The following is a 109,608-nucleotide window of genomic DNA, read 5'->3' as shown; positions in this document are numbered from 1 at the left end:
CCTCACGCGCTCCGGCTCGTTGGTGGTGCTGCCGGCATGCAGCCGCGCGGCGCGCGGGGGGGGGCGCGGCCCGCGGCGCCCCCCCCCCCCGCGGGCGCCCCCCCCCCGCGCGCGCGGGTGCGCGCTGCCGGGACGTCAGGAACGGGCTCCCCGGCGCGCGAAGGGCGACCCCTTGACACGCGCGCCTGTGCCGGATCGACCGGACGACGGCCTCAGCGCCTGGCGCCCGGAGGCCGTCGGTGCGGCGCGTGCCCCCGACGAGTTCGGTAGACCAGTACCACGCACGATCCCGGACCGGCCGTCACGCCGGTCGGCGGCGCAGCGACCACCGGCGCGTGCGGACGGCTACCGCGTCAGTGATGTCCACCGCCTCAGTACAGCGCCCAGAGGGTGATCTCGCCGTTGACGTCGGTGCAGCTCGCGTCCTTGTAGTGCTGCTTCGCCTCAGGGATGTCCGCCTGACAGGCGGCCAGGTTCTCGTACATCGCGGGGCCGCCCGCCACGTTGTGCCACATGGCGGCGGAGGCGGAGCCGGCCGTCAGCGGGATCGCGACCGCGGCGGCAGCCGCCGCAAGACCAAAGGTCATGCGCTTGTTCCACGTCTTCACACGTATCTCCTCACGTCAGGAGGCCGGTCCCGCGTCGGGTCGGCCACGTAAGATCAATTCGTGCCCGAGGCCCTGTCACACAATCGTCTTCTTCACCAGATGGGCACATCTGCCCCGGAGTCACCAGGCCCTCCGGGCAACGCCAGGACAGCGGGCCGGACGGACACGCCCTCGGCGGGCCCCGTGGCGGCCCGCCCGCTACCAACGCCTCCCGCCGGCTCTCCGCCCGCCCGCCGGACAGGACAGCGATGCGGGGGCCGGGAAACCCAGGGCGGCATCCGGAGGCGACCCGTCAGCGCCCGGCCCACTCCCGTGGACGCCGCACTTTTCCGTTCCGTCCCGTCTGTTCCCGATCTACCGCGCGCCCGTGGGCGAGCGAGGCTTGGCAGTGGTTTGACGGAAACGCCCGCGTATCCGGATCTCGCCGGTCGCCCGCCCGGGTCCGCCGGTGAGGGCTCAGGGACTCACGCACCACCCGCACTCGTGCTGCTCGCGACTGCCAGCCCCCTCGGGAACGGAAACGGGAACGGGAACGGCGGCGGACAGGCGATGTCAGGGGCCGGCCCAGCCCGTAAAAAGCGGGCCTGACACTGCGACAGGCAGTTCCCGTACGCCGACTGCCCGGGGATGACGCTGCGCCGGCTCGGTCACGATGCCGCGGATCGCGGGGCGGTCCCTCACCTCGCCGGGACCAGGGACGGCAGACGTCGCGCGGCGCGCCGGGCTTCCTCGGCCATGGCCAGGGCCTCGGTGCGCCGGCCTCCGCGTGCGGCGGTGCAGGCCGGGGGGCACAGCGTCTGCGCACAGGCCGACGACGCCGCGTCGGTCCGTAGCCCGGTGGCCTCCCACTCCGGTCGCGGCCGACTCCACCCGTACGACTCCGTCATGGCGGCCCGCGTCCTCGGCCGGGGCTACGCCTACCTGCTCACCGCCGTGCACCACCGGGGCGAAGGGCTGGGGCTCGCCCCGAGCAAGCTCGTGGGCGTGGGCGCCCACCCGATCGTCCTCGACACCGTCGCCTGCGCCGAGCTGTGCGACACGTACGACAACGGGCATTTTCTGCACCACGTCCCGCTGGTCGAGACGAAGGACGACGGGCCGGTCGTGAAGATGGCCCATCTGGTCGCCCGCGCCGGCCGGGAGGTGGACCTCCCCCTGTGGGAGGACTCCAGCACCTGCGGCCCCTGCCACCCGGGCAAGGACTCGCACGGACCTCCGCACGCCGTCCCCGGGGGCTCGGACTCACGGTCCGGGCCCCCGAGTCACGCCCGGGTGACGTTCGTCCGAACCGGCAGCAGCCCTGACGTACCGGCGAAGACCCCGGACGGTGAGGCCGCCACCCCGCGCCGGTGGGTCCTGCAAGAGCACGTGTGGACGAAGGCCCTGCCTGATAACCGCTGACATTTCCGGCCTTGTCAGGCCAGGAGTGGGCACTCACCATCGCGGGGAGAGTACGTGGTGTTCCCGCGACGTTCCCGTGGGATTCGGACGGGACCGCAGATATCGGCCGTACACACAGGTCAGCAGGGGTGCAGGAGAAGGTGCCCGGAACCGGACTTGAACCGGTACGCCCGCGAGGGGCAGCGAGGTTTAAGCTCGCCGTGTCTGCATTCCACCATCCGGGCAGGCCATGGGCCCCGCTACTGGCGTAAAGCCTATCGGCAGGGCGCCCCCGGCATGGGGCCGTTGGGCCGATCTTGTCTTATTTTATTGGCGCCTGATGGAGCGTCAGGTAGCGGGGGGTGGCATCGTGCGTCGCCGGGCGGCCTTTCGCGGGGAACCGCCTCACGGACGTGAATGACGGGATTTCACCCTCGGACGGTTCCCACCCGCCGGGGGGACCCGCCGTACACGTGTCCGCCCGCGCCCCCGAAGGCTCCTCCCCACGCCTCCCGGGCCCCGTCGCATGCCGGAGGGGCCCGGTCACCCCCCGCCGTACGTCGTGTCACGGCGGGAAGGTGACCGGGCCCCTCGCGTGGCCCGGCGTGGCTCGTCGCCCCGTCAGTTGTGCCAGGTGCGGGGACGCAGCGGCAGACCGGAGGTGCCCGGTTCGGGGGTGCGGACGGCCACTATCTGGTTGACGCCGATGCGGTTGCGTTCGAAGGCCAGGGCGGAGGCCGCCATGTAGAGGAGCCAGACGCGCGCGCGGCCGGGGGAGGTCAGGCGGACCGCCTCGGCCCAGTTCCGTTCCAGGTTGGCGACCCAGGCGCGCAGGGTCAGCGCGTAGTGCTCGCGCAGGGACTCGACGTCGCGGATCTCGAAGCCGGCGTTCTCCAGGAGCGAGACCGTCGTGCCGACGGGGGCGAGTTCGCCGTCGGGGAAGACGTAGGCGTCGATGAACTCGTCGACGTTGTAGGCGTCCTCGTTCCTGAGGGGGCGGCGGGCGATCTGGTGGTTGAGGAGCCGGCCGCCGGGCCTGAGGAGGGCGTACAGGTCGTGCGCGTACTCCTGGTAGCGGGCGGCGCCGACGTGCTCGGCCATGCCGATGGAGGAGATCGCGTCGAAGGGCCCGTCGTGGACGTCCCGGTAGTCCTGGACGCGGATCTCGACCCGGTCGGCCAGCCCTTCCTCGGCGACGCGCTTACGGGCGTAGGCGGCCTGTTCGGTGGAGAGGGTGACGCCGACGACGTTCACCCCGTACTCCTTCGCCGCGTGGATCGCCATGGAGCCCCAGCCGCAACCGACGTCCAGGAGCCGCTGTCCCGGCCGGAGGTCCAGCTTGGTGGCGATGAGGCCGAGCTTGTCGTACTGGGCGCTCTCCAGGGTGCCGCCGGGCTCCCAGTAGGCGCAGGAGTAGACCATGGACGGGCCGAGGACGAGTTCGTAGAAGGCGTTGCCGACGTCGTAGTGGTGGCTGATGGCCTGCCGGTCGCTGCCCTTGGTGTGGAGGTGGGCGCGGGCGCCTCTGCGGCGTTCCTCGGCGGGCGGCGGGGGCGGCAGGAGGACGGGTCCGGCGAGCGCGAGAAGGCCGCGGACGGCGCCGCGGACGCGGGGTTCTCTGAGGGACTGGAGGACGGTTGTGGCGTCCTCGCCCCGGTCCCAGATCAGTTCGGAGAGCAGGCCGAGCGCCTCGAAGAGGTCGCCCTCCACCTGGAGGTCGCCGGAGACCCAGCCCCGGGCGAGTCCCAGCTCCCCGGGCTTCCACAGCAGGCGGCGCAGGGCGCGGCGGTTGCGTACGACGAGGGTGGGCGCCTGCGGCGGACCGGCTTCGCTGCCGTCCCAGGCCCGGATGCGGACGGGGAGCGGGGCCCCGAGCAGTTCTTCGGCGAGGTCGGTGAGCCGCGACGCGGCATCTTGCATGGCGCACACCTCCGGTGGGAGTTCCGTCTCAGCGGGAACGATTGTCCACACCACGTCAACACCCCGGGGGCGCCCACGCAGTCCCGTTACGCCGTAAGGGAACAGCAAAATAGTTGGTGCCGCCATACATTTCGGAGGGCCGGCCGGGCCGGGGCTCGTCGCGTCCCGGGGGCGGGGGCGTACGCGTCCCGGGCGGACGGCCCCACGCGTGCCGGACGGGGCGTACGCGTCCCGGCGGAGGGCCCCACGCGTGCCGGGCGCGCGGGTGAGCGGGCACGCAAGCACGCGGACACACGCAAGGGACGCTCGCCCCACGGATGGCGAACGTCCCTTGCGTTTACGGTGTGCTGACGGTGCCGAGGCGGCCGGCGGTACCGGTGGCCGTCCGGTCGGCCCGAGTCACGAGGACCCCGGCCGCCCGGCCGTCGTACGGTTCCCGCCGCCCCGGCGGAGCGCGTCGGGTGGTGTCAGCCGGCCTTGGCGGGCTCGGCTGTCTCGCCCTTCGCCTCGGAGGCCGGGGCGTCCGCCTTCTGCGGGGCGGGCTTCTCGGCCGCGGCGGGCTTCGGAGCGGGCTTGGCGGCCTCGTAGAACTCCTCGCGCGGGGTCTCCATGGCGCCCAGGGAGACGATCTCGCGCTTGAGGAACATCCCGAGGGTCCAGTCGGCGAAGACCCGGATCTTGCGGTTGAAGGTCGGCATGGCCATGCCGTGGTACGCGCGGTGCATGTACCAGGCGAGACGGCCCTTGAGCTTGATCTTCATCTTGCCCATGACGATCATCGCGACGCCCTTGTGGAGGCCGAGGCCCGCCACCGCACCCTTGTTGGCGTGCTTGTAGGACTTCTGCGGGAAGCCGCGCATCCCGGAGACGACGTTGTCGCCCAGGACCTTGGACTGCCGCAGCGCGTGCTGCGCGTTGGGCGGGCACCAGGCGTTCGGGTTGCCGTTCTCCCGGCCGACGAGGTCGGGCACCTGGGCGTTGTCGCCGGCGGCCCAGATGTAGTCGGTGCCGGTGGCCTGGAGGTCGGCGCCGACGTCGACGTGACCGCGCGGGCCGAGGGGCAGACCGAAGCGGGCCAGGGCCGGGTTCGGCTTGACGCCGGCCGTCCACACGATGGTGTTCGAGTCGACCTCAAGGCCGTTGTTGAGCACGACGTGGCCGTCGACGCAGGAGTCCATGCCGGTCTTGAGGTAGACCTCGACCCCGCGGCTCTCCAGGTGCTTCCTGCCGTACTCGCCGAGCTTCGGGCCGACCTCGGGGAGGATCTTGTCCGCGACGTCCACGAGGAGGAAGCGCATGTCCTCACGGGAGACGTTGGGGTACTCCTTGGCGGCGTCCCGCGCCATGTCCTCGACCTCGCCCACCGTCTCGGCACCGGCGAAGCCGCCACCGACGAAGACGAAGGTGAGCGCCTTGCGGCGGATCTCCTCGTCGTGGGTGGAGTCGGCCTTGTCCAGCTGCTCCAGGACGTGGTTGCGCAGGCCGATGGACTCCTCGATGCCCTTCATGCCGATGCCCTGCTCGGCGAGCCCGGGGATCGGGAAGGTGCGGGAGACCGCGCCCATCGCGATGACGAGGTAGTCGAAGGGCAGCTCGTACGCCTCGCCCACGAGGGGGGCGATCGTGGCTACCTTGCGGTCCTGGTCGATGGAGGACACGCGGCCGGTGAGGACCTCGGCCTTCGGCAGGACGCGCCGCAGGGGGACGACGACGTGCCGGGGCGAGATGTTGCCGGCGGCGGCTTCGGGGAGGAAGGGCTGGTACGTCATGTACGAGCGCGGGTCGACGACCGTCACGGTCGCCTCGCCGTAGCGCATCTTCTTCAAGATCCGCCGAGCTGCGTACAGTCCTACGTACCCACCACCCACTACGAGGATTCGGGGACGCTCCGTGGTGCTCATGGGATCGAGTATCCACCCGCCCCCAGGGGTGGGCTCGTGCGCCCCTTCACAAGGTTCGTGAGCACCTCTGCTACACTGCGCCGCCCACGTGACACACGTCATGCCCCGGCAGGGGAACCAGTGGCCTCGCCCACACGTTGCGCACCCCTCGTGAACAGCACCGGAGCGAACCTCCCCGAGGTGGACCACTGCCCCGCGACACGGGTACGCAACACCCCCGAAACCCTCATCTGAAGGGGCCGGCGCCCCCTTGAGTGGGGTCCACGACACACCGGGGGCCACGACCTCGCCCAAGAGTGCCGTTTTCCTTGTGAAGAACTTCACGAACTTTCTCGCGGCCGTGTCGCGAAGCGGGGCCGAACGCCCCTTTTCCGCGGTCTCCCGCGGCCTCCCCGGACGGTACGGTGACGGCCCGCGGAAGCGTAAGGAGCCCTCTCATGGCCGACCATCTCGCCGTCCTCACGACCACCGGAACCGAGGAGAAGGCACGCCGCCTGGCGGCCTCGGCGGTCGAGGCCCGCCTCGCGGCCTGCGCCCAGATCGACGGCCCCGTCACCAGCGTCTACCGCTGGGAGGGCCGCGTGGAGACGGACACCGAGTGGCGCGTCCTCTACAAGACGACGGCGGCCGCCTTCGACGCACTGTCCGCCCACATCGCGGCGGAACACGACTACGAGGTCCCCGAGATCATCGCGACCCCGATCACGGCGGGCGGCGACGCGTATCTGGCGTGGGTGGGGCGGGAGGTGCGGGGGTAGCCCCGCTGGTTCACCGCTGCCCGCCGTGGCCCGCCGTCGCCGGCGCGCGGCGGACGGGCCCTGCCCGCACGTACCCCGCCCGGCGGAGCGCACAGTATTGAATCGTTCGGTCCAATACCCCTAGACTCCCCGCCATGGCCCGACCGCGAAGCTTCGACGAGGACCGGGCCCTGGACGCCGCGATGCGGACGTTCTGGGCCCAGGGGTACGAGGGGACGTCCACGCAGGACCTGTGCGAGGCGACCGGCCTGGGGCGCAGCAGCGTCTACCACACCTTCCACAGCAAGCACGCCCTGTTCAGCCGGGCCCTCGCGCGCTACACGCGGATCATGACGGGGCAACAGCTCGCGATCCTGGAGGACGCGACGGTGCCGCCGCGCGAGCGCGTCCGCGCCCTGCTCGCCTGGGTCGTGGACGGCGAGGACGAGACCCGGCGCGACGGGCACAGCCTCGGCTGCATGACGGTGAGCGTCATCGCCGAACTCGCGGGCCGCGACCCCGTGACGGAGGAGCTCCTGACGGCGGACACCGAGCGCCGGCTCGCCGCGCTGCGCGCCCTGTTCGAGACCGGGCAGCGGACCGGGGAGTTCCCCGCCGGGCGCGCCCCCGCCGCCCTCGCCCAGTACGTCAACGCCACGCTCGCCGGGATGCGGATCGCCGGCCGCGCGGGGGCGGACCGGGCGACGCTGGAGTCGGTGGCCGAGGTGGCGCTGGACGCGATCGGCGGCTGAGCGCCCTTCAGGCCCCGTACGCGCATACGGGAGGCCAGGCCGCCCCTGTTTTGCACCGATCAGTACACAACTGGTCGGCCCACCACGCCCCACGGAAGAAGGAGTGGCCGTGCCACGTTCCGTCCATGTCCTGGCCCTCGGCGTCTTCGCCATGGTGACCAGCGAGTTCGTCGTCGCCGGGCTCATGCCGCAGATGGCCCAGGGGCTGCACACGACCGTTCCGAGGATCGGTTACCTGATCACCGCGTTCGCCCTCGCGATGGCCCTCGGCGGGCCGCTGCTGACGGTGGCCCTGCTGCGGGTGCCGCCGCGCCGCGCGCTGCTCGTCCTGTTCGCCCTCTTCGTGGCGGGCAACGTACTGGCCGCGTGCGCGCCGGGATACGGGGTCATGGTCGCGGCCCGCGTGCTCACCGGGGCCGCCTCGCAGGGGTTCTTCGGGGTGGCGATCTCGCTGTGCGTGCGGCTGGTCGAGGACCCGGGGCGGCGGGGGCGGGCCGTCGCCCTCGTCCTCAACGGCCTCATGCTGGGGACGCTCCTCGGACTGCCGCTGTCGACGCTGATCGGCACGCACCTGGGCTGGCGCGCCGCGTTCTGGGCCATCACGCTGCTGGCCCTCGTGGCGGCGCTCTGCACGGTGGCCGGGGTCCCGGCCGTGGCGCCGGCCGCGGGTAAGGGTGAACTCCGTTCCGAGGCAGCCCCGTTGCGCGTTCCCCGGCTCTGGCTGACCTTCGGCACGAGCACCCTGGTCATCGGCGCGACCTTCTCCGCGTTCAGCTACGCGAACCCGATCCTGACCGGGGTCTCCGGTTTCGCCGAGGGCACGGTGCCGGTCCTGCTCATCGCGTACGGCGCGGCGACCGTCGTCGGCAACACGGTGGTGGGACGCCTGGCCGACCGCTGGGCACCACAGGTGGTCCTGGCCGGCCTGGCGCTCAACGGCCTCTTCCTCGCCTGCTTCGCCCTCTTCACCGACGTCCCCGCCGCCGCCCTCGGCTGCTTCCTGGGCATCGGCCTGGTGGGAGTGACCCTCAATCCGGCCCTGGTCACCCGGGTCCACCGGGTGGGCGGCGCGGGTCCGTTGGTCAACACGGTCCACTCCTCCTTCATCACCCTCGGCATCGTCCTCAGCTCCGCGCTCGGCGGCCTCGCCCTGGAGCGGTGGACCCTGCGCGCACCACTGTGGCTGGGCGCCGGCCTCGCCGTATTCGGGCTGGTGACCGTACTTCCCGAGGTGATACGAGGACGGGGCCGGGGGCGCGTTCCGGCCGAGGCGGGAGCGGCGGCGCCCGCCGGGTGCGCGCCCTGAGCGGCGCCGCCCCCGGAGGCCGGGACATTCGGGAAGATCGTGTGGGCGGTGGTCGTGTGGTGAGTTCCCGCTGACCCGCCGAGGCCGGCCGCGATGTCCGAGCCACCTCCTACGGTGTCCCCCATGACGCACTGGACAGATCGCCCGCTCGCCCATCACGAAGAGACCAACGTCGTCTTCTTCCGGGGGATTTCGCTGGACTCGCTCACCCGGGGGCTCCTCGACGCGCGGCGCGCGCCGCTCGCCTACGGCAAGGGGGAGGAGTGGGGGGTGATCATGCACGACATGCTCGGCTGGGACGAGGGGGACTACGAGCCCACCGCCTACGGGCCGTTGTGCGCGGACGGCGGGGAGCTGGTCGTCTTCGTCACCGAGCCGTGCATAGCGAAGGCCCACGGTCCCTGGTTCGAGTACTACCGGGACGGGCGGCTGATCACCTTCCTCAGCTTCGAGTCCCCGAGCGACGGAGGGGGCGCGGAACCCGAGCTGCTGCTGCCCGCGCTCACGGCGGCGCGCCTGGCCGGACCCCGGGCGGACCTCGAAAGCGACGACGTCGAGGAGAGGATCGCGCGTGCCGTCGCCGGATTCTTCTCTCTGCCCGAACTCGAACTGGTCTGACTGAGCTGAGCGGGCCCCGCCCGGCCTTTCACGAGGGGCCCGTGTCGCGGAACACCGGCGTACGTCCCTCGGGAACGCGCCGCCGACGTGGCTCCGCTGGCCGAGCGCGGCTGAGGCGGCCCGCCCCTCCGGCTCAGGGCCGGTGGCCGTCCTCCGCCACCGACCAGCCGATCCCGTCCAGGATGTCGTGTTCGCTGACCACGACCTCCTTCGCCCCGGCACGGCGCATGAGCGCGCGCAGGATCAGGGCGCCGGAGGTGATGACATCGACGCGGCCCGGGTGCATCGCGGGGATCGCGGCGCGTTCGGCGTGGGTGGAGGCCAGGAGGCGGTCGGTGATCGCGGACACCGACGCGTAGGAGACGCGGGAGTGGTGGATGGCCGCCGAGTCGTACTCCTGGAGGTCCAGGGAGATCGCGGCGATCGTCGTGACCGTGCCCGCGAGGCCCACGAGGGTGCGCGCCTCGCTCAGCGGGACCGTTTCGGCGGCCTGGTCCAGGGCCCGTTCGATGTCCGACTCGATCGCGGCGACCAGGGCGGCGGTCGGCGGGTCGACCACCGTGCCGTCCTCGCGGGTGAGGTGGCGTTCCGTCATCCGCACGCAGCCGATGTCGACCGAGCGGGCCGCGGCCACCGCGTCCTCGCCGACCACGCACTCCATGGAGCCGCCGCCGATGTCGACCACCAGATACGGCTTCTCGTAGGTGTCGGAGCCGGTGAGTTCCCTCGTCGCGCCGGTGAAGGAGAGCTGCGCCTCCTCCTCGCCGGTGATCACCTCGGGGTCGACGCCCAGGATCTCGCGGACGCCGCGCGCGAAGTCCTCGCGGTTGGAGGCGTCGCGGGAGGCGGAGGTCGCGACGAAGCGCAGCTTGCCGGCCGGGACGCCGTGCTCCTCGATCAGGCGCGCGTACGCGCGGCACGCGTCGAAGGTGCGCTCCAGCGCCTCCGGGGCGAGGCGGCCCGTACGGTCCACGCCCTGGCCCAGGCGCACGACGCGCATGGCGCGGTGCAGGTCGCGCAGCTCGCCGGTCGCCGGGTCGGCGTCCGCGACGAGCAGGCGGATGGAGTTCGTACCGCAGTCGATCGCCGCGACCCTCGTCACTTGCCCTCCCCCTCGGCCGTCGCGCACAGGTCCGCGCACGGGCCCTTCGCCCACCACTCGGGGAGCATCGCGAGGGCCTCGTCGCCGAGCGGGTTGACGCCCGGCCCGGCCGCGAGCGAGTGCGCGACCAGGACGTGCAGGCACTTCACGCGCTCCGGCATACCGCCCGCGCTCGGGAAGCCGGTCAGCTCCTCGATCTCGTCGCGGCGCCTGAGGTAGTCCTCGTGCGCGGCGCGGTAGGCGTCCGCGAGCTCCGGGTCACGGCCGAGGCGCTCGGTCATCTCGCGCATCACGCCGTTCGCCTCCAGCGTGCCGATCGCGGAGGCCGCGCGCGGGCACGTCAGGTAGTACAGCGTGGGGAACGGGGTGCCGTCGGGCAGCCGGGGCGCCGTCTCCACGACGTCCGGGAGCCCGCAGGGGCAGCGGTGCGCGATGGTGCGCAGCCCGCGCGGCGGACGGCCGAGCTGCTGCTTGAAGGCGGCGACATCGGCCTCGGTCGGCTCGGCGGGCGCGGTGGGCGGCGGGGGCGTGTCCATGCGGGGCTTTCTCTCGTACGTGCGACGGCGGGGGCCTGGCGGGCGGGGCCGGCTCGGTGCCGTCCCGTTCCCCCAGTATCGCCGCAGGGCGGCGGCGCGCCGTCCCCGGGCGGTTCAGCGGTCCGAGGCGTCCGCGCGGTCGATTCCGGTGAGCAGGTTCGCGTACCAGGCGCGGTGCGAGACGGCGCCGCCGGGCTGCGGGCCCTGGAGCGCGGCGCCCCGGACCAGCGCGGTGTAGCCGGTCTCGCCGGGCAGCACGTAGTGGAGGCGTTCGCGGATGCGCTGGCGGGCGTAGGCGGGGTCCTCCCAGCGGGCCTTCTCGTCGCGCAGCCGCTCCACGTTCGCGCGGTGCTCGCGCAGTTGCTCGCGCATGTCGGCGATCTCGTTGCGCTGCGAGACGTACTGGCGCATCGGGTAGGCGAGCGCGACGACCAGCGTGCACAGGACGAGGACGAGGAGGGCGGCGCGCCCGGTCAGCCGGGAGCGGCGGGCCTGGCGGCGGGACTGGGAGCGGTAGACGCGCGCGGCGGTCTGCTCGCCGAGTGCCCGCAGCCGGGTGGCCGTGGAGAACCGGTCCCGGTGGTCCCTCGCTGGCATCGTGCCTCCCCGTGCACCCGTGAAACGCGCGGACGTCCTGAACACGCGTACGTCCCCGCACACGGTACGGGACCGGGTGCGGGGACGTACGGAGGCCGTGCGCCCCGGGGCGGGCCGTCAGCCGGGTGCCGACGGACATCGCGCGGGCGCGGGGGCCCGGGGGCTCAGCCCTTGAAGCGCGGGAACGCGGAGCGGCCCGCGTACACGGCGGCGTCGTCGAGGATCTCCTCGATGCGCAGGAGCTGGTTGTACTTGGCGACGCGGTCGGTGCGGGCCGGGGCGCCGGACTTGATCTGGCCGCAGTTCACGGCGACGGCGAGGTCGGCGATCGTGACGTCCTCGGTCTCGCCGGAGCGGTGCGACATCATGCACTTGAAGCCGTTGCGCTGGGCCAGCTCCACGGCGTCCAGGGTCTCGGTCAGCGAGCCGATCTGGTTGACCTTGACGAGCAGGGCGTTCGCGGAGCCCTCCTCGATACCGCGCGCCAGACGCTCCGGGTTGGTGACGAACAGGTCGTCACCGACGAGCTGGACCTTGTCGCCGAGCTTGTCGGTGATGGTCTTCCAGCCGGCCCAGTCGTCCTCGTACAGCGGGTCCTCGATGGACACGAGCGGGTACGCGGAGACGAGCTCCTCGTAGTACTCGGTCATCTCGGCGGCCGAACGCTCCTTGCCCTCGAACAGGTACTTGCCGTCCTTGTAGAACTCGGAGGCGGCGACGTCCAGGGCGAGCGCGATGTCGCGGCCGGGCACGTAGCCGGCTTCCTTGATCGCTTCGAGGATGAGGTCGAGGGCGGCGCGGTTGGACTCCAGGCTCGGGGCGAAGCCGCCCTCGTCGCCGAGGCCCGTGGACAGCCCGCGCTGCTTCAGGACCTTCTTGAGGGTGTGGTAGACCTCGGAGCCCCAGCGGACGGCCTCGGAGAAGGACTCGGCGCCGATCGGCGCGATCATGAACTCCTGGATGTCCACGTTGGAGTCGGCGTGCGAGCCGCCGTTCAGGATGTTCATCATCGGCACCGGGAGCAGGTGCGCGTTGGGGCCGCCCAGGTAGCGGAAGAGCGGCAGGTCGCTGGCCTCGGAGGCGGCGTGCGCGACGGCGAGGGAGACGCCGAGGATGGCGTTGGCGCCGAGCGAGGACTTGTCCGGGGTGGCGTCCAGGTCGAACATCGCCTGGTCGATCAGCCGCTGCTCGGTGGCGTCGTAGCCCACCAGCTCCGGGCCGATCTGCTCGATGACGGCCAGCACGGCCTTCTCGACGCCCTTGCCGCCGTAGCGGTTCGCGTCTCCGTCACGCAGTTCGAGGGCCTCGAAGGCCCCGGTGGAGGCGCCGGAGGGCACGGCAGCGCGGCCCGTGCTCCCGTCGTCGAGGCCGACCTCGACCTCGACCGTGGGGTTGCCTCGGGAGTCCAGGATTTCCCGGGCTACGACGACGTCGATGGACGGCACGAGCATCTCCTTCGTGGGATGTGAAGCAGGAAGTGCGGGGTGCGTGAGCACCTTGCGACATGAGCCTAACCGGCTCGGGACCCGAGGCCCCCCGAAGCCCGCCCGCTAAGACGAAACGACCGGACGCAAGGGACATCGGGCGCATATCCGGCGCGTCGCCGCCGGGGCGGGTGAGCATCTGAGCCGTCCGCCGTGACACATGAGCCCGCCGTTGAGCGGGGCGGCGCACGGACGAGCCGGGCGGCCGGAACGGACCCCGCCCCGGCACGCGCGGGGGACGCGGGCCGGGGCGGGGCGGCCCCGAGGGGCCGGGTGGCCCTGTGGGGCCGGGGCCCTGGGGGTGGGCCGGGGAGCGGCGGGCGCGGGGCCCGCCGGCCGGGTCAGCTCAGGTGGAGCTGCTGGCCCGGGTAGATCAGGTCGGCGTTCTTGACGATGTCGTCGTTGAGCTGGAACAGCTTGGACCAGCCGCCGGAGACGTGGTGCTTCTGCGCGATCTCGCTCAGCGTGTCGCCGGTGACGACCTTGTACTCGCCGTCGCCCTTGGGGACGATCTTGCCGGTGTCGGTCGTGACCGTGCCGGTCGTGGACTTGGGCGCGGCCTTCGGGGCGGGCTTCGGCGCGGCCTTGGGCTGCGGGGCCGCCTGGCGCTGCTGGCCGCGCGAGGCGGCCTGGCCGTCGGTGTGCTGCGGGGCGGCCTGCTGGGACTGCTGGCCGGAGGAGGAGCCGCCGGTGCTGACGCCCGGGTCCACACCGTCGTTGGTGAGGCCGCCGGCGCCGGCGCAGGACCAGGCGCCCGGTCCCTGCATGGCGAGGAGCTTCTCGGCGGTGGCTATCTGCTGGCCCTTGGTGGCCAGGTCGGCGCGCGGGGCGTACTGGGTGCCGCCGGCGGCGGCCCAGGAGGACTGGTTGAACTGGAGGCCACCGTAGTAACCGTTGCCGGTGTTGATGGACCAGTTGCCGCCGGACTCGCACTGGGCGACCTTGTCCCAGGTCGAGACGGAGGCGGCGGAGGCGGTGCCTGAGGCCATCAGCGGGACGGCGATGGCGGCGCCGGTGACACCCGCGAGGGCGACGACCCGGGTGGCCCTGGAAGAACGACGGTGCTTGTTGCCCTTGCTGGAAAACAGCATGAAGAGGTCTCCTCACCGACGCCTACGAGGTGAGCTGTCGGGTTCGGGCCCGTGAGTTGCCCGGCCGTGCGACCTTGCGCACGACTTCACCCCGAGCCCCGCGCACCGCCCGGATCTCTCCGGACGGCACGCGGGGCGCAAACCTTGGGTCCCCCGCTCCTGCCTTCGGCGCTCGACGCGACGACTGTCCCGCACGGTCGCCGGCAGGATTCGGCGTGACGGCCATGGGGGCTCCCGGTGGGGAGCGGAGACGACGTTAAGCAAGAAACAACCGGAACTTCAAAGACGATCAGGGCTGTTGAGACTCATGTCTCACTTGCCCTCAACCGGACAAAGGGGCTCGAACCCTGACACCCTCTTGTCCGGTTATTGACCCGAATCCACACCAAGATCCAGGCTCTGGCCAGGGAGGATGAGGTCGGGGTCGGCCCCGACGACCTTCTTGTTCTCCTCGTACAGCGCGGTCCAGCCCTCGGGGAGCTCGTGGGCGTCCGCGATGGCCCAGAGACTGTCGCCCGAACGCACCGTGTACGTCTTGTCCTTGGTGGCGCCGTTCGCCGACCTCTGCCCGTTTTCTCCCCGCGAGGCGTGGAGTTCGCCGGCCGGGGAACGGTCCACTCCGGCGGCGGCCGGGTCCTGGGTGTCCGCGTCGCCCGGCTCCCGGTCCGTCGCGTCGCCGGAGACGGGCGACGCGCCGTCCTCCTCCTCGCGCGAGGAGGGCTCGCCGGAGGGGCTTTGGGTGTCCTTCTTGGCGTGGCGGCCGGAGGGCTTGCCGGAGGCGTCGCCCCCTTCCTCCTTCGCGGAGGGGGAGGCACTTGACTCGGCGTCCGGTGCGGACGTTTCGTCCGAGGTGCCCGGCTTGGCGTGCTTCGAGGTCTTCTCGGGCGACTTCGGCACCTCGGCGCTCTCGTCACCCTTGGCGTCCTTGGCGCCCTTGTCCTCCTTGTCGGACTTCTCCGCTTCGGGGGACTCGTCGGTCTTGCCGGACTCCGCCTTCTTCGCGGGGTCCCCGGAGTCCGAGGGCTGCGCGGAGGGCGAGGCGGGGACGGTCGAGGTGTCGCCGACACCCGCGCCCGCCGCGTCGTCGGTGCCGCCGTCCTCACGGGTCAGGCCCGCTCCGACAGCGCAACCGGGCCAGGCGGACGGGCCCTGGGCGGCGAGGATGCGCTGACCGACGAGGATCTGCTGGGCGCGCGTGGCCATGTCGGCGCGCGGGGCGAGGTCGAGACCGCCGTTCGCCTCCCACTCGTCGTCGGAGAGCTGGAGGCCGCCGTAGTAGCCGTTGCCGCTGTCGGCGCTCCACGAGCCGCCGGTCTCGCATTCGACGAGGCGGTCCCAAGGGCCCTGGTCCGCGCTGGCGCCGGTCGCGCCGAGCAGCGGGATGGCGATGGCCGAGCCGGTCACTCCTGCCGCGACGACAAGGGCCGGGGCCTGGCGGGGGCGTCGGTGACGGCCGTTCCCGGAGAGCATGCGGTTGCCTTTCGCGTGACAGCTGGATCGGACGTGAACGTAGCCGGATTCGAATGCCTGTCACAAGTCGATGCAGCCCTGATCACACGAACATCACATTTTTGACGTCGGTTCAGGTCGCACGAGCTGCCACATCACGGGTAAGTGGGGTATTACGCGCCGCCGTCCGGGGCAGGAGTGACGGGAGTGAAGCGGACGGGCAGGGTGCGCAGCCCCCGCATGATGAGGCCGCCGCGCCAGCGCAGCTCCTCGGGTTCGGCGTCCAGCGCGAGGTCCGGAAGGCGGGTCAGCAGCCGCTCCAGCGCGGTCCGCCCTTCGAGGCGGGCCAGCGGCGCGCCGAGGCAGTAGTGGATGCCGTGGCCGTAACCGAGGTGCTGGTTGTCGCGGCGCGCGAGGTCGAGCGTGTCGGGCGCGGTGAAGCGCTCCGGGTCGCGGTCGGCCGCCGCGAGCACCACGAGTACGGGGTCCCCGGGCGCGATGTCCTGCTCGCCGACGCGCAGTGGCGCGGTCGCGTACCGCCAGGTGGCCAGTTCCACCGGGCCGTCCCAGCGCAGCAGTTCCTCGACGCCGGTCGCGAGCAGTCCCCGGTCCCCGGCGGCCAGGGACGCCTGGAGGCGGGCGCGTTCCTCCGGGTGCCCGAGCAGGGCCAGTACGCCGTTCCCCACGAGGTTCACGGTCGTCTCGAAGCCGGCGAACAGGAGGATGAAGGCCATCGCGGCGGCCTCGTTCTCCGTCAGGTGCTCCCCGTCGTCGGAGGCGCGGACGAGGTCGGAGATGAGGTCGTCGCCGGGGTCGAGGCGTTTGCGGTGGATGAGTTCGGCGAGGTAGCCGCGCATCTTCCTGACGGCCCGGCCCACTCCCCCGCGCGGTCCGCCGCCGTGCCGGATCATCATGCCCGCCCAGTCGCGGAAGTCGTCCTGGTCCTCGCGCGGGACGCCGAGCAGGTCGCAGATGGCGTAGATGGGGAGCGGGAAGGCGAACTCGTGGATGAGGTCCGCCTCCCCCCTCTCCGCGAACCCGTCGACGAGGGCGTCGGTCAGTTCGCGTACCCGAGGCTCGAAAGCGGCGACCCGGCGCGGGGTGAACGCCTTCGACACGAGGCGGCGCAGCCGGGTGTGGTCGGGCGGGTCGATGTTGAGCAGGTGCGTCATGAGTTCGGCCTTGCGCTCGCCCGGGATGCCGGTCTTGCCCTTGGCGTGGGCGGACTCGGCGTGGTGCGCCGGGTTCTTGGACAGCAGGGGCTCGGCGAGGGCCTGCCGGGCCTCGGCGTACCGGGTGACGAGCCACGCCTCGACCCCGCTGGGCAGCCGGGTCCAGCGCACCGGCGCGTGCTCGCGCAGCCAGGCGTACGCGGGATAGGGGTCGGCGGCGAACTCCCGGCTGAACAGCGGCGGGGTCGGGCCGGGTACCGCGAGGGGGCAGGCGGGGGCGGTGGGGCCGTCCGGGGCGTCCGTGGCGGCGGGGCCGTCCGTGGCGGCGGGGCCGTCCGTGGCGGCGGGGCCGTCCGTGGCGGCGGGGCCGTCCGGGGTGGCGGGGCCGTCCGGGGTGGCGGGGGCGTTCTCGGTCACCGGTCGACGGTACCGGGCCGGGCGGGGGGCTCCTTCGGCGCTGCCTCCGTCCGTGCGGGCCCGGCGGCGTGGACTCCCGTGCGCGGCTTTCACTCTTTCGTATATACTTGCGGCATATGCCCCAGGTAGGCTCTTGAGTACGGCCATACTCCGTCCGCAGACCGATTTCCACATGGCCGTGCTACGGCTGCTGGAAAACGCGCTGTTCGACCAAGTACCGGACGACCTGTAACTCGACAGAGACAACCGGCCGGAGCCCGGCCTGATGCTCGTCCCCTGGGCTGCCCGTACGGGCCCCGCTCAGACTTTCCACGAACCCGCCGACATCCTGCTCGCCGTCGAAGTCGTCTCGGCGGAATCGGCAGAGCGGGATCGGCGGATCAAGCCACGCAAGTACGCGGCAGCGGGCATCAGGCACTTCTGGCGGGTAGAGGGAGTCGATGGCCGCCCCGTCGTCTACGTCCACGAGGCGGACCCGGCCACGGGCGTCTACGCCCTGACCGGAATCCACCACGACCGGCTGCGGGTTCCCGTACCCGTCGCGCTCGACATCGACCTTTCTCTGCGCCGCCCCCCTCAGCCCTGACGGCCCTCCGCCGCCAGGATCGCGTCCCGGTACGCGCGTGCCGCGCCGCGCAGGGCGGCCTCCGGGTCGACGCCCTCGGCCTGGGCCTTCGCGGCGAGGGCGAGCAGTTCGTAGCCGATACCGCCGCCGGGGCCGGTGGGCAGGTCCACGTCGAGGGCCGCCGTGCGGGCGCGGGAGTGGAGTTTCGCGGCGAGGGACAGGGCGGGCTGGCCCAGCGGTACGCCCTCGGTGACCGAGGTGCGGCCCTTCTCCTCGGCCTTCCTGCGCAGCCACAGGGCGCGGACGTCCTCGGGGGTCTCGGCGCGCTCCTCGCCGAAGACGTGCGGGTGGCGGTGGACGAGCTTGTCGACGATGGCGCCGGCGACGTCGTCCACGGAGAAGGGCTCCTCCGCGTCCTCCTCCGCGATCCGGGAGTGGAAGACGACCTGGAGCAGGACGTCGCCGAGTTCCTCGCGCAGTTCGGCGCGGTCCCCCGTCTCGATCGCCTCGACGAGCTCGAAGACCTCCTCCAGCGCGTACGGGGCGAGGCCCTCGTGGGTCTGGAGGCTCGACCACGGGCACTCGGCGCGGATACGGTCCATGACCTGCACGAGGTCGAGCAGGCGCGCGCCCGGCAGGTCGTAGGAGGCGGGCAGCAGTTCGAGTTCGGGCATCGCGAAGCGGCCGGAACCGGCCATCGCGGCCAGCTGGTCGGTCAGGCGCCGGTCCCCCGCCGCCTCGCTCTCCCCGCCGGGCCCGCCGGGCAGCACGACGACGGTCGAGCCGCCGGCGCAGAACTCGACCAGTTCCCGCGCCTCGGGCGCGTACCGCTCGACGGTGATCCCGGCCTCGCGCAGGTACGGGAGCTGGGGGTGGTCCGGGTCGGCGCACAGCACGCGGGCGGCGGTGCGCAGGGTGTCCCAGGCCGGCCAGGACAGGAGCCCGGGGGCGACCCGGTGGCTCGTGGTGAGCAGGACGATCCGGCCGGGCCCGGCGGCGGGGGTGGTTGCGTTCACCCCCCGAACGTAACGCAGTGGCCGCGCACCCCGGCGGGCGGCGGCGGGTACCCGGCCCACCGTGCCCGGCCCGCCCTGCCCGGTCAGCCCTGCTCGGCCCGGTCAGCCCTGCTCGGCCCGCCCTGCCCGGTCAGCTCTGTTCGGTGCCCGCCGGTTTCGAGACCTCGCGCAGCCAGGCGGGCTGGGTGTCGGCGCGGCCGCTGGTGCGCGCGTTCCACGAGCCGTAGCGCGGGTTGATGTCCACCTTCAGTTTCTTCCCGGCGACGGACAGCGCCTTCCAGAACGCGTCCTGCCCCTCCTTGGTGTTGGGGTCGGCGCCGAGCGCCCGGTAGAGCTTCTGCGCGGCGATCTCGGTGCGCAGGCTCTCGTCGAGGCGGGCGGGCGCGACCTCGTTCTGCTGGAGCCACGCCGTCTGGAGGGCCTTGTCGCCCCCGGCCTGCTGGGCGAAGGAGGCGCGCAGCCGCTGGACCTCGGCGCGGCTCACGGTGACCCCGGCGTCCTTCGCGGCGCGGTGCAGGACCCGGTCGCGGACCATGGACTGGAGGGTGAAGCGGGACAGCTTCCCGCTCTTGCCGACGATCTGCTCGTACGTCTTGGTGTCGGGGCTCGCGGCGCGCTGCGCCTCGCGGACCTCGCTGACCCGGCTCTCCAGTTGCGCGACGGTGATGCGCTGGCCGCCGACGACGGCCGCGGCGCCCGGGTGGGCCTCGCTTCCGCACGCGGACAGCAGGGGGACGCCGGCGAGCAGCGCGGCAAAGAGGGCGAGCCCGGTGGTGCGGCTACGGCTGCGGCTGGTGCGACGGCGGCTGTGCACGGGGAGCCTCCCAGAGATTGTGCTTCGGAGCACAAGCTTGCGGTGATCGATGTTAGGCAGTCGGCAGCCCGCGGGCTACCGCTTCGACCAACGATTCGCGGCCAGTTGTGTGGCGCACGGGGCGGTCCGCGCTGACGGGGCCTCAGTGGACGCGGCTCAGCCACCGCAGGGTGCGGCGGATCTCGGCGGGGAGCGGATGGCCGGGGCCGTGCAGCCGTTCGGCGTCGGACAGCAGCGAAGACAGGGCCTCGCGGGCGGCGGCGTGGTCGCCGACGGCGAGCAGGACGTGCCCGGTCCTGCGCCGTACGTCGAGGGCGAGCAGCCGGTCACCGGCGTACGGGTGGGAGAAGTACGCGAGCAGTTCGCGGTACTCGGCGAGGGCGCCCGCGGCCTCCCCGAGCTGTTCGAGGCACTGGGCGGCCTCGTAGCGGAAGCGCAGCGCGTCCCGGTCGGCGGGCCCGGCCTCGGCGGCGCGTTCCCCGGCGAGGCGGCGCAGTTCGGGCAGGGCGCGGCGGTACTGGCCGTCCTCCATGAGGGTGGCCGCGTACTGCTTGCGCAGCATGCGGACGACGACGGAGCCCTCGCCGTAGCTCGCGGCGGCCGCCGGCAGGAGGCCCCCGAGCAGGTCGACGGCCTGGGTGACGCGGCCCTCGCCGAGCAGGTGCTTGACGTGGTCGACGGCGGTGGCCACGTCGGGGGCGCCGCGGGAACCGGCCGTGACGGGGAGCGGGCGGGGGCCGCGCGGGTCCGCGGGAGCCGGGGCGGCGGGGCCGGGGGCCGCCGGGCGGCCCTGCCACGGGGCCTGCGGGCGCAGGAAGGGGCGGAGCGGGTCGCGGGGGCCCACGGGGGTGCCGCGCGCGGGCAGCAGCGGCACCAGTTCCTCGTACACGGCGTGGGCGCCGGGCGGTCTGGCCTGCGGGTCCTTCGCGAGCAGCCGCTCCACGAGCGCCGCGAGGGCCGGGGGGATCTCGGGGCGCGAGTGGCGGACCGGGAGCGGCTGCTCGTGCAGGTGGCGGTAGAGGACGCCGAGCGCGGTGCTGCCCGTGAACGGCACCTCACCGGTGAGCAGTTCGTAGAGGAGCACACCGAGCGCGTACAGGTCGGTGTACGGGCCGACCGCGCCGCCCATCGCCTGCTCGGGCGCCATGTAGGCGGGCGTGCCGATGGGGGTGCCGGTGTGGGTGAGGCGTGTCGTGTCGGTGTCCATCACGGAGGCCACGCCGAGATCGAGGACGGTCACCAGGCCGTCCTCCCCGACCATCACGTTGCGGGGCTTGAGGTCGCGGTGGACGATCGGCAGCGCGTGCACCGCGCACAGCACGGAGCACAGCTGGGCGGCGACGCCCACCGCCCAGGGCCAGGGGTAGGGGCGGTGCGCGGCGAGGTGGCCGGCGAGGTCGGTCCCGTCGACGTGGCGCATGACGAGGAAGAGGTCCTCGTCCTCGACGCCCGCGTCGTGCACGGTGACGAGGCCGGGGTGGTCGACCTGGGCGGTGACGCGGCACTCCCGGACGAAGCGGCGGCGCAGCTCCTCGCTGTCCCCGGCGGCCCGGTCGGGGCGCAGCAGCTTGACCGCGACCCTGCGGTCCAGACGCCGGTCGTAGGCGGCCCACACCTGGCCCATACCGCCCTGGCCGAGGAGCGTGGCGAGCTGGTAGCGGCCCGCGAGGAGGCGCTCACCCGCCGGGCCGCCGGACGGTTCGCGGTCGGGTCCGCGATCCGGTACGCGGTTCGGTTCCCGGTTCGGTTCCCGGTTCCTCTCGGCGGTCACCGCTGGGGGTGCCCCTCGCCGCCGGAGGGGCGGCCGGGCCCGGCGGTCCATCCGTGGGGGCCGGGGTACTCGGGTCCGGTGCCGGTGCCGGGCGCAGTGCCGGGTCCGGGTCCGGTGCCGTCCCCGAAGCCGGTTCCGCCGGGTTCCGCCGTCTCGTGCTCCCGCTCCCGCTCCCGGGCGCGCAGGTAGGCACTGAGTTCGTCGAGTTCGGCCCGTACCTGATCGATGCGGCCGGGCGGGGCGGGAGGGGCGGGGTGGGGGCCGTGTGCGCCGTGGTGCGGGGCGGGCGGGTAGCCGTAGGGCGGCGCGGGGGCCGGAGACTGCCCGGACACCCGTGTCGTCGCCTGGGCCTGTGCCGGCCCCTGTCCCGGAGCGGGGGCCTGCGGCCGCGCGTAGGGGAAGGCGTGCGCGGGGGCGGGGAGCGGCGGGAAGCGGCGCATGATGTCGGCGTACAGGTAGTACGCGGTCCCGCCCAGCGCGTTCAGCAGCAGGAACACCATGCCGAGGTTGCCCTGCCAGCCCTCGATCTCCTCACCGCCCGGGTCGACCAGGACGAGCGTGGTGCCGGCGAGGGTGCCGACGACGGACAGCCAGAACGCGAGCCGGTCCGCGTTCTGGCGGGTCAGGAACGCGAGGCGCAGCAGCGTGGCCCAGGTCAGGAAGCCGATCGAGCACACCGAGACCAGGCTCAGCGCGACGCGCTCGGCGACCAGCGCGGCCGTACGGGGACGGCGGCGCGGCGGCGGAGGGGGCACGAAGCCGGGGCCGATGCCGTTCATGGCTTGCTCCTGGGGCCGGGACCTGCGGACGGGACGAGCGACACGCCGCACTGCTGCCCGGCGCCGGGCGTCGAGCGTATACACCGACAGCCGGATCGTCCCCGGGGTTGTACGGGGGACTTCGCCGTTCTCGTCACATCCGCCCGCCGCGCGCCGCCGGTCCGGACCGCCCCCCGACGGTCCGGACCGCCCCAGCCCTCCGCGACGGGCCGCTCAGCCCCGCGCGAGCGGGCTCAGTCCGCGTGGAAGCGGGCTCAGTCCGCGTGGAAGCGGGCCGGGGCGCTGGTCGGGGCGTCGCCGGCCGGGAGCTTCTGGTCCGGGCAGGTGGACAGGACCTTCCTCATCGCGGCCCGTTCGGCGCCGGTCACCCACAGCCCGTACTTCTTCTTCACCGCCACCTGGCCGGCGACGTACGTGCAGCGGTAGCCCTTGTTCGCGGGCAGCCAGGTCGCGGTGTCGCCCTCGCCCTTGCTGCGGTTGGGGCCGGAGCTGACGGCCAGCAGGTTCAGCGGGTCGTTGGCCAGCGCTATGCGCTTGCTCGCGTCCCACTGCTGGGCGCCCTTCTGCCAGGCGTCGGACAGGGACACGAGGTGGTCGATGTCGATCGTGCTCGCGCCCCGGGTGAAGCGGATCGTCTTCCCCGAGTAGGGGTCGTCGGTGAGCGTCCCCCGGGCGATGACGCACTTCCCCTCCTTGTACCTCACGTCCTCCAGGTCGCGTTTGAGGACGTCGTCGCGGGTGTCGCAGTGGTTGGAGTCGGTGTCGGCCCAGGCGCTGCCGAACCGGTCGCGCGCGTAACCGGTCTTCGGGGCCCGGCCCTTGACGGTCAGCGAGTCCACGGCCGCCAGCGCGGAGCCGTGCGCGGCGGTGGCCGGACCGCCGGAGCCGCCGCCCTCCCCCGCCGTCACCTCGTCCAGGTCCGAGCAGCCCGCGCTCGTGAGCAGTACCCCGCAGAGGACCGCCGTCCCCACCGCGCCCAGCGGTCCCGCCTTGTGCCGCATACCGTGCCTCTCGCCGCGCTCACCCACGTGCCCACCGGCGTTTTCCGCCGGACCTCATGTCTACCCGGTCGGCGGACGCCGACTCCGGGCGGGCCGGGGCGGGGGGGCGCGGGGTGGGGGCGCGGCAGGCGGACGCCCCCTACACCTTCCCGATGCCGAGGGTCGTCGTGGACGGGAGCAGGCCCGAGCCGATCACGTCGAGCCAGAAGGGGCCGAGCAGTTCGGCGAGGCGGGCGGTGTCCCGCGTACCGAGGGCCTGCCAGGGAGCGGCGGCCAGGGCGTCGGTGCGGGCCTCGACCTCGGCGCGCAGGGCGCGGCCGGCGGGGGTCGCCGTACCGTCCCCGGCCACCAGGCCCCGGGCGTGGAGGCGTTCACGGGCCGCCGACCACTCCCTCCCGCTCCAGCCCCGGCTCGCGAAGGTCTCCTCGGGCGCCGCGCCGATCGCCGCGAAGGACACGAGGGACTCGACCGGGTCCAGGCCCGCCGTGAGGAGGGCGGCGAGGTGGCCGTCGCCCCGGTGCTCGCGCAGGACCGTCGCCGCCTGCCACAGCACGAGGTGCGGGGCGGCGGGCCAGGGCAGGGCCGCGTTCGCGGCGGCCAGGGGACGGCCCGCCGGCTGGGCGGCGAGCGCCGCGCGCCGCGCGAGGGAGGCCGCCTCGGCCAGTTCGGGACTCGCGGCGCGCTCCCCGAACAGCCGCCCGTAGCACCGCTCGACGCCGCGCAGCCGCGCCGCGAGGACCTCCTGCGGGCCGGTCCTGTCCCAGTCGGGGGCGTACCGCTCGACTGTGGCGGGGCTGAAGCTGTAGAAGGCGGAGGCGATCCCCGGCGCGCCCACCGGGCCCAGTGGCGCGGCCCGCAGCGGGAAGTAGGAGGGCCAGCGCTCGTCCGTGGCCAGGCCGAGCGCGGCCGACTCCTCGAAGACCTCGGGGGCGTAGTAGACCACCGCGTGCAGAGGCTCCAGCAGATGCCACATCTGCCGGACCCGCGCGGGCTCCACCGCCGGGACGGCCCCGGCCGTCCCCTCGGCCCGTACCTGCTTCTGTTCGCTCTTTGCCGCCATGTCTCCCCCGACCCGCGTACCGGCACCGCTTCTTGTCATTGACAAGATTGGGGGACGGAGAGGGGGCGCGTCAACCTTCCCGGACGCGCCCCCAGCCCCGTCGGCCAGCCTTACGACCCCAGGATCGAGGCCAGGAACTCGCCCGCCCAGGACAGGAGTTCGCGTCCCATCAGCGGTTTCCCGCCGACCTTCGCCGTCTTCGGGCGCGGGACGAGGGCCTGGCGGGTGGAGGGTTTGAGGACGGTGCCGGGGTAGAGGCGCTGGAGACGCAACTGCTGCGACTCGCGCAGGTCGTCCACGGGCGCGAAGCGGATGTTGTTGCCCTGGAGGACGATCTCGCCGACCCCGCAGGAACGGGCGAGCATGCGCAGGCCCGCGACCAGCAGCAGGTTCTCGACCGGCTCGGGCAACTTGCCGTAGCGGTCGGTCAGTTCCTCGCGGACCGCCTTGATGTCGTCCTCGCTGGTGGCGGAGGCGATCGCGCGGTACGCCTGGAGGCGCAGCCGCTCGCCGGGCGCGTAGTCGTGCGGGACGTGCGCGTCGACCGGCAGCTCGATCTTGACCTCCAGCGGCGGCTCCTCCTCGACGGAACCGTCCAGCTCCGCGCGGTAGTCGGCGACGGCCTCGCCGACCATCCGCACGTACAGGTCGAAACCGACGCCCGCGATGTGCCCGGACTGCTCGCCGCCCAGCAGGTTGCCCGCCCCGCGGATCTCCAGGTCCTTCATCGCGACGTACATCCCGGCGCCCATCTCGGTGTGCTGGGCGATCGTCGCGAGGCGCTCGTGCGCGGTCTCGGTGAGCGGCTTCTCCGGCGGGTACAGGAAGTAGGCGTAACCGCGTTCGCGGCCCCGGCCCACCCGGCCGCGCAACTGGTGGAGCTGGGACAGGCCGAAGTTGTCGCCGCGCTCCACGATCAGCGTGTTGGCGTTGGAGATGTCGATACCGGACTCGACGATCGTGGTCGACACCAGGACGTCGAACTTGTTCTCCCAGAAGTCCACGACGACCTGCTCCAGGGCCGCTTCGGACATCTGGCCGTGCGCGGTGGCGATCCGCGCCTCGGGCACGATCGCACGCAGCGCCGACGCGGCCCGGTCGATCGAGTCGACCCGGTTGTGGATGTAGAAGACCTGGCCCTCGCGCAGCAGTTCGCGGCGGATCGCGGCACCGATCTGCTTCTCCTCGTAGGGCCCCACGAAGGTCAGCACCGGGTGCCGCTCCTCGGGCGGCGTGGTGATCGTGGACATCTCGCGGATGCCGGTGACCGCCATCTCCAGGGTGCGCGGGATGGGCGTCGCGGACATCGTGAGGACGTCGACGTTGGCGCGCAGCTTCTTCAGCTGCTCCTTGTGCTCGACGCCGAACCGCTGCTCCTCGTCGACGATGACCAGCCCGAGGTCCTTGAACTTCGTCTCGGAGGAGAACAGGCGGTGGGTGCCGATGACCAGATCGACGGAGCCGTCCCGCAGCCCCTCCAGGGTGGCCTTGGCCTCGGTGTCGCTCTGGAAGCGGGACAGCGCCCGGATCTTCACCGGGAACTGCGCGTACCGCTCGCTGAACGTCGAGTAGTGCTGCTGGACGAGCAGGGTCGTGGGCACGAGGACGGCGACCTGCTTGCCGTCCTGCACCGCCTTGAACGCGGCGCGCACCGCGATCTCCGTCTTCCCGTAGCCGACGTCACCGCAGATCAGGCGGTCCATCGGGACCGTCTTCTCCATGTCGGACTTGACCTCGCTGATCGTCGTCAGCTGGTCGGGGGTCTCGGCGTACGGGAAGGCGTCCTCCAGTTCGCGCTGCCACGGGGTGTCCGCGCCGAAGGCGTGGCCGGGCGCCGCCATACGCGCCGAGTACAGCTTGATGAGGTCGGCGGCGATCTCCTTGACGGCCTTCTTCGCGCGGGCCTTCGTCTTCGTCCAGTCCGCGCCGCCGAGCCGGTGCAGGGTCGGGGCCTCCCCGCCCACGTACTTGGTGATCTGCTCCAGCTGGTCGGTGGGGATGTAGAGCCGGTCGCCGGGCTGTCCGCGCTTGGCGGGCGCGTACTCGACGACGAGGTACTCGCGGGTCGCGCCCTGCACGGTGCGCTGGACCATCTCGATGTAGCGGCCCACGCCGTGCTGCTCGTGGACGATGTAGTCGCCGGTCTCCAGCGTGAGCGGGTCGATGGTCTTCCTGCGGCGCACCGGCATCCGGGCGCCTTCCTTGCCGGCCGCCTTCTGGCCGGAGAGGTCGGTCTCGGTGAGCACGGCGAGCTTGAGCGCGGGCTCCACGAAGCCGTGGTCGATCGAACCGCAGGACACGTGCACGACCGACGGGGAGATCTCCCCGAGGTCGGGGTCCAGGCGCGCCGCGATGCCCTCGCCGCCCAGCACCTCGACGGTGCGGCTCGCGGGGCCCTGCGCCTCCGTGACGTACACCATGCGCCAGCCCTCGGACAGCCACTGCTTGGTGTCGGCGAGGGCGCGGGCCGTGTCGCCCCGGTAGCTCTCGGGGGCGCGCATCCCGAGGTTGAGGGTGTCGGCGCCCAGCTCCTCGTCGATCGCGAAGGGCGACACCGACCACCACAGCATGCCGCTCTCGCGCGCGTGGTCCCGTACGTCGGCCAGGCCCCACAGGGAGGCGGCGCCCACGTCGATGGGCGCCTCGCCGCCGGTCGCGGACGCCGCCCACGAGGCGTGCAGGAACTCCTGGCTGGTCGCGACGAGGTCCCCGGCGCGGGTACGGACCCGCTCCGGGTCGCACACCACGGTCATGGCGCCCTCGGGCAGCACGTCCAGGAGCAGTTCCATGTCGTCGACCAGGGCGGGGGCCAGCGACTCCATGCCCTCCACGGCGATGCCCTCGGCGATCTTGCCGAGCAGTTCCCCCAGTTCGGGGTGGGCCTCGGCGAGGGCGGCGGCCCGCTCCCGCACCTGATCGGTCAGGAGCAGCTCACGGCAGGGCGGCGCCCACAGCCCGTACTCGGCGACCTCCAGGGAGCGCTGGTCGGCGACCTTGAAGTAGCGGATCTCCTCGACGTCGTCGCCCCAGAACTCGACGCGCAGCGGATGTTCCTCGGTCGGCGGGAACACGTCGAGGATGCCGCCGCGCACCGCGAACTCGCCGCGCTTCTCGACCAGTTCCACACGGGCGTAGGCGGCCGCCGCGAGCGCTTCGACGACCTCGCCGAGATCGGCGCTCTGCCCCTGCCGCAGGCTCACGGGTTCGAGGTCGCCCAGGCCCTTGACCTGCGGCTGGAGCACCGAACGGATGGGGGCGACGACGACCGAGACGGGCCCGGTGTCCGGGTCGTCGGTCTGCGGGTGGGCGAGCCGGCGCAGTACGGCGAGGCGCCGGCCCACCGTGTCCGAGCGGGGCGAGAGCCGCTCGTGCGGCAGCGTCTCCCAGGACGGGAACTCGACGACGCCGTCGGCGGGCAGCAGGGTGCGCAGGGCCGCCGCGAGGTCCTCGGCCTCCCGGCCGGTCGCGGTGACGGCGAGCACGGTACGGCCCGTCTCCCGGGCCAGCGCCGCGACCACGAAGGGCCGCGCGGCGGGCGGGCCCACTAGGTCGGCCTGCGTGCGGTGGCCGTCGGCGGCGGCCTTGACCGCTTCGGACAGCGCGGGATCGGCGACCACCGCGTCGAGGAGACCGTGGAGACTCATGAAGGCTTCTTTCCGTCCTGGCGGCTACGGGGTGGACAGGGGCCGGTGGGCCCGGCGGGCGGCCCGGGGGTTCTCGGACCACCCCGCCCCCGGCGAGGCATCGCGAAGAGCCCGACACGCGCACGGGCCGGGGGGTTCCCAGCGTACGACCTACGGAGCGGGTACGGCCTGCGGGCGGGGCGGTGGGGGCCTCGGTAGGGGGCCTCGGTGGGGGGCCTCGGGTGGGCCTCGGGGGGGCCTCGGGTGGGGGGCCTCGGTGGGGGGCCTCGGGTGGGGGGCCGCGATGCGGGGCGCTGGAAGGACCGCTGGGGGCTGTGGGGGCGGCGTGGGGTGCGGGTGGGTGCGGTGGGGGTGGCGGCGTGGGCTGCGGGGGGCCGCAACGCGGGGCCTCGGGGCCGGGGCCTCAGCGGGGAAGCGCGGAAAGGGCCGCTGGGGGCTGTGGAGGCGGGGCGGGGCGGTGGGGGGCCGCGGCCTGCTGACGGAGGCGGCGCGGAGTGCCGGCGGAGGCGCTCGGGGCTACGGAGGGGTGGTGGCTGCGGGCCGCGCAGAGACCTGCCGCGGCCCGCCGGGAGCGCCGGGAGCCCGGGGCGCCGCGCGGCCCGCGCACGAGCCCTCCGGCCCGCGCACGAGCCCTCCCGGCCCGCTCCAGGCTGTGTGCCACGTGCGCACCTACCCGCTGGGGCACGCTGGGGGTCCGATGTGGGCCTCCGGTTGACCCGCTGCGGCCCGCCGACGCGCGCCATGCGGCCTGCGGAGTGGGCGGTCACGGTCTGCTGCGGCTCCGTGTGGCCCGTCGGGAGACCCCGTACGGTCTCGGCTGCGGCCTACTGGTGGACAGCTGGAGCTCGCGCACGAACCCGCTCCGGCCCCTCCTGGTTCGGGACGGCCCGCGCACGGACCCGCTGGTGCCGGCAGGGTGATGACTCCGTGCGGTCTGCGGGCGGCCCGTGGCCCCGTGGGGATCGCTCGGTACGGACCGCGCGCCACGGCGCTCGCATCCGGGGATCGCGCAGGCACCCGTGCCCGCCCCGGCGCGGGCGGGTCCTGAGGGGCCGGGCAGGGGCGCTCCTCCGGCTGTTGGGGGGGCAGGGGCGGAGCGGCGTGCCCGAGACCCGGGGGCCGTACGCCCCGTACCCGAGGGGGTACGGGGCGTACGGCCCCCGGGGGCCTGCCTGGCGGGTGGGCAGGGGCGGGCGGCACCCGTGCGGTGCCTCCGCCCCGCCCCGCCGCGCGGGTGGTGGCCCGGCGCGCTCAGTCGGTGGCGATCGCGTTCAGGACGTTCATGCGGGCCGCCCGGAAGGCCGGGACGAGCGCGGCGAACAGTCCGACGAAGGCCGAGGCGACGAACACCCCGAGGATCGTCGGCCACGGGATCTCCAGGACGTCGAGCCCCTCCATGGCCAGCAGGGACTGGGCGCTCGCGCCCCACCCCAGGCCCAGACCCAGACCCAGCAGGGCGCCGAACAGGGCGATGACCACGGACTCCAGCCGGATCATGCGGCGCAGCTGCCTGCGCGACAGGCCGACCGCCCGCATGAGGCCGATCTCCCGGGTGCGTTCGACGACGGAGAGGGCCAGCGTGTTGACCACGCCGAGCACGGCGACGACGATCGCGAGGCCCAGCAGCCCGTAGACCATGTTGAGCAGCTGGCCTATCTGGTCCTTGAGGGTCTGCTTGTAGTCGGCCCTGTTCTGGACCTCGTACTGCGGGTACGAGTGCAGCGCGTCCTTGAGCGCGGCGTACGCCGCGTCCTGCCTGCCGTCGGCTGCCTTCGCGAGCATCATCACGTTCGCCGGGACCCGGTCGGCGGGCACATGCGCCTTCAGGGTGGAGATCGCGAGGTAGCGGGCGCCCTGGTCGATGCTCGTGTCGTCCGAGGTGATGGCCTTGACCGTGAGCGACGCGGTGTCCCCTCCGGCGAAGGACACCTTCAGCCGGTCGCCGACCTTGACCCCGTGCTCCTGGGCGTAGTCGTCGCCCACGGACATCGCGTCCTTGCCGTAGGCCGCGGCCAGGTCACCCGCGACGACCTCGCGCCGCACGTCCTGACGGTAGCCGGGGTCGGTCGCGGAGAGACGGGTCTTCTCGCTGCTGCCGTCGGGGGCGGTCATCCGCACGTCGACCAGCTTGGTGCGGGTGACGTGGTCGAGTCCGGCCACCGCGGCCACCGCCTTCTCGGCCTTCGGCACGATCGGCTGGGTGGTCGAGTCGACGATGAAGTCGGCGCCGACGGTCCGGTCGAGCTGATCACTCGCGGAGGCCACCATGGAGGAGCCGACCACCGACAGGCACGCGACGAGCGCCAGGCCGATCATGAGGGCCGCCCCGGTGGCGCCGGTGCGGCGCGGGTTGCGCAGCGCGTTGCGCTCCGCGAGCCGGCCGACGGGCCCGAACACCCGCAGCAGCACCGCGCCCAGGGCGCGGACCACGACTCCCGCGAGCAGCGGGCCGACCGCGATCAGGCCGAGGAGGCTCAGCAGGATGCCCAGGCCCAGCAGGGGCGCCCCGCCGCTGGCCTTGTCCGCGTCGGTCGCGAGGTACAGCGTGAGCGCGCCGCCCGCCGTGAGCAGCAGGCCGACGGCGCCCCTGATCCGGCCGGCCCGGCCGTCGGCGGGGGTACCGGCGTCCCGCAGGGCGGCCATCGGGGAGATGGTGCCCGCGCGGCGGGCCGGCAGATACGCGGCCAACACGGTCACGATGACGCCGAGGGCCAGGCCGACGGCCGGGGTGGTCCAGGCGATCGTCAGATCACGGGTCGACAGGTCCATTCCGGCGGCCGACATGAGTTTCATGAGGCCGACGGCCAGCCCTATGCCCGCGCCGACCCCGAGGACCGAGCCGAACACCCCGAGCAGCAGCGCCTCGACGAGCACCGACCGGTTGACCTGCTTGCGGGAGGAGCCGATGGCCCGCATGAGGCCGATCTCCCGGGTGCGCTGGGCGACCAGCATGGAGAAGGTGTTGACGATCAGGAAGATGCCGACCAGGAAGGCGATCCCCGCGAAGCCGAGCATCGCGTACTTCACGACGTCCAGGAAGGACCCCATGTCGTCCTGGTTGGCGTCGGACGCCTCCTTCTGCGTCTGCAGCTTGTATCCGGCGCCCAGGGCCCCGGCGGCGCGCTGCTTGAGCGCGGAATCGCTGACCCCTTGGTCCGCGGTCAGGTTGACCTGCGTGAACACCCCTTCTTTGCCGAGCAGTTCACGCTGGGCGGTGGCGGTGTCGAAGTAGAAGACGGACGCACCGGGGTTGGTGACGGTGAAGGAGGCGATCCCGACGATCCTCGCCCGGAAGTCGCCGGTCACCGTGATGGTGCGCAGTTCGTCACCGAGCTTCAGGTGGTGCTTCTTCGCCGTGTCGGAGTCGAGCATGACCTCGGCGGGTCCGCGCGGCACGTGGCCGGAGGCGATCTCCATGTAGCGCGAGTCGTTGCGGGTCCAGTTGCCGGCGATCGTCGGGCCGCCGCTCGTGGTGCCCACGTTGTCGTTCTCGTCGTTGACGACGGTGACGCTCTGGCTGCTCACGGCGCCCTCGGCGGACCGCACCCCCGCGGACTTGCCGAGCCTGCTCACGACGGAGGCGGGCAGCGACTCGGGCCGGCCGGTGGAACCGCCCGTCGCGTCGTCCCCGCCGTCCGGGGCCTCGGGGGTGACGGTGACGTCGGCCGAGGTGACCGCGAAGAGCTTGTCGAAGGTCGTGTTCATCGTGTCGGTGAACACGAGGGTGCCGCACACGAAGGCGACGGACAGCAGGACGGCGATCGCCGAGAGGACCATGCGGCCCTTGTGCGCGAGGAAGTTGCGCATCGAGGTCTTGAGCACGGTCATGACGTCCGCCCGCGCGCGTCGAAGTCCTTCATGCGGTCGAGGACCTGCTCGGCGGTCGGGTTGACCATCTCGTCGACCAGATGGCCGTCGGCGAGGTACAGCACCCGGTCCGCGTAGGAGGCGGCGACCGGGTCGTGGGTGACCATGACCATCGTCTGGCCCAGTTCGTCGACCGAGGTGCGCAGGAAGCCGAGGACCTCGGCGCCGGCCCGGGAGTCGAGGTTCCCGGTCGGCTCGTCACCGAAGATGATCTCGGGGCGGGCGGCCAGGGCGCGCGCCACCGCGACCCGCTGCTGCTGTCCGCCGGACAGCTGGGTGGGACGGTGCTTGAGACGGCCCGCGAGACCGACCGTCTCCACGACCCGCTCCAGCCACTGCCGGTCCGGTTTGCGGCCCGCGATGTCCATGGGCAGCGTGATGTTCTCCAGCGCGTTCAGGGTGGGCAGCAGGTTGTACGCCTGGAAGATGAAGCCGATACGGTCGCGCCGCAGCTGGGTGAGCTTCTTGTCCTTGAGCCCGGTGATCTCGGTGTCGGCGAGGAATATCTGCCCCGAGCTGACCGTGTCGAGACCGGCCAGGCAGTGCATCAGCGTCGACTTCCCGGAGCCCGAGGGCCCCATGATGGCCGTGAACCGGCCCCGCTCGATGTCGACGTCGATCCCGTCGAGGGCGAGGACCCGGGTCTCCCCGCTGCCGTACGCCTTGACGACGCGGCGGGCCCGCGCGGCGACGGCCACATGCCCGCCCGCACCGTGGTGCTGAGGAATGGTCACAGCCGTGGTCACTGGAAGTCTCCTATGTCGGTCATGCTGAGGGCGTGCGTCACTCACGCCGGTCACGGACGAGGGTGTGCGGCAGCGCGGCCCGGGGTGGGCGGTGCCTCGCACGGGAGGGTCTGGGAGGTCTGGGAGGTGAGGAGAGTGCGGCTTCCCCCGTGAACCGCACTCCCCTGCTCGCGTTCCGATTCTTTCGGTCCGGCCGTCCCGGCGCCCTGAGGTACAGCGCAGTCTTTTACTGCGGTAAACCTCAGTACTGGTGCTGCGGCCAGCCTCCAGGCCGGTGAGACAAGGCTAGGGAAACGCCCCTTACCGCCTCGTCCTCCGACGGGACGAACAGCCCCCCACCCAAGGTCCGGACTTCCACCTAGGGGACTCCACCCCACGGGCCGCTCCCGTCCACCCAAGGACGGAGCGCGAGACGCGCGGACCTCCTCCCCCGGGCCCGCGCGGAAAGCCGCCTCCTGCCGTTGGCGCAGGTCAGGGCCGCCCGTCTGCCCCGCACAGTCAGCGGGCGTCCAGCGGGGCCGTCCCGTAAGGGAGTTGCCGCGTGGGGGAGTTGACCAAGCAAGGGGGAGGGCGGCTTATGAGGGAGGTGCCACGGCGGGACCCCGGCCGGGCGCCCCGGCGCCGCCGACCGAATCCACCAAATCCGCCGGGTCAGCCGGGTCAGCCGGGTCAGCCGGGTCAGCCGGGTCAGCCGAAACCGCCGTATTCCCGTACCCCCGAGTCCCCGTATCCCCTAGTCCCCGAGTGCGCGGAAGGGGCACCCTCCCCCGCGTCAGGCGCCGCGCTCCACCGCGCTCGCCGACCGGGGCCGGCCCACGCGGGGCGGTCTCGACGCCGGCGTACCCGTGCCCCCGTCCGAGCCACCGGCCTCCGCCGGACCGGCGGCACCCGCCGGGTCCCGCGCCCCCGCCGGGTCCCGCGCCCCCGCCTCGTCCGTCCCGCCCGCGTCTCCCGCCCCGCGAGCCGGTCCCGCCGCGCGGACCGGCTCCCCGTCCTTGTCCGTGTCCTGACCGGGCCCCCCGGCCTCCTCCTTTGGCGCGTCCTCCCGCAGTCCCCGCCCTGTCAGGGCCGCCAGGCTGCCCCGTACGTGCCTGAGGTGGGCGCGTACCTGTTCGCCCCGCTCCTGGTGGGCGCGCAGGAGTTCCTCGCTCTCGCGGGCGACGCGGTCGGCGTGGGCCCCGGCGCGGGACAGGAGGGCGGTGGCGCGGGCCTGGGCGTCCTCCTGGTGGTGCCGGGCCGACTCCTCCTCGGCGGCGAGGGCACGGCGGGCGGCGGACAGGGCCTCCTCCGCATCGGCCAGGCGCCGCGCGGCCGCCTGCTCCGCCCGCGCGTGGGCGGCGGCCTCCTGCTCCCGCGCGATCCGCGAGCGCTCGGCCTGGTCCGCCTCCTGCCCGGCGAGGGCCTCCTCGCAGCGGTCGCGCACCTCGCGCAGCGCGGCGAGCGCCCCGGTGCGCAGCCGGTCGGCCTCGTCCTGCGCGGACCGGCGCACGGCGTCGGCCTCCGCGTGCGCGGCGGCCAGTCGCCGCGCCGCCTCCTCCTCGGCCGCCGCACGCACCCCGTCCGCGTACCGGGCCGCCTCCTGGGCGAGCCGTCCGGCGTCGGCGCGGGCGGACTCCTCGACCCGCTCGGCCTCGGCGCGGGCCGCGTCCAGGACGGCCGCGACCTCCTCCTCGGTCAGGGCGAGCAGTTCGCGGGCGCGGGAGCCGAGCGTGTCGTACGTCTGCGGGGCGAGCCGGGCGACGGCCTCCCGCGACCGGGCGGCCTCCGCCGCCACCTCGGCCGCGACCCCCTCCAGCCGGCGCGCGCGCTGCCGGGCGAGGTCGCGGTCCTCGGTGAGGGCGGACACCCGGGGGTCGACCTCGGCGGGGCGGTAGGCGCGGGCGCGTACGGAGGGCGGGACGAAGGCGAAACCGTGCGGTGACCCGGTACTGCTGCTCATCCCGTTTCCCTGCCCCTCCTCGTCGGACACCGGGCGTCGGACACCGGCCCGCGCGGCGACCGCGCGGACCGCTCACGCGCGGTCACCTGTCTGTCACCCCTGGTGGGGTACCTCTGGCTGGACACACGGGGAACACCCCATAACACGACACTCTGCCCATCCATTCGCTCAAGGATGCGTCATTTGGTGTCGGAATCCGGAATCGGGCGATCTTCGCGGAGCGCGCGGAACAGGGCGCGGGCGTCCGGCTCCTTCCACACGACGACGTCGCCGACCCCACTGACCTGCGGCTCCGCGGAGACCGGCACGGTGGTCGTGGCGCCCTTGCCGTCCGAGAGGTCGCGCATCCGGCGAGCGAGGCCGAGCAGCGCCCGCACGTCGGTGTCGTCGTCGACGGTGACCGCGTCGAACGAGGTCCGCAGGAAGGGCACCAGCTCCCAGGGGTTCAGCACGACGGAGGCGGAGAACGCCTCGTGCGCGACCGCGCTCACCAGCTGCCGCTGGCGTTTGACCCGGCCCAGGTCGCCCTCCGGGTCGGTGTAGCGAGCACGGACGTACGCGAGGGCCTGCACGCCGTTCATCCGCTGACAGCCCGCGCCGAAGTCGGCCCCCGAGTGGCTGTCGCGCAGCCCGCCCTTCGGTACGCAGATCCGTACGCCGCCGAGCGAGTCCACGACGTCCACGAAGCCGGGGAAGTCGACCTCCGCGTAGTGGTCCAGGCGCAGCCCCGTCGCCTGTTCGACGGTACGGGTCAGCAGCTTCGCCCCGCCCAGCGCGTAGGCCGCGTTGATCTTGTTCTTCCCGTGCCCGGGGATCGCGACGTAGCTGTCGCGCGGGATCGACACGAGATACGGCCCGTTGTCGCCGTAGTGCACGACCATCAAGGTGTCCGTGTTGCGGCCCGCGTCGCCGCCCACGTGCAGCCGCCGGCGTTCCCCGGCGCTGAGCCCCGAGCGGCTGTCCGAACCGATCAGCAGCCAGTCCGCGCCCTTGCTCGCGGCGGGCCGGCCCGGGTACGGGGCGAGGGCGGACGTCGTCCGCAGCCGGTGCCCCGCCCAGAGGTACAGCCACGTCCCGTACCCGGCGACGCCCAGGACGAGGACGAGCAGCACCACGAACGTGATCCACGGCCAGCGCCGCCTGCGCCGCCGCGCCGCGGGCTCCCGCGGCGGGGGCCCTGCGGATTCCGGGGGCGGGGAGGGAGCAGCCATGACCGCATGATCGGGGCGCCCCGCCCGTCACCCGGAGGGGCGCCCCGTGGGGCCACTCACACGGACTACCCCGGCCGGCTCACAGCAGCCCGTCCCACATCTGCTCCAGCAGCACCGACCACCAAGTCTCCGGGGAGCCGAGCGCGGCCGCGTCCAGCGCCGCGAGCTGGGCCTGGAAGTCGACCGTCCAGCGGCCCGCCTGCTCGGGGGTCAGCCCGAAGCGCAGCCGCCACATGCGGCCCAGCAGCGCGAGGCAGCGCGCGAACTCAGGGAGCCCCGAGTTCACGAACTGCGGGGGCACCGGCGCCCCGTTCGGCCCGCCCTCCACCGGCACCGCGACGATGTGCGCCGTGCCGTACTGCACACAGAGCGCCTTGCCGAAGTCGCTGCCCATCACCAGATACGTACCGGCGTCGACCGCCGCGGGCACCCCGCGCTCCTGCGCCAGCTCGGCGAGCGTCGGCACCGGACGGCCCGGCTGGGCCTGCGCCCAGAAGAACGGACCCATGTCGTAGGGCAGCCCCGCCGTCACCAGCGTCCGCGCCACCAGCTCGGGCACGCCCTGCCGCGACACGGCGCGCTCCTCGAACCGGAACAGGCCCTGGGGACCGAAGGCCTGCGCCAGCTCGTGCGCGATCCCCTCCGGAGGCACCGGGGGCAGCGGCGGCACCTGCGGCAGCGGGGCGCGCACCGGAGCGGGCCGCGCCGGCCCGTCCGCGACCTGATGCAGCTCCCCCTGGTGCGCGAGCAACTGCGCCATGCCCTGCTGCCGGCTCGCGTGGTCCGTACCGTACGGGGCGATCGAGGTGATCCGCGCCTGCGGGAAGGTCTCCCGGATCATCCGCGCGCAGTACGCGCCCGGCAGCTCGCAGGACTCCAGCTCGGTGTGCAGCTCCAGCACCTGCCGCGGCGGCACGTTCATCGCCCGCAGCTCGTGCAGGATCTGCCACTCCGGGTGCGGGGTGCCCGGCGCCGAACGCCGGATCAGCTGCTGCTCGGAACCGTCCGGGGCGCGGTAGCGCAGAACGGCCTGGTAACCCGGGCCGACCGTCGGCAGCCCCTGCTGCTGCGGATAGCCGTAGCCGGGCGGCGGCGTCCCCGGTCCCGGCGGCCTGCCCTGCGGCGGCGGGTACGGCGCGCCGGACGGCGGGGGCGGGGCACCGGGACCGCTCACCGGCGGCCCCGAGGGCGGCGGCAGCGGCGCGCCGGGCGGGGCGGGCGTCGCGGAACCCGGCGTCGACAGCACCGTCGCCGCGTGGTGCACGCCTTGCGGCGGCGTCCCCGGCGCACCCGGCGCCTGCGGCGGCGCGGGCGGCGGGGCCGCCTGGAAACCGCCCGGAGCACCGGGCGCCGACGGGCCGCCCCGCCCGCCCAGGCTCTGCCCCGGCTCGGAGAGAACGGTCTCCGCGTGGTGCACGCCCTGCGCCGGAGTCCCCGGCGCGGGCGGACCCGAGGGAGCGGACGGGCCGGGCCGGCCGGGACCCGCGCCGCCCGGCACCCCGGGAGCGCCCGGAGGCGGCGGCACGGAGGACCCGCCCCCGCGGCGCTGCGGGGGCTGCGCCTTGCTCGTCGCGGCCTCACTGATGTCACCGGCGCCCGGCACGGAAGAACCCGGGGAGGCGCCGGGGGCACCGGGAGTACCGGGGGCAGCGGGAGCGCCCGGCGGGGGCGCGTACGGCGCACCGCCCGACAGCAGCTCCGTACGCGCCTCCGCCACCGGGCCGGGGCCAGCGCCCGCCCCCTCGGGCAGCGGCGGCGCGAACACCGTCGCCGGCGGCGGCACGGAACGGCTGTCCCCGTCATGAGCCGTGTCCGTCCCCGCCCACGGCGTCCCCCCGGCCGGAGCGGCCGACGACGAGGCCGGAGCCGAGGACGGCGACGGAGCCGGAGCCGGAGCCGGAGCCGACGGCGCGGAGTCCGGGCCGGCGCCCCCGGAAGCGGCCACGGGCCCCCCGGTCGCGGCACCCTGACCCGTCGCGGGCCCCTGAGCGGCGGCCGGACGGTCACGGTCCGCGCCACGCCGGTCCGGGATACCGAGCTTGTCGGCGGCCTCCTGAAGCCACTCCGGCGGCGACAACAGGAACGAGGTCTGGTTCAGGTCGATCCGCTCCGGCGGCGACGCCGGCTCCGCCGCCCCCTCCAACACCCCGTACTCCTCCTCGTACCGGCGGATCACCTCACCGACCGGCAGCGCGGGCCACAGCGACGCCTCACCGCCGTCCCGCGCGATCACCAGCCGCTGCCCGCCGCCGTCCGACACCGGACCGCCCTCGCGGTCCTGCGCCCACACGACGAACCCGAGACCGAACTCCCGCACCAGGACCTGCCGGTGCTGATACGGCGGAAGGTCCCCGTTGATCCACTGCTCGGCCCGCTCCTGCGCCTGCGCGAAGGTCACCACCGCGCTCACTCCTCCACCGGGACGGCGTACGCGAAGCCGCCGTCCACCATCAGATTCGCCACGGTCTCCAGCTCGGGCGGGTTGCCCGCGAGCCGGGTCAGGAACACGTCGAAATCCTCCCCGCAGGGAAACAGCAGGTCACGCGCGCGCTCCTGCACCGAGAGACCGTCCCGGTCCCGCGCGTCGTCATAAGCGCAGAACCACACCGAGCCCACCCCCTCCCCGCGCACCTTCACCGCGAGCAGACCGCCCTGCACGAACGCGACGCCCAGGAAGTCCTTCGTCAGATGGTCCCGCAGACACTTGTTGACGTACACCAGATCGTTCGTGTCCGCCACGTCCCGCACCGTGAAGAACGGCTGATCCACCAGCAGACCCAGCTCCGCGTCGAGCGCCACCCCCACCGGCGCACAACCGCCCGCCGCCTTCAGGAACGACCGGTACGCGCCGGGCAGCCGGTACCCCAGCTCCTCCTCGACCGACAGCACCTGCGCCTCCGTCACCGACACCAGGCTCTTCGGCAGCGCGAAATGCGCCGGACGCGTCTCCCGCAGCGGACGCGTACCGCGCCGCCCGTGGTCCACCGCCGCCGTCGTCAGGCCCCCGTGATGCCGCAACAGCGCCTTCACCTCGACCGGCACCAGCTCAAGACGGCGCCCCCCGGCCACGTGGTGCCAGGTCCAGCCGTGCGGCGTCGCCACCGGCCCCAGCGTGTCCCACAGCGCGTGCCCCGCCGCCGACATCGCCGCGTTCGCCGACACGTAGTCCGTCAGCCGCAGCTCGTCCACACCGAAACCCGCCGGCGGCTCCTCGATCTCCACCGCCGCACGCGCGTACGGCCCGAACACCGGAAAACCCGAGGCGTCGACCGCGACACCCCGGGGATGCCGCCCCGCCCGCACCGGATCGGGAAACCGCACGAGCTGCCCCGCGTAGGCCGCGTTCGGCGGCGCGCCGCGCCCCCCGTCCTGGGAGCCCGAGGACGGCACCCCCTGCCCGAGCCGACCTGTCGTCATGGCGGTAGCCCCCTGCACCCTCGCTGTCACGAACCCGGCGGACACGCCCTCCGCGGCGGAAGGCGGTCGGCACAGCCTATGCGGTCACCCTCCGCCGGTCACCGGGCCGTCGCCCGCGTGACCAGCCGACACCGCGCTGTGACCATGAAAAGCTGTACCCCCGGCCGCGGGCCCCGGATGTCGCCCCAGGCCCCACCGTTTGGCAGGCTGTCAGAGTTCTCCCGGACCCGTCCCGGAGAACGACACGGGGGAAGGTACGGAGGGGAAGCACCACCATGCACACCACACAACCCGGCCCGGCGGCCGTCAGCACCAGCAGGCCCGCGGACACCACACCACGCCCCGGACCAGCCGTCTTCACCTCCGCACACCCCGGCACAAGCGGCCCGGACGGCACCCCGCGCCCCGCCCCCGCCGACCCGCGCACCGCCCCGCCGCACCCCGCCCCGCCGCCGCCCGCCGCCGCGGGCGGACCCCGCAGACCCGCCCCGCCCACGCCCGTCCCCCAGGCAACCGCGCCCGGCAGCACGCCCGGCGCCCGCCCCACCCGCCTCGGCGACACCGACCCCCGCGTCGACTGGAGCGCCGACGGCAGCCGGCCCCCCACCCTGCGCCACCGCCGCGACGGCATACTGCCCGCCGTCGCCGCCGCCCTCTCCGTACGCGGCACCACCCTCACCGCCACCGGAGCCCGCGCCGACCGGCCGCCCACCCTCCACCCGCTCGTCCAGGACTTCCTCTCCACCCTCACCAGCGCCCAGCGGGAACGGTTCACCGGCCGCTGCGCCGAAGCCGCCCTCATCTCCCGCCACCTCACCGAGGCCGACACCGCCCGCACCGCCAAGTCCAGACGCGCCGCACGCCGCGCCATGACCACCGGCGAAGCCCGCAAAAGCCTCAAACACGCCAAACTCACCACCCGGCACATCCGCGAGGACGGCGACCCCCTGCACGGCGCCTTCGCCCCGCCCTGCCGCTCCTGCACCGCGCTCGCCGACCACTTCGGCGTCCGCGTCATCGACCCCACCACCGACCAGGACTGACACCCCCATCGCCATGGACACCCCAGCCCGCCCCCTCGACCCGGCGCTCACCGACACCTCCGGGCCCAGCAGCCGCTTCCCCGCCGCCGTCGACGCCGCCCTGCGCGCCGCCGGCTGGGCCCCCGGCCGCTGGGACATGGCCCAGGCCGAGATCTGGGCCGACACCCTGCGCGCCCACACCTCCCCCGCCGGACACCGCCACAGCGTCTCCCCCGCCGCCGTCGAGGCCTGGGCCGAGTTCGGCGGACTGCGCCCCACCCCCACCGCGCACGGCCGCAACCTCGCCCCCACCGCACTCGACCTCGACCCCCTGCACGGCCTCCACCTCGCCCGCACCCTCGGCGACCTCGGCCGCGCCCTCGGCACCGAGCTGTGCCCCCTCGGCCTGGAGACCACCACCCACGCCGCCCTCGCCATCGACACCGACGGCCGCGTCTACGCCCTCGACCACACCGGCGACTGGCACCTCGGCGCCGACATCGACCAGGGCCTCACCGCCCTGCTCACCGGAACGACCCCCACCAGGCTCACGACGGAACCCGAGGACTGACCCGGCGGCACCGGAGCGACGACGCCGGGGCGGCGGCCCCGGGGCAGCGCGCCGGGACGGGGACGTCAGAGACGGCAGGGCGGGAACGTCAGAGACGGCAGGGCGGGGACGTCAGAGAGCAAGCCACGCCAGGACGGCGACGTCCGGGAAGAACGTCAGGGCCCACCCGCCCCCATCCGCTCCCGCTACTGCCCGCCAGCACCGGCACCGGCACCGGCACCGGCGGGCAGCACGGCCGACACCCGGAACCCACCCGTCTCCGTCGCACCCGCCACGAACACACCCCCGAGCGCCAGCACCCGCTCCCGCATCCCCACCAGACCGTTGCCCCCGCTCGGCAGACCCGCGTCCACACCCCCGGCCGGCGGAACCCCGTTCTCCACCTGCATCGCCAGCTCCCCCTCCCGCCGCGCCACCCGCACCCGCGTCGCGGCGCCCGCCGCGTGCTTGTGCGCGTTGGTCAGCGCCTCCTGCACCACCCGGTACGCGGTCCGCTCCACCAAAGCCCCGTACGCCCGCGGCGCCCCCTCCACCGAGAACTCCACCGCCATCCCCGCCGCCCGCGACTGGCCCACCAACTCCTCCAGCTCCCCCAGAGACGGCCCCTCCTCGACCACCCCCGCCACCCCCGCACCCGAGGACACCGGACCGAGCAGCCCCTCCACACCCCCGGACACCACGGAAGACGCCGCCCGCACCGACACCCCCGCCACACCCGCACCGGAGACACCCGCCGAGACCCGGCCCCGCCCGGCGCCCCCCTCCACGCCCGCGCCACCGGCCGGCACGTCCCCCGCCGCGGCGCCCCCGGCCGTCCCGGCGGCCACTCCCGCGGCCGCCCGGTCCACCACGCCCGAACCACGAGAGACCGGCCCCCCGGCCTGAACGGGCAGCGCCCCCCGCTCACGCTTCCGCACACCCGGCCCACCACGCGCCGGCCCGGCCCCCGAAGACGCACCCGCGTCCGAAGCCGCACCAGCCCCCGAGGACGCACCAGAACCCCAGGACGCACCAGAACCCGAGGAGGCCCCCGAACCACCGTCCCCCGACCGCAGCACGCCCAGCATCTCCCGCAACTCCGTCAACGCCTGACGCCCCATGTCCCCCACCAGCGCCGCGTTCCGCACCGCCTTCTGCGGATCCTTCACCGCGACCGCCTGAAGCGCCGCCGCGTGCACCACCATCAGACTCACCCGGTGCGCCACCACGTCGTGCATCTCCCGCGCGATCCGCCGGCGCTCCTCCCCCCGCGCCCACTCGGCCCGCTCCTCGGCCCGCTCGGCGAGCAACTGCAACTCCCGCTCCAGGCTGTCCGCCCGCTCCCGCAGACTCTCCATGAGCCGCCGCCGCGCCCCCACGTACAACCCGAGCAGCACCGGCGGAGCCGTCAGCCCCAAGGCCGTCAGCACCGCCATCGACGGCGCGAACCACACACTCGACACCCGGGCGCCGCTCTCCACGTGCTGCTGCGTCCGCACCAGCATCACGACCAGCGTCCCGGCCAGCGACATCCCCGTCAGCAGGGCCGTGATCCGCCGCGGCAGCTCCGAGGCCGCCAGCGAGTACAGACCCACGAAGCCCAGGACCATGCCCATCTCCGCCGGGGTCACCGCCAGCGCGACCAGCACCGCCGCCACCGGCCACCGCCGGCGCACCAGCAACGTCGCCCCCGTCACCAGGCCGAACACCGCACCCGGCCACCAGCCGAGCCCGGTCCGCTCCGCGAAGGCCCCGCCCTCCACAACACACTCACCGGCCGACACCACCGCCAGCAGTACGTCCAGGACGAAACCCCGCCACCTCGTCCACCACCACGGCCCCCCGGCCGCCCGGCGCTCTTCCCCCGTCGTGGTCATGGCCCCAGCGTACGGGCGCGACCCGCCGTTTTTCCGGGGAGTGCGGGAGCACACACCGCGCCCACGCCCCGGCGCGACACCACCCTTCACTCGAACAAGTGAACGTTCTCCGGTTCACGGACGAACGGCGTCCCCACCCGGCGAAGCTGCCCCCATGCCCTCCACCGAAGACACCCGACGCCACTTCGAGACCCTGCGCGAACAGGCCCTCGGCCTGCGACGACAGGGGCTCAGCCGACGCCGGATCCGCGACCGCCTCCGTATCGGCAACAACGACCTCCTCAACCGCCTCCTCGCCGGAGAACCCGCCCCCGAGTGGACCAGCAAGCCCAACGCCAAGGACGAGCTGCGCGCCCGCGCCCGTGAACTGCGGACCCAGGGCTGGACCTACGACCGCATCCAGGCCGAACTCGGCTGCTCGAAGAGCTCGGTCTCCCTGTGGGTCCGCGACCTGCCGAAACCGGAACCGCGCTACACGCGGGAGGAGCAGCTGGAGCTGATGAGGGAGGGGCTGCACTTCCACCGGGAGGCCCAGGACCGCATACGGCGGGAGACGAAGCGCGAGGCGGAACAGTCGGTCGGCAGGCTCACCGATCGCGAGCTCTTCCTCGCCGGCGTAGCCCTGTACTGGGCGGAAGGCACCAAGGACAAGCCACACGCCCGCAGGGAGACCGTCGCGTTCATCAACAGCGACCCGGGGGTGATCCTGACCTTTCTCGCCTGGCTCGACCTGATGAAGGTGGACCGCCGGCGCATCCGCTACTCGGTGATGATCCACGAGACGGCGGACGTGTCCGGCGCGGAGGACTACTGGGCCGGGCTCGTCGGGGCGCCGGCCACCTTCAACAAGACCGTACTGAAGAAGCACAACCCCAAGACGAAACGGAAGAACACCGGGGAGGAGTACCGGGGATGCCTCGTGATCAAGGTTCTCCAGAGCGCCGAGCTGTACCGTCGCATCGAAGGGGCATGGTGCGGCATAGTAGGTGCCGCACACAGGTCGACTGACGATATGTCCGTTTAGGTCGACTTGCCCTCCCCTGTGGTGTAATAGGCAACACGAGGCACTTTGGATGCTTTGTTCCAGGTTCGAGTCCTGGCAGGGGAGCCCCTCCGCGTTCGGGTCCTGACCTCCAGGTCAGGACCCTTCTTCATGTCCGGCCCGTCGCCCCCCGGTATCCTCCAGGTGACATTTCCCCGTCGCACCCGCAGCCGAAGGGCAGTCCCGTGAGCGCCACTCCTTCTTCGAATCTCGGCTCCGCCGGCGCGGGGGACGCCTCGCCGGCCGCCGTCGTCGTCCTGGCAGCGGGGGGCGGAACCCGCATGAAGTCGGCCACCCCGAAGGTCCTGCACCGGCTCAGCGGCCGCTCGCTCGTGGGCCACGTGCTCGCCGCCGCCCGTGAACTGGACCCGCGCGAACTGGTCGTCGTGGTCGGGCACGCCCGCGAGCAGGTGTCCGCGCACGTGGCCGAGGCCGACCCGGCGGCGCGGATCGCCGTGCAGGAGGAGCAGCGGGGCACCGGGCACGCCGTGCGTACCGGCCTGGCGGCGCTGGGCCCCGTCGAGGGCACGGTGGTCGTGGTGTGCGGGGACACTCCGCTGCTGACCGGCGAGACCCTGCGGGCGCTGTCGGCGACGCACGGCGCGGACGGCAACGCGGTGACGGTGCTGACGGCCGAGGTCCCGGACGCGACGGGCTACGGGCGGATCGTGCGGGAGCCTGGTTCCGGCGCGGTGCGCGCGATCGTGGAGCACAAGGACGCCTCGGAGGAGCAGCGGGAGATCCGGGAGATCAACTCCGGGGTGTTCGCCTTCGACGGGAAGCTGCTGGCCGAGGCGCTGGGGAAGGTGCGCAGCGACAACAGTCAGGGCGAGGAGTACCTGACGGACGTGCTGGGGATCCTGGGTGCGGCCGGTCACCGGGTGGGGGCTTCGGTGGCGGTGGACCACCGGGAGATCGCGGGGATCAACAACCGGGTGCAGCTCGCGCAGGCGGGTCGTTCGCTGAACGAGCGGCTGCTGGAGCGGGCGATGCTGTCGGGGGTGACGGTGCTGGATCCGGCGACGACATATCTGGACGTGTCGGTGACCTTCGAGCGGGACGTGCTGGTGCATCCGGGGACGCAGTTGCTGGGGGCGACGCATGTGGCGGAGGGCGCGGAGGTGGGTCCGCACACGCGGCTGACGGACACCTCGGTGGGCGCCGGGGCGCGGGTGGACAACACGGTGGCGCTGGGCGCGGAGATCGGGGCCGAGGCGTCGGTGGGGCCGTTCGCGTATCTGCGTCCCGGTACGCGGCTGGGTGTGGGGGCGAAGGCGGGTACGTACGTGGAGATGAAGAACGCGACGGTGGGGGCGGGGACGAAGGTTCCGCATCTGTCGTACGTGGGGGACGCGACGATCGGTGAGCACTCGAACATCGGGGCGGCGAGTGTGTTCGTGAACTACGACGGTGTGAACAAGCACCACACGACGATCGGCTCTCATTGCCGTACCGGTTCGGACAATATGTTTGTGGCTCCGGTCACGATCGGGGACGGGGTGTACACGGCCGCGGGTTCGGTGATCACGAAGGACGTGCCCTCGGGTTCGCTGGCCGTGGCCCGTGGGCAGCAGCGGAATATCGAGGGCTGGGTGGCCCGTAAGCGTCCGGGCAGTGCGGCCGCGCGGGCGGCCGAGGAAGCCACCGGGAGGTCGGAGGGCGAAAGCTGACCGAAAACAGGTGCGTCTGTCACGGCGTACCGTGATAGATGCACGCGATTCGGCTGGCTCGTTGGTTCTGGGTGTCTTGATGTGTCTGGGCTATGCGGGTGCAGCAGCAGGTAGAACTCGTCTGAGGAGACAAGTGCTGTGACCGGGATCAAGACGACCGGCGAGAAGAAGCTGATGTTCTTCACCGGCCGCGCCCACCCTGAACTGGCGGCTGAGGTGGCGCACCAGCTCGGTGTCGGCATAGTGCCCACCAAGGCTTTCGATTTCGCCAACGGCGAGATCTATGTCCGCTTCCGTGAGTCGGCGCGCGGCGCGGACTGCTTCCTGATCCAGAGCCACACCGCTCCGATCAACAAGTGGATCATGGAGCAGTTGATCATGATCGACGCTCTGAAGCGGGCGTCGGCGCGTTCGATCACGGTGATCGTGCCGTTCTACGGTTACGCGCGGCAGGACAAGAAGCACCGTGGTCGTGAGCCGATCTCGGCGCGGCTGATGGCGGATCTGCTGAAGACGGCGGGTGCGACCCGGATTCTGACGGTGGACCTGCACACGGACCAGATCCAGGGTTTCTTCGACGGTCCGGTGGACCACCTGTTCGCGCTGCCGATCCTGGCGGACTACGTGGGCGCGAAGGTGGACCGGGAGAAGCTGACGATCGTGTCGCCGGACGCGGGCCGGGTGCGGGTCGCGGACCGTTGGTGCGACCGGCTGGGTGCTCCGCTGGCGATCGTGCACAAGCGGCGGGACAAGGACGTCGCGAATCAGGTGACGGTGCACGAGGTGGTCGGTGACGTGAAGGACCGGGTGTGTGTCCTGGTCGACGACATGATCGACACGGGTGGCACGATCTGCGCGGCGGCGGACGCGTTGTTCGCGCACGGTGCGGCGGACGTCATAGTGACGGCGACGCACGGGGTGCTCTCGGGTCCGGCGGCGGACCGGCTGAAGAACTCGAAGGTGAGTGAGTTCGTGCTGACGAACACGCTGCCGACGCCGGGTGAGCTGGAGCTGGACAAGATCACGGTGCTGTCGATCGCGCCGACGATCGCGCGTGCGGTGCGTGAGGTGTTCGAGGACGGTTCGGTGACGAGCCTGTTCGAGACGGAGGCGGAGTCGGCGGCCTGAGCCGTTCGCTCTTCCCCGGGGCCGGCCGCGCGGAGCGGGCGGTCCGGTGATCGATTTCTGGGGCGGCCTTTCCGCCGGGTAGACTCGGAAGAGTTGCTCGGCGAGGGAGGCCGCCCCGTTTTCTGTCCGGGGTCGGCGGTCCGTTATCGACGCGCTCTTCGTAGCAGGCCGATCGTGGCCGGGTGACCGTCACTGTCTGTCTGTTGAGGAGGAGTGCGTCATGGCTGAGGTCAAGATCGCCGTCGAGCCCCGTAGCGAGTTCGGCAAGGGTGCCGCCCGTCGTATCCGTCGTGAGAGCAAGGTCCCCGGTGTGGTCTACGGCCACGGTGGCGACCCGATCCACGTGACGCTGCCGGGTCACGACCTGATGATGGCGCTGAAGGCGTCGAACGTGCTGCTGGCCGTGGAGCTGGAGGGCAAGTCCCAGCTGGTCATCCCGAAGGCCGTGCAGCGTGACGCGCTGAAGGGCTTCATCGAGCACGTGGACCTGCTGCTGGTCCGCAGTGGCGAGAAGGTCCAGGTGGAGATCCCGGTGCTGACCGAGGGCGAGCTGGCCCCGGGCGGCTTCCTGCTGGAGCACCTGCTCAACACGCTCCCGGTGGAGACCGAGGCGACGCACATCCCCGAGTCGGTCACCGTCTCGATCGCGGGCCTGGAGGCCGGCGCGACGATCACCGCGAAGGACATCCCGCTGCCGCAGGGCACGACGCTGGACGTGGAGGACGACGTCGTCGTCATCCAGGTCGTGTCGGCGCAGGCCGAGGAGGCCCCGGCGGAGTCCGCCGAGTCCGAGTCCGCCGAGGGCTGATCCCCGGGTTCCCGGTGACGGGGTGGCGTGCCGTGGGGTGCGCCGCCCCGTTTTCGTGTTCCGGGTGCGTGGGTGTCGGGGCGGGTGTGGCGTCGAGGTGAGGAGTGTGGAGCGGATGGCGACGACCGGGGAGGACGCCTCGGCGCCGTGGCTGGTGGCGGGCCTGGGCAATCCGGGTCCCGAGTACGACGGCAACCGGCACAATGTCGGGTTCATGGTGGCGGATCTGCTGGCGGCGCGGATGGGCGGGAAGTTCAAGCGGGCCGGCAAGGCGCAGGCGCAGGTGGTGGAGGGCCGGTTCGGTCCGCCGGGGCCGCGCAGCCGGCGGGTGGTGGTGGTGAAGCCGATGTCGTACATGAACCTGTCGGGTGGTCCGGTGACGGCGTTGCGGGACTTCTACAAGGTGCCGACGGCCCATGTGGTGGCGGTCCACGACGAGCTGGACATCGATTACGGGGTGCTGCGGCTGAAGCTGGGCGGCGGGGACAACGGGCACAACGGGCTGAAGTCGATGACGAAGGCGATGGGCCCGGCGTATCACCGGGTGCGGTTCGGGATCGGGCGGCCGCCGGGCCGGATGCAGGTCGCGGATTTCGTGTTGCGGGACTTCTCCTCGTCGGAGCGCAAGGAGCTGGACTACTTCGTGGACCGGGCGGCGGACGCGGTGGAGGCGCTGGTGGCGGAGGGTCTGGAGCGGGCGCAGTCCTCGTTCAACTCCTAGGGGGAGCGTGTGCGTCATGGGGCCGGCCCCCGTACCCGGGTTCGGGTGCGGGGGCCGGCTCTTTGGTGTGTGCCGTGGGCGGGTCAGCCGGTGTTGCGCAGGCCGGCGGCGACTCCGTTGACGGTCAGCAGCAGGGCGCGGCTGAGGGTGGGGTCGGGTTCCGCTCCGGCGGCGGCCTCGGCGCGCTGGCGGGCGAGGAGGGAGACCTGGAGGTAGGAGATGGGGTCGAGGTAGGCGTCGCGGATGTCGAAGGTCTGCTGGAGGGGCTTGTTGGAGTCGAGGGGCTTCTCGCCTCCGGTGATGCGCAGGACTTCGGCGACGGTGAGTTCGTGTTCGGCGACGATGGCGTCGAAGACGTGCTTGAGCTCGTCGGGGACGAGGGTGTCGACGTAGTGGCGGGCGATGCGCAGGTCGGTCTTGGCGAGGGTCATCTCGACGTTGGACAGGAAGTTGCGGAAGAAGTGCCAGTGTTCGTGCATCTCGTCGAGGACACCGTCGGTTCCGGCCTCGCGCAGGGCCTTGAGCCCTGAGCCGACGCCGTACCAGCCGGGGACGATCTGGCGGGACTGGGTCCAGCCGAACACCCAGGGGATGGCGCGCAGTCCGTCGAGTGAGACGCCGGAGCCGGGGCGGCGGGAGGGGCGGGAGCCGAGGTGGAGGTCGGCGAGCTGGTCGACGGGGGTGGAGGCGAGGAAGTAGGCGGGCAGGTCGGGGTCTTCGACGAGCTTGCGGTAGGCGCCGTGGGCGGCGTCGGAGACGAGGTCCATGGCGGCGTCCCAGCGGGCGAGGGCCTCGTCGGACTGCCGGGGCGCGGTGTGCAGGGCGGATGCCTGGAGGGTCGCGGCGACGGTGAGTTCGAGGTTCTCGCGGGCGAGGGAGGGGACGAGGTACTTGTCGGAGATGACCTCGCCCTGTTCGGTGACCTTGATCTCGCCTTCGAGGGTGCCCCAGGGCTGGGCGAGGATCGCGTCGTGGGAGGGGCCGCCGCCGCGGCCGACGGTGCCGCCGCGGCCGTGGAAGAGGCGCAGGCGTACGCCGTAGCGGTGGGCGACGTCGCGCAGCCGGCGCTGGGCGCGGTGGATCTCCCACTGGCTGGTGGTGATGCCGCCGAACTTGGAGGAGTCGGAGTAGCCGAGCATGACTTCCTGGACGTCTCCGCGCAGGGAGACGAGGCGCCGGTAGGAGGGGTCGGCGAGCATCTCGTCGAGGATGACGTCGGCGGCGCGCAGTTCGTCGGTGGTTTCCAGGAGCGGGACGATGCCGATCTTGGCCCAGCCGGAGTGGAGGTCGACGAGGCCGGCCTCGCGGGCGAGTACGGCGGCGGCGAAGACGTCGTCGGCGCCCTGGCACATGGAGATGATGTAGGACTCGATGACCTCGGGTCCGAAGACGTCGAGGGCGCGGCGGATGGTGTGGAAGACGCCGAGGGTCTTCTCGCCGGCCGCGTCGAGGGGGGCGGGGGTGGGGGCGAGGGGGCGGCGGGAGCGGAGTTCCTTGGCGAGGAGCTTTCCGCGGTAGTCGCGGGGCATGTCGGCGTAGCGCCAGGACTCCTCGCCGAGGCGGTCGAAGAGCTGGCCGAGGGCGTGGTGGTGGGCGTCGGCGTGTTCGCGGACGTCCATGGTGGCGAGCTGGAGGCCGAAGGCGGCGAGGGTGCGGATGATGCGGTCGAGGCGGCCGTCGGCGAAGAGGGCGCCGCGGTGGCGGCGCAGGGAGTCCTGGACGCAGGTGAGGTCGGCGAGGAGTTCGGCGGTGCCGAGGTAGTCGCGGCCGGGCTGGTGGGCGGTGCCCTTGGCGAGGCGGGTCTTGGTGTTCTCCAGCTTCTGCCGGATGCAGGTGACCTTGAGGCGGTAGGGCTCCTCGGAGTTGAGCCGCTTGTAGCGGGGGCTGATCTCCGGGAGGGCTTCGAGGTCGGCTTCGAGGGAGGTCTGGAGGGCTTCGGTGACGCCGGTGTAGCGGATGGAGTGGGAGAGCAGTCCGCGCAGGTGGTCGATCTGGTCGAGGGCGTCGTTGATGCCGTGTTCGTGCTGGAGGATCAGGACGTCCCAGGTGACGGCGGGGGTGACGTTGGGGTTGCCGTCGCGGTCGCCGCCGATCCAGGTGCCGAAGCTGAGGGGGCGGGTGCCTTCGGGGAGGCGGACGCCGACGCGTTCGAGTTCGGCGCTGAGGTCTTCAAGGACGTCGCCGACGGCGTCGGCGTGGAGTTCGTCGAGGTAGTAGATGGCGTTGCGGGCCTCGTCGGCGGGTTCGGGGCGCACGACGCGCAGTTCGTCGGTCTGCCAGACGAGGTCGATGTTCTCGGCGAGGCGGGCGTCGTAGCGGCGGCGGTCGGCCTCGGTGACGGGGGTTTCGAGGAGTTCGGCGATGCGGCGCAGCTTGTTGAGGACGCTGCGGCGGGCGGCCTCGGTGGGGTGGGCGGTGAAGACCGGCCGGACGTTGAGGTGGGCGACGGTGTCGCGCAGGTGTTCGGGGTCGGCGTCCTTGAGGCGGTCCGCGGTGCGGGCGAGGAGGCTGCCCTCGCTGGCGCGGTGGGCGCGCAGTTCGCGGCCGCGGTGCACCTGCTCGGTGATGTTGGCGAGGTGGAAGTACGTGGAGAAGGCGCGTACGAGCTTGGCGGCGGTCTCCAGTTCCGTGTCGCCGAGCAGCCGGGCGGCGGCCTCCCCGTCGCTGCGGGTGAGGGCCCGGACGCGTTCGACGAGTTCGAGGAGTTCGGGGCCTTCCTGGCGTACGAGGGTCTCGCCGAGGAGGTCTCCGAGGCGCCGGATGTCGGCGCGCAGTTCGGCTGTGGCCGCCGGGGCGGGAAGGCTGTGGTCGTCGGCACTGCTCACAGGTGCGGCTCCTTGCAGTGTGGAAGCTGTTCCGGAGGGGAACCCGGGCGGTAGGCCCGGGGATGGAATTCCGAGCGGACCGCGCTGTCCGACCGTTCCCAGGATAGGTGGCGGTCCGGCGGCGCGGTGGCTCGGCCTCTTGCCGTCCGGCCGCGCGCTGCCATACTTACGTCACCGTAGGTTACGTATTCGTAGGTGCGGCTGTGCGTGGCCCGCTGTGGGCGTGGTGCCGTGTGTGTGCCGTCGCTCGGGCGTATCTACGTGTACGGGTCTACGGGACGGGATCTTCCCGCCGTACGGCTTTCCACACCACCCTCGACACTCAAGGGACGCATATGACGTCGACCACCTCCCCTTCCTCGGGGACGGATGTGATCGAAGAGAAGTCCGGGGCCGCCGCCTCTGGACCCGCTGCGGCGACGCTGGGCGGGGACAGGAAGGGGTCCGTGGAGCAGATCGCGCTGCTGTTGTTCATCGTGGTGCCGTTCCTGGCGCTGGTCGCGGCGGTGCCGCTGGCCTGGGGCCGGGGGCTGAGCTGGCTGGACGTGGGCCTGCTCGTCTTCTTCTACTTCCTGGGCTGCCACGGCATCACGATCGGTTTCCACCGCTACTTCACGCACGGTTCGTTCAAGGCCAGGCGGCCTCTGCGGATCGCGCTGGCGGTGGCCGGTTCGATGGCCGTGGAGGGGCCGGTGGTGCGCTGGGTGGCGGACCACCGCAAGCACCACAAGTTCTCCGACGCGGAGGGCGACCCGCATTCGCCGTGGCGGTACGGGGAGTCGCTGCCGGCCCTGATGAAGGGGCTGTGGTGGGCGCACCTGGGCTGGATGTTCGACGAGGAGCGGACGCCGCAGGAGAAGTACGCGCCGGATCTGGTGAAGGACCCGGCGATCCGCGCGGTGTCGCGGCAGTTCATGTTGTGGACGGTGGTGTCGCTGGGTCTGCCGCCGCTGATCGGCGGGCTGGCGACGATGTCGTGGTGGGGGGCGTTCACCGGGTTCTTCTGGGGTTCGCTGGTGCGGGTGGCGCTGCTGCACCACGTGACGTGGTCGATCAACTCGATCTGTCACGCGGTGGGCAAGCGGCCGTTCAAGTCGCGGGACCGGTCGGGCAACGTGTGGTGGCTGGCCATCCTGTCGTGCGGGGAGTCCTGGCACAATCTGCACCATTCGGACCCGACCTCGGCGCGGCACGGGGTGCAGCGCGGGCAGCTGGACTCCTCGGCGCGGATCATCCGCTGGTTCGAGCTGCTGGGCTGGGCGCACGACGTGCGCTGGCCCTCGGCCGAGCGCATCAGCTCCCGGCGCCGGGTGCGGGCTTCCGGACCGGCATGATGGAGCCCGTGGCGACCGACTCGATCTCAGGCAGCAGCGGTGACAAACCCCGGCGGGCGCGCCGGACCCGGATGACGGGGGCGCAGCGCCGGGAGCAGTTGCTGGACATCGGCCGGACGCTGTTCGCCGCCCGGGGTTTCGAGGGCACGTCGGTGGAGGAGATCGCGGCGAAGGCCGGGGTCTCCAAGCCGGTGGTGTACGAGCACTTCGGCGGCAAGGAGGGGCTGTACGCGGTGGTCGTGGACCGGGAGATGCGGCAGTTGCTCGACATGGTGACGGGGGCTCTGACGGCGGGTCATCCGCGGGAGCTGCTGGAGCAGGCGGCGTTCGCCCTGCTCGACTACATCGAGACTTATACGGACGGGTTCCGCATCCTGGTGCGGGACTCGCCGGTCGCCCAGTCCACGGGCACCTTCGCCTCGCTGATCAGCGATATCGCCACGCAGGTCGAGGACATCCTGGGCCTGGAGTTCAAGAGCCGGGGCTTCGACCAGAAGCTGGCGCCGCTGTACGCGCAGGCGCTGGTGGGGATGGTGGCGCTGACCGGGCAGTGGTGGCTGGACGTGCGCAAGCCGAAGAAGGCGGAGGTCGCCGCGCATCTGGTGAACCTGGCCTGGCACGGGCTGGACGGTCTGGAGCCGAAGCCGAGGCTGATAGGGCACCGCAAGAGCTGAGGGCGGGGGCCGCCCGGGTCGGGGCCGAGGGGCGGGGGCCGTCCCGGCGGGTCGCGTGATCGCCGGGCGGTTCCGCACCCTTCGCGGTGACGTGGGCGGATCGCCGGGGCTGCCGTGGGCGGTCCGGGCCAGACTGTCGTCCATGGGAGCCGCTCGCCGGGCAGGAACCGGGCCCGCGGCCGACGCCCGCTCCGCGCCGGCCGGTGCCGCCCCTGGACGGACGGACCGTGGGCGACCTGTTCACGCTGCCGGTCCTCCCGCCGCACACCGGGTTGCCCGACGGGGGCCTGGTCTCCGTGCGGCCGCAGCGCCGCTCTCACCGTCGCGTGATCGGCCTTTAGGTCACTGGTCTTCGCGGGTGCGCCTCGTCCGGTCTGGTCGTGGAGCGCGGGATGACCGTGCTCCTCGACCGGCGCAACGGCCCGGAGCCGGACGTGTCGCTGGTGCGGGCGGCGGCGGTCGGCGGGCTGGAGCAGACCGGTTTCGCGGCGGCGGACGTGGTGCCGGCCGTGGAGGTCGTCTCCCCCGCCCCGAGTCGCAGGCGCGGGACCAGGACACCAGTCCGGCAAGGACGCGGGGGGGCCGGTATCGATCCACCACGAGCGCCTGACGCCGACCGTGCCCTTCGGCATCGACCTGGACATCACGCCGGAGGCGCTGGGGCGTCTGTGAGGGGCTCCAGGAACTCCAGCCGGTTGCCCACGGGGTCCTCGCTGTAGAAGCGGCGGTGGCCGGGGAGTGTGTCGTCCCAGGTGACCGGGGCGCCGTGGGCGGTGAGTCGGGCGGCGTACTCCTCGATGGCGGTGACGCGCAGCCCGGGGTGGGCCTTTCGCGCGGGCCGGAAGTCGTCCTCGATCCCGAGGTGGAGCCGGACCGGCCCGGCCTGGAACCATCCCCCGCCCCCGCGGGCGGCGAGTACGGGCGGCTTGGGGGTCTCGGTCATGCCGAGGACGGTCGTGTAGTAGGCGCGCAGGGCGTCCTCGCTGCCGGGCGGGGCCGCGAGCTGTACGTGGTCGACGGCGGCGAGCATCAGGGGGTCTCCTTCGGGCGGTGGGCCACGGCGAAGAGGCGGCGGAAGGGCAGGACGGTGCCGCGCTCTGTCGCCGGGTAGGCGGTGCGCAGCGCTTCGCGGTAGGTGGTGAGGAAGTCCTCGCGCAGGTCGGGGCGGGTGCCGAGCGCGTCGAGGACGGGGCGCAGCCCGGTGCCCTTGACCCAGTCGAGTACGGGGTCGGGGCCCTTCAGGACGTGCAGGTAGGTGGTCTCCCACACGTCGCTCTCCAGGCCGAGGGCGAGCAGGCGTTCCAGGTAGGCGGCGGGTTCGAGGACGGCGTCGGCGTGGCGCAGGACCCCGTCGAGATGGGGGCGGTAGCGGGGGCTTTCGGCGATCTCGCGCATCAGGACGTGGCTGGGGGCGCCGAAGTTGGCGGGGACCTGGAAGGCGAAGGTGCCGCCGGGGGCGAGCGCGGAGGTCCACTCGGCGAAGCGGTCGGCGTGGCCGGGGACCCACTGGAGGGCCGCGTTGGAGACGAGGACGTCGAGGGGTGCGGTGGGCCGCCAGGTGGTGGCGTCGGCCTCGGCGAGGTCGAGGCGGCCGCCGCCCGGGGTGGGGCCCGCGTGCTCGCGGCGGGCGCGTTCCAGCATGTCCGGAGAGGAGTCGAGCCCGGTGACACGGGCGGCGGGCCAGCGGGCGGCGAGCAGCGCGGTGAGGTTCCCGGCGCCGCAGCCGAGGTCGACGACCTCCGGGTCCTCGCGGTCCGGTTCCGGGAGGCGGGCGAGGAGGTCGAGGAAGGGGCGGGTGCGGTGGCCGGAGTGGCGGAGGTACTGGGCGGGGTCCCAGGTGGGGCCGGTGCGGGGCATGGCTCTCCTGTGTTTCCGGGGCGCGGCGGCGTCCTGGACCAACCCTGGCCCCCAGGTGTCTCGACGTCAAGAGACTTCACGTCGACAGACCAACTACACTGGCCGCATGGAGGACGAGGTCGATCGGCTGGTCGCAGCATGGCGCCGGGAGCGCCCGGACCTCGACGTGGAACCGCTGGAGGTGCTGAGCCGGGTCAGCCGGCTCGCGCGGCACCTCGACCGGGCGCGGCGGCTGGCCTTCGCCGAGCATCAACTGGAGACCTGGGAGTTCGACGTGCTCACGGCGCTGCGCCGGGCCGGGGACCCCTACCAGCTCTCCCCCGGGCAACTCCTCACGCAGACGCTGGTGACCTCCGGGACCATGACCAACCGGATCGACAGGCTCGCGAAGAAGGGCCTGGTGGAGCGGCTGCCCGATCCGAGCGACCGGCGCGGGGTGCTGGTGCGGCTGACCCCGGAGGGCCGTGAGCGGGCGGACGCGGCGCTCGCCGGGCTGCTCCAGCAGGAGCGGGCCCTGCTCTCCGAGCTGTCCTCCGCCCAGCGCGGGGACCTCGCGGGGCTGCTACGCCAGCTGACCGCCCCGTTCGACAACATCCCCGGCTGACTCCGCGGGGCCCACCCCGGCGCGGCGGGCGAGCGCGACCGCCGCGAGCGTCGAGTGCACGCCGAGTTTGCCCAGTACGTTCTGCATGTGGGTGCGCACGGTGTGCGGGGACAGGAACAGCCGGTCGGCGACGGCCTTGCGGCCGAGCCCCGCGACCATGCAGCGCAGCACCTCGCGCTCGCGCGGGGTCAGCGACTCGACCAGGCGCTCGCTCTCGGTGCGGTGTTTGCGGCTCGCGGTCAGCTCACGCAGGACCCCGGTCAGCAGGGCGGGCGGCAGGTGCGTCTCGTCCCGCAGCACCCCGCGTACGACGGTCAGCAGCCGGGAGAGCGAACAGTCCTTGGCGACCCAGCCGCTGGCCCCGGCCTGGAGGGCGAGTGCGGCGCGGCGCGCGTCGTCCCTCTCGGCCAGGACCACGGGGCGCACCCCGGGGTGCGCCTGGCGGACCGCTGTGACCAGGGCTATCCCGTCCACCGGGGCGCCCTCGGCGGACTCGCGCGGGGCGGGCAGCGCGCGGACGGTCCCGCCGGCGACCGCGCCGAGGTCGGCGTCCACGAGCAGGACGTCGAAGCGGCGGCCCTCGGTGGCGGCCCGCTCCAGGCTGCGCAGCGCGGCGGGGCCGCTGCCCGCGGCGAAGACGTCCACGTCGGGTTCGGCCGCGAGCGCGGCGGCGAGCGACTCGGCGAAGATGCGGTGGTCGTCGACGACCAGGACGCGGATACGGACCACGGAAACCCCCTCCCCCTCGCTCCGCGGAGCTGGGGATCACCCGGACGGGGCGCGGTCGCGGGCGCGGCGCCCGCCGGGAGATCGCCGTGAACGGGCCGGCCGCCGCCGACGCGCTGTCACTGCCGCCCCCGGCGCCTGGCGCCGCACCCGGTTCACTCGCCCCTGAAGGGCGCCGGCCCCCACCGGCGCTGGTTCCTCAGAGTACGGGCGGGGGTGCGTGAGGGAAGGGGATTCCCGGAACTGGTACGGGAGGGTGGGGCGGCTGAGCCGTATGGTGCGCCAGGAGACGGAAGTGGACCGGCTTCGACCGGAATTGGCCGGTTCCCGGCGGGTGGCCGGATACGCCGGGGCCCCGGGCCCGGTGGACGGGCCCGGGGCGCCCGGGTGCTTCGGAGGGCGTGCCCCGGACGGTCAGCTCACCCGGCGCGCTCCCGCCGAGGGGACGGCCGGGAAGACGCGGGGTTCGCGGTGACCGGCGCGCGCGAAGTCGGCCAGGACGGCCTCGGTCACGGCTTCGGCGCGGTCCCGGTCGACCAGGACGATCGCGGAGCCGCCGAAGCCGCCCCCGGTCATCCGGGCGCCGAGCGCCCCCGCCCGGTTCGCGGACTCGACGACGAGGTCGAGTTCGGGGGCGGAGACCTTCAGGTCCTCGCGCAGCGAGCGGTGGCCGTCGGTGAGGACCGGTCCGACCGCGCGCACGTCGCCCTCGTCCAGCAGTGCGGAGACGAGTTCCACGCGGTGGTCGTCGCTCACGACGTGCCGGACGTAGCCGCGTACCCGTTCGTCCTCGATCTTGCCGAGGGCGGCGGGCAGTTCGGCGAAGGACACGTCGCGCAGCTGGTCCACGCCCAGAATCCGGGCGCCCTCCTCGCAGCCCGCGCGGCGTTCGGCGTAGGCGCCGTCGCCGAGGGCGTGCTTGACGCGGGTGTCGAAGACGAGCAGTTCGAGGCCGTGCGCCGGCAGGTCGAAGGGCACCTGGCGGACCGACAGGTCCCGGGTGTCCAGGTGCAGGACGTGGCCCGCCTCGCAGCACGCGGAGGCGGTCTGGTCCATGATCCCGGTCGGTACGCCGACGAACTCGTTCTCCGCGCGCTGCCCGATCCGGGCCAGTTCGGGCCGGTCGATGCCGAAGGAGAACAGGTCGTTGAGGGCGAGGGCGGTGACGACCTCCAGGGCCGCCGAGGAGGACAGGCCCGCCCCGGTGGGCACGGTGGAGGCGAGGTGGACGTCCGCGCCGCCGACGTCGTATCCGGAGCGGCGCAGCACCCACACGACGCCGGTGAGGTAGGCGGCCCAGCTGGTGTCGGCGCCGGGGGCGAGGGTCGCCGCGTCGAGGCGCAGCGCGGGCCCGTCGATGTCGGCGGAGCTGACCCGCAGGACCCCGTCGGTGCGCAGCCGGACGGCGGCCACGGCCGTGTGCGGCAGGGCCAGCGGCATGACGAAGCCGCCGTTGAAGTCGGTGTACTCGCCGATCAGGTTGACCCGGCCCGGTGCGGCCCACACGCCGTCCGGTGCGCCGCCGTACAGGTCGCGAAAGCCCTGGACGACGCGGGGCGCCGCCTCGGTCGCGGTGTCCTCGGGTGTGCTCACGCCCCGTCCCCCGTCCGCTGCGCGAAGGCCCAGGCGTCGGCGACGATGCCGGTCAGGTCGGCGCGCGAGGGCTGCCAGCCCAGGGCCTTGTGCGCGGCCTCGGCGGAGGCGACCAGGACGGCCGGGTCCCCGGCGCGGCGCGGGGCGACGGTCTCGGGCACGGGGTGGCCGGTGACCTTGCGCACGGTGTCGACGACCTCGCGCACGGAGAAGCCCGCGCCGTTGCCGAGGTTGCAGATCAGGTGGTTGCCCGCGGCGGCCGCGGTCAGCGCGAGGAGGTGGGCCTCGGCGAGGTCGGCGACGTGGATGTAGTCGCGTACGCAGGTGCCGTCGGGCGTCGGGTAGTCGTCGCCGTACACCGAGATCGTCTCGCGGCGGCCCTGGGCGACCTGGAGGACGAGCGGGATGAGGTGGGACTCGGGGGTGTGCCGCTCGCCGTAGGCGCCGTAGGCCCCGGCCACGTTGAAGTAGCGCAGCGAGACGGCGGCCAGGCCGTGGGCGCGGCACTCGTCGCTGATCATGTGGTCGACGGCGAGCTTCGAGTTGCCGTACGGGCTGGTGGGCACCGTCGGGTCGGTCTCGACGATCGGGGTCTGCACGGGTTCGCCGTAGGTCGCGGCGGTCGAGGAGAAGACGAGGCGGCGCACCCCGGCCTCGCGCATCGCGGCCAGCAGCGCCATGGTGCCGCCCACGTTGTTCGACCAGTACTTCTCGGGCTTCTCCACGGACTCGCCGACCTGGGAGGAGGCGGCGAAGTGCAGGACGCCGTCGAAGCTCTCGTCGACGTACCGGGCGGCGTCCTGGACGCGGCCCTCGACGAACTCGGCGCCCTCGGGCACGCCCACCCGGAAGCCGGTGGAGAGGTCGTCGAGGACGGTCACGCGGTGACCGGCCTCCAGGAGATGGGCCGCCACGACGCTGCCGACGTAACCGGCCCCGCCCGTGACGAGGTACTTGCCGCTCATGAACTCGCTACCTCTCGAAGTCGCTCGGCCGCACGCTCGGGCGGCACGTCGTTGATGAAGACGTTCATACCCGACTCCGAGCCGGCGAGGAACTTGAGCTTGCTCCCGGTCCGGCGGATCGTGAACAGCTCCAGGTGCAGGGCGAAGTCCTCGCGGGCGAGCGGTGCGCCCGCGCCCGGCGCCTCCGGGCCGAAGGCGGCGTACTCCCCGGGCGTCAGGAACGGGGCCTGGTGCCAGCCCGAGATGTAGGGGGTGCGGCCGACGCCGGGGCCGAAGAGGCGGTCGAAGCGGCGCAGCAGTTCGAGGTAGATCCGGGGGAACTCGGCGCGCTGCTCCTCGTCGAGGGCGGTCAGGTCGGGGACCCGGCGCAGCGGGTAGAGGTGGACCTCGTAGGGCCAGTGCGCGGAGAACGGCACGAAGGCGGTCCAGTGCTCGCCCTCCAGCACGATCCGCTTCCCGGCGGCGCGTTCCTCGTCCACCACGTGGTCGAAGAGGTTCCCGCCTCCGGTGGCGGCCTTGTGGGCGGCGGCCGAGCGGAGCATCAGGGTGGTGCGCGGCGTGGCGAAGGGGTAGCCGTAGATCTGGCCGTGCGGGTGGGCGAGGGTCACCCCGATCTCCTCGCCCCGGTTCTCGAAGGGGTAGACCTGCCGGACCGCCGGGTGGCGGGCGAGTTCGGCGGTGCGGTCGGTCCAGGCGTCGAGGACCAGGCGGGCGTGCGGTTCGTCCAGGTCGGCGAAGGAGGCTCCGTGGTCCGCGGTGAAGCACACGACCTCGCAGCGGCCGGTGTCGCCGGAGAGCGAGGGGAAGCGGTTCTCGAAGACGACCACGTCGTAATCGGAGTCCGGGATCTCGGTGAGCCGCTCCCCGCGCGAGGGGTCGAGCGGGCACTGGTCGGCCGGCGGGTGGTAGGTGCGGCCCTGGCGGTGCGAGGCGATGGCCACCGCGTCGCCGAGCAGCGGATCGGCGCGGACCTCGGAGGCGGTGCCGATCGGGTCGAGCGGCCGGCGGTCCACCGCGTCCCTGACGAGCTTCCCGGCGGTCTCGTCGAGGTCGTAGTAGATCAGTTCCCGGCCGTCGGCGAGCCGGGTCGAGGTCTTTTTCAACGGAACCGTTCCTCCTGGCCGGGCTCCAGCCCGCCACGCCGCCACACTTCGAACATAATCCAACATAACAAATCACGACGCCCCGCCGGGGTCAACGCCCGGAGAAGTGTTTCACTCGGTCTGACTAGAGTGTCTGCGCGGACCCCTACCCTTCGGTAGCACCCCACGTTCGAACAAAGAACAACCAAAGACGCCCGCAAGGGTGTTCGCCCCACCGCTACCGGGGCAGGCGACCGTCCCCACATGTTCATCGCAACGAAGCGAGTACTCCCCATGCTCCTTGCCGAAGGGCTCAGACTCCCGACCAACTGGCTGGACTATCTGATCCTCGCCCTGTACTTCCTCGTGGTCCTGGGCATCGGTTTCGCCGCCCGCCGCAGTGTGAAGACCAGCCTCGACTTCTTCCTCTCCGGCAGGTCCCTGCCGGCGTGGGTGACCGGACTCGCGTTCGTCGCCGCCAACCTGGGCGCGACCGAGATCCTGGGCATGGCGGCCAACGGCGCGCAGTACGGCGTCTACACCGTGCACTGGTACTGGATCGGCGCGATCCCCGCGATGGTCTTCCTGGGCCTCGTGATGATGCCGTTCTACTACAACTCCAAGGTCCGCTCGGTGCCGGAGTTCCTCCTGCACCGCTTCGGGCCCTCCTCCCACCTGCTGTCCTCGATCATCTTCGCCGTCTCCTCGGTGCTGATCGCGGGCGTCAACCTCTACGCGATGGCGATCGTGCTGGAGGCGCTGCTGGGCTGGCCCGAGTGGTTCGCGATCGTCATCGCGGGCCTGTTCGTGCTCATCTACATCACCGTGGGCGGACTGTCCTCGGCGATCTACAACGAGGTCCTGCAGTTCTTCGTGATCCTCGCCGCGCTCATCCCGCTCACCATCGTCGGCCTCAAGCGGGTCGGCGGCTGGGACGGCATCAGCGACACCCTCACCCAGGACAAGGGCGGGGACTTCATGACCGCCTGGCAGGGCACCGGGATCGGTTCGGACAACCCGCTCGGGGCGAACTGGCTGACCATCGTGCTCGGCCTCGGCTTCGTGATGAGCTTCGGGTACTGGACGACGAACTTCGCCGAGGTGCAGCGCGCGCTGTCCGCGAAGAACCTGTCGGCCGCCAAGCGCACCCCGCTCATCGCCGCCTTCCCGAAGATCTTCATCCCCGCGATCGTCGTGATCCCCGGGCTGATCGCCCTGGTCATGGAGCCCACCCTCGGCAAGGCCGGCAGCGGGCTCGACTACAACGACGCGATCCCGGTCCTCATGCGCGACCTGCTGCCCAACGGTGTCCTCGGGATCGCCGTGACCGGTCTGCTCGCCGCCTTCATGGCCGGTATGGCCGCCAACATCTCGTCGTTCAACACGGTGTTCACGACCGACATCTGGCAGCCCTACATCAAGAAGGACCGGCCGGACGCGTACTACCTGAAGACGGGCCGCGTCGTCACCGCCGTCGGCGTGCTGATCGGCATGGGCACGGCGTTCATCGCCTCCAGCTTCAGCAACATCATGAACTACCTCCAGACGCTGTTCTCCTTCTTCAACGTCCCGCTGTTCGTGGTGTTCATCATCGGCATGTTCTGGAAGCGCACGACGGCCGCGGCCGGCTTCTGGGGGCTGCTGTCCGGTACGGCCGCCGCGATGATCAACTACTTCTGGCTCTACAAGCAGGGCGTCATCGGCATCCCCACCGACCAGGGAGCGAACTTCGTCTCCTCGATCGTGGCGTTCGTGGTGGGCGCGGTCGTCATGTTCGCCGTCACCATGTTCACCAAGCCGAAGCCGGCCGCCAAGCTCGCGGGTCTCGTCTACGGCACCAAGTCGCCCGGCCTCCCGGAACCGCCGGCCGAGGGCGACGACGCCTGGTACCGCAAGCCCGCCCTGCTGGGCTGGGGCGCCGTGATCCTCGCCGCCCTCTGCTACATCCCCTTCTCCTTCTGAGCCAGCGGAGGACACCACCACCATGAGCGAGAAGCACACCAGCGGCGCGGGCGAGAACGCGCAGCCGCAGAACCTCAGAGACATCGAGAACGTCGAGCGCCTGGAGCGCGAGTCGGCCACCGCCGCGCGCCTCTTCGACGTCCGGCGCATCATCGGCGGACTGTTCGTGGTCTACGGCGTGATCGTCACGATCGCCGGGATCACCGCCTCGGACGCCGACCTGAAGAAGGCGCAGGACATCAACATCAACCTGTGGACCGGCATCGGGATGCTCGTCCTCGGTCTGCTGTTCCTGCTGTGGATGTACCTGCGGCCCACCCAGCCGCCCGCGGTCGAGGAACTCGTCCAGGACATCAAGGAGCACCCCGAGACCTGAGCGGGCGCTCCACCTGGAGCACGAGGGCACACATGGCCGGGGGCCGTGGGCCGGGCGCAGCGCCCGGAACACGGCCCCCGGCCATGTGTGTCACCCAGCCGGGCCGGGGCGCCCTCAGCCCCGCTCGATGGTGCCGGGGCCGGGCGCGGCGGAACGGTAGGAGCCGGCCCGTTCCAGCAGACCGGTGCGGGCCGCGAGCGCCGCCGCCTCCAGCCGGGAGCCGACCCCCAGCTTCATCAGGACCCGCTGCACGTGGGTGCGGGCCGTCGAGGGGGCGATGCCCATACCGGCCGCGATGCTCCGGGTGTCCTCCCCCTCCGCGACCCGCACCAGGACCTCGATCTCGCGCGGCGTGAGCATCCCCAGCAGCCGCTGCCCCTCGTCGTCGGGCTGCTCCACCGGGTTCAGCAGCGCGTGGAAGGCGCTCTGCAGCAGGGCGGGGGCCACGGCGGCCTCCCCGGCCCGCGCCTTCATGATGGCCCGCTCCACGCCCTCGATGCGCTCGTCGTGGCGTACGTAGCCGCAGGCGCCCGCCGCGAAGGCCGCCGCGATCCCCCGGGGGCTGGGCACCGGGCCCAGGACCAGCACCGCGGTCTGCGGGCGCTCACGCCTGATCTTCGCCACCGGGTCGAACATGCCGGGCTCGGCCGGGGTGGCCGTGCCCAGCAGGCACACCTCGGGCGCCCGGCTCACCACCAGATCCGCCGCTCCCGCCGCCGGAGCGGCCGCCGCGAGCACCCGGTGCCCGCGCAGTTTGAGCGCCGAGGCCAGCGCCTCGGCGAGCAGCCGGTGGTCGTCGACCACCATCAGACGCACTCCCACTGAGCCTCCCCCCAATTCCCCACCGATCCCCCTGTTCCCGCAGGGAACGGAAGCCCCTGACCCTGTGTCCACCGGAAGCTACACGGATGTTCGACCTCGCGCTCCCTCTCCCGGCAAGAAGGGCCCGGGAACGCCGAAATCCCGCTCTTTTCAAGGCAGTCGGCTCGTCGAGCGGCACGGGCCCGACGCGCCGCTCCCGGCGCGCGGGGTGCGCGCCGGGAGCGGGGGTGCGAGTGGGGGGCGCGGGCACGTGGCGGTGCCCCGCGCCCGGCCGCTACTTCGGGCCGAAGCCCATCGCGAGGTGCCGGTTGGTGCTGCTGTCCTCGTCCGCCTCGTCGGCGAAGACCTGCGACATGTAGAGGCGGCCCTTGTCGAAGAGGATCTCCGAGTAGCGCGGCGAGAACCGGTTCTCGGCCTCGCGGACCGCCTCGGTGCCGGGGTTGCGCAGCAGGACCGTCTCCTTGAGGTCCGGGCCGGACAGCGACACGACCTGCCCGCCCTTGTCGTACGGCGGCCTCTTGTACGCGATGACGTTGGGGCCGTCCGTGCGCAGCGGGGTGATGGTGTAGCCGTCCCCGGCCTGGGCGCGCTGTCCAGTGAGCTTCCCGGTGCCGAGGTCGAAGGAGACGATCTCGTTGGTCTCGCTCAGGCTGCCGCCGCCGCCCTCGTGCTCCTCGGTCGGGATGTAGAGGCGGTCGCCCGCGACGGCGAGGCCGAGGCACTCGCCGACCGTCGTGGCCCCGCACTCGGCGCCGTACTTCTTCGCGTCGGCGGTGAAGCGGGTGCGCAGCTTCCCGGTCCTCGCGTCGACGGAGAAGAAGTCGGAGATGCCGGAGCCGTCGTCGGCGGAGTCGTTGACGTCGGCCGCGACGACCAGCGGGTTCACCGAGACGATGCCCGCGTACTCGATGCCGCGCGGCATCCTGTACTCCGAGCGGACCTTCCCGTCGGCCGGGTCGAGCACCTGGACCAGCAGCTGCCGGTTGTCCCCGTACGAGCCGCACTTGCGGACGACGGCGAGACCGGTGCCGCCCATGTACCCGGCGTCGTAGCAGCTGTCGCCCGCCTTCGGGGACCACCGCTGGTCACCGGACTTGAGGTCCCAGGCGGCGCCGCCACTGGTGCCGCCGGCGGCCGCGGTGTCACCCGCGACGGTGACCTCGGTGAAGTTGGCCGCGGCCGACCCGGTGCCGACCCCCTTGGTCCACAGCTTCTTGCCCGCGTTCAGGTCGATCGAGGAGACCTGCGAACAGCCCTTGTGGCGCTCGTCCTTGGTGGGCATGGCCGGCTGGTGCACGATCGCCGTGAGGTGGCCCTCGCTCTGGAACCTGCTGGCCGCGCACACCGGGCCGGGCAGTTTGACGGTCCACTTCTTGGCGCCGGTCGCGGCGTCGTAGCCGGTGACGGAGGCGACGCCGGACTTCACGAAGTAGGTGTCGGTGACCCAGGACCCCACGATGACGGTGCTGTTGGTGTCCTTCGGCGAGACCGCCTGCGGGAGCTGGAACAGCAGCTTGCCGTCCGGGTTCGCGGGGGCCTTCTCCGTGGCGGGGCCGGAGCCGGCCGGACCGGCCTGGTCCTGCCGCCCGTCCGCGCCGCCCTCGGCGTCCTCGCCGCCCTTGCCGTCCTTGCCGCCCTTGTCCGCGGTGTCCTTGCTGTCGCTCGCGGCGGTGTCGTCACCGCTGTTCTTCGAGTAGAGGACGCCGCCACCGACGATCAGGGCGATCGCGACGACGGCCGCCGCGACGATCAGGACGGGGGCGGAGAGCAGCTTGCCGCGGCCACCGCCGCCGGGGCCGGGCGCGGGCGGCATCGGGTGCGTCGGGGGCTGGCCGTAGCCGCCGTACCCCTGCTGCGGGGCGCCGGCCGGGTAGCCGTAACCGGGCGCGGGCGGCTGCTGGCCGGGGTAGCCGTAGCCGGGCTGCGGTTGCTGCGCGGCGGGACCCGGGTAGCCGTAGCCGCCCGCGGGCGGCTGCGGATAGCCGTACCCGGGGGCGCCCTGCGGCGGCTGGGGCGCCGGGGGCCCGAAGCCGCCCGCGGCCGGGGCGCCGAAACCGGGGCCCTGCGGACCGGGCGGGGTGGCGGGGGCGCCGAAGCCCGGCGCGGGCGGGGCGCCGAACCCCGGCGTGGACGCGGGCGGGCCCTGCGGGGGCGCGCCGAAACCGGACGGCGCGGGCGGCGTGCCCGACGGTCCGTTCTCCGGCTTCCCGAAGCCGGGTGGCCCGGAGGGCGGTGCGGGCGGCTGCGCGGGCGGCTGCGCGGGGGAGGAGGCGGGCGCGGGCGCGGCGTCCTCAAAAGCCTTGGCGTCCTCGGGAGCCCTGGCGTCCTCGGGGCCCTTGGCGTCCTCGGGGGCGGGGGTGCCCTTCCGGTTCTCGGGGCCCTCGGGCTCCTCGCCGGGCGGCGGCGGTCCGTACGGGGGCCGGGGCGGCTGGGGTGGCTGACTCATGACGTCCTTACCTGTGTGCTGCGGGTGCTGTGGGGACGGGGCGGTGGAGAAGGGGGACGGCGGCTACTGGCCGTAGGCCATCATCAGTTTCTCGGGGGCGTCGTCGTTGCCGGTGAGCCTGGACTGGGCGAGGAGGAAGCGGCCGTCCACGTAGTCGACGAGCGGGTTGACGTACCCGTCCTCGATGCGCGAGACGCTCTGCGGCAGCCGCAGCAGGGTCTTCGCGGCGCCGCCGGTGCTCGGCACGGACAGCACCATCCCGCCCGTCTCGAACGAGGGCTGGGCGTACATCACGACCGCGCCGTCCACGGTCTTGACGGGCAGCATGTCGCGGTCGCCGGGGGCGCGGCTGCGCCAGCTCTCCTTGCCGGTGCCGAGGTCGAAGGCGACGACCGCGTTCGGTTTGCCGCCGTCCGCCTCGGTGGGCAGGTACAGGTGCCGGGCGTCGGCCATCGCGCCGACGCAGCCGGTCAGGTCACGCGAGAGGAGCGAGGTGTCGCACTGCGGCGTGAAGCTGTCCTTGGTGGAGAGTTCGGAGCGCCGCTTGCCGTCCGCCGTCAGGACGGTGACGTTCCACTTCTTCTCCTTCTCGTTGGTGAGGTGCACGACGACCGGGTCGACCGAGTAGAGGTCGCTGACGCGCCAGCCGGCCGGGAAGCCGTAGGACCACAGCTTCTTTCCGGTGACCGGGTCGATCTTGCGCAGTTCGGGCTTGTCGGCCTTGGGCCCGCACTCCATGGAGACCAGGAGCGCGGGGCCGCCCGCGTAGCCCTGCGGCTGGCAGTCGTCCGGGTCGTCGACGCTCCGGTGCCGGAAGAGCTTCGCCCCGGTGCTGACCCGGAAGGCGCTGCCGCCGCCGAGCCGGCCGACGGCCACGGTGTCGCCGCTGATGCTCAGTTGCGCGGAGGAGAGGATGTCGAAGGTCGCCTCGGAGGGGATCTCCTTGTGCCAGGTGCTCTTCCCGGTCTTCAGGTCGAGGTCCATGATCTGGTTGCACAGCGCGTCGTCGGCGCCGTTCTTGCGGTAGGCGAGGACGACTCTCCCGTCCTGGCTGATCTCGCGGGAGGCGGCGCACATCGGTCGCGGCAGGGTCAGCGGCTTGCCGTCCCACGCGGGCTTCCCGGTGGCCGCGTCGTAGGCGAAGACCTGCTTGTACGCGGCTTTCACGACGATGCCGTCGCGCACCCACAGACCGGGCGAGTTGGCGCCGTTGCCCGGGGCGTCGGGGGCCTCCTTGTACCAGAGGACCTTCGCCTCCCCGGGTTTGCGGCCGGCGTTGAGGTCCGTCCGCTCCTCCTTGCCGTCGCCGTCGCCGTCCCCGGGGTTGACCGGCGCGGACACGGAGGGCTTCGTGGTGGGGCTGTGCCGCGCGAGGGGCTTCTCGTCCCCGTCGTCCCCGCCACTCACCACGGCTATGACGGTGGCGGCGGCGAGGACCACGACGGCGGCGGCCACGGCGACCAGGACCTTGGTGCGCCCCGGGAGGGGGCCGCGGCCGCCGCCCGGGGTGCCGGGGCCCTGCGGGGGCGGGTAGCCGTAGCCGGGCCCGCCGTACCGCGGCGCGGTGTAGGGGCCGGGCGGCTGCGGCGGACCGTACGGGCCCGGCTGCTGCGGCGGCGGGTAAGGCCCGGACGGGGCACCCCAGTTGCCCGGCTGGGGCGGCGGGGCGTACGGGCCCTGCGGCGCCGGGTACCCGTAACCGGGGGCGCCCTGCGGGGGCCGCGGCGGCGGGAAGGACCCGCCCGCGCCGTCCTGCGGCGGTACGGGCCCGGTGGGCGGCGGCTGGTCGGGCGGCTGAGTCATCAGCGGCACCTCTTCGCGCGGGACCGCCACCCGTCCGGCTCCCCCGCCGTTCCGTAGGTCGCTTCCTCCCGGAACAGAGCGAATCGGGCACGCTCCCCCGCAGTCCTGATCCAGTCGGGCGGGGGTTCTTTGTACCACCCCGCCAAGTGGGCGCGCCGTCCCGTCGCCCGCCTGTACCCAAGGGAGAACCGGGACGTGACGTGGCCGTGATGCGACGGGTCGTCAGGTGGCACAGCCTCCCGGCTCAGGCGCCCTCGGCCAGTTCGAGCCAGCGCAGCTCCAGCTCGTCCTTCTCGCCCCCGAGTTCGCGCAGCTCCGCGTCGAGCTGGGCGACCTTCTCGAAGTCGGTCGCGTTGTCCGCGATCGACTCGTGGAGCGCGCTCTCCTGCTGGGCGATGCGGTCCAGACGCCGCTCGATGCGCTGGAGTTCCTTCTTCGTCGCGCGGTCCTCCTTCGCGGAGGCCGCGGGGCTCGCGGCGGAGGCGGTGGACGCGGCGGGGGCGGCGGGGTTCGCCGGGGCGGGCGCGGCCGAGGCGGCCAGGGCCCGGCGGCGCTCGACGTACTCGTCGATCCCGCGCGGCAGCATGCGCAGCGCCCGGTCGCCCAGCAGCGCGAACACCCGGTCGGTGGTGCGCTCGACGAAGAAGCGGTCGTGGCTGATGACGATCATCGAGCCGGGCCAGCCGTCGAGCAGGTCCTCCAGCTGGGTCAGGGTCTCGATGTCGAGGTCGTTGGTGGGCTCGTCGAGGAAGAGGACGTTGGGCTCGTCCATGAGCAGCCGCAGGATCTGCAGGCGGCGGCGCTCACCGCCGGACAGGTCGCCCACCGGCGTCCACTGCTTCTCCTTGCCGAAGCCGAAGGTCTCGCACAGCTGCCCGGCCGTCATCTCGCGGCCCTTGCCGAGGTCGACCCGGTCGCGGATCTGCTGCACGGCCTCCAGCACCCGCAGCTTCGGGTCGAGTTCGCCGACCTCCTGCGAGAGGTAGGCGAGCTTCACGGTCCTGCCGACGACGATGCGGCCGCCCGCGGGCTGCCGCTCCCCCTCGGAGCGCGCGGCGGCGGCCAGGGCGCGCAGCAGCGAGGTCTTGCCCGCGCCGTTGACGCCGACGAGGCCGACCCGGTCGCCGGGACCCAGCTGCCAGGTGACGCGCCGCAGCAGCTCCTTCGGGCCCGCCGTGACGGTCACGTCCTCCAGGTCGAAGACGGTCCTGCCCAGCCGGGTGGAGGCGAACTTCATCAGCTCGGAGGTGTCGCGCGGGGGCGGCACGTCGGCGATCAGCTCGTTGGCCGCCTCGATGCGGAAGCGCGGCTTGCTGGTACGGGCGGGGGCGCCGCGCCGCAGCCAGGCCAGCTCCTTGCGGACGAGGTTCTGCCGCTTCGTCTCCTCGGTCGCCGCGCGCCGTTCGCGTTCCGCGCGGGCGAAGACGTAGTCGGAGTAGCCGCCCTCGTACTCGAAGACGGAGCCGCGCTGCACGTCCCACATGCGGGTGCACACCTGATCCAGGAACCAGCGGTCGTGGGTCACGCAGACGAGCGCGGAGCGGCGGGCGCGCAGGTGGCCCGCGAGCCACGAGATGCCCTCGACGTCGAGGTGGTTGGTCGGCTCGTCGAGGACGATGAGGTCCTGCTCGGCGATCAGCAGCTTGGCGAGCGCGATACGGCGCCGCTCCCCGCCGGACAGCGGGCCGATCACCGTGTCCAGGCCCTGGTCGAAGCCGGGCAGGTCCAGACCGCCGAACAGGCCGGTGAGCACGTCGCGGATCTTGGCGCTGCCCGCCCACTCGTGGTCGGCGAGGTCGCCGATGACCTCGTGGCGCACGGTCGCGGCCGGGTCGAGGGAGTCGTGCTGCGTCAGGACGCCGATACGCAGGCCGCCGCTGTGCGTGACGCGGCCCGAGTCGGCCTCCTCCAGTTTCGCGAGCAGCCGGATCAGGGTCGTCTTGCCGTCGCCGTTGCGGCCGACGACCCCGATCCGGTCCCCCTCCGAGACGCCGAGGGACACCTCGTCGAGCAGCGCGCGGGTGCCGTACACCTTGCTGACTGCCTCGACATTGACCAGATTGACGGCCATCCACACTCCAGCTCGACACACGAACCCGCACGGAAGGCCGTACGGGGGGACCGGCTGTCCAGAGTAGTCGGAGCGCCGCCCCGCCCGGTCAGAGCACGGTGGCGCCGGGGGCGGGGGCCGTCGTCACCCGGGCCGCGCGGCAGTGTCCTGAGGCGGTCAGCGCCGCCGCCACCGCGTGCGCGGCGCTCTCGTCGGCGGCCAGGAAGGCCGTCGTGGGCCCGGAGCCGGAGACCAGCGCGGCCAGCGCCCCGGCCCGCGTCCCGGTGTCCAGGGTGTCGCGCAGCGCGGGGAACAGGGACAGCGCGGCGGGCTGGAGATCGTTGGTGAGCGCCGCCGCGAGCGCCTTCGGGTCCCCGGTGGACAGGGCGTCCAGGACCAGCGGGGACACCAGCGGCTCGGGCACGGTACGGCCCTGGGCGAGCCGGTCGAACTCGCGGTAGACCGCCGGGGTCGACAGGCCCCCCTCGGCCCGAGCGAAGACCCAGTGGAAGGTGCCGCCGACCTCCAGCGGGGTCAGGCGCTCCCCGCGTCCGGTGCCCAGGGCGGCGCCGCCGACGAGGCTGAAGGGCACGTCGCTGCCGAGTTCCGCGCAGATCTCCAGCAGCTCCTCGGGGCGCGCGCCGGTGCCCCACAGCCGCTCGCAGGCGAGCAGGGCGCCGGCCGCGTCGGCGCTGCCCCCGGCCATGCCGCCCGCGACGGGGATGTCCTTGTCGATGTGCAGGTGCACGGCCGGCTCGATGCCCGCCCGCTCGGCGAGCGCGGTCGCGGCCCGCGCGGCGAGGTTGCTCCCGTCCAGCGGGACCTGCCCGGCGTCGGGGCCCGAGCAGGTCAGGCGCAGCGACTCGGCGGGGGTCGCGGTCACCTCGTCGTACAGGCCGACGGCGAGGAACACGTTGGCCAGGTCGTGGAAGCCGTCGGCCCTGGCCGCGCCCACGGCGAGCTGCACGTTGACCTTGGCCGGCACGCGGACGGTGACGCGGTCGCCGCCACGGCCCCCGACGCGCCCGGTGCCCGGCCCGGCGAGATGGTCCCTCACGCCCGCTCCCCCTTCTCCTGCTGCACCTGCTCCGGGCGGTGCTCGGCGACGCGCGCGAACTCCTCGACGGTCAGGGACTCGCCGCGCGCCTGCGGGGAGACCCCGGCCGCGCGCAGCGCCACCTCGGCGGCGGCGGCGGAACCGGCCCAGCCGGCGAGGGCGGCGCGCAGGCCCTTGCGGCGCTGGGCGAAGGCCGCGTCGACCACGGCGAAGACCTCGCGGCGGCTCGCGGTGGTCGCCACCGGCGCGGCGCGGCGCACGAGCGAGACGAGACCGGAGTCGACGTTGGGCGCGGGCCAGAACACGGAGCGGCCGATCGAGCCGGCCCGCCTGACCGTCGCGTACCAGGCGGCCTTCACGGACGGGACGCCGTACACGCGGGAGCCGGGCGCGGCGGCGAGCCGGTCGGCGACCTCGGCCTGGACCATGACGAGGGTGCGCTCGATGCTCGGGAAGGTCTCCAGCATGTGCAGCAGTACGGGGACGGCCACGTTGTACGGGAGGTTCGCGACGAGCGCGGTGGGCGCCGGTCCCGGCAGTTCGGTGACGCGCATCGCGTCGCTGTGCACGAGTGTGAAGCGGTCGGCCTTCTCCGGCAGGCGGGCCGCGACGGTCGAGGGCAGCGCGGCGGCGAGCGTGTCGTCGATCTCCACGGCGGTGACCCGGTCGGCGACGTCGAGCAGCGCGAGGGTGAGCGAGCCGAGACCGGGCCCGACCTCGACGACGGTGTCCTGCGGGCGGACCTCGGCGGTGCGCACGATGCGCCGCACCGTGTTCGCGTCGATGACGAAGTTCTGCCCGCGCTGCTTGGTGGGACGCACCGAGAGCGCGGCGGCCAGCTCGCGGATGTCGGCCGGGCCGAGGAGGGGGTCTGTACGGGTCACCCCGTAAGGGTACGGGGGCGGCGCCCGCCGCGACCGCCCGCCGGTGGCGGCGGCGGGGGGGGCGGGCGGGCGCCGCACGGGTCAGAGGCGGGAGCCGCACACCGGCCAGGCGCCGGGGCCGCCGCGCTGGGCGTACAGGATCTGGGCGCGGTGGGTCTGTTCGGCCGCGCTCGCGTCCTGGGGCCGGCCGCTGCCGCCGACGCTGTTCCACGTGCGCTGGTCGAACTGGTAGAGGCCGCCGTACGTGCCGGAGGGGTCGACGGCCGAGGGGTTGCCGCCGGACTCGCACTGCGCGAGCGCCGCCCAGTTCTGGCCGCCGCCGCCCGAGGGGCGGGGGGCGGTGGTGCGCGGACGGGTGGGGGCGGGCGCGGTGGTGCGCGCGGGGGGAGCGACGGTGGGGGCCACGGGGGCCGGGGGTCTGGGCGCCCGGGTGCCGACCCGCACGATCCGGTCCCGCGCGGGCCGTACCAGCTTCACGCCGAGGCGGCGCGGCTTCTCCTTCTTCCCGTCGACGGTGCGCTCGCGGTAGGTGATCCGGCGCAGTCCGTCCCTGCCGGGGTCTACGACCCGCGTGGTGCCGCGCGGCAGCGAGGAGTCGTGGCGGTGGCGCGTGCGGTGCCTGATCCGTACGTCACGGGTGCGGGTCTTCTCCCGCACCCGCTGCACGACGACCGCCTGACGGTCCCGCGGAAAGCTTTCCGCGGGGACGGAGAGCCGGTCCTGCCGGTGCACCGGGATGCCCGCCTCGGCGAGCGCGTCGGTCGTGGTCGCGGCGGTGGTGCGCACGGTGTGGGTGCGGCCGTCGGCGACGACCCTGAGCGTGCGGGCGCTGCGCACCACGAGGGGCAGCCCGGCCCGGCCGATCGGGGTGGAGCGGGAGGCGGTCAGGTGCGCGCCCTCGGCCCGTACGCCGAGCTGCCGCAGGGCCTCGTCCACGCGGCGCGCGGTGGTCCACACGCGGCGGCTGCGCCCGTCGACGGTGAGGTCGACCGGCCGTCCGTAGCGCACGGCCACCTCGTCGCCCGAGGAGAGCGGGGTGTGGGGGCCCGGGGCGACGAGGTCGTGCGGGCCGAGGCTGATCTTCTCCCGGGAGAGCAGGACCGACACGTCCCGCGCGAAGGTGTGCAGGACCCGGGGCTCCCCGTCGACGGTGAGCCGGATCTGCTTGTCCTGGGCCGCGTAGGCGAGCGCCCCTGAGGCCAGCAGCACGAGGGCGACGGCCTGCGGGGCGAGACGGCGCAGCCGGCGCCGCAGGAGGGGCGACAGCCGCCCGGGGCCCGCGGCGGGGCCCGGCGGCCCCGGCGCCACCGGGCCCAGGCCGTGGCACGGCGGCTCGGGGAGTTCCTGGCCCGGCTCGTCGGCCGGGCTCGACTTCCGTACTGCGGGCACAGCGGTCACGGCGTCCCTCCTGCGATCCGATAATCCGGTCGGGGCGGAGCGAACGTAACCGAGTGTTCGTCACTCTCCGTGGAGACTCGGCAGCGTTACGTCGAATGCGTAGGCCGTGTTGGTGGCGAGGGCGGCCGCCAGCGTGTCCTCCTGGACACCGCGCACCTCGGCCATCGCCCGCACGGTGACGGGGATCAGATAGGGCGCGTTGGGGCGGCCCCGGTAGGGCGCCGGAGTCAGGAACGGGGCGTCGGTCTCGACCAGGACGCGGTCCAGCGGCGCGACGGCGAGCGCGTCCCGCAGGTTCTGGGCGTTCTTGAAGGTGACGTTGCCCGCGAAGGACAGGAAGTAGCCGGCGCGGGCGCACACCCCGGCCATCTCGGCGTCGCCGGAGTAGCAGTGGAAGACGGTGCGCTCGGGGGCGCCCTCCTCCTTGAGGACGCGCAGGACGTCGGCGTGCGCCTCGCGGTCGTGGATGACGAGGGTCTTGCCGTGCCGCTTCGCGATCTCGATGTGCGCGCGGAAGGAGCGCTCCTGCGCGTCCTTGCCCTCGGGGCCGGTACGGAAGTAGTCGAGCCCGGTCTCGCCGACGCCCTTGACCTGCGGGAGGGCCGCGAGCCTGTCGATCTCGGCGAGCGCCTCGTCGAGCGCCGCCTCCCCGCCCCCGGCCCGCTCTCCCTGCCGCGACCAGCCTCCCTCGGGGTCCCCGTGGACGATGCGCGGCGCCTCGTTGGGGTGCAGGGCGACGGTGGCGTGGACCGCGGCGTGGGCGGCGGCCGTCTCGGCTGCCCAGCGGGAGCCGGCGAGGTCGCAGCCGACCTGCACGAGTGTCGTCACCCCGACCGAGGCGGCCTTCTCCAGGGCCTCCTCGACGGTCCCGGACTGCATGTCGAGGTGGGTGTGCGAGTCCGCCACCGCGACCCGCAACGGGGCGGGCGGCGGTGGCGGGGTGCTCTTGTCGGCGCGCGGGGAACTCATGCCCCCGATCCTACGAAGCGGGGCGGGGGGCGCTCACCGCGCGCGGGCCTCAGCCCTGGCCGTGGTGGTGGAAGGGGTGCAGGAGGTCGGACAGGTGCCAGTGGTGGGAGGGCCGCGCCGCCGCGTCCCCGGCCGTGGCCCCGGCGGGCGGGGACGCGGCGGCGTCCGTACGGGGCGCGTGGGCCTGGGGGCTCGCGGAGGACACCCGGCCCGCCCCCATGATCCGGACGACCTGCCCCCCGCAGTTGAGGCAGGCCGGGCGGGTCAGCGGCGAGGGGACCCGCTGCCCGTCCGCGTGGTAGACGACGTAGGCGTGGCCCTCCGCGTCGACGTGCCGCTCTATCTCGTACGACCGTTCCCAGCCGTGCCCGCAGCGCATGCAGGCGAAGGAGTACGACTCGTGGACGGCGTCGAGGGCCTGGAAGGGAGGAGGGGTCCGGTCGGCGGCGCCGTGGCCGGTGCGGGTGGTGCCGGTGGCGCCTGCGAAGTCACTCATGCCAACTCCTGGACTCGTGCCGGACGGGTGGTCGGGCCCGCCCCGGGACGGCGTGCGTCCCTGCGTCCAGTGGACTCCCCGGCGGGCGTGCCCGCACGCGTCCTGTCCAGTGTTGGAACGGATTTGGCGCGGCCGTGTACATCGGGCGCCCGCACGCGAGACACCCTTTGCCTTCAGCCCGTCCGCTTTACCGTCCCGTGGCCACACCCACCGCGGTCAAGCGCCGGAACGCTCCGCGTTCTTTGCGGCGACGACGGCATCGAACACCTCGCGTTTGGGCAGGCCCGCCTCGGCGGCGACGGCGGCGATGGCCTCCTTGCGCCGCTCCCCCGCCTCCTCGCGCACCCGCACCCTGCGCACCATCTCCCCGGCGTCGAGCACGACGGTCTGCTCGGGCGCCCCTTCGACGACGACGGTGATCTCACCGCGCACGCCCTCGGCGGCCCACTCCGCCAGCTCCCCGAGCCCGCCGCGCCTGACCTCCTCGTAGGTCTTGGTCAGTTCGCGGCACACGGCGGCGCGCCGCCCGGCCCCGAAGACCTCGGCCATCGCGGCGAGCGTGTCGTCGAGCCGGTGCGGGGCCTCGAAGTAGACGAGGGTGCGGCGTTCGGCGGCGACGTCGGCGAGCCGGGAGCGGCGCTCACCGGCCTTGCGCGGCAGGAAGCCCTCGAAGCAGAAACGGTCCACGGGCAGCCCCGACACGGCCAGCGCGGTGAGGACGGCGGAGGGCCCCGGAACGGCGGTGACCCGCACCCCGCGCTCCACGGCGGCGGCCACCAGCCGGTACCCCGGGTCGGAGACGGAGGGCATCCCGGCGTCCGTGACCAGCAGCACCCGCGACCCGGCCTCCAGCGCGTCGGCCAGCTCGGGCGTCCGCGCGGCCTCGTTGCCCTCGAAGTACGACACGACCCGCCCCGAGGTCTGCACCCCGAGCGCCTGCGTGAGCCGCCGCAAGCGCCGGGTGTCCTCGGCGGCGACGACATCGGCCGAGGCCAGCTCGACGGCGAGCCGCGGAGGAGCGTCGGCGACATCCCCGATGGGAGTACCGGCGAGCACGAGAATTCCGGAGTCAGCAGTCACCCCCCCATCCTCCCTGATCCACAGAACCCCCGAAGCCCCGGCGAGCCGCCCCGGCCCCCTCTCCAGCCCCTCCGGCGCTTGAGGAGCGGGGCCGGGGCGCGGCCCCGAAACGCCCGCGCCCACCACCGCACGGGACTCCCACAGCCCCGTTCCCTACGATGACCCGGTGACGACCACCGGTACCGCGTCCCCGACCGACGCCCCCGCAGCGCAGGCCGGCGGCGGCCCGCAGCAACCGCCGCCCTGGCAGCGCCACCTGCGCCGGTTCGGCTACGCGCCCTCCGGCGGCTCCGCCGCCCCCGGCTCGGACACCGGCGTCGCCGACCGGCTGTGCCCCCCGTACGCGGGCCCCGCGGACCCCCTGCTGTGGACGGCGGTCGGCCTGCCCCGCGCCCTGTCCGCCTTCCTCGTGCGCCACGCCCACTGGCTCGGCCCGCTCCTGATCACGCTCGTCGCGGGCGTCACCCGGTTCTGGAACCTCGGGTCGCCGAAGGCGGTGATATTCGACGAGACGTACTACGCGAAGGACGCGTGGGCGCTCATCCACCGCGGCTACGAGGTCAACTGGCCTTCGAGCGCGAACAAGCTGATCCTCGCCGACCCCTCCTCGGTACGGATCCCGACCGAACCGGCGTACGTCGTGCACCCGCCGGTCGGCAAGTACGTCATCGGGATCGGCGAGTGGCTGTTCGGGCTGACGCCCTTCGGCTGGCGCTTCATGACGGCGGTGCTCGGCACGCTGTCGGTGTGGATGCTGTGCCGGATCGGGCGGCGCATGTTCCGCTCCACCTTCCTGGGCTGCCTGGCCGGGGCGCTGCTCACGGTCGACGGTCTGCACCTCGTCATGAGCAGGACCGCGCTGCTCGATCAGGTGCTGATGTTCTTCGTGCTGGCCGCGTTCGGCTGCCTCCTGCTGGACCGCGACCGGGCCAGGGCCCGGCTGCTCGCGGCGCTCCCGGTGGGCACGGGCGGCAGGGTCCGCCCGGACGCCGAGGTCGCCGAACGCCTCTTCCTCGGCTGGCGCCCGTGGCGCTGGGCGGCCGGGATCTGCCTGGGCCTGGCCTTCGGCACGAAGTGGAACGGGCTGTTCGTGATGGCCGCGTTCGGCGTGCTGACCGTCCTGTGGGACGTCGGCGCCCGCAAGGTCGCGGGCGCGCACCGCGCGTGGCCGGCGATGCTGCGGCGGGACGCGCCGCTCGCCTTCGTGGCGATCGTGCCGGTGACCTTCGCCGTGTACCTCGCCTCGTGGACCGCGTGGATTCTCTCGCCGGACGACGGCAAGGGCGGCTACCTGCGGGACTGGGCGAAGACGGCGGGCCGGGGCGGTTCCTGGGACTGGCTCCCGGACTGGCTGCGCAGCCTGTGGCACTACGAGCACGCCGTCTACGACTTCCACGTCGGCCTGACCGACGGCCACCGCTACCAGTCCAACGCGTGGAGCTGGATGGTCGACGGCCGGCCCGTCTCGTACTTCTACGAGTCCCCGCGCCCCGGCCAGGACGGCTGCCCCACCGGCACCGGCGGGGACTGCGCGCGCGAGGTCCTGGCCCTGGGCACCCCCGCCCTGTGGTGGACGGCCTGCGCCGCGCTCGCCTATCTCGTGTGGCGGTGGCTGTTCCGCCGCGACTGGCGGGCGGGCGCCCTGCTGTGCGCCGTCGCGGCGGGCCTGCTGCCGTGGCTGCACTACCAGGAACGGACCATCTTCTTCTTCTACGCGGTCGTGTTCGTACCGTTCCTGTGCCTCGGGGTCGCCATGATGACCGGCGCGCTGATCGGCCCGCCGGGCTCCTCGGAACGGCGCCGCGTCGTGGGGGCGACGGGCGCGGGCGTACTCGTCCTGCTGATCGCCTGGAACTTCGTCTACTTCTGGCCGATCTACACCGGCCACGCCATCCCGTACTCCTCCTGGCAGGACCGGATGTGGCTCAACTCGTGGATCTGAGCGGGCCCTCGCGCCCCGGACCCCGAACGGTTTCGTCGCGTTCCCGTAACGGAATCTCCACATGTCGGTGGCGGCTCGTATATTGCGGAGCGTGTGCCTCTCGTACACGGGTGTGACGACCGCGCACCCGACGGACCGCGAGGCACCCCTGGGGAGGGGGATACGCGATGCGTACGGGGGCAAAGGCTGCCTTGGTGGGCGGGGTCCTGGTGGTCATGGTGGGCGGCGCCGGTTACGGCGTCTTCAACATCGTGTCCGGGATCACCGGCGGCTCCGGCGGCGGCGACACGGGTGCCGTGTCGGCCGAGGTGAGGACGGGACCGCTCACCGGGGCCGACGTCAGGAAGGTCACGAAGGAGTTCTTCGCGGCCTGGGAGAAGCGCGACGCCGTCGGCACCGCCGCCCTCACCGACAACGATGCCGAGGCCACCCCGGTGTTCGCCTCGCTGCGCGAGGACGCGCACGTCACCAAGGTGCGCATCACCCCGGGCGTCGCGCACGACACGGAGGTCCCCTATCAGGTCGCGCTGACCGTGAAGTGGAAGGGCACCGAGAAGACCGTCCGCTACGACGCGAAGCTGACCGTCGTACGCGGGCCGAGCACCGGGACCCCGCTCGTCGGCTGGGAACCGGCCGTCGCCCACCCCGGGATGGAGAAGGGCGACGTCTTCGTCACCGACTACTCCTCGCGGCCGCCGATCGAGGCCGTCGACCGCGACGGCCAGGTGCTGACGGGCGAGAAGTTCCCCTCGCTGAAGCCGGTACTCGACACCTTGCGCGCCCGCTACGGGGAGCAGGCGGGCGGCAAGGGCGGCGTCGACTTCTCGATCCGGCACAGCGACGAGGACGCCCCCGACACCACGCTGGTGAACATCGAGAAGGGCCGGCCCGGCAAGGTGCGCACGACGCTCAGCTCGGCCGTGCAGGCCGCCGCCGAGCAGGCCGTCAAGCAGTACCCCAACTCCTCGGTCGTCGCCGAGAAGCCGAGCACCGGGGAGGTCCTGGCCCTCGCCAACCACCGCGACGACGCGTTCAACGCGGCCTTCGAGGGCGCGGTCGCGCCCGGTTCGACGATGAAGCTGATCAGCGCGGCGACCCTCATCGACAAGGGCCTCGCCACCGCGAACAGCAAGGCGCCCTGCCCGGACACCGCGCTCTCCGGCGGGCAGACCGTGCACAACCTCACGGGGATGCGGCCCGACCTGAACGCGACCCTGGCGCAGAGCTTCGCCCGCTCGTGCAACACGGCCTTCGTGTCCTTCGCCCCGAAGCTCGGCGCGGACGACCTCAGCCGCGAGGCGAAGGAGAAGTTCGGCCTCGGGCTCGACTGGCGGACCGGCATCGTCTCGGCCGACGGCAAGGTCCCCGCCGTCGAGGGCGACGACAAGGGCATGGCCCTCATCGGCCAGGGCCAGGTGCAGCTCAACCCGCTCAACATGGCCTCGGTGACCTCGACGGTGCGCACCGGCACCTTCCACCAGCCCTTCCTGGTGCCCCGGCCGCTCACCTCGGAGGCGCCGGCCCAGGCCGCGGGGCTGTCACCGGGCACCGCGGCCCAGATACGCCAGATGATGAACCTGACGGCGACGAGCGGCACGGGCGCCCTCGCCATGCGGGGCCTGGGGCCCGACATCGGCGCGAAGACCGGTTCGGCGGAGGTCGACGGACAGGCCACGTCCAACAGCTGGTTCACCGGCTACCGGGGCGACGCGGCGGCCGCCGCCTTCGCCGAGGCCGGCGGGCACGGCGGGGACACGGCGGGCCCGATCGTCGCGGCCGTCCTGCGCGCGACCGGCTGACCCCGGGACAGGCCGACCCGGGCCGGCCGACCCCGGGACCGGCTGACCCGGGCCGGCCGACCCGGGGCGGCAGGCCCCCGGGGCCGGGGCCCGGACCGGCTTTGGCCGGGTGCGCCGGAGGCTCCCCCGCACCCGTAAGAAAGCGGTCCGATCCGGTCGGACGAAGGCGGCTGACGGTCCGTCAGGGGCAGTTGTGGGCGGCCTCGGTCCCGGGGCCTCCGCCATTTGGGCGGGCGGGGGTGGGTGGGTCACCATGGCCCCGTCTATCCCCCTGCACCCACCTGGAGCGTCCGCCGATGGACGAACGTCTGGCCACCTCCCTCCTCGGTGACCTGTGCGAGCACCTGGGCCGGGAGGCCGACCCGCACCGTACGGAAATGCGGCGCTGGGCCCACGGCGGGCTGGAGCGGATCACCTTCTCGGACGGCAACACCCTGATCCACAAGTACGGCCAGCGGCCTTTCACCAAGGAGGCCGACATGCTGCGCTCGCTGTACGCGGGCGGGGTCCCGGTCCCGAGGGTCGCGGCCTCCCGCGTGCAGGGCCGGCAGATGAGCATGCTGATGGAGGACCTGGGAGAACCGTTGCGCCCGGCGACGGAGGACGAGGCGCTGGCCGCCGTACTGAGCCTGCACGCCGCGCCCATCGACCCGGCGGTGCCCCGGCTGACGGAGTCGAGTCTGCGCACCCTGCCGGAGCGCACCCTGCACCACCTCGACCGGCTGCACGTGATGAACCGCTGGCACGGTTCGGTGAGCATCGGCATGGACCTGGGGCGGGTGCGCCGGGTCGCCGAGCACCGCGCGCAGGGCGCCGACCTCCCGCCGTACGGCTGGGTGCACACCGAACTGGGCTACGACGGGCTGCACGTGGGGCCGCGCGGGCTGCGGCTGCTCGACTTCGCGCGTTCCTACACCGGGCCGGGCCTGTTCGACCTCGTGTCCTGGGGCGACGGCATCAACTCGCTGAGCCCGCGCCGCACCCGGGAGTTCCTGGAGCGGTACGTCGACGCCGGGGGCCCGCCGCAGACGCTGAAGCGGCGGGCGGGCCTCCCGGCGGAGCGGTGGGCGCTCGGCTGGCTGCGGCTGTGGCGCCTCGAATGGATTCTGGAGGACGCCTGCCGGGACTCCTACGACCAGGCCGACGACGCCCACAGCGAGGCGCTCGCCCGCGCCGAACTCGACCAGGCCCTGGACCTGTTCGAGCTGTGACCGCGCGGGGCCTCAGCCCTGTGCGCGCGCCTCGGCGGCCGCGGCGGACTGCCGGAAGGCGGTGTTGACCGCGAGCAGTCCGCCGTCCACCCGCAGCACGGTGCCGGTGACCCAGGCGGCGTCGCGGGAGGCGAGGTAGGCGACGGCGGCGGCGATGTCCTCGGGCTCCCCGACCCGGCCCAGCGGGTAGCGGTCCGCGAAGGCTTCGAGGTGGGCGGGCCGGCCGGCCCAGGCCGTCGTGCGGACGGTGCCGGGCTGGACGAGGTTGACGCGTACGCCCCGGGGCGCGGCGTGCCCGGCGAGGGTGCGGGTGAGGGACTCCAGTCCGGCCTTGGCGGCGCTGTAGGCGTGCCCGCCGAAGTCCTGCGCGCCGTTGACCGAACCGATCGTGACGACCGCTCCGCGTCCGGAGGCGACGAGGTGCGGGAGGGCGGCGCGCGAGCAGCGGACGGTGCCGCCGAGGCAGGTGTCGAGGTCGCGTTCCCACACCTCGTCGCTCTCGTCCTCGAACAGCGCGGCGTCCTGCCCCGCGGAGTAGGCGTTGTTGACCAGGACGTCGAGGGTGCCGAAGGCGTCGACGGCGCGGGCGACGGCCGCCTCGACGGAGGCCCGGTCCCGTACGTCGCACGGGTAGGGCTCGGCGCCCTCGATCCCGGCGGCGGTGGCCTCGGCGGCGGCCGCGTCGCGGTCGGTGAGCAGGACCCGGGCGCCCTCGGAGGCGAGCCTGCGGGCGGTCGCGGCGCCGATCCCGCGGGCGGCGCCGGTGATCAGCACCCCGTAGCCCTTCAGGCGCGGCTCGGCGGCGGAGGGGCCCTCGGCGGGGGTGGGGCCCGCCACCACGGCGGTCGGCGCGGCCGCCCGGCTCACGGCCGCCCGGTGCTCGTGCGTCCGGTGCTCGTCCGTCCGGTGCGCTGTCGTCTGGTTCTCGTCTGTCTCGTTCACAGCGCGGAACGTACCGCGCGTACCAGGGCCTGCGCACGGGGGTCGGCGGTGACTCCCTTGCGCAGGCCGTTGGTCACGTAGGCGAGGGCGAGACCGGACTCGGGGTCGGCGAAGGCGAGAGAGCCACCGCGGCCGGGGTGGCCGAAGGAGCCGGGGGCGAGCAGCGGGGTCGCGGGGCTGTGCAGCATGTAGCCGGCGCCGAAGCGGCTGCGGGCGACGAGGACCCGGTCGGGGCCCTCGGACTCCTGGGTGCGGGCCATCGCGAGGGTCGCGGGGGTGAACAGCCGGCGGCCCCCGTCGACGTCGCCGATGAGCGCCGCGTAGAAGCGGGCGAGGCCGCGCGCGGTCGCGATGCCGTTGGAGGCGGGCAGTTCGGCCGCCCAGTACGCGGGGTCGTTCTCGTCGGGCTCGGGCGCCACGGAGCCGAAGGCGCGGCGGGTCAGGGAGGCGGGGTCGGCGTACGCCTCGGCGATGTCCCGGCGCGGCCGGGTGCGCAGCCCGCCCGCCGGGGGCGGCTCCAGGGGCGCGAGGCCGCCGACCCGCCAGTGTTCGTCCTCGGGCAGCCCGATCCACAGGTCGAGGCCGAGCGGGGCGCTGATCTGGCCGGCGACCCAGGAGCCGAGGCTGCGCCCGGTGACGCGGCGGACGATCTCCGCGGTCAGGAAGCCGTAGGTCTGCGCGTGGTAGCCGTGGTCGGTGCCGGGTTCCCACACGGGGGCCTGCGCGGCGACGGCCGCGGCGGCGCGGTCCTGGTCCACGGCCTCGGCGGGGGTCAGCGGCCGGTCGAGGGCGGGCACCCCGGCGCGGTGGCCCAGGAGGTGGCGGACGAGGGTGCGGTCCTTGCCGTGCTCCTTGTACTGGGGCCAGTAGGTGACGACCGGGGCCTCCAGGTCGAGCTGTCCGCGCTGGTGCAGGAGCAGCAGGACGGCGGCGGCCACGCCCTTGGTCGCGGAGCGCAGGATCTGCGCGGTGCCGCGCCGCCAGGGTTCGCCGCCCCACGCGTCGCGGGTGCCGGCCCACAGGTCCGCGACCTTGTGGCCGTCGCGGTAGACGGTGACGGCCGCGCCGCGTTCCCCGAGCCCCCGGAAGTTGGCCGTGAAGGCGTCCTTGACCTGCTCGTATCCCGGGGCGACGACGCCCTCGACGGCGGGTGGCCCCTCGGGCCGCTGTGCTTCGTTCACCTCTCCATGGTCACAGACCGCGGATCGAAGCCGAAGGGCAGTTCGAGGCGGTGGGCGTTCATCAGCGCGGAGTCGCCGAGCAGCTCGGCGGTGGGGCCGTCGGCGGCGATGACCCCGTCGCTCAGGATCGCGGAGCGCGGGCACAGTTCGAGGGCGTACGGGAGGTCGTGGGTGACCATCAGGACGGTCACGTCGAGGGAGCGCAGGATGTCGGCGAGTTCGCGGCGGGAGGCCGGGTCGAGGTTGGAGGAGGGCTCGTCGAGGACGAGGATCTCGGGTTCCATCGCGAGGACGGTGGCGACGGCGACGCGGCGGCGCTGCCCGTACGACAGGTGGTGCGGGGGCCGGTCGGCGTACTCGGCCATGCCGACCCGTTCGAGGGCGTCCTTGACGCGGGTCTCCAGCTCGGGCCCCCTGAGTCCGGCGGCGGCCGGGCCGAAGGCGACGTCCTCGCGCACGCTCGGCATGAACAGCTGGTCGTCGGGGTCCTGGAAGACGAGGCCGACGCGGCGCCTGATCTCGGCCATGTGCTCCTTGCCGACGGGGAGCCCGGCGACGGTGACCGTGCCGGCGCCGCCGCCGAGGATGCCGTTGAGGTGCAGGACGAGCGTGGTCTTGCCGGCGCCGTTGGGCCCGAGCAGGGCGACGCGCTCCCCCTTGGCGAGGGTCAGGTCGACGCCGAACAGGGCCTGGTGCCCGTCCGGGTAGGCGTAGGCGAGCCCGGCCACGTCGAGGGAGGGCGGCTGCCCGGCGGGCCGGCCGGTGGTGGGGGTGGGGATCGAGGTCACAGGGTCCATCCCAGCAGACACACCGCGAGGGCGGCGACGGGCAGGGCGAGCGCGTGGGTCCACTGCGCGCGGGAGGCGGTCACGTCGTCGATGACCGGCATCGAACCGGAGTAGCCGCGGCTCATCATGGCGAGGTGGACGCGTTCGCCGCGTTCGTAGGAGCGGATGAAGAGGGCGCCGGCCGATGCGGCGAGGACGCCCCAGTGGCGTACGCCGCGCGCCTCGAAGCCGCGGGACTCGCGGGCGATGCGCATGCGCCGCATCTCGTCGGCGATGACGTCCCCGTAGCGGATCATGAAGCTCGCGATCTGGACGAGCATCGGCGGCAGCCTGAGGCGCTGGAGGCCGAGGAGGAGTTCGCGCAGTTCGGTCGTGGAGGCGAGCAGGACCGAGGCGGCGACGCCGAGGGTGCCCTTGGCGAGGACGTTGAAGGCGCCCCACAGACCGTTGACGGACAGGGACAGGCCGAGGAACTCGGTGTGCGGCCCCCGCGCGACGAACGGCAGGAGCACCGCGAAGGCCACGAAGGGGACTTCGATGAGCAGCCGTTTGAGCAGGAACCCGGCCGGGACCCGCGCGAGGCGGGCGACCCCGGCGAGCAGCAGCGCGTACAGGCCGAAGGCCCACACCGCCTCGCGCGGGGTGGACACGACGACGATCACGAAGGCGAGGACGGCGGCGAGCTTGCAGTGCGGGGGCAGCCGGTGGACCGGGGAGTGGCCGTGCCGGTAGAGCCGGTGGGCGTGACCGGCGCCCATGTCAGCGGGCCCCCGGCAGCCGGTCGCGGCCCCGCCGGCGGGTGGGGCGCGGGAGCCGGGTGAGGAAGAGGTGCATGTCAGGCGGTTTCCTGGACCTGTCCGCTCCGGGTGGCCCCGTGGTCACGGCGGCGGCGGACGACGTAGAAGACCCCCGAGCCTACGACGACGGTCGCGCCGACCCCGATGACCCCCGCGAGTCCGCCGGAGAGCCGGGCGTCGGAGATGTCCTTGACGCCGTAGTCGGCGAGCGGGGAGTCCTTCGCGGCGTGGTCCTCGGTCTTGCGGTCGATGCCCTTGTCGTGGGCGACCTTCTCCAGGCCGTCGGGGTTGGCGGAGGCGTAGAAGCTGACGAAGCCGGCGAGGACGAGGGAGGCGACGATGCCGGTGATCCACACCTTCCTCGTGGAGCGCGCGGCGACCGGCGCGGGGGTGGGGGCCTGGGCGGGCGCGTCGACGAGTTCGCCGCCGACCCGCAGCTTGAGCGGGGCGCTCAGCCCGCGCGCCCCGTACACGAGGTCGGGCCGTACGGCGATCACGGCGCCGACGGTGAGGGCGGTGATGACGGCCTCGCCGATGCCGATCAGGACGTGCACGCCGATCATGGCGCTCGCGACCTTGCCGATCGACACGTCGGTCGTGCCGCCGATCGCGTACATGGCGGTGAAGGCGACGGCGGCGGCCGGCACCGAGACGAGGGCGGCGACGAAGGAGGCGGCCGTGACGGAGCCGCGGCGGCGCGGCAGGACCTTCACGAGGCCCCGGAACAGCCCGTAGGCGACGAGGACCGTCACGATCGCCATGTCGGTGATGTTGACGCCGAGCGCGGTGAGCCCGCCGTCGGCGAACAGGACGCCCTGCATGAGCAGGACCACGGACACGCACAGCACCCCGGTGTAGGGGCCGACGAGGATCGCGGCGAGGGCCCCGCCGAGCAGGTGTCCGCTGGTCCCGGCGGCGACCGGGAAGTTGAGCATCTGGACGGCGAAGATGAAGGCGGCGACGAGCCCGGCCAGCGGCGCGGTGCGTTCGCTGCCGCCGGGGCCGGCGCTCGCCCCGAGTTCCCGGCGGGCGCCGCGCAGGCTGACGGCGACGGCGGCGGCCGCGACGACTCCCGTCACGGCGGACACCGGTGCGTTGATGAATCCGTCGGGCACATGCATGGCGAGGCTCCGCTTCCTGCGGGGACGACAGGGACGAACAGGGGACGAACGGGGGGGGACGGGGGGACGGGTGGACGGGCGCCGGGGGCGCGGCCCGCTCGCTGAGCAGGGCTGTGCCGCCTCCGCGACCGGCCGCCCTCGTAAGAAGGCCGTTCGATCATAGTGCCCACTTGCGAAGAGTTCGCAAGAGCGCCTGCCGCACAACAGGCGCTTCCCCGCCGTCCCGCCACACCCCCTCTTACTCCCCACCCCGTGTTTTGTACGGATATATGCCAGATTGGGGGGCGGAACGTCCTGTGGGTGCCTCCTCTCCCGAGCGGGTACCCGGAAGGACCCGGAGGTTGTGAGGTTCCCCGAGGTGGAGGAGCGAGCGATGGCCCTGGTCGAGCAGTACACACGGGTGAGGGTGGTCTCGGACGCGGCCGAGGCCCCGGCCCTGCCGGTGGCGCTGCGCTACGACCCGGCGGCGGACCCGGCCACCGTCACGGTGTCGTTCCCGCACTCCGCGGGCGGTGGGGAGCGCAGTTTCCCGCGCGCGCTGCTGGAGGAAGGGCTGCGCGCCCCGGCGCGGGCCGGGAATGTCCGGATCTGGCCCTGCGGCCGGGTCCAGACCGTCGTCGAGTGCCACGCCCCCGACGAGGTCTCGGTGATCGAGTTCGACAGCACGGACCTGATCCGGTTCCTGCGCCGCACCTACACGGCCGGGGCCCGTTACGAGGCCGAGCTGACCGGTCCGGCGCGCCGGGGACCGGCACCGGCCACCACCGCCAACGCCACGCCCGCCACCGCCAACGCCACCGCCACGCCCGCCACGGCACCGGCCACGAGCGCCGCGGCCCCTCCGGCCCCCGCTCCCGCGCCCGCCCCGCCGGTCACCCGGTCGGCGGAACCGAAGGTGAGCGGTTAGCCGGTGAGCGGTGAGCCGGGGCCACACCCGCGGTCAGCCGGGGGCGCAGGGGACGGTCCCCCCGGACGGCCGGGGCGGTCAGCCGAAGGCGGACGGGGCGGTCCCCCGGACGCGGACGCGGACAGGAAGCGGCCCGGCGAGAGCCTTGCCCTCTCGCCGGGCCTTTTTCTTCCCGTGCCGGCCCCGTCCCCACGGGCCTCGGCACGGCCCCCCGGGTCCGGCGTCCCGCTCGGACGCCGGGTGTCCCGGGGGCCAGGACCACTCAGACGCGAGTCAACTCCCGTTCCGCGTCCGGGTCCTGGGGCTTGTCGTCCTCGCCGAGGGCCTTCTGGAGCTGTTCGCCCTCGACGTCGACGTTCGGCATGATCCGGTCGAGCCACTTCGGCAGCCACCACGCCCGCCTGCCGAGCAGGGCGAGGACCGCGGGGACGATCGTCATGCGCACCACGAAGGCGTCGAAGAAGACGGCGATCGCGAGGCTGAAGCCGATCATCTTGACCATCTGCTCGCTGGAGCTGATGAAGCCCGCGAAGACCGCCATCATGATGACCGCCGCCGCCGTGACCACCCGGGCGCCGTGCCGGAACCCGGTCTCCACGGCCTGCTTGGGCGATTCGCCGTGCACGTGGGCCTCGCGCATCCGGGTCACGAGGAAGACCTCGTAGTCCATCGCGAGCCCGAAGACCACGCCCACCATGAAGATCGGCATCATGCTCATGATCGGGCCGGGCTGTTCGACGCCGAAGAGCGAGCCGAGCCAGCCCCACTGGTAGACCGCGACGACGGCGCCGAGCGCGGCCACCACGGAGAGCAGGAAGCCGAGGGCCGCCTTGAGCGGCACCAGGACCGAGCGGAAGACGAGCACGAGGAGCAGGAACGCGAGCCCGACCACGAGGATCAGGTACGGCACGAGGGCGTCGTTCAGCTTCTGCGAGACGTCGATGTTCATCGCGGTGGAGCCGGTGACCAGGACCTCGGCGCCGGTGTCGGCGCGCACGTCCTTCCCGGCGTCCCGGATGCCGTGGACCAGATCCTCCGTCTCGACGGAGGAGGGCTTGGACTGGGGCACCACGGTGATGGTAGCGGTGTCCCCGGCCTTGTTGAAGGTCGCCGGGGTCACCGCGGCGACGTCCGGGAGCTTCTTGATGTCGGAGACGACGCGCTTGGCGGCGGCCTGCGGGTCGTCCGCGCCCTTGGCGTCCAGGACGGTCATGAGCGGGCCGTTGAAGCCGGGGCCGAAGCCGTCGGACAGCAGGTCGTAGGCGCGGCGCTGGGTCGTGTCGGTGGGCTGGGAGCCGTCGTCGGGCAGGCCCAGTTCCAGCTGCGTCACGGGGACGGCGACCACACCGAGCGCGACGACCGCGGTGACCAGCACCATGACGGGCCGGCGCAGCACGAACCGCGCCCAGCGGGTGCCCATGTTGACCTTGTGGTTGCCCTCGGGGTCGCGCTGCGCGTCGACGACGGCGCGGGCGACGGCGTCCTCGCCCTCACTGCGCACGGCCTTCGCGGCCTTGCGGACCTTCTTGCCGAGCACCCGGTTGCCGGCGAAGCCGAGCAGCGCGGGGATCAGGGTCAGGGCGACGAGTACGGCGACGGCCACGGTGCCGGCGGCGGCCACGCCCATCTTGGTGAGCATCGGGATGTTGACGACGGCGAGGCCGACGAGGGCGATGATCACGGTGAGGCCGGCGAACACCACGGCGGAGCCCGCCGTGCCGGCGGCCCGGCCGACCGCCTCCTCGGGTTTCCTGCCCTCGGCCCGTTCCGCGCGGTAGCGGGACACGATGAACAGCGCGTAGTCGATGCCGACGGCGAGGCCGATCATCATCGCGAGGATCGAGGTGGTCGAGTCCAGGCTCAGCGCCTTGGCGAGGGCGGTGATGGAGCCGACGCCCACGCCGACCCCGATGATCGCGGTGAGCAGTGGCAGTCCGGCCGCGATGAGCGAGCCGAAGGTGATCACGAGGACCACGGCGGCGATGGCGATACCGATGATCTCGGTGGCGCCGGTCTCCGGTTCGGGCTGGAGCGCGTCACCGCCGATCTCCACGGTCAGGCCCGCGTCCTGGGCCTTGCCCGCGGCGTCCTGGAGGGCGTCCTTCGAGGAGTCGTCCAGCTCCATCGAGCTGACCTTGTAGCTCACGGAGGCGTAGGCGACCTCGCCGTTCTTCGCGACGGCCGAGCCGGTCGCGAAGGGATCGGCGACCGAGGCGACCTGCCGGGAGCCGTGGTCGATGTCGCGGACGGTCTTCTGGACCTCCGCCTTGTTCTCCTGGTCGGTGATCTTCTCACCGGCGGGGGCCTTGAAGACGACGCGGGCGGTGGCCCCGTCCGAGCTGGAGCCGGGGAAGCGCTGGTCGAGGAGGTCGAACGCCTTCTGGGCCTCGACTCCGGGTATGGAGAACTGGCTGGGGCCGGGGCTGCTCGCGGTCGCGGCGCCCACGCCGACGAGCGCGAGCACGGCCACCCAGAACAGGGCGACGAGGCGGCGTCGCCGGAAGGCGAAACGGCCGAGTTTGTAGAGGAACGTGGCCACGAGGGCGGTCTCCCGGTCGGGTCGGGGGCGGATCAGGGCAGGGCAGGCCAGCCCGACGACGGGAGCGGTGCGCGTCAGGAGGAGCTGGAACTAGGGGTCGTGCGGACAGGACGGGAGAGGCGCGCGTCAGGGAGTGGGCGCGGAACTCTTCCCGGTGCGGGTCACGAGGTCACGGGTGGTGGCACACGTCAGGCCGGTGAGGAACTCACCGCGGACGCGGCCGTCGCCCGTGCGACGGGAACCGCGGGGGTCGGGTCTGTGCTCAGGCGCCGAGGGCGGGGAGGACCACGGCGTCGAGGTATCGGAGGAGGAAGTCCCGGTCGACCGAGGCGCCGTCGATCATCTGCCGTGCGACGTAGGCACCGACCATCATGTGCACGACGAAGTCGAGGGCGGGTCTGTCCGCCTCCACCTCGCCGCGCTCCACCGCGCGCCGCAGCACCTGGCCGAGTCCGGTGATCTCCGGCTCGATCAGCAGCTCGCGGAAGGCGCGGTGCAGGTCGGGGTTGCTCTTCATCTCCATGGCGATTCCGCGCATCAGTGCGGCGTCCTCAGCCATGCGGCAGTCGTCCTGACGGCCCACGAGGGCGTGGAAATCGCCCCGCAGGCTGCCGGTGTCGACATCGGCGGTCGAGATCGGCTTGTGATGGCGCAGCGCCATCACCACCAGCTCCGGCTTGCTCCCCCACTGGCGGTAGAGGGTGGCCTTGCTGGACCGGGTGCGGGATGCCACGGCGTCCATGGTGAGCGCCTCGTAGCCGACCTCGCGCAGCAGATCGAGCACGGCCTCGTACAGCTCGGCCTCGCGCTCGGGCGTCAGACGGCTTCGGCGCGTCGTCACGCCGGCGACTGCGGCCATCCTTGCCTCCCTCTGCTCGCTTGTACGTACACGTACCCGCCTCACGGCGAGTCGCACACGTACGGTCCACGCACCTTACGGCGTATTCGACGCCGTGAGGAGCGCTCCCGCACTGGAATGACCCTAACCCGGGCGAGTATCGAAACGAAACGGTTTCGTACGTGTCTTGCGCCACACGACCTGCGCCGCCTTTATTTACTCCTTCCGTACTTATGTCCCGCGGCCCGGCCGCACGCACCCGCCTCCCCCACCACCGGGACCCGTGTCGTACGGGCCCGTCCCGCACACCCGTTCCGGGCTTCTCCGTACGGGTGCCGGGCGCCCCGCCGAGTTGCCGCGCCGGTACGCGCGTAAAAGCATGAGGTGGTGAGCGAGCACGACGCGGGCTACCTGCGGTTCCCCCACCTCCACGGCGAACGGTTGTGCTTCGTCGCCGAGGACGATCTCTGGCTGGCCCCGCTGCCGGGCGCGGGCGGCCGGGGGGAGCCCGGACGGGCCTGGCGGCTCACCGCCGACCGCACCAAGCTCGGCCATCCGCGTTTCTCGCCGGACGGCCGGCTCATCGCGTTCACCACGTGGCGCAGTCTCGACCCGGAGATCCACCTCGCGGCCGTCGACGGCGGCGGCCCGGTGCGCCGGCTCACCTACTGGGGCGGGGCCGACACCCGGGTGTGCGGCTGGACCCCGCCGGACGCGGAGGGGCGCAGCGAGATCCTCGCGGTCAGCTCGAAGGACCAGCCCTTCTCGTACTACGCGTGGGCGTACAAGGTGCCGCTGGACGGCTCCCCCGGCGGGCCGCTGCCCTGGGGCCCGGTCTCCGACATCGCCGTGGCCGAACCCCACGGAGACAGCCGCACCCTGCTGCTGACCGGTAAGCCGCCGCACGAGCCCGCGGCGTGGAAACGGTACCGGGGCGGGGCCACCGGCCGGCTGTGGCTGCACGGCGACCGGCTGCTGCCCGGTCTCGACGGACACCTCGACTGCCCCATGTTCGTCGCCGGGCGCATCGCCTTCCTCTCCGACCACGAGGGCGTCGGCAACCTGTACTCCTGCCTGCCCGACGGCACGGAACTGCGCCGCCACACCGACCACGACGCCTTCTACGCCCGGCACGCCTCGACCGACGGGCAGCGCGTCGTCTACCAGTGCGCGGGCGACCTGTGGATCGCCGAGGACCTGTCCCCGCGGGGGCGGCCGCGCCGCCTGGAGGTGCGCCTCGGCGGTCCCCGTTCGGGGCGGCGCCCCTTCCAGGTGCCCGCCTCCCGGCACGTCGACGCGGTGTCCACCGACGAGACGGGCCGGGCCAGCGCCGTCGCGGTCCGCGGCAGCCTGTACTGGCTCACCCACCGCGACGGCCCCGCCCGCACCATCACCGACACCCCGGGGGTACGCGTACGGCTGCCCGTGCTGCTCGGCGCGGGCGGCGAGGTCGCCTACGTCACCGACGCCGACGGCCCCGACGCCCTGGAGATCGCCTCCCTGCCCCGGGCGAGCGACGAGGGCACGGTACGGCGCTTCGCGGGCGGCAGGATCGGCCGCGTCGAGGAACTCGTCGCCGACCACGAGGGCACCCGCCTCGCCGTCGCCACCCACGACGGCCGCCTCCTGCTCGTGGACCCGGTGTCCGAGGACGGGGAGGCGCCGGACCCCGGCGGGGACGGGGAGGGCGGGAAGGCGCCGGGCGAACGGGGAGCGGGCGCGGACGGGGAGGCGGCCGGGGGCTCCAGCGGTCCACAGGGCCCCGGCGGCGGCGGGCGGGTCACCGAGCCCGATGGACCGGAGGGTTTCGACGGACCGGAGGGACCCGGCGGACCGGAGGGACCCGGCGGCGACGGGCGGGTCACCGAGCTGATCCGGTCCCTCAACGGTCCCGTGCGCGACCTCGCCTTCTCCCCCGACGGCGCCTGGATCACGTGGTCGCACCCGGGCATCGGCCGTTCACTGCGGCAGATCAAGATGGCCCGGATCACCGGCCCGGAGGCGCCGGTGATCCTCGACGTCACCAACGGCCGCTTCGAGGACGAGAACCCCGTCTTCACCCGCGACGGCCGGTATCTCGCCTTCCTGTCCTGGCGCGGCTTCGACCCGGTGTACGACGTGCACACCGGGGACCTGTCCTTCCCGCTGGGCTGCCGCCCGTACCTCGTGACGCTGTCCTCGGCGACGCCCTCGCCGTTCGCGCTGCAACCCGACGGCCGCCCGGCGGCCGGCGGACTCGACCCGGACGAACGCGCCTCGGGCTTCGACGGCGTCGTGACCGTGGAGGCGGAGGGCCTGGAAAGCCGGGTCACGCCGTTCCCGGTGCCCGCCTCGAAGTACTCGGCGCTGCACCCGGTGTCCGGTGGCGGGCTGGTGTGGCTGCGCTGGCCGATCTCCGGGGCGCTCGGCGAGACCTTCGTCAACCCGGCCGACACCTCGCACCAGCCGACCCTCGAACACTTCGACCTGAGCCGCGCGAAGAAGACCCAGCTCGTCGCGCACATGGACTGGTTCTCGGTGAGCGGCGACGGCACCCGGCTCGTCGTCGTGGACGAGGACGAACTGCGCGCCGTCCCCGCCACCGAGCCCGGCGACGACGCCACCAGCGCGTGGATCGACCTGCGCCGCGTCAAGCACGAGGTGGAACCCGGCGCCGAGTGGCGGCAGGCGTACGAGGAGGCGGGCCGCATCATCCGCGCCTACTTCTGGGACCCGGGGATGTGCGGCATCGACTGGGACGCCGTACTCGGCCAGTACCGTCCGCTCCTCGAACGCGTCGCGTCCCCCGACGAGTTCGCCGATCTGCTGCGCGAGGTCCTCGGCGAACTCGGCACCTCCCACGCCTACGTCACCGCCGCCCGCCGCAACGAGGGTCCCCCGCACTACCAGCGCCCCATGGGCCTGCTCGGCGCCAACTTCGCCTGCCGGGACGGCGAGTGGACGGTGCTGCGCATCCTGCCCGGCGAGTCCTCCGACTCCAAAGCCCGCTCCCCGCTGGCCGGTACCGGTATCCGCGAGGGCGCCGTCCTCACCCATGTCGACGGCCGCCCCGTCGACCCGGTCGCCGGCCCCGGCCCGCTGCTCGCCGGGGCGGGCGGTACCACCGTCGAGCTGACCTTCCGCCCGGCGGGCGGCGGCCGGCCCCGGCGCGTCGCCGTCGTCCCGCTCGTCAACGACCGGCCATTGCGCTACCAGGACTGGGTCGCCAAACGCCGCGCGGTCGTCGCCGAGTTGAGCGGTGGCCGCTGCGGATACCTGCACATCCCCGACCTGGGCGGCTCCGGCTGGGCGCAGTTCAACCGCGATCTGCGGCTGGAGGTGTCGCGGCCCTCGCTCATCGTCGACGTACGCGGCAACGCGGGCGGCAACATCAGCGAACTGGTCCTGGAGAAGCTGACCCGCACCATCCTCGGCTGGGACCTGACCCGGGACGCGCAGCCCGTGTCGTACGCCTCCAACGCCCCGCGCGGACCGATCGTCGCGCTCGCCGACGAGGCGACCTCCTCCGACGGCGACATGATCACCGCCGCCTTCAAACTCCTGGACCTGGGGCCGGTCGTGGGGCAGCGGACCTGGGGCGGCGTCGTCGGCATGACCGGCCGGCAGACCCTCGTGGACGGCACGGTCATCACGGTGCCGATGAACGCGGCCTGGTTCGACGCGTACGGCTGGTCCGTCGAGAACCACGGCGTGGCCCCCGACGTCCCCGCCCTGCGCACCCCCCTCGACTGGGCGGAAGGGCGGTACGCGCAGCTTGACGACGCGGTGAGCCTCGCCCTCGAACTCCTCGACCGCCACCCCGCCGCCGTCCCCCCGGACCTCTCCGCCGTACCCGACCGCACCCGCCCCCCGCTCCCGCCGCGCGACTGAACGGGCCTCCCGGGGAAGGGCGTTGATGTCCGCGCGGCGGGTCACAGCGCTGGGTTCCGCGTACCGGGTCCCGGCGTTGTACGTTTCCCGGGGTCCGTTCGTTCCCAGCGGACCGTTCGTTCCCAGCGGGCCGTTCCCGGCGGTCCGTTCGTTCCCGGCGGGCCGTTCGTTCCCGGCGGACCCGGCAGAGTGTTCGTACCCGGCGACCCGGCGGACCGTTCGTGCCCGCCGGGGCGGGCCGGCCGCGCACGCCGGAGGGCGGCTCCCGGAGCTGGTCTCCGGAAGCCGCCCTCCAGCCGGTACCGCAACCCGAGAGGTCAGCGGTCGTCAGTCACCGGTCACTTGTCGTCGTCGTGGCCGAACTTCTCGCGCGCCTCTTCAGCCGTGCCCTGCCCCTTCTCCCGGGCCTGGTCCTTGCCCTGCGAGCCGCGCTCGCTCGCCTGGTCCTTGGCCTGGTCCGCCTTCTGCTTGAGCTGCTCGGCCTTGTCCTGGAACTGGTCCTTGATACCCATGCGGGGTCACTCCTCCAGGGGGTGGGATACGGCCCCCACCAGGGACTGGGGGGCCTGAACCAGCCTGACACGCACCGGCAGGCGTCGCATTTCGATCACTCCGCGCGATCCACGGGGAGTGACCGGCCCCCTCACGGCCGAGCGGACCGCGCGCCCGCCTCCCGCCAAACCCGTACGGGAGGGGGCGCGCGGCCCCGGAGAGCACCGCTCAGCCCACGCCGGAGGCGCGCCGCGAACGGTCCTTCTCGTCGGCGGCGCCCCCTGCCCCGACCAGCCCCTTGCGCACCCCGGCCAGCCGGGGCCCGAAGCGCTCCATCTCGCGCCTGCCGACCGTCCCGATCAGCGCGGGAAGCACGCCGCGCACGGACTGCATGCCGCGCAGCCAGCCCTGCGCGTAGACGTGCGCGGAGCGCCGCTCGATGCCCGCGAGCAGCCGGTCGACGGCGGGACCCAGCGGGTACGTCTTGTTCGCCGGCCACGGCAGCCGCTGGCGCAGCTCCCGCATCACCTCGTCCTCGTCGGCGCCGCGCACCATGTCGGTGTCGGTCCAGCTCAGGTAGGCCACACCGACCTTCACACCGAGGTACCCGACCTCGGCGCGCAGACAGTGCGCGTACGCCTCCACCCCGGACTTCGAGGCGCAGTACGCGCTCATCATGGGTGCCGGGGTCACGGCGGCCAGCGAGGCGACCTGGAGCAGATAGCCGCGGCTCTCGGCGAGCACCGGCAGGAAGGCGCGCGCGGTGACCGCGGAGCCGATGAGGTTGACCTCGATCACCCGGCGCCAGGACTCCGCGTCGGAGTCGATGAACGGCCCGCCGCCCGCGACCCCGGCGTTGGCGACGACGACGTCGACCTTCCCGAACCGCTCCTTGACCTCGGCGGCGACCCGCGTCATCGCCTCCTGGTCGGTGACGTCCGCGTACCAGTACGCGCTGTCGCTGTGCAGCCGCCCCGACAACTCCTCCAGCGCCTCCGGCTCCAGCCCGACGAGGGCGACCCGCACACCGTGCGCGGACAGCTTGCGGGCGAGCAACTGCCCGACCCCGCGCGCCGCGCCCGTCACGACGGCGACCTGCCCGTCGAGCCGGTTCGCGACCCGCCGCCCGGTCCCGCGCTGCCCCGGCACCAGGCCGGCGGGGCGGCTGGCGCCGGCGGGGCCGGAGCCCCCGGTCGCGTCGTTGTCGTCTGTGGTCGTCATGCCTTCTCCTCGGTGAGCCGGGACGAACGAGTACGGCCTTCGGGCCGCGGCCCGGGGACGGTCTCCACTCCGGCCTCGGAGCCGGGAAGGGCCTCGGAGCCGGGGGCGGCCTCGGTGCCGGGAACAGCCGCGGGTCCCGGGCCGGCCTCGGAGCCGAGCGGCAGATGGTCCGCGACGAGTTCCCTGATCAGCCCGGTCACGGCGGCGGGCCCCTCGATCGGCGTCATGTGGCCGAGGCCCGGCAGCTCCGTCAGGCCGAGCGACCGCGGCAGGGCCCCGGTCAGGGCCCGCGCGTGGACGGCCGGGGTCAGCTTGTCGGCGGTCCCGACGAGGACGGCCGTGGGCGCCTCGACGAGCCGTACCCCCTCCTCCGCGTCGAACGTCTCCAGCACCCGCGACCAGCCGAAACGCACCGGAGGGGGACAGGCGTGCACGATCCGCGCACACGCGTCCACCTGCTCCGGGGTGGCGCCCGGCCCCATCACCCCGTACTTCAGGACCCGCTTGCCGAGCGGCGTCACCGGGCCGAGCGGGGCCCGCGCCCCGAGGATCGCCCCGGTCAGCCGGGTCCGTAGGGGGCTCGCGGGCAGCGGCAGCACCGTGGACTCGGCGACGAGCCGCGAAGGACCGGTGGAACACAGCAGCACGGCGCCCGCGTGCTCCCGGAAAGCGGGCCGGTCCGCCGCCGCCATGAACGTCATACCGCCCATCGAGTGCCCGGCCAGCACCGCCTTCTCGCCGGGCTCCAGCGTCGCGTCGAGCACCGCTTCGAGATCGTCGGCGAGCGCCTTCGCGCTGTAGCCGAGCGGGCCCAGCGGCGCCGGGGTACGTCCGTGACCGCGCTGGTCGTAGGCGATGACCCGGTGATCGGGCGCGAGAGCCCGGATCTGCGCCGCCCAGAAGGCCACCGAGCAGGTCCAGCCGTGCGCGAGCACCACGGCGGGCGCCCCGGCGGGCCCGAACACCTCGACGTGCACGGGCGATCCGTCCGCCGAGGTGACGGTCAGCTCCCGCGGCGCGACCGGCGGCGCGTACGTACCACGCGTGGTGTGCCCGTACCTGCTCATGCCGCGGCCCCTTCCCGGTCGGCCTCTGCCCCGGCCGCCGCCCGCGCCGCGGCTCCACTGTGCCCCCGGGGCGGCCGCAGCACCTCGTACTCGAAGAGATTCACCCGCCGGGTCGCCGACCGGAACTCCGTCGTGGTCCCCGGCCAGATGGTCGTGTTCCTCCCCGAGGAGTCGAGATACCAGCTGGTGCATCCCCCGGTGCTCCACACCGTGCGCTTCATCCTTTCCTGCACCCGGTGGTTCCACGCGTCCACGGCCGGCTTGCGCGCGTCGAGCGCGGACCCGGGCCCGAGCACGTCCAACTGCCGCAGGTAGTCCGCCATGTAGTTGAGCTGCGCCTCGATCATCAGGATCATCGAGGAGTTCCCGAGGCCCGTGTTCGGCCCGATGATGGTCATCCAGTTCGGGAACCCGGCGGCCGTCGCCCCGCGCAGGGAGGCCATCCCGTCCTTCCAGCTCTCGGCGAGCGTGTGCCCTTCGGCGCCCACGACCCGCTCGGCGATCGGCATGTCGGTGACGTGGAAGCCGGTGCCGAAGACGATCGCGTCGGCCTCGGTCTCCGTCCCGTCCGCCGCGACCAGGGTGCTCCCGCGCACCTCGCTGAGCCCGGAGGCGACGAGATCCACGTTGTCCTTGGCCAGCGCCGGATAGTACGTGCTCGACAACAGGATGCGCTTGCAGCCGATCCGGTACGAGGGCGTCAACTTGGCTCGCAGTACGGGGTCCTTGATGGAACGCCTGATGTTCGCCTTCGCGAGGTTCTCGACCAGCCCCAGCTCGTCGGGCCGCTTCGTGAACGCCTGCACCTGCAGTTCCCTGATGCCCCACAGGACCCGCCGCCGCGCCTCCGTCGTGAACGGCAGCCTGCGGTGCAGCCACTTCTCCGTCGCGGACACCTCGCGGTCCATACGCGGCATGACCCATGCCGGGGTGCGCTGGAACAGGGTCAGCCGCTCGACCTCGGGCTGGATCGAGGGGACGATCTGGATGGCCGAGGCCCCCGTCCCGATCATCGCGACCCGCTTGCCCCGCAGTTCGTACCCGTGGTCCCAACGGGCCGAGTGGAAGACCTTGCCGGGGAACGTGTCGAGCCCCGGGATGTCGGGGATCTTCGGGTCGGACAGCGGCCCGGTCGCCGAGACCACCAGATCGGCGGTCCAGCGCCCCGACGCCGTGTCCAGCTCCCACCGCATCCGCTGCCCGTCCCAGCGCATCATCCGCACCTCGCTGTTGGTGCGGATGTGCGGCCGCAGCCCGAAGGTGTCGACGACCCGCTCCAGGTAGGCCCGGATGTGCGGCTGCCCGGAGAAGGTACGGGGCCACTCGGCGCTCGGCGCGAACGAGAAGGAGTACAGGTGCGAGGGCACGTCACAGGCGCAGCCCGGATACGTGTTGTCCCGCCAGGTACCGCCGACCGACCCGGCCCGTTCCAGTACGACGAAGTCCGTGACCCCCTCGCGCCGCAACCGCACCGCCGCCCCGATCCCCCCGAACCCGGACCCGACCACCGCGACCCGCACATGCCGCACGGCCCCACCCGGAACCCGCCGGGCCTGCCCGGCCTGTCCGACGTGCCTGACGTGCCCGACCTGCCCGGACTGCCCAACCTGCCCGGACTGACGGGCCGCGTCACCCCTGCCACCTTGTGCGTCCTGTGCGTCGTGTGCGGCCTGTGCGTCCTGTGCGCCGGGAGGGTTCTGTGTTTCGCGCGTGTCTTGCGCGTCTTGGGTGTCTTGCGTGTCTGGCATTTCGTGTGTTTCCTGCGTGTCGTGCGTTTCCTGCCGGCGGCCCCGCGCGTTCCTCACAGTGCCCCTGTCCCTCGCGGTGTCCAAGTCGCTCGCGGTGTCCATGTTCTCCGTCATAGAGCCGCCTCCCACACCTCTCCAGACGACGTTGCCAGCAATCACTGGCACGATGGGGAGCGTAGAGCAGTCCCGTACCCATGGGTAGAGGTCGCGCAAGAAGAGTTACCGCCGGTACGACATAGGCTGCGCCCGGGAGTTCACAGTACGGAGGGGCAAAGGGCCGGACGGGGAGCGAAGGCTCGTGGCAAGACGGAGAACCAGCACCGTGACGGGGCCGGGACGGCGCTGTGACGGCCTCGTAACGCTGGGCGTTCGAACACAGGCGACGCACGGCCCACGCCTTCACCCCCGGCACCGGGCGGCCCCGCTGAAGCCCACCGCGAACACGACGACAGCACACGCACGACAGCAGGCATGGCGGGCGGTACGACGGGGGGACAGCCCACGGCGGCCGACCGGACGCAGAGCGGCCCCGGCCCCTGACCGGACCCGGACCGGGCTCTGACCCGGCTCCGGGCAGACGTCGGACACCGGTCGGGCTCGGCGACCAGGGCGCGGCCCGGAACAAACGGCAGAGGTGAGGAAAGAGATGACGCGAAGGAGCGACTCGAAGCCGCCCAGGGGCCGCGAACCGCACGACGCCCCCGGCGGCCCGAAGGCACCGGAAGCACGTCCCGCACAGGGGAACGCCCCAACCCCCGCGCCCGAGCCGGACTCTCCTCCAGACCGAGCCGTGAACACGGGATACGCCGACAACCGCCAGAGGGCAGGCACAGATCCCGGGCCCCGGTCAGGAAGAGTGGCGTCCGGTGCCCCTGCCCGGACGGCGCCTTCGCAGGCCATCACGCGCGCTGGAACGGCGGCGACAACCCTGCCCCGCGCGGGGACGGCACCCGGGACGGGAAAGGTGCCCAGGCCGGACAGTTCGGGCCGCCGAACCAGTGAGGAGCCCACGGTGGACGACGAAGGCGGCGTGGCAAGCGCCGGAAGGAAACCGGACGGAGGAACGGGAGCGAAGACAGGCAGACAGACAGGGGCGAAGGACATGCGCGGGACGGAAGGCCGGAAGGGCAGGGCCGAGGCGGACACCCGAAGCTCCAAGTCCGGCACGCTGAACGGACGTTCAGGGGGCGGAGTGGCCCGACAAGAGGTTCGAGGCGGGAACGAGGCCGGCAACCACGGCCGGAGTGAAACCGCGATGCGAGGGGAGACCGGGTCCGCAGTTCGAGGCGGTCTGGAAGCCGAGCACGGCGGGGCCGGCCCCGAACACGGAACCGCAGCCGCAGCCGGGCTCGGGACTGGGGCTGGGGCCGGGGCCGGGGCCGGGGCTGAAGCCAGGCACGGAACCAGGGCTGAAGCCAAGCACGGAAACGAAGCCGCAGTCGGGCACGGAACCGGGGACGAAGCCAGGCACGAAAACGAAATCGCACCCGCAGCCGCAGCCGCAGCCGGGCACGGAACGGGGGGCGAAGCCGACCCGCTGCCCGACACCACTGTGCCGCGTACTTCCTCGGGGGGCTCCCCCCTCCCCTCCCTCCCCACCCCTCCCCGCGAGTACCGCACGACGGAGTTGGCCGCGGCGGCCGGTATCACGGTCCGGACCCTGCGCTTCTACCGTGAGCGCAAGCTCCTCCCACCGCCGCGCCGTGAGGGGAGGATCGCCTGGTACGACGACCATCACCTGTCACGGCTGCGCACTGTCTCCGCTCTCCTGGAGCGCGGTCACACTCTCAACGGCATAGCTGAACTGGCCGAGGCGTTCGAGCACGGTCGCGATGTCGCCGAAGTCCTCGGCCTGGGCGCCCCGTCCGAGGAGACCCCCGTCCGCCTGTCTCCGGAGGAGTTGGCCGACCACTTCGCCGGTGAGGTCACCCCGGAGAACCTGGCGACCGCCCTGGACCTCGGCTATCTCGCGGTGGACGGTGACGAGATCGTCCACATCAGCCGCCGTCTGCTGGACGTCTCGGCCACCCTGGTCCGTGAGGGCGTGCCGCTGGCCACGGTCCTGGAGGCCGGCCGCCAGGTCCGCGTCCACGCGGAGGCTCTGGCCGACCTGTTCCTCGAGACGCTGCGCCCCCACACCCCTCCCGCGGACCCGGGCAAGCTCAGGCCCCTCGCCAAAGCCGTCGTCGAGGCCGAGCTCTCGATGGCACTGGACCGTCGCCTCGCTCCGCTCCTCCAGGAGAAGGACGAGAGCATGAGCCAGGCCGACTCCGCCCCGAGGACTCCGAAGCCCGAACCCGAATAAGTGCCGCCGCGTGCCGCCTGCCGCCTCCAGCCCGCCCCACCTCCTTCTCCGCCCGTCACCTCGCGGCCGGCCCGACGCCCTGCGTCCGCACCCACCCCCAAGGCTCAAGCCCGCGCTCGCGCTCCGTGCCCCGTGCCCGACTAGGAAACGACATCTCCGGTCGTCCGCTCCATACAGATCAGTTGCTCCCGTTCGTCCCAGGACTCGACAACTGCGAAGCCGAGCCTCTCGTAGAGGGCGACCGCCCCGGCCCGCCACTGCCACACCGACAGCCGCACCGTGCCCGCGCCCGCGTCGGCGCAGGTGGCGAGCCCGGCTTCGATCAGTCGTGTGGCGATGCCTTGGCCGCGCAGCGACGGCTCGGTCCACAGCCGCTTGATCTCCGAGCGCCCTCCGACCGGGGCGGTCGCCACCAGGCAGCCGACGGGCCGGCCACCGGTGGACGCCACCAGCACGGTGTCCCGCTCGAACGCCTTCTCCGGGCCGAGCACTTCCCGTCTGTACCGTTCGGGCAGTCCGTCGGCATCGCTCACCTCGGCGCCCTTCTCCGTCTCCGTCCGCAGGTGGTAGGCGAGCAACAGCGCGGCCGGTCCCTCCTGCGCGCGACCGCCCTCCCCGGGCCACCGTCCGACGACGACCTCGCCGTCCTCGTGGTGTCCTGCCGCGTCCGCGAGATCCGCCGTCACCTCATTCGCCTCCCCCGGGCGCCTCGTACACCACGGTCACCGGCGCGTGGTCGCTCCATCGCTGGTCGTGCGTGGCCGCCCGCTCGACGTACGCCTTGAGTGCGCGGCCGGCGAGCCCCCGGGTGGCCATGTGGTAGTCGATCCGCCACCCGGAGTCGTTGTCGAAGGCCCGGCCCCGGTAGGACCACCAGGAGTACGGCCCTTCCTCTCCCGGATGCTGCTGCCGGAAGACGTCCTCGTAACCGCCGTCCGCCGGGTCGAGGACGCGGGAGAGCCATGCGCGCTCCTCCGGCAGGAAGCCGGAGTTCTTGCGGTTGCCGCGCCAGTTCTTGAGGTCGGCCTCCTGGTGCGCGATGTTCCAGTCGCCGCACACGAGGACCTCGCGCCCCTCGGCGGCCGACTTCTCGCGCAGTTCCTTGAGGTACTCCATGAACTCGGTCATGAAGCGGTACTTCTCGTCCTGTCTCTCCGTGCCGACCTCACCGGAGGGCAGGTAGAGGCTGGCCACGGTCACGCCGGGCAGTTCCGCCTCCACGTACCGGCCGCTGTCGTCGAACTCGGCGCTGCCGAAGCCGGTCCGCAGCCGGTCGGGCTCCCGTCTGCTGTACAGCGAGACGCCCGCCCTGCCCTTGGCGGCGGCGGGCGCGTGCACCGCGAACCAGCCGTCGGGCCTGGCGACCTCGACCGGGAGCTGGCCGGGTTCGGCGCGCACCTCCTGAAGGCACACGACGTCGGCGGAGGTGTCGGCCAGCCATTCCACGAAACCCTTTTTGGCCGCCGCCCTCAGCCCGTTTACATTGACGGTGGTCACAGTCAGCAAAGCGCTCCCCTCCCTCTCTCAGAGGTGCCGTCACCCGACGCCGAGGCCGCCGTGCGCGGATCGGTCGTCGTGATGAGCACGATCGAAACTCTAGGGCAGGGGCGTCCGGAGTCGTCCGTAGTTATCCACAGATGTGGACAGTTGTACGATTATCGGCATGCAGATTCGCCGGGTCGCCTACGACCACCCCGACGCCGTCAAGCTCAACGATCAGGTACAGCTCGAATACGCCGAGCGGTACGGCGACGAGGGCGACATCACACCGCTCGACGCGACCATGTTCGCCCCGCCGCGCGGCCTGTACCTGCTCGCGTACGACGAGCAGGACTGTCCGGTCGCCACGGGTGGCTGGCGCGCGCAGGACGCGAACGACGAGGGCTACGCGGACGGCGACGCCGAGCTGAAGCGCATGTACGTGGTCCGCGAGGCCCGGGGGCTCGGGCTCGCGCGCCGCATCCTCGGCCTCCTGGAGGAGGACGCCCGCGCGGCCGGGCGGACGCGCATGGTCCTGGAGACCGGGACGGCGCAGCCCGAAGCGGTCGCCCTCTACCTCTCCAGCGGCTACAGCCCGGCAACGGCGAAGTTCGGCCTGTACCGCACCATGGACTCCAGCCTCTGCTACACGAAGCCCCTGACCACCCGCTGACGCACCGGCCGCAGACGACGAGCCCCACCCGTCGCCCGGCGGTCGGCCCTCGTCTCCCGGGGAGCGCGGCGGCGATCAGCACCCCGGTCCCGCCCACGTCCCACCCACCGGAGCCCGCACCAAAACCCGGGCCCGAGCCTGAACCGGCCCCCAGCCGGAGCCCCGCCCCGAGCCGGAACCCGGCCCGAGCCGGCCCGGCCCCGAGCCCGTCCCACAACCTCAGCGCGGACCGGGGCCCGGCTCCGCACCGCCAGGCGGTGCCGCCCAGAAACTCAGCCCCGACATGTCGCGGCCCTGAACGACGGCCCCGTTCACCGTTCCGCTGACCGAGTTGTGCACGTCGCCCGCGCCGGTCCCCGCGCCGGCGCCTCGCGGGGCCAGTTCGTCGAGCAGGGCCCGCAACTCGTCGGCCGCCTCCGGACGGTCCCGCAGAACCCGGCGGAAGCGGGCCCGCAGAGCGGCCTGCACATCGGCCGCCGCCTCCTCGTCGCCCTGCTCACGCGCCTCGGCCAGTTCCGTGCGGGACAGCTCCAGCTCCGCCCCCGCCGCGTCCTCGTCGCCCCCGCGCCCGAAGAAGCGCGCGGCCCGGTCCCGTACCTGGCCCCAGCCCTCCGACACCATGAGCCCGACCAGGGTCGTCGCCCCGCTCGCGGCCAGCGCCCCGACATCCACCGCCAACGCCCTCCCCGTACCGGCCGAGTACGGCCCCTCGCATCGTTCCGAGGCCGCGTATGGGACTCACCGTAGGCCCCGTGACCTCCCGCACACAGGGAGAAACGGCGCACGTGTCCGAGAAGAGTCGCCCCCAACCCGCAGCAGACGAACACCTGACAGCGGGTCAGCGGGTCAGCGGCACCACGCCTGTAGAGGCGGCCGGCCGACCCCGGAAACGACGAAGATCCCGTCCGGTCTTCCGACCGGACGGGATCTTCTGACGCCCACGGGAGCTACCCGCGAACTGTCGTTTGTGGACCTGTGGGGATTTGAACCCCAGACCCCCTCGATGCGAACGAGGTGCGCTACCAGACTGCGCCACAGGCCCTTGCGACGAGTGAAACTCTAGCACCCCGAACGGGGTGCTCGGTAATCCGTTCCCCGCTGGTCAGGGGAGCGGACTCCCGGGCCTCACTCGTTGGCGGCCCGCGGGTGGTCGCCCTCCTCGTACTGGTCGAAGAGCGGCGTCCTGGTGCGGCCCTTCGAGCGGCGGTGCGGGCCCTTGCGGGACGCGGGGGCCTCCTGGCCGTCGGGGCCCGGACGGGCCGCGGGCGGTTCCTGGTCCGCGCGCTCCCGGTCCGCGGCACCGGTCCCGGAGTCCGTGGCGCGGGCGTCCGGGGCAGCGGTCCTGGACGGTTCCGCGGTTCCGGAGCGCGCGGAGGACCACACGTCGGGCGCCCCGAGGTCGACGTCCTGCGTGGCGCGGGGCGCGACCGGCGCCGTCACGTAGGTGGGCAGCGGTACGGGCACGGGGTCCCAGCCCGCCCCTCGCGGATGCCGCTGGCGCTCCCTCTGCTGGTCGACCCATTCGGCGTGATCGGTCTGCTCCACGAGGGCGCGCCGGCCGGCCGCGAGCGCCGACATCTGCGAGTCCTCCTCGGCGGCCGGCTCGGTGACCGCGGCGCCGTGGTCCCGGGCGGCCCGGTCCCGGGCGGCAGCACGGTGCCGGGCGTCGTGGCCGCCCGTGTACGCGTCCTCGTCGAGGTCGCGGTACTCCTGGGTGGGTTCGTCGGCGGACTGGTCGGCGCGCCGGGAGCGTCCCGCCTGCGGAGACCGCCTGCGGGCCCCCTGCTCGCGCAGCCGCTGCGCCGCCATCTCGGCCCTGCGGCGGTCCATCGTGTACGCGAAGCGGTGCCGCTCCTGCCCCCGCAGATAGACGATGTACGCGCTCAGCAGCAGCGCGGGGGCGGCCGGTGCCCACAGGAAGGCCAGGCCGAAGACGGCGGCCGTGACGGCGCCCAGCGTGAAGAGGAGGAAGAGGAGGGCCGTCGTGCGGCGCCTGCGGGCCAGGACCTTGGAGCGCCGGGCCCGCGCCAGGGACTCGGGGGTTTCCGCTTCGCTCTCCGTCGTCCGCGGCCGGTGCTCCGGGGCCCGTACGCGTTCCTCGCCGGCACCCTCCGGAGCCTCGTGCCTCTCGCGGGCGTCCCGCGGCTGCCCGGGGCGGGCCTCGTGCCGGGCCTGCGGGGCCGACGGGGCGGGAGCGGGGGGCGGCGAGGGAGGGCGCCCCTGCGCGCCGTGCGCCTCGGGGGCGACCGACGGAGGGCGCGCCGCGGTGGCCGTCCTGAACACGGCGAAGGACCGGACGTCGACCGAGTCGGTCGGCTCCGGCTCGTCGCCCGGCTCCTCGTCGGAGCGCTCCTGGAGACCCTTGGCGTAGCGACGCTCCATTCCCGCGCGTCCGGACAGGAGCCGGATGGCGGTACTGAAGCGCTCCGTCGGTCGAGCCTCGTTCAGCTCGTCCTGCCTACGGAGCCACATCGGCACCAGATAGGCGGCCCAGGCCCCGACGATGACTGCGTAAATGAGGCCACTGCTGCTCACGCCTCACACCGTAGAGGGCTTTTCGCCGGGCGATCCGCCAATTGAGTCGGTGTGTCGCACGAATCGACTGATATCAATGACCTTTTTTGCGACTGATCTGATCAACGGTGGGCCGTAAAGGGTATTTACCGACCAGATGACCCCTTTAATTCGAATGTTTATTCGAATTAAAGGGGTCATCTGACGTTCTGCCTGGTCAGGCGGTATTTCTGCGTTCCTGTCGGCGGCGCCGCCACCGGCTGAGCAGTCCGTCCGGGACTTCTTCCGCGGTGAGCGCGTACACGAGGTGGTCGCGCCAGCCGCCGTCGATGTGCAGGTACCTCGGGCGCAGCCCCTCCTCGCGAAAGCCGAGTTTCTCGACCACTCGCCGGCTCGGCCCGTTCTCGGGGCGGATGCACACCTCCACGCGGTGCAGCCCCACCGTGCGGAAGCAGTGGTCCGTCGCCATAGCCACCGCCGTGGGCATGACGCCGCGTCCGGCCACCGCCTCGTCCACCCAGTAGCCGACGTGCCCCGAGCACATGGAGCCCCACGTGATGCCCGCCACGGTCAACTGCCCGACGAGACGCCCCTCGTACTCGATGACGAACGGCAGCATCCGCCCGGCGTTCGCCTCCGACCTCAGGTGGCGGACCATCTGACGGTAGGTCGGGCGCTGGACGACCGGTCCGGAGGGCGTGGGCGGCGGGATGGTCGCCTCCCAGGGGCGCAGCCAGTCCCGGTTGCGCCGGTTCACCTCCCGCCACGCCTTCTGGTCGCGCTGCCTTATCGGGCGCAGCGTGACGGGGCCCTCCGCCAGGGTCACCGGCCAGGGTGAGGCGTACGCGTTCAGCTCGGGCTCCCTGCGGTGTCGGCGGAAGGGGAGGGTCCGGGGCCCGCCCGGTGGTCGCCGCCGTGGATCTGGTCGACGGCGTGGCGCAGCACCCGTTCCAGGACGGTCAGTCCGTCGCGTACGCCCCCGGTGGAGCCGGGGAGGTTCACGACGAGGGTGGTGCCGGCGACGCCCGCCAGTCCGCGTGACAGGGCGGCCGTGGGCACCTTGGGCAGGCCCTGTGCCCTGATGGCCTCGGCGAGGCCGGGGATTTCGCGGTCCAGGACCCCGCGGGTGGCCTCGGGGGTCAGGTCGGTGGGCGAGAGCCCGGTGCCGCCCGTGGTGACGATCACGTCGTAGCCGGCCGCGATCCCGGCGCGCAGCGCCGCCTCGACCGGGTCGCCGTCGGGGACGATCCGGGGTCCCTCGGTCGCGAACCCCCAGCGGGTCAGGGCCTCCGTGATGAGGGAGCCGCCGCGGTCGGGGTAGACCCCCGCGGAGGCGCGGTTCGAAGCGGTTACCACGAGGGCGCGGTAGGGCGTGGGCGCCTCCTCGTCCGCCCCCGTACCGCGCGCGCGGGGGGCGGGGCCGCCCGGGGCCGGTTCGGGGGTGCCGGGACCCGGCGGGGCGTCCGGCCCCGGCCCGGCGTCCGGCCCCGGCTCGGCGTCGGGGCGCCGCCAGTCCCCGGACTTGCCGCCGGTCTTGGTCTCGACGCGGATGTCCGTGAGGGTCGCCGCCTTGTCGACGGCCTTGACCATGTCCACGACCGTGAGCGCGGCGACGGAGACCGCGGTGAGCGCCTCCATCTCGACGCCCGTCCGGTCCGTCGTGCGCACGGTCGCGGTGATCTCCACGGCGTCGTCGGCGACGACGAGGTCGAGGGTCACTCCGGAGAGGGCGAGCGGGTGGCACAGGGGGACGAGGTCGGGGGTGCGTTTGGCGCCCATGATGCCCGCGATCCGTGCCGTGGCCAGGGCGTCGCCCTTGGGGACGCCCGCTCCGCGGAGCAGTTCCACGACCTGGGGGCTGACGAGGACGCGGCCGGTGGCGGTGGCCGTGCGGGCCGTCACGTCCTTGCGGGTCACGTCGACCATGCGGGCCGCTCCGGCCGCGTCGAGGTGGGTGAGCCCGGTCGGCCCGGGGCGGGAGGGGTCGTGGTCTCCGGCAGGTCCGGGGGTGCCGTCCCCCGGGTGCTTCGCGGTCATCTGGCTTGGGTGCTCCCGGTCCTGGCCGTGTGGCGTCCCGCACGGGCCTGTGTGGGCAGACACGCTACCCGCCCGGGAGCGGGGAGCGTCCGGCAGGACGGACCGCCCGCGGGTCGGCCGGCGCGGGCGCCCGGTCCCCGTACCGCCCCGCGGCGACCGGGGCGGGCTCCGTCCCGGGCGCCGTCCCGCGGCGACCGGGGTGGGCTCCGTCCCGGTCTTCGCTCAGCCGAGCGGGATGACGTCCACCTCGGTGCCGGGTTCGAGGGAAGTGGTGTCCTCGGGGACGACGATCAGCGCGTCGGCGCGGGCGAGCGCGGCCACCAGATGGGAGCCGGCGCCGCCGACGGGTACGACGGTGCCGTCACGGTAGGCGCCGCGCAGGTACTGCCGGCGGCCGTCCGGAGAGGTGAGCGCCTTGTCCGTGCTGAGACGGGCGCGGACGGTGGGGCGGTGCGGGTCCGTCAGTCCGGCGAGGGCGCGGATCGCGGGGCGGACGAACAGCTCGAAGGAGACGTAGGCGGAGACGGGGTTGCCGGGCAGGGCGAGTACGGGGGTGCGCTCGCGCCCGATCGTGCCGAAGCCCTGGGGTTTGCCGGGCTGCATGGCCAGAGTACGGAAGTCGACACCGGTGGCCCCCGGCGCGGCGGGTACGGCGGCCTCGTCGGCCGCCTCCGACCGGCCCGGTTCCTCAGCGGTCGCGTCCCCCGGGTCGTCCACGGCCGGGTCCTCGCCGGTCCAGCCGGAGAGGGCTTCCTTGACGACGTCGTAGGCGCCGACGCTCACCCCGCCCGAGGTCACGATCAGGTCGGCGCGGATCAGCTGGTCCTCGACGGTGGCGCGGAAGGTCTCCGCGTCGTCCCCGACGGCGCCGGCGCGGAAGGCGATCGCGCCCGCGTCCCGGGCGGCGGCGGTGAGGGCGAAGCTGTTGGAGTCGTGGATCTGGCCGGGTCCGAGTGGTTCACCGGGCTGGACCAGTTCGCTGCCGGTGGCGATGACGACGACGCGGGGGCGGGGCCGGACCCGGACGGTGCCGCGCCCGATGGCGGCGAGCAGGGCGAGCTGCGGAGGACCGAGGACGGTTCCGGCGTCCAGGGCGCGGTCGCCGGCCCGGACGTCGCTGCCGGCTTCGCGGACGTGGGCGCGGGCGGTGGCCGGGCAGAAGACCCTGACCTGTCCGCCCGCGCCCTCGGGGGCCGCGCTGTGCGGGGTCATGCGGTCGGCGGGGCCGCCCCCGGTGCCGCCGTCGGTCCACTCGACGGGGACGACCGCGTCCGCGCCCTCGGGCAGCGCGGCGCCCGTCATGATGCGTACGGCCTGGCCCTGGCCGACGGTGGGGGGCGCGGGCAGCCCGGCGGCGGCGTCACCGACGACGGTGAGGGTGGCGGGGGACTCCTCGCTCGCTCCGGTCACGTCGGCGGTGCGCACCGCGTAGCCGTCCATCGAGCTGTTGGGGAACGGGGGGAGGGAGAGCGGCACGGCGACGTCCTCGACGAGGACGCAGCCCTGGGCGTCGAGGAGCTGGAGTTCGATGGGCTCCAGGGGGCGCACCGTGGCCAGGATGTCGTCCAGGTGCTCCGAGACCGACCAGATGCGGGCGCGGACGGGCGCGGTCTTCGTCGTCGTGCTGCTCAAGGTGCTACATCTCCTCGGTGACGTAACTGCGGAGCCAGGTCCGGAAGTCGGGTCCCAGATCTTCACGTTCGCACGCGAGTCTGACAATGGCCCGCAGATAGTCGCCGCGGTCGCCGGTGTCGTAGCGGCGGCCGCGGAAGACGACGCCGTGCACGGGGCCGCCGACCTTCTCGTCCTCGGCGAGCTGCTGGAGGGCGTCGGTGAGCTGGATCTCGCCGCCGCGTCCGGGCTCGGTCTTGCGCAATATCTCGAAGACGTGCGGGTCCAGGATGTAGCGGCCGATGATGGCGTAGTTGCTGGGGGCGTCGGCGGCCTCGGGCTTCTCGACGAGGCCCGTGATGCGGACGACGTCGTCGCTGTCGGTGCTCTCGACGGCGGCGCTGCCGTAGAGGTGGATCTGTTCGGGCGCCACCTCCATGAGGGCGACGACGCTGCCGCCGGAGCGGGCCTGGACCTGGACCATGCGGGAGAGCAGGGCGTCACGCGGGTCGATCAGGTCGTCGCCGAGGAGGACGGCGAAGGGCTCGTCGCCGACGTGCGGGGCGGCGCACAGCACGGCGTGGCCGAGTCCGCGGGGATCACCCTGGCGGACGTAGTGCATGGCTGCCAGGTCGGAGGACTCCTGCACCTTGGCGAGCCGTTCGGCGTCGCCCTTGCGGGTGAGCGCCTCCTCCAGCTCGTAGTTGCGGTCGAAGTGGTCCTCCAGCGGGCGCTTGTTGCGTCCGGTGACCATCAGGACGTCCGAGAGACCAGCGGCCACGGCTTCCTCGACCACGTACTGGATCGCCGGCTTGTCGACGACCGGCAGCATCTCCTTGGGCGTGGCTTTCGTGGCGGGCAGGAAGCGGGTGCCCAGGCCGGCGGCGGGAATCACGGCCTTGCTGATTCCGGGATTGGCAGAAGTCATGGCGTAACGATAGCTATCACCTATGCCTGCGTTCGCACACGTGTGCAGCTCGTAGTCATATACGAAGTTTGCTCTTCAAGGAGGGTCTGTGACCACGGAGGAAGCGTCGTCCGGGGACGGCGCGCGGCACCGTCCCGGGGGCGGAGCCGACGCGAACACTGTCAAGCGCGCGTTGCGGCGAGGTCTCCTGACGGCGAGGAACAATCTGCCGGCGCGGGAGGTCGAGAAGGCGGGGGCCGCCCTGGCCGCCCGGACCGCGCGCCTGCCGGAACTCGCGCGGGCGCGGACCGTCGCCGCCTACGTGTCCGTCGGCGGGGAACCGGACACCGCGCCCTTGCTGGCCGCTCTGCGCGAGCGCGGCGTGCGGGTGCTGCTCCCCGTGCTGATGGACGACGACGACCTGGACTGGGGGGAGTACACGGGGGCGGGCTCGCTCGCCGCCGTACGGCGCGCGGGGCGGATGACCCTGTGGGAGCCGGCGGGGCCGCGGCTGGGCCCGGACACCGTGCGCGAGGCGGACGCCGTCCTGCTGCCCGGTCTCGCGGTCGACGGCACGGGGACGCGGCTGGGGCGCGGAGGCGGCTCCTACGACCGGGTACTGGCCCGGCTCGCGGCGGCCGGGACGAATCCGCCGCTCATCGTGCTGCTGTACGACCACGAGGTGGTGGAGGAGGTGCCCGCGCAGGCGCACGACCGCCCCGTGCACACGGTGGTGACCCCGTCGGGGGTGCGGCGCTTCGGCTGAGAACACCCCGCGCACGGCGGTGGGGCCGGGGCCGGCCCGGGGGGCGGGGCCCCCCCCCCGGGCCGGGGGGGGGGGCCGCGGGGGGGGCCCCGCGGGGGGGGGGGGCGCGCCGGGCCGGGCCCCGCGCGGTCG

Annotated in this window: 85 protein-coding genes, 3 tRNA genes, 1 pseudogene and 1 riboswitch; of the genes and pseudogenes, 27 read left to right on the top strand and 62 right to left on the bottom strand. The window is 73.3% G+C overall.

Annotated features, from left to right (window positions below; translation table 11 throughout):
• Window positions 1-371 precede the first annotated feature (371 nt).
• Complete coding sequence (locus ACFYMP_RS07750; protein WP_388852106.1) at window positions 372-608, bottom strand: hypothetical protein; 237 nt, start codon at window positions 606-608, stop codon at window positions 372-374.
• A gap of 885 nt (window positions 609-1,493) precedes the next feature.
• On the opposite strand from ACFYMP_RS07750, the gene ACFYMP_RS07745 reads away from it, so the two are divergent.
• On the top strand, window positions 1,494-2,009 hold the full coding sequence (locus tag ACFYMP_RS07745) for a hypothetical protein (protein ID WP_388852104.1): 516 nt from the start codon (window positions 1,494-1,496) through the stop codon (window positions 2,007-2,009).
• Window positions 2,010-2,150: 141 nt separating this feature from the next.
• Here ACFYMP_RS07745 and ACFYMP_RS07740 read toward each other — a convergent pair.
• From ACFYMP_RS07740 to ACFYMP_RS07730, 3 genes are all read right to left on the bottom strand, one after another.
• Window positions 2,151-2,233 (bottom strand) — tRNA-Leu (locus ACFYMP_RS07740).
• 376 nt (window positions 2,234-2,609) lie between these two features.
• Window positions 2,610-3,908, bottom strand: coding sequence for a class I SAM-dependent methyltransferase (locus ACFYMP_RS07735; protein WP_388852101.1), 1,299 nt, complete (start codon window positions 3,906-3,908; stop codon window positions 2,610-2,612).
• A gap of 467 nt (window positions 3,909-4,375) precedes the next feature.
• Entirely contained in the window at window positions 4,376-5,809 is a 1,434-nt protein-coding gene (locus ACFYMP_RS07730; protein WP_388852098.1) for an NAD(P)/FAD-dependent oxidoreductase, read from the bottom strand.
• Window positions 5,810-6,246: 437 nt separating this feature from the next.
• Here ACFYMP_RS07730 and cutA point away from each other — a divergent pair, with 437 nt between their 5' ends.
• The 4 genes from cutA to ACFYMP_RS07710 all read left to right on the top strand — a co-directional run bounded on the left by cutA (window position 6,247) and on the right by ACFYMP_RS07710 (window position 9,222).
• Window positions 6,247-6,567, top strand: a complete 321-nt coding sequence (cutA, locus tag ACFYMP_RS07725; RefSeq protein ID WP_388852095.1) for a divalent-cation tolerance protein CutA — start codon at window positions 6,247-6,249, stop codon at window positions 6,565-6,567.
• Between the two features lie 134 nt (window positions 6,568-6,701).
• On the top strand, window positions 6,702-7,298 hold the full coding sequence (locus ACFYMP_RS07720) for a TetR/AcrR family transcriptional regulator (RefSeq protein WP_388852092.1): 597 nt from the start codon (window positions 6,702-6,704) through the stop codon (window positions 7,296-7,298).
• Between the two features lie 109 nt (window positions 7,299-7,407).
• Window positions 7,408-8,604: an MFS transporter gene (locus ACFYMP_RS07715; protein WP_388852089.1), complete on the top strand. Its 1,197-nt coding sequence runs from the start codon at window positions 7,408-7,410 to the stop codon at window positions 8,602-8,604.
• Window positions 8,605-8,727: 123 nt separating this feature from the next.
• Window positions 8,728-9,222 (top strand): hypothetical protein, encoded by a 495-nt coding sequence (locus ACFYMP_RS07710; RefSeq protein WP_388852086.1) that lies wholly within the window; start codon window positions 8,728-8,730, stop codon window positions 9,220-9,222.
• Window positions 9,223-9,355: 133 nt separating this feature from the next.
• On the opposite strand, the gene ACFYMP_RS07705 is transcribed toward ACFYMP_RS07710, so the two are convergent.
• From ACFYMP_RS07705 to ACFYMP_RS07675, 7 genes are all read right to left on the bottom strand, one after another.
• Window positions 9,356-10,324, bottom strand: coding sequence for an exopolyphosphatase (locus tag ACFYMP_RS07705; protein ID WP_388852083.1), 969 nt, complete (start codon window positions 10,322-10,324; stop codon window positions 9,356-9,358).
• Window positions 10,321-10,860, bottom strand: coding sequence for a DUF501 domain-containing protein (locus tag ACFYMP_RS07700; RefSeq protein ID WP_388852080.1), 540 nt, complete (start codon window positions 10,858-10,860; stop codon window positions 10,321-10,323). Before ACFYMP_RS07700 ends, ACFYMP_RS07705 begins: the two co-directional genes overlap by 4 nt.
• A gap of 114 nt (window positions 10,861-10,974) precedes the next feature.
• Complete coding sequence (locus ACFYMP_RS07695) at window positions 10,975-11,457, bottom strand: septum formation initiator family protein (protein ID WP_388852078.1); 483 nt, start codon at window positions 11,455-11,457, stop codon at window positions 10,975-10,977.
• Between the two features lie 164 nt (window positions 11,458-11,621).
• On the bottom strand, window positions 11,622-12,908 hold the full coding sequence (gene eno / locus ACFYMP_RS07690; protein ID WP_388852074.1) for a phosphopyruvate hydratase: 1,287 nt from the start codon (window positions 12,906-12,908) through the stop codon (window positions 11,622-11,624).
• Window positions 12,909-13,282: 374 nt separating this feature from the next.
• Window positions 13,283-14,032, bottom strand: a complete 750-nt coding sequence (locus ACFYMP_RS07685; protein ID WP_388852071.1) for a transglycosylase family protein — start codon at window positions 14,030-14,032, stop codon at window positions 13,283-13,285.
• Window positions 14,033-14,036: 4 nt separating this feature from the next.
• A riboswitch (cyclic di-AMP (ydaO/yuaA leader) is annotated at window positions 14,037-14,213 on the bottom strand.
• A gap of 185 nt (window positions 14,214-14,398) precedes the next feature.
• Window positions 14,399-15,502, bottom strand: a complete 1,104-nt coding sequence (locus ACFYMP_RS07680) for a transglycosylase family protein (protein ID WP_388852068.1) — start codon at window positions 15,500-15,502, stop codon at window positions 14,399-14,401.
• Window positions 15,503-15,654: 152 nt separating this feature from the next.
• Window positions 15,655-16,890: a cytochrome P450 gene (locus ACFYMP_RS07675; RefSeq protein ID WP_388852317.1), complete on the bottom strand. Its 1,236-nt coding sequence runs from the start codon at window positions 16,888-16,890 to the stop codon at window positions 15,655-15,657.
• Between the two features lie 430 nt (window positions 16,891-17,320).
• Between ACFYMP_RS07675 and ACFYMP_RS07670 the strand changes: the two are divergent.
• A pseudogene (locus tag ACFYMP_RS07670) lies at window positions 17,321-17,656 on the top strand (Uma2 family endonuclease); the annotation flags it as partial.
• Here ACFYMP_RS07670 and ACFYMP_RS07665 read toward each other — a convergent pair.
• The 13 genes from ACFYMP_RS07665 to ACFYMP_RS07605 all read right to left on the bottom strand — a co-directional run bounded on the left by ACFYMP_RS07665 (window position 17,647) and on the right by ACFYMP_RS07605 (window position 38,900).
• A complete protein-coding gene (locus ACFYMP_RS07665; protein WP_388852065.1) occupies window positions 17,647-18,651 on the bottom strand; it encodes a nucleoside triphosphate pyrophosphohydrolase in 1,005 nt (334 codons plus the stop codon). The pseudogene ACFYMP_RS07670 and the gene ACFYMP_RS07665 overlap by 10 nt on opposite strands.
• Before the next feature lie 130 nt (window positions 18,652-18,781).
• Window positions 18,782-19,465, bottom strand: a complete 684-nt coding sequence (locus ACFYMP_RS07660) for a SurA N-terminal domain-containing protein (RefSeq protein ID WP_388852062.1) — start codon at window positions 19,463-19,465, stop codon at window positions 18,782-18,784.
• Window positions 19,466-19,607: 142 nt separating this feature from the next.
• Complete coding sequence (locus ACFYMP_RS07655; RefSeq protein WP_388852314.1) at window positions 19,608-21,089, bottom strand: protein kinase; 1,482 nt, start codon at window positions 21,087-21,089, stop codon at window positions 19,608-19,610.
• A 143-nt stretch (window positions 21,090-21,232) separates the two neighbouring features.
• Window positions 21,233-22,015, bottom strand: a complete 783-nt coding sequence (locus ACFYMP_RS07650; RefSeq protein ID WP_388852059.1) for a hypothetical protein — start codon at window positions 22,013-22,015, stop codon at window positions 21,233-21,235.
• Window positions 22,016-22,269: 254 nt separating this feature from the next.
• Window positions 22,270-23,016, bottom strand: coding sequence for an HNH endonuclease family protein (locus tag ACFYMP_RS07645; RefSeq protein ID WP_388852056.1), 747 nt, complete (start codon window positions 23,014-23,016; stop codon window positions 22,270-22,272).
• Between the two features lie 139 nt (window positions 23,017-23,155).
• A complete protein-coding gene (locus ACFYMP_RS07640) occupies window positions 23,156-23,989 on the bottom strand; it encodes a hypothetical protein (RefSeq protein ID WP_388852311.1) in 834 nt (277 codons plus the stop codon).
• A gap of 197 nt (window positions 23,990-24,186) precedes the next feature.
• A complete protein-coding gene (mfd, locus tag ACFYMP_RS07635) occupies window positions 24,187-27,720 on the bottom strand; it encodes a transcription-repair coupling factor (protein WP_388852053.1) in 3,534 nt (1,177 codons plus the stop codon).
• Window positions 27,721-28,971: 1,251 nt separating this feature from the next.
• Window positions 28,972-31,548, bottom strand: coding sequence for an ABC transporter permease (locus tag ACFYMP_RS07630; protein WP_388852050.1), 2,577 nt, complete (start codon window positions 31,546-31,548; stop codon window positions 28,972-28,974).
• Window positions 31,545-32,333, bottom strand: a complete 789-nt coding sequence (locus ACFYMP_RS07625; protein WP_388852047.1) for an ABC transporter ATP-binding protein — start codon at window positions 32,331-32,333, stop codon at window positions 31,545-31,547. The genes ACFYMP_RS07630 and ACFYMP_RS07625 overlap by 4 nt, the downstream gene beginning before the upstream one ends.
• Before the next feature lie 772 nt (window positions 32,334-33,105).
• The gene (locus ACFYMP_RS07620) at window positions 33,106-34,272 is read right to left on the bottom strand and encodes a hypothetical protein (protein ID WP_388852044.1); all 1,167 of its coding nucleotides are present in this window, start codon (window positions 34,270-34,272) and stop codon (window positions 33,106-33,108) included.
• Window positions 34,273-34,451: 179 nt separating this feature from the next.
• Window positions 34,452-35,396 carry an LCP family protein gene (locus ACFYMP_RS07615; RefSeq protein WP_388852308.1) on the bottom strand — a complete coding sequence of 315 codons (945 nt, stop codon included), beginning with the start codon at window positions 35,394-35,396 and terminating at the stop codon, window positions 34,452-34,454.
• Between the two features lie 166 nt (window positions 35,397-35,562).
• Complete coding sequence (locus ACFYMP_RS07610; RefSeq protein ID WP_388852042.1) at window positions 35,563-37,884, bottom strand: SUKH-4 family immunity protein; 2,322 nt, start codon at window positions 37,882-37,884, stop codon at window positions 35,563-35,565.
• A gap of 5 nt (window positions 37,885-37,889) precedes the next feature.
• Window positions 37,890-38,900 carry an SMI1/KNR4 family protein gene (locus tag ACFYMP_RS07605; RefSeq protein WP_388852039.1) on the bottom strand — a complete coding sequence of 337 codons (1,011 nt, stop codon included), beginning with the start codon at window positions 38,898-38,900 and terminating at the stop codon, window positions 37,890-37,892.
• 608 nt (window positions 38,901-39,508) lie between these two features.
• On the opposite strand from ACFYMP_RS07605, the gene ACFYMP_RS07600 reads away from it, so the two are divergent.
• The gene (locus ACFYMP_RS07600) at window positions 39,509-39,943 is read left to right on the top strand and encodes a YwqJ-related putative deaminase (protein ID WP_388852305.1); all 435 of its coding nucleotides are present in this window, start codon (window positions 39,509-39,511) and stop codon (window positions 39,941-39,943) included.
• A 13-nt stretch (window positions 39,944-39,956) separates the two neighbouring features.
• Entirely contained in the window at window positions 39,957-40,493 is a 537-nt protein-coding gene (locus tag ACFYMP_RS07595; RefSeq protein ID WP_388852036.1) for an SUKH-3 domain-containing protein, read from the top strand.
• A 185-nt stretch (window positions 40,494-40,678) separates the two neighbouring features.
• Here ACFYMP_RS07595 and ACFYMP_RS07590 read toward each other — a convergent pair whose 3' ends face one another.
• On the bottom strand, window positions 40,679-42,349 hold the full coding sequence (locus tag ACFYMP_RS07590) for a sensor histidine kinase (RefSeq protein WP_388852033.1): 1,671 nt from the start codon (window positions 42,347-42,349) through the stop codon (window positions 40,679-40,681).
• Window positions 42,350-42,503: 154 nt separating this feature from the next.
• On the opposite strand from ACFYMP_RS07590, the gene ACFYMP_RS07585 reads away from it, so the two are divergent.
• The 6 genes from ACFYMP_RS07585 (at window position 42,504) to pth (ending at window position 47,718) form a co-directional block, all read left to right on the top strand.
• Entirely contained in the window at window positions 42,504-43,373 is an 870-nt protein-coding gene (locus ACFYMP_RS07585; protein ID WP_388852030.1) for a helix-turn-helix domain-containing protein, read from the top strand.
• A gap of 12 nt (window positions 43,374-43,385) precedes the next feature.
• Window positions 43,386-43,457 (top strand) — tRNA-Gln (locus tag ACFYMP_RS07580).
• 119 nt (window positions 43,458-43,576) lie between these two features.
• Complete coding sequence (gene glmU, locus ACFYMP_RS07575) at window positions 43,577-45,061, top strand: bifunctional UDP-N-acetylglucosamine diphosphorylase/glucosamine-1-phosphate N-acetyltransferase GlmU (protein WP_388852026.1); 1,485 nt, start codon at window positions 43,577-43,579, stop codon at window positions 45,059-45,061.
• Between the two features lie 138 nt (window positions 45,062-45,199).
• Window positions 45,200-46,189 (top strand): ribose-phosphate diphosphokinase, encoded by a 990-nt coding sequence (locus tag ACFYMP_RS07570; protein WP_363144525.1) that lies wholly within the window; start codon window positions 45,200-45,202, stop codon window positions 46,187-46,189.
• A gap of 220 nt (window positions 46,190-46,409) precedes the next feature.
• Window positions 46,410-46,997 (top strand): 50S ribosomal protein L25/general stress protein Ctc, encoded by a 588-nt coding sequence (locus ACFYMP_RS07565; protein WP_388852022.1) that lies wholly within the window; start codon window positions 46,410-46,412, stop codon window positions 46,995-46,997.
• Between the two features lie 115 nt (window positions 46,998-47,112).
• Complete coding sequence (pth, locus tag ACFYMP_RS07560) at window positions 47,113-47,718, top strand: aminoacyl-tRNA hydrolase (RefSeq protein ID WP_388852019.1); 606 nt, start codon at window positions 47,113-47,115, stop codon at window positions 47,716-47,718.
• 83 nt (window positions 47,719-47,801) lie between these two features.
• On the opposite strand, the gene ppc is transcribed toward pth, so the two are convergent.
• The gene (ppc, locus tag ACFYMP_RS07555) at window positions 47,802-50,543 is read right to left on the bottom strand and encodes a phosphoenolpyruvate carboxylase (protein WP_388852016.1); all 2,742 of its coding nucleotides are present in this window, start codon (window positions 50,541-50,543) and stop codon (window positions 47,802-47,804) included.
• 335 nt (window positions 50,544-50,878) lie between these two features.
• Here ppc and ACFYMP_RS07550 point away from each other — a divergent pair, with 335 nt between their 5' ends.
• Window positions 50,879-51,877: an acyl-CoA desaturase gene (locus tag ACFYMP_RS07550; RefSeq protein WP_388852013.1), complete on the top strand. Its 999-nt coding sequence runs from the start codon at window positions 50,879-50,881 to the stop codon at window positions 51,875-51,877.
• Window positions 51,874-52,551: a TetR family transcriptional regulator gene (locus ACFYMP_RS07545; RefSeq protein WP_388852010.1), complete on the top strand. Its 678-nt coding sequence runs from the start codon at window positions 51,874-51,876 to the stop codon at window positions 52,549-52,551. The genes ACFYMP_RS07550 and ACFYMP_RS07545 overlap by 4 nt, the downstream gene beginning before the upstream one ends.
• Before the next feature lie 643 nt (window positions 52,552-53,194).
• On the opposite strand, the gene ACFYMP_RS07540 is transcribed toward ACFYMP_RS07545, so the two are convergent.
• Both ACFYMP_RS07540 and ACFYMP_RS07535 read right to left on the bottom strand, forming a co-directional pair.
• Window positions 53,195-53,581 (bottom strand): VOC family protein, encoded by a 387-nt coding sequence (locus ACFYMP_RS07540; protein ID WP_388852007.1) that lies wholly within the window; start codon window positions 53,579-53,581, stop codon window positions 53,195-53,197.
• The gene (locus ACFYMP_RS07535; protein WP_388852004.1) at window positions 53,581-54,408 is read right to left on the bottom strand and encodes a trans-aconitate 2-methyltransferase; all 828 of its coding nucleotides are present in this window, start codon (window positions 54,406-54,408) and stop codon (window positions 53,581-53,583) included. The genes ACFYMP_RS07540 and ACFYMP_RS07535 overlap by 1 nt, the downstream gene beginning before the upstream one ends.
• Window positions 54,409-54,514: 106 nt before the next feature.
• Here ACFYMP_RS07535 and ACFYMP_RS07530 point away from each other — a divergent pair, with 106 nt between their 5' ends.
• Window positions 54,515-55,012 carry a MarR family transcriptional regulator gene (locus ACFYMP_RS07530; RefSeq protein WP_363144517.1) on the top strand — a complete coding sequence of 166 codons (498 nt, stop codon included), beginning with the start codon at window positions 54,515-54,517 and terminating at the stop codon, window positions 55,010-55,012.
• Here ACFYMP_RS07530 and ACFYMP_RS07525 read toward each other — a convergent pair.
• From ACFYMP_RS07525 to galT, 4 genes are all read right to left on the bottom strand, one after another.
• Window positions 54,971-55,741, bottom strand: a complete 771-nt coding sequence (locus ACFYMP_RS07525) for a LuxR C-terminal-related transcriptional regulator (RefSeq protein ID WP_388852000.1) — start codon at window positions 55,739-55,741, stop codon at window positions 54,971-54,973. The two genes, ACFYMP_RS07530 and ACFYMP_RS07525, sit on opposite strands and share 42 nt — an antisense overlap.
• A gap of 411 nt (window positions 55,742-56,152) precedes the next feature.
• Window positions 56,153-57,331 carry a galactokinase gene (gene galK, locus ACFYMP_RS07520; RefSeq protein WP_388851997.1) on the bottom strand — a complete coding sequence of 393 codons (1,179 nt, stop codon included), beginning with the start codon at window positions 57,329-57,331 and terminating at the stop codon, window positions 56,153-56,155.
• Complete coding sequence (galE, locus tag ACFYMP_RS07515) at window positions 57,328-58,296, bottom strand: UDP-glucose 4-epimerase GalE (protein ID WP_388851994.1); 969 nt, start codon at window positions 58,294-58,296, stop codon at window positions 57,328-57,330. The genes galK and galE overlap by 4 nt, the downstream gene beginning before the upstream one ends.
• The gene (gene galT / locus ACFYMP_RS07510) at window positions 58,293-59,399 is read right to left on the bottom strand and encodes a galactose-1-phosphate uridylyltransferase (RefSeq protein WP_388851991.1); all 1,107 of its coding nucleotides are present in this window, start codon (window positions 59,397-59,399) and stop codon (window positions 58,293-58,295) included. Before galT ends, galE begins: the two co-directional genes overlap by 4 nt.
• 273 nt (window positions 59,400-59,672) lie before the next feature.
• Here galT and ACFYMP_RS07505 point away from each other — a divergent pair, with 273 nt between their 5' ends.
• Window positions 59,673-61,340, top strand: a complete 1,668-nt coding sequence (locus ACFYMP_RS07505) for a sodium:solute symporter family protein (protein ID WP_388852302.1) — start codon at window positions 59,673-59,675, stop codon at window positions 61,338-61,340.
• Between the two features lie 22 nt (window positions 61,341-61,362).
• On the top strand, window positions 61,363-61,716 hold the full coding sequence (locus ACFYMP_RS07500) for a hypothetical protein (RefSeq protein ID WP_388851988.1): 354 nt from the start codon (window positions 61,363-61,365) through the stop codon (window positions 61,714-61,716).
• 114 nt (window positions 61,717-61,830) lie between these two features.
• Here ACFYMP_RS07500 and ACFYMP_RS07495 read toward each other — a convergent pair whose 3' ends face one another.
• The 10 genes from ACFYMP_RS07495 to rsmI form a co-directional block, all read right to left on the bottom strand.
• Window positions 61,831-62,538: a LuxR C-terminal-related transcriptional regulator gene (locus ACFYMP_RS07495; protein ID WP_388851985.1), complete on the bottom strand. Its 708-nt coding sequence runs from the start codon at window positions 62,536-62,538 to the stop codon at window positions 61,831-61,833.
• Window positions 62,539-62,812: 274 nt separating this feature from the next.
• Complete coding sequence (locus ACFYMP_RS07490) at window positions 62,813-64,984, bottom strand: PQQ-binding-like beta-propeller repeat protein (protein WP_388851982.1); 2,172 nt, start codon at window positions 64,982-64,984, stop codon at window positions 62,813-62,815.
• Between the two features lie 63 nt (window positions 64,985-65,047).
• Window positions 65,048-66,787, bottom strand: coding sequence for a PQQ-binding-like beta-propeller repeat protein (locus tag ACFYMP_RS07485; protein ID WP_388851979.1), 1,740 nt, complete (start codon window positions 66,785-66,787; stop codon window positions 65,048-65,050).
• Between the two features lie 244 nt (window positions 66,788-67,031).
• A complete protein-coding gene (locus tag ACFYMP_RS07480) occupies window positions 67,032-68,858 on the bottom strand; it encodes an ABC-F family ATP-binding cassette domain-containing protein (RefSeq protein WP_388851976.1) in 1,827 nt (608 codons plus the stop codon).
• An 88-nt stretch (window positions 68,859-68,946) separates the two neighbouring features.
• On the bottom strand, window positions 68,947-69,894 hold the full coding sequence (locus ACFYMP_RS07475) for a 4-(cytidine 5'-diphospho)-2-C-methyl-D-erythritol kinase (RefSeq protein WP_388851973.1): 948 nt from the start codon (window positions 69,892-69,894) through the stop codon (window positions 68,947-68,949).
• Window positions 69,891-70,778 (bottom strand): 16S rRNA (adenine(1518)-N(6)/adenine(1519)-N(6))-dimethyltransferase RsmA, encoded by an 888-nt coding sequence (rsmA, locus tag ACFYMP_RS07470; protein WP_388851970.1) that lies wholly within the window; start codon window positions 70,776-70,778, stop codon window positions 69,891-69,893. The genes ACFYMP_RS07475 and rsmA overlap by 4 nt, the downstream gene beginning before the upstream one ends.
• 81 nt (window positions 70,779-70,859) lie before the next feature.
• The gene (locus tag ACFYMP_RS07465; RefSeq protein WP_388851967.1) at window positions 70,860-72,176 is read right to left on the bottom strand and encodes a ubiquitin-like domain-containing protein; all 1,317 of its coding nucleotides are present in this window, start codon (window positions 72,174-72,176) and stop codon (window positions 70,860-70,862) included.
• Between the two features lie 60 nt (window positions 72,177-72,236).
• On the bottom strand, window positions 72,237-73,145 hold the full coding sequence (locus ACFYMP_RS07460) for a TatD family hydrolase (protein WP_388851965.1): 909 nt from the start codon (window positions 73,143-73,145) through the stop codon (window positions 72,237-72,239).
• A 49-nt stretch (window positions 73,146-73,194) separates the two neighbouring features.
• Window positions 73,195-73,641: a hypothetical protein gene (locus ACFYMP_RS07455; protein WP_388851962.1), complete on the bottom strand. Its 447-nt coding sequence runs from the start codon at window positions 73,639-73,641 to the stop codon at window positions 73,195-73,197.
• A 216-nt stretch (window positions 73,642-73,857) separates the two neighbouring features.
• Window positions 73,858-74,721 carry a 16S rRNA (cytidine(1402)-2'-O)-methyltransferase gene (gene rsmI / locus ACFYMP_RS07450; protein ID WP_388851959.1) on the bottom strand — a complete coding sequence of 288 codons (864 nt, stop codon included), beginning with the start codon at window positions 74,719-74,721 and terminating at the stop codon, window positions 73,858-73,860.
• Between the two features lie 166 nt (window positions 74,722-74,887).
• Here rsmI and ACFYMP_RS07445 point away from each other — a divergent pair, with 166 nt between their 5' ends.
• From ACFYMP_RS07445 to ACFYMP_RS07435, 3 genes are all read left to right on the top strand, one after another.
• Entirely contained in the window at window positions 74,888-76,663 is a 1,776-nt protein-coding gene (locus tag ACFYMP_RS07445) for a dolichyl-phosphate-mannose--protein mannosyltransferase (protein WP_388851956.1), read from the top strand.
• Window positions 76,664-76,830: 167 nt separating this feature from the next.
• On the top strand, window positions 76,831-78,462 hold the full coding sequence (locus ACFYMP_RS07440; protein ID WP_388851953.1) for a penicillin-binding transpeptidase domain-containing protein: 1,632 nt from the start codon (window positions 76,831-76,833) through the stop codon (window positions 78,460-78,462).
• A gap of 296 nt (window positions 78,463-78,758) precedes the next feature.
• The gene (locus ACFYMP_RS07435) at window positions 78,759-79,673 is read left to right on the top strand and encodes an aminoglycoside phosphotransferase (protein ID WP_388851950.1); all 915 of its coding nucleotides are present in this window, start codon (window positions 78,759-78,761) and stop codon (window positions 79,671-79,673) included.
• Between the two features lie 12 nt (window positions 79,674-79,685).
• On the opposite strand, the gene ACFYMP_RS07430 is transcribed toward ACFYMP_RS07435, so the two are convergent.
• From ACFYMP_RS07430 to ACFYMP_RS07410, 5 genes are all read right to left on the bottom strand, one after another.
• Window positions 79,686-80,510: an SDR family NAD(P)-dependent oxidoreductase gene (locus tag ACFYMP_RS07430; RefSeq protein WP_388852299.1), complete on the bottom strand. Its 825-nt coding sequence runs from the start codon at window positions 80,508-80,510 to the stop codon at window positions 79,686-79,688.
• A gap of 101 nt (window positions 80,511-80,611) precedes the next feature.
• On the bottom strand, window positions 80,612-81,796 hold the full coding sequence (locus tag ACFYMP_RS07425; RefSeq protein ID WP_388851947.1) for a serine hydrolase domain-containing protein: 1,185 nt from the start codon (window positions 81,794-81,796) through the stop codon (window positions 80,612-80,614).
• Entirely contained in the window at window positions 81,793-82,593 is an 801-nt protein-coding gene (locus tag ACFYMP_RS07420) for an energy-coupling factor ABC transporter ATP-binding protein (RefSeq protein ID WP_388851944.1), read from the bottom strand. The genes ACFYMP_RS07425 and ACFYMP_RS07420 overlap by 4 nt, the downstream gene beginning before the upstream one ends.
• Window positions 82,581-83,342, bottom strand: coding sequence for a cobalt ECF transporter T component CbiQ (cbiQ, locus tag ACFYMP_RS07415; protein ID WP_388851941.1), 762 nt, complete (start codon window positions 83,340-83,342; stop codon window positions 82,581-82,583). The genes ACFYMP_RS07420 and cbiQ overlap by 13 nt, the downstream gene beginning before the upstream one ends.
• A gap of 77 nt (window positions 83,343-83,419) precedes the next feature.
• Window positions 83,420-84,502 carry an energy-coupling factor ABC transporter permease gene (locus ACFYMP_RS07410; RefSeq protein WP_388851938.1) on the bottom strand — a complete coding sequence of 361 codons (1,083 nt, stop codon included), beginning with the start codon at window positions 84,500-84,502 and terminating at the stop codon, window positions 83,420-83,422.
• Window positions 84,503-84,845: 343 nt separating this feature from the next.
• Between ACFYMP_RS07410 and ACFYMP_RS07405 the strand changes: the two genes are divergently transcribed.
• Complete coding sequence (locus ACFYMP_RS07405; protein ID WP_388851935.1) at window positions 84,846-85,409, top strand: SsgA family sporulation/cell division regulator; 564 nt, start codon at window positions 84,846-84,848, stop codon at window positions 85,407-85,409.
• A 262-nt stretch (window positions 85,410-85,671) separates the two neighbouring features.
• Here the strand turns inward: ACFYMP_RS07405 and ACFYMP_RS07400 are convergent, their stop codons facing one another.
• Together ACFYMP_RS07400 and ACFYMP_RS07395 are read right to left on the bottom strand one after the other, a co-directional pair.
• Window positions 85,672-87,948: an MMPL family transporter gene (locus tag ACFYMP_RS07400; protein ID WP_388851932.1), complete on the bottom strand. Its 2,277-nt coding sequence runs from the start codon at window positions 87,946-87,948 to the stop codon at window positions 85,672-85,674.
• 262 nt (window positions 87,949-88,210) lie between these two features.
• Window positions 88,211-88,807, bottom strand: a complete 597-nt coding sequence (locus tag ACFYMP_RS07395) for a TetR/AcrR family transcriptional regulator (RefSeq protein ID WP_388851929.1) — start codon at window positions 88,805-88,807, stop codon at window positions 88,211-88,213.
• Window positions 88,808-89,173: 366 nt separating this feature from the next.
• Between ACFYMP_RS07395 and ACFYMP_RS07390 the strand changes: the two genes are divergently transcribed.
• A complete protein-coding gene (locus tag ACFYMP_RS07390; RefSeq protein WP_388851926.1) occupies window positions 89,174-92,656 on the top strand; it encodes a S41 family peptidase in 3,483 nt (1,160 codons plus the stop codon).
• A gap of 338 nt (window positions 92,657-92,994) precedes the next feature.
• On the opposite strand, the gene ACFYMP_RS07385 is transcribed toward ACFYMP_RS07390, so the two are convergent.
• The 4 genes from ACFYMP_RS07385 to ACFYMP_RS07370 form a co-directional block, all read right to left on the bottom strand.
• Window positions 92,995-93,168, bottom strand: a complete 174-nt coding sequence (locus ACFYMP_RS07385; protein ID WP_388851923.1) for a hypothetical protein — start codon at window positions 93,166-93,168, stop codon at window positions 92,995-92,997.
• A gap of 208 nt (window positions 93,169-93,376) precedes the next feature.
• Complete coding sequence (locus ACFYMP_RS07380; protein ID WP_388851920.1) at window positions 93,377-94,369, bottom strand: SDR family oxidoreductase; 993 nt, start codon at window positions 94,367-94,369, stop codon at window positions 93,377-93,379.
• The gene (locus tag ACFYMP_RS07375) at window positions 94,366-95,436 is read right to left on the bottom strand and encodes an alpha/beta fold hydrolase (protein WP_388851917.1); all 1,071 of its coding nucleotides are present in this window, start codon (window positions 95,434-95,436) and stop codon (window positions 94,366-94,368) included. The genes ACFYMP_RS07380 and ACFYMP_RS07375 overlap by 4 nt, the downstream gene beginning before the upstream one ends.
• Window positions 95,433-96,965, bottom strand: coding sequence for a flavin-containing monooxygenase (locus tag ACFYMP_RS07370; protein WP_388851915.1), 1,533 nt, complete (start codon window positions 96,963-96,965; stop codon window positions 95,433-95,435). The genes ACFYMP_RS07375 and ACFYMP_RS07370 overlap by 4 nt, the downstream gene beginning before the upstream one ends.
• Window positions 96,966-98,811: 1,846 nt before the next feature.
• On the opposite strand from ACFYMP_RS07370, the gene ACFYMP_RS07365 reads away from it, so the two are divergent.
• Entirely contained in the window at window positions 98,812-99,489 is a 678-nt protein-coding gene (locus ACFYMP_RS07365) for a MerR family transcriptional regulator (protein ID WP_388851912.1), read from the top strand.
• A 140-nt stretch (window positions 99,490-99,629) separates the two neighbouring features.
• Here the strand turns inward: ACFYMP_RS07365 and ACFYMP_RS07360 are convergent, their stop codons facing one another.
• The gene (locus tag ACFYMP_RS07360; RefSeq protein ID WP_388851909.1) at window positions 99,630-100,175 is read right to left on the bottom strand and encodes a GNAT family N-acetyltransferase; all 546 of its coding nucleotides are present in this window, start codon (window positions 100,173-100,175) and stop codon (window positions 99,630-99,632) included.
• A gap of 1 nt (window position 100,176) precedes the next feature.
• Window positions 100,177-100,995 carry an exodeoxyribonuclease III gene (locus ACFYMP_RS07355; RefSeq protein WP_388851905.1) on the bottom strand — a complete coding sequence of 273 codons (819 nt, stop codon included), beginning with the start codon at window positions 100,993-100,995 and terminating at the stop codon, window positions 100,177-100,179.
• 157 nt (window positions 100,996-101,152) lie between these two features.
• Here ACFYMP_RS07355 and ACFYMP_RS07350 point away from each other — a divergent pair, with 157 nt between their 5' ends.
• Window positions 101,153-101,641 (top strand): GNAT family N-acetyltransferase, encoded by a 489-nt coding sequence (locus ACFYMP_RS07350; RefSeq protein ID WP_388851902.1) that lies wholly within the window; start codon window positions 101,153-101,155, stop codon window positions 101,639-101,641.
• 219 nt (window positions 101,642-101,860) lie between these two features.
• Here the strand turns inward: ACFYMP_RS07350 and ACFYMP_RS07345 are convergent, their stop codons facing one another.
• The 7 genes from ACFYMP_RS07345 to galU form a co-directional block, all read right to left on the bottom strand.
• Window positions 101,861-102,313, bottom strand: a complete 453-nt coding sequence (locus ACFYMP_RS07345) for a hypothetical protein (protein WP_388852296.1) — start codon at window positions 102,311-102,313, stop codon at window positions 101,861-101,863.
• 296 nt (window positions 102,314-102,609) lie between these two features.
• Window positions 102,610-102,683, bottom strand: a tRNA-Ala gene (locus tag ACFYMP_RS07340).
• 83 nt (window positions 102,684-102,766) lie between these two features.
• Window positions 102,767-104,176, bottom strand: a complete 1,410-nt coding sequence (glpR, locus tag ACFYMP_RS07335) for a gephyrin-like molybdotransferase receptor GlpR (RefSeq protein WP_388851899.1) — start codon at window positions 104,174-104,176, stop codon at window positions 102,767-102,769.
• A gap of 196 nt (window positions 104,177-104,372) precedes the next feature.
• Window positions 104,373-104,981: a GNAT family N-acetyltransferase gene (locus ACFYMP_RS07330; RefSeq protein WP_388851896.1), complete on the bottom strand. Its 609-nt coding sequence runs from the start codon at window positions 104,979-104,981 to the stop codon at window positions 104,373-104,375.
• Window positions 104,982-105,004: 23 nt separating this feature from the next.
• On the bottom strand, window positions 105,005-106,192 hold the full coding sequence (moaCB, locus tag ACFYMP_RS07325; protein ID WP_388851893.1) for a bifunctional molybdenum cofactor biosynthesis protein MoaC/MoaB: 1,188 nt from the start codon (window positions 106,190-106,192) through the stop codon (window positions 105,005-105,007).
• A 222-nt stretch (window positions 106,193-106,414) separates the two neighbouring features.
• Entirely contained in the window at window positions 106,415-107,824 is a 1,410-nt protein-coding gene (glp, locus tag ACFYMP_RS07320; RefSeq protein WP_388851890.1) for a gephyrin-like molybdotransferase Glp, read from the bottom strand.
• A 4-nt stretch (window positions 107,825-107,828) separates the two neighbouring features.
• Window positions 107,829-108,731, bottom strand: coding sequence for a UTP--glucose-1-phosphate uridylyltransferase GalU (gene galU, locus ACFYMP_RS07315; protein WP_388851887.1), 903 nt, complete (start codon window positions 108,729-108,731; stop codon window positions 107,829-107,831).
• 172 nt (window positions 108,732-108,903) lie between these two features.
• Between galU and ACFYMP_RS07310 the strand changes: the two genes are divergently transcribed.
• Window positions 108,904-109,476 carry a 5-formyltetrahydrofolate cyclo-ligase gene (locus ACFYMP_RS07310; RefSeq protein ID WP_388852293.1) on the top strand — a complete coding sequence of 191 codons (573 nt, stop codon included), beginning with the start codon at window positions 108,904-108,906 and terminating at the stop codon, window positions 109,474-109,476.
• Window positions 109,477-109,608: the final 132 nt, after the last annotated feature.

The sequence above is a fragment of the Streptomyces sp. NPDC007088 genome, from assembly GCF_042869355.1.
Classification (GTDB): domain Bacteria; phylum Actinomycetota; class Actinomycetes; order Streptomycetales; family Streptomycetaceae; genus Streptomyces.
This window is presented reverse-complemented; position numbering and strand designations above follow the sequence as displayed.

Bases quoted from the DNA above. Each gene is read 5' to 3' on its own strand.
- ACFYMP_RS07745 (WP_388852104.1), top strand. From the start codon at position 1,494: ATGGCGGCCCGCGTCCTCGGCCGGGGCTACGCCTACCTGCTCACCGCC.
- ACFYMP_RS07735 (WP_388852101.1), bottom strand. From the start codon at position 3,908: ATGCAAGATGCCGCGTCGCGGCTCACCGACCTCGCCGAAGAACTGCTC.
- ACFYMP_RS07730 (WP_388852098.1), bottom strand. From the start codon at position 5,809: ATGAGCACCACGGAGCGTCCCCGAATCCTCGTAGTGGGTGGTGGGTAC.
- cutA (WP_388852095.1), top strand. From the start codon at position 6,247: ATGGCCGACCATCTCGCCGTCCTCACGACCACCGGAACCGAGGAGAAG.
- ACFYMP_RS07720 (WP_388852092.1), top strand. From the start codon at position 6,702: ATGGCCCGACCGCGAAGCTTCGACGAGGACCGGGCCCTGGACGCCGCG.
- ACFYMP_RS07710 (WP_388852086.1), top strand. From the start codon at position 8,728: ATGACGCACTGGACAGATCGCCCGCTCGCCCATCACGAAGAGACCAAC.
- ACFYMP_RS07700 (WP_388852080.1), bottom strand. From the start codon at position 10,860: ATGGACACGCCCCCGCCGCCCACCGCGCCCGCCGAGCCGACCGAGGCC.
- ACFYMP_RS07695 (WP_388852078.1), bottom strand. From the start codon at position 11,457: ATGCCAGCGAGGGACCACCGGGACCGGTTCTCCACGGCCACCCGGCTG.
- eno (WP_388852074.1), bottom strand. From the start codon at position 12,908: ATGCTCGTGCCGTCCATCGACGTCGTCGTAGCCCGGGAAATCCTGGAC.
- ACFYMP_RS07685 (WP_388852071.1), bottom strand. From the start codon at position 14,032: ATGCTGTTTTCCAGCAAGGGCAACAAGCACCGTCGTTCTTCCAGGGCC.
- ACFYMP_RS07680 (WP_388852068.1), bottom strand. From the start codon at position 15,502: ATGCTCTCCGGGAACGGCCGTCACCGACGCCCCCGCCAGGCCCCGGCC.
- ACFYMP_RS07655 (WP_388852314.1), bottom strand. From the start codon at position 21,089: ATGGGCCAGGTGTGGGCCGCCTACGACCGGCGTCTGGACCGCAGGGTC.
- ACFYMP_RS07650 (WP_388852059.1), bottom strand. From the start codon at position 22,015: ATGAACGGCATCGGCCCCGGCTTCGTGCCCCCTCCGCCGCCGCGCCGC.
- ACFYMP_RS07645 (WP_388852056.1), bottom strand. From the start codon at position 23,016: ATGCGGCACAAGGCGGGACCGCTGGGCGCGGTGGGGACGGCGGTCCTC.
- ACFYMP_RS07640 (WP_388852311.1), bottom strand. From the start codon at position 23,989: ATGTGGCATCTGCTGGAGCCTCTGCACGCGGTGGTCTACTACGCCCCC.
- mfd (WP_388852053.1), bottom strand. From the start codon at position 27,720: ATGAGTCTCCACGGTCTCCTCGACGCGGTGGTCGCCGATCCCGCGCTG.
- ACFYMP_RS07630 (WP_388852050.1), bottom strand. From the start codon at position 31,548: ATGACCGTGCTCAAGACCTCGATGCGCAACTTCCTCGCGCACAAGGGC.
- ACFYMP_RS07620 (WP_388852044.1), bottom strand. From the start codon at position 34,272: ATGAGCAGCAGTACCGGGTCACCGCACGGTTTCGCCTTCGTCCCGCCC.
- ACFYMP_RS07605 (WP_388852039.1), bottom strand. From the start codon at position 38,900: ATGACGACAGGTCGGCTCGGGCAGGGGGTGCCGTCCTCGGGCTCCCAG.
- ACFYMP_RS07595 (WP_388852036.1), top strand. From the start codon at position 39,957: ATGGACACCCCAGCCCGCCCCCTCGACCCGGCGCTCACCGACACCTCC.
- ACFYMP_RS07590 (WP_388852033.1), bottom strand. From the start codon at position 42,349: ATGACCACGACGGGGGAAGAGCGCCGGGCGGCCGGGGGGCCGTGGTGG.
- ACFYMP_RS07585 (WP_388852030.1), top strand. From the start codon at position 42,504: ATGCCCTCCACCGAAGACACCCGACGCCACTTCGAGACCCTGCGCGAA.
- ACFYMP_RS07565 (WP_388852022.1), top strand. From the start codon at position 46,410: ATGGCTGAGGTCAAGATCGCCGTCGAGCCCCGTAGCGAGTTCGGCAAG.
- pth (WP_388852019.1), top strand. From the start codon at position 47,113: ATGGCGACGACCGGGGAGGACGCCTCGGCGCCGTGGCTGGTGGCGGGC.
- ACFYMP_RS07550 (WP_388852013.1), top strand. From the start codon at position 50,879: ATGACGTCGACCACCTCCCCTTCCTCGGGGACGGATGTGATCGAAGAG.
- ACFYMP_RS07545 (WP_388852010.1), top strand. From the start codon at position 51,874: ATGATGGAGCCCGTGGCGACCGACTCGATCTCAGGCAGCAGCGGTGAC.
- ACFYMP_RS07540 (WP_388852007.1), bottom strand. From the start codon at position 53,581: ATGCTCGCCGCCGTCGACCACGTACAGCTCGCGGCCCCGCCCGGCAGC.
- ACFYMP_RS07535 (WP_388852004.1), bottom strand. From the start codon at position 54,408: ATGCCCCGCACCGGCCCCACCTGGGACCCCGCCCAGTACCTCCGCCAC.
- ACFYMP_RS07530 (WP_363144517.1), top strand. From the start codon at position 54,515: ATGGAGGACGAGGTCGATCGGCTGGTCGCAGCATGGCGCCGGGAGCGC.
- galE (WP_388851994.1), bottom strand. From the start codon at position 58,296: ATGAGCGGCAAGTACCTCGTCACGGGCGGGGCCGGTTACGTCGGCAGC.
- ACFYMP_RS07505 (WP_388852302.1), top strand. From the start codon at position 59,673: ATGCTCCTTGCCGAAGGGCTCAGACTCCCGACCAACTGGCTGGACTAT.
- ACFYMP_RS07500 (WP_388851988.1), top strand. From the start codon at position 61,363: ATGAGCGAGAAGCACACCAGCGGCGCGGGCGAGAACGCGCAGCCGCAG.
- ACFYMP_RS07490 (WP_388851982.1), bottom strand. From the start codon at position 64,984: ATGAGTCAGCCACCCCAGCCGCCCCGGCCCCCGTACGGACCGCCGCCG.
- ACFYMP_RS07485 (WP_388851979.1), bottom strand. From the start codon at position 66,787: ATGACTCAGCCGCCCGACCAGCCGCCGCCCACCGGGCCCGTACCGCCG.
- ACFYMP_RS07480 (WP_388851976.1), bottom strand. From the start codon at position 68,858: ATGGCCGTCAATCTGGTCAATGTCGAGGCAGTCAGCAAGGTGTACGGC.
- ACFYMP_RS07460 (WP_388851965.1), bottom strand. From the start codon at position 73,145: ATGAGTTCCCCGCGCGCCGACAAGAGCACCCCGCCACCGCCGCCCGCC.
- ACFYMP_RS07455 (WP_388851962.1), bottom strand. From the start codon at position 73,641: ATGAGTGACTTCGCAGGCGCCACCGGCACCACCCGCACCGGCCACGGC.
- ACFYMP_RS07440 (WP_388851953.1), top strand. From the start codon at position 76,831: ATGCGTACGGGGGCAAAGGCTGCCTTGGTGGGCGGGGTCCTGGTGGTC.
- ACFYMP_RS07435 (WP_388851950.1), top strand. From the start codon at position 78,759: ATGGACGAACGTCTGGCCACCTCCCTCCTCGGTGACCTGTGCGAGCAC.
- ACFYMP_RS07420 (WP_388851944.1), bottom strand. From the start codon at position 82,593: ATGGACCCTGTGACCTCGATCCCCACCCCCACCACCGGCCGGCCCGCC.
- cbiQ (WP_388851941.1), bottom strand. From the start codon at position 83,342: ATGGGCGCCGGTCACGCCCACCGGCTCTACCGGCACGGCCACTCCCCG.
- ACFYMP_RS07410 (WP_388851938.1), bottom strand. From the start codon at position 84,502: ATGCATGTGCCCGACGGATTCATCAACGCACCGGTGTCCGCCGTGACG.
- ACFYMP_RS07395 (WP_388851929.1), bottom strand. From the start codon at position 88,807: ATGGCCGCAGTCGCCGGCGTGACGACGCGCCGAAGCCGTCTGACGCCC.
- ACFYMP_RS07385 (WP_388851923.1), bottom strand. From the start codon at position 93,168: ATGGGTATCAAGGACCAGTTCCAGGACAAGGCCGAGCAGCTCAAGCAG.
- ACFYMP_RS07380 (WP_388851920.1), bottom strand. From the start codon at position 94,369: ATGACGACCACAGACGACAACGACGCGACCGGGGGCTCCGGCCCCGCC.
- ACFYMP_RS07375 (WP_388851917.1), bottom strand. From the start codon at position 95,436: ATGAGCAGGTACGGGCACACCACGCGTGGTACGTACGCGCCGCCGGTC.
- ACFYMP_RS07350 (WP_388851902.1), top strand. From the start codon at position 101,153: ATGCAGATTCGCCGGGTCGCCTACGACCACCCCGACGCCGTCAAGCTC.
- moaCB (WP_388851893.1), bottom strand. From the start codon at position 106,192: ATGACCGCGAAGCACCCGGGGGACGGCACCCCCGGACCTGCCGGAGAC.
- galU (WP_388851887.1), bottom strand. From the start codon at position 108,731: ATGACTTCTGCCAATCCCGGAATCAGCAAGGCCGTGATTCCCGCCGCC.